The 115343-nt window shown below is 31.4% G+C and carries 110 protein-coding genes and 1 tRNA gene (2 of these 111 cut by a window edge); 69 read left to right on the top strand and 42 right to left on the bottom strand.

Annotated elements, in window-relative coordinates; translation table 11 throughout:
• The 6 genes from ACH5TW_RS13695 to ACH5TW_RS13670 all read left to right on the top strand — a co-directional run.
• Positions 1-394, top strand: the 3' portion of a protein-coding gene (locus ACH5TW_RS13695) for an acetyl-CoA C-acyltransferase (protein WP_439337067.1). Its footprint begins 797 nt before the window's first position; only the last 394 of its 1191 coding nucleotides appear in the window; the start codon falls outside the window, past its left edge; it ends in the stop codon at positions 392-394.
• A 126-nt stretch (positions 395-520) separates the two neighbouring features.
• Complete coding sequence (locus tag ACH5TW_RS13690) at positions 521-2323, top strand: acyl-CoA dehydrogenase FadE (RefSeq protein WP_439337066.1); 1803 nt, start codon at positions 521-523, stop codon at positions 2321-2323.
• 98 nt (positions 2324-2421) lie between these two features.
• Entirely contained in the window at positions 2422-2892 is a 471-nt protein-coding gene (locus ACH5TW_RS13685) for a DUF6265 family protein (protein WP_439337065.1), read from the top strand.
• A 1-nt stretch (position 2893) separates the two neighbouring features.
• The gene (locus ACH5TW_RS13680; protein ID WP_439337064.1) at positions 2894-4228 is read left to right on the top strand and encodes a M28 family peptidase; all 1335 of its coding nucleotides are present in this window, start codon (positions 2894-2896) and stop codon (positions 4226-4228) included.
• A 72-nt stretch (positions 4229-4300) separates the two neighbouring features.
• Positions 4301-5947 carry a M1 family metallopeptidase gene (locus ACH5TW_RS13675; RefSeq protein WP_439337063.1) on the top strand — a complete coding sequence of 549 codons (1647 nt, stop codon included), beginning with the start codon at positions 4301-4303 and terminating at the stop codon, positions 5945-5947.
• Positions 5948-5952: 5 nt separating this feature from the next.
• The gene (locus tag ACH5TW_RS13670; RefSeq protein ID WP_439337062.1) at positions 5953-6528 is read left to right on the top strand and encodes a YdeI/OmpD-associated family protein; all 576 of its coding nucleotides are present in this window, start codon (positions 5953-5955) and stop codon (positions 6526-6528) included.
• Positions 6529-6534: 6 nt separating this feature from the next.
• On the opposite strand, the gene ACH5TW_RS13665 is transcribed toward ACH5TW_RS13670, so the two are convergent.
• The 9 genes from ACH5TW_RS13665 to ACH5TW_RS13625 form a co-directional block, all read right to left on the bottom strand.
• On the bottom strand, positions 6535-7416 hold the full coding sequence (locus ACH5TW_RS13665; RefSeq protein WP_439337061.1) for a carbohydrate kinase family protein: 882 nt from the start codon (positions 7414-7416) through the stop codon (positions 6535-6537).
• Between the two features lie 32 nt (positions 7417-7448).
• The gene (locus ACH5TW_RS13660) at positions 7449-8729 is read right to left on the bottom strand and encodes a glycosyltransferase (RefSeq protein WP_439337060.1); all 1281 of its coding nucleotides are present in this window, start codon (positions 8727-8729) and stop codon (positions 7449-7451) included.
• Positions 8730-8748: 19 nt separating this feature from the next.
• Complete coding sequence (locus ACH5TW_RS13655; protein ID WP_439337059.1) at positions 8749-10830, bottom strand: HAD-IIB family hydrolase; 2082 nt, start codon at positions 10828-10830, stop codon at positions 8749-8751.
• A 321-nt stretch (positions 10831-11151) separates the two neighbouring features.
• Positions 11152-12618 (bottom strand): magnesium chelatase, encoded by a 1467-nt coding sequence (locus tag ACH5TW_RS13650; protein ID WP_439337058.1) that lies wholly within the window; start codon positions 12616-12618, stop codon positions 11152-11154.
• A 2-nt stretch (positions 12619-12620) separates the two neighbouring features.
• Entirely contained in the window at positions 12621-13748 is a 1128-nt protein-coding gene (locus ACH5TW_RS13645) for a vWA domain-containing protein (protein ID WP_439337057.1), read from the bottom strand.
• An 88-nt stretch (positions 13749-13836) separates the two neighbouring features.
• On the bottom strand, positions 13837-14514 hold the full coding sequence (locus ACH5TW_RS13640) for a Crp/Fnr family transcriptional regulator (protein ID WP_439337056.1): 678 nt from the start codon (positions 14512-14514) through the stop codon (positions 13837-13839).
• Between the two features lie 52 nt (positions 14515-14566).
• On the bottom strand, positions 14567-15406 hold the full coding sequence (locus tag ACH5TW_RS13635) for a universal stress protein (RefSeq protein ID WP_439337055.1): 840 nt from the start codon (positions 15404-15406) through the stop codon (positions 14567-14569).
• An 86-nt stretch (positions 15407-15492) separates the two neighbouring features.
• Positions 15493-16542, bottom strand: a complete 1050-nt coding sequence (locus ACH5TW_RS13630) for a response regulator (protein WP_439337054.1) — start codon at positions 16540-16542, stop codon at positions 15493-15495.
• A 40-nt stretch (positions 16543-16582) separates the two neighbouring features.
• A complete protein-coding gene (locus ACH5TW_RS13625; RefSeq protein WP_439337053.1) occupies positions 16583-17824 on the bottom strand; it encodes a PAS domain-containing sensor histidine kinase in 1242 nt (413 codons plus the stop codon).
• 220 nt (positions 17825-18044) lie between these two features.
• On the opposite strand from ACH5TW_RS13625, the gene ACH5TW_RS13620 reads away from it, so the two are divergent.
• From ACH5TW_RS13620 to ACH5TW_RS13565, 12 genes are all read left to right on the top strand, one after another.
• Positions 18045-20420, top strand: coding sequence for a heavy metal translocating P-type ATPase (locus tag ACH5TW_RS13620; protein ID WP_439337052.1), 2376 nt, complete (start codon positions 18045-18047; stop codon positions 20418-20420).
• A 76-nt stretch (positions 20421-20496) separates the two neighbouring features.
• The gene (ccoS, locus tag ACH5TW_RS13615) at positions 20497-20682 is read left to right on the top strand and encodes a cbb3-type cytochrome oxidase assembly protein CcoS (protein ID WP_439337051.1); all 186 of its coding nucleotides are present in this window, start codon (positions 20497-20499) and stop codon (positions 20680-20682) included.
• An 11-nt stretch (positions 20683-20693) separates the two neighbouring features.
• On the top strand, positions 20694-22877 hold the full coding sequence (gene ccoN / locus ACH5TW_RS13610) for a cytochrome-c oxidase, cbb3-type subunit I (protein WP_439337050.1): 2184 nt from the start codon (positions 20694-20696) through the stop codon (positions 22875-22877).
• Positions 22878-22899: 22 nt separating this feature from the next.
• The gene (locus tag ACH5TW_RS13605; protein ID WP_439337049.1) at positions 22900-23085 is read left to right on the top strand and encodes a CcoQ/FixQ family Cbb3-type cytochrome c oxidase assembly chaperone; all 186 of its coding nucleotides are present in this window, start codon (positions 22900-22902) and stop codon (positions 23083-23085) included.
• Positions 23082-24023, top strand: a complete 942-nt coding sequence (locus ACH5TW_RS13600; protein ID WP_439337048.1) for a cbb3-type cytochrome c oxidase N-terminal domain-containing protein — start codon at positions 23082-23084, stop codon at positions 24021-24023. The genes ACH5TW_RS13605 and ACH5TW_RS13600 overlap by 4 nt, the downstream gene beginning before the upstream one ends.
• A gap of 89 nt (positions 24024-24112) precedes the next feature.
• Positions 24113-25537 (top strand): cytochrome c oxidase accessory protein CcoG, encoded by a 1425-nt coding sequence (ccoG, locus tag ACH5TW_RS13595; protein WP_439337047.1) that lies wholly within the window; start codon positions 24113-24115, stop codon positions 25535-25537.
• Positions 25538-25616: 79 nt separating this feature from the next.
• Positions 25617-26063 carry a FixH family protein gene (locus ACH5TW_RS13590; protein ID WP_439337046.1) on the top strand — a complete coding sequence of 149 codons (447 nt, stop codon included), beginning with the start codon at positions 25617-25619 and terminating at the stop codon, positions 26061-26063.
• Position 26064: 1 nt separating this feature from the next.
• Positions 26065-26766: a sulfite exporter TauE/SafE family protein gene (locus ACH5TW_RS13585; RefSeq protein WP_439337045.1), complete on the top strand. Its 702-nt coding sequence runs from the start codon at positions 26065-26067 to the stop codon at positions 26764-26766.
• A gap of 131 nt (positions 26767-26897) precedes the next feature.
• On the top strand, positions 26898-27569 hold the full coding sequence (locus ACH5TW_RS13580) for a TetR/AcrR family transcriptional regulator (protein ID WP_439337044.1): 672 nt from the start codon (positions 26898-26900) through the stop codon (positions 27567-27569).
• A 6-nt stretch (positions 27570-27575) separates the two neighbouring features.
• On the top strand, positions 27576-29246 hold the full coding sequence (locus tag ACH5TW_RS13575; protein WP_439337043.1) for a peptidase domain-containing ABC transporter: 1671 nt from the start codon (positions 27576-27578) through the stop codon (positions 29244-29246).
• Positions 29239-30600 (top strand): HlyD family secretion protein, encoded by a 1362-nt coding sequence (locus ACH5TW_RS13570; RefSeq protein WP_439337042.1) that lies wholly within the window; start codon positions 29239-29241, stop codon positions 30598-30600. The genes ACH5TW_RS13575 and ACH5TW_RS13570 overlap by 8 nt, the downstream gene beginning before the upstream one ends.
• Entirely contained in the window at positions 30597-31991 is a 1395-nt protein-coding gene (locus ACH5TW_RS13565) for a TolC family protein (RefSeq protein ID WP_439337041.1), read from the top strand. The genes ACH5TW_RS13570 and ACH5TW_RS13565 overlap by 4 nt, the downstream gene beginning before the upstream one ends.
• 60 nt (positions 31992-32051) lie before the next feature.
• On the opposite strand, the gene ACH5TW_RS13560 is transcribed toward ACH5TW_RS13565, so the two are convergent.
• The gene (locus ACH5TW_RS13560; RefSeq protein WP_439337040.1) at positions 32052-32885 is read right to left on the bottom strand and encodes a universal stress protein; all 834 of its coding nucleotides are present in this window, start codon (positions 32883-32885) and stop codon (positions 32052-32054) included.
• 55 nt (positions 32886-32940) lie between these two features.
• Positions 32941-34305, bottom strand: a complete 1365-nt coding sequence (gene hemN / locus ACH5TW_RS13555) for an oxygen-independent coproporphyrinogen III oxidase (RefSeq protein WP_439337039.1) — start codon at positions 34303-34305, stop codon at positions 32941-32943.
• 122 nt (positions 34306-34427) lie between these two features.
• Here hemN and ACH5TW_RS13550 point away from each other — a divergent pair, with 122 nt between their 5' ends.
• The 3 genes from ACH5TW_RS13550 (at position 34428) to lpxD (ending at position 37377) form a co-directional block, all read left to right on the top strand.
• Entirely contained in the window at positions 34428-35051 is a 624-nt protein-coding gene (locus tag ACH5TW_RS13550) for a YceI family protein (RefSeq protein ID WP_439337038.1), read from the top strand.
• Positions 35052-35141: 90 nt separating this feature from the next.
• The gene (locus ACH5TW_RS13545) at positions 35142-36314 is read left to right on the top strand and encodes an LETM1-related biofilm-associated protein (protein ID WP_439337037.1); all 1173 of its coding nucleotides are present in this window, start codon (positions 35142-35144) and stop codon (positions 36312-36314) included.
• A 67-nt stretch (positions 36315-36381) separates the two neighbouring features.
• Positions 36382-37377 (top strand): UDP-3-O-(3-hydroxymyristoyl)glucosamine N-acyltransferase, encoded by a 996-nt coding sequence (gene lpxD, locus ACH5TW_RS13540; protein WP_439337036.1) that lies wholly within the window; start codon positions 36382-36384, stop codon positions 37375-37377.
• 358 nt (positions 37378-37735) lie between these two features.
• Here lpxD and ACH5TW_RS13535 read toward each other — a convergent pair whose 3' ends face one another.
• The 4 genes from ACH5TW_RS13535 to ACH5TW_RS13520 form a co-directional block, all read right to left on the bottom strand.
• Positions 37736-37963 carry a VF530 family protein gene (locus tag ACH5TW_RS13535; RefSeq protein ID WP_439337035.1) on the bottom strand — a complete coding sequence of 76 codons (228 nt, stop codon included), beginning with the start codon at positions 37961-37963 and terminating at the stop codon, positions 37736-37738.
• Positions 37944-38168 (bottom strand): DUF6500 family protein, encoded by a 225-nt coding sequence (locus tag ACH5TW_RS13530; protein ID WP_439337034.1) that lies wholly within the window; start codon positions 38166-38168, stop codon positions 37944-37946. The genes ACH5TW_RS13535 and ACH5TW_RS13530 overlap by 20 nt, the downstream gene beginning before the upstream one ends.
• 4 nt (positions 38169-38172) lie before the next feature.
• A complete protein-coding gene (locus ACH5TW_RS13525; protein WP_439337033.1) occupies positions 38173-39453 on the bottom strand; it encodes a DEAD/DEAH box helicase in 1281 nt (426 codons plus the stop codon).
• Between the two features lie 133 nt (positions 39454-39586).
• Positions 39587-40168: an NUDIX hydrolase gene (locus ACH5TW_RS13520; protein WP_439337032.1), complete on the bottom strand. Its 582-nt coding sequence runs from the start codon at positions 40166-40168 to the stop codon at positions 39587-39589.
• A 130-nt stretch (positions 40169-40298) separates the two neighbouring features.
• On the opposite strand from ACH5TW_RS13520, the gene pyrE reads away from it, so the two are divergent.
• Together pyrE and ACH5TW_RS13510 are read left to right on the top strand one after the other, a co-directional pair.
• Entirely contained in the window at positions 40299-40943 is a 645-nt protein-coding gene (gene pyrE, locus ACH5TW_RS13515) for an orotate phosphoribosyltransferase (protein ID WP_439337031.1), read from the top strand.
• 21 nt (positions 40944-40964) lie between these two features.
• Positions 40965-41360: an SRPBCC family protein gene (locus tag ACH5TW_RS13510; protein WP_439337030.1), complete on the top strand. Its 396-nt coding sequence runs from the start codon at positions 40965-40967 to the stop codon at positions 41358-41360.
• Here ACH5TW_RS13510 and ACH5TW_RS13505 read toward each other — a convergent pair.
• Complete coding sequence (locus ACH5TW_RS13505; RefSeq protein ID WP_439337029.1) at positions 41357-42085, bottom strand: biotin--[acetyl-CoA-carboxylase] ligase; 729 nt, start codon at positions 42083-42085, stop codon at positions 41357-41359. The two genes, ACH5TW_RS13510 and ACH5TW_RS13505, sit on opposite strands and share 4 nt — an antisense overlap.
• Before the next feature lie 94 nt (positions 42086-42179).
• Between ACH5TW_RS13505 and rsfS the strand changes: the two genes are divergently transcribed.
• The 8 genes from rsfS to ACH5TW_RS13465 all read left to right on the top strand — a co-directional run bounded on the left by rsfS (position 42180) and on the right by ACH5TW_RS13465 (position 48628).
• On the top strand, positions 42180-42551 hold the full coding sequence (gene rsfS, locus ACH5TW_RS13500) for a ribosome silencing factor (protein WP_439337028.1): 372 nt from the start codon (positions 42180-42182) through the stop codon (positions 42549-42551).
• 9 nt (positions 42552-42560) lie between these two features.
• On the top strand, positions 42561-44495 hold the full coding sequence (gene ftsH / locus ACH5TW_RS13495) for an ATP-dependent zinc metalloprotease FtsH (RefSeq protein WP_439337027.1): 1935 nt from the start codon (positions 42561-42563) through the stop codon (positions 44493-44495).
• A gap of 127 nt (positions 44496-44622) precedes the next feature.
• Positions 44623-45231: an LUD domain-containing protein gene (locus ACH5TW_RS13490; RefSeq protein WP_439337026.1), complete on the top strand. Its 609-nt coding sequence runs from the start codon at positions 44623-44625 to the stop codon at positions 45229-45231.
• A gap of 1 nt (position 45232) precedes the next feature.
• Entirely contained in the window at positions 45233-46054 is an 822-nt protein-coding gene (locus tag ACH5TW_RS13485; protein WP_439337025.1) for a phosphatidate cytidylyltransferase, read from the top strand.
• Entirely contained in the window at positions 46044-46700 is a 657-nt protein-coding gene (locus ACH5TW_RS13480) for a phosphatidylserine decarboxylase family protein (protein WP_439337024.1), read from the top strand. Before ACH5TW_RS13485 ends, ACH5TW_RS13480 begins: the two co-directional genes overlap by 11 nt.
• Entirely contained in the window at positions 46693-46959 is a 267-nt protein-coding gene (locus ACH5TW_RS13475) for an acyl-CoA-binding protein (RefSeq protein ID WP_439337023.1), read from the top strand. The genes ACH5TW_RS13480 and ACH5TW_RS13475 overlap by 8 nt, the downstream gene beginning before the upstream one ends.
• Before the next feature lie 93 nt (positions 46960-47052).
• Positions 47053-47988, top strand: a complete 936-nt coding sequence (locus tag ACH5TW_RS13470) for a T9SS type A sorting domain-containing protein (protein WP_439337022.1) — start codon at positions 47053-47055, stop codon at positions 47986-47988.
• A gap of 211 nt (positions 47989-48199) precedes the next feature.
• A complete protein-coding gene (locus ACH5TW_RS13465) occupies positions 48200-48628 on the top strand; it encodes a hypothetical protein (RefSeq protein WP_439337021.1) in 429 nt (142 codons plus the stop codon).
• A 167-nt stretch (positions 48629-48795) separates the two neighbouring features.
• On the opposite strand, the gene ACH5TW_RS13460 is transcribed toward ACH5TW_RS13465, so the two are convergent.
• Positions 48796-51432 (bottom strand): valine--tRNA ligase, encoded by a 2637-nt coding sequence (locus tag ACH5TW_RS13460; protein WP_439337020.1) that lies wholly within the window; start codon positions 51430-51432, stop codon positions 48796-48798.
• 270 nt (positions 51433-51702) lie between these two features.
• Between ACH5TW_RS13460 and ACH5TW_RS13455 the strand changes: the two genes are divergently transcribed.
• Positions 51703-52128 (top strand): DUF1573 domain-containing protein, encoded by a 426-nt coding sequence (locus ACH5TW_RS13455; RefSeq protein WP_439337019.1) that lies wholly within the window; start codon positions 51703-51705, stop codon positions 52126-52128.
• Between the two features lie 49 nt (positions 52129-52177).
• On the opposite strand, the gene ACH5TW_RS13450 is transcribed toward ACH5TW_RS13455, so the two are convergent.
• Positions 52178-53512 (bottom strand): retropepsin-like aspartic protease, encoded by a 1335-nt coding sequence (locus ACH5TW_RS13450; RefSeq protein WP_439337018.1) that lies wholly within the window; start codon positions 53510-53512, stop codon positions 52178-52180.
• 120 nt (positions 53513-53632) lie between these two features.
• Here ACH5TW_RS13450 and ACH5TW_RS13445 point away from each other — a divergent pair, with 120 nt between their 5' ends.
• The 4 genes from ACH5TW_RS13445 (at position 53633) to ACH5TW_RS13430 (ending at position 57236) form a co-directional block, all read left to right on the top strand.
• Positions 53633-54823: a pyridoxal phosphate-dependent aminotransferase gene (locus ACH5TW_RS13445; RefSeq protein ID WP_439337017.1), complete on the top strand. Its 1191-nt coding sequence runs from the start codon at positions 53633-53635 to the stop codon at positions 54821-54823.
• Entirely contained in the window at positions 54823-55836 is a 1014-nt protein-coding gene (murB, locus tag ACH5TW_RS13440) for a UDP-N-acetylmuramate dehydrogenase (protein WP_439337016.1), read from the top strand. Before ACH5TW_RS13445 ends, murB begins: the two co-directional genes overlap by 1 nt.
• A gap of 69 nt (positions 55837-55905) precedes the next feature.
• Complete coding sequence (locus ACH5TW_RS13435) at positions 55906-56439, top strand: RNA polymerase sigma factor (protein ID WP_439337015.1); 534 nt, start codon at positions 55906-55908, stop codon at positions 56437-56439.
• 8 nt (positions 56440-56447) lie between these two features.
• Positions 56448-57236: an anti-sigma factor domain-containing protein gene (locus ACH5TW_RS13430; protein ID WP_439337014.1), complete on the top strand. Its 789-nt coding sequence runs from the start codon at positions 56448-56450 to the stop codon at positions 57234-57236.
• A 57-nt stretch (positions 57237-57293) separates the two neighbouring features.
• Here ACH5TW_RS13430 and aqpZ read toward each other — a convergent pair whose 3' ends face one another.
• Positions 57294-57980 (bottom strand): aquaporin Z, encoded by a 687-nt coding sequence (aqpZ, locus tag ACH5TW_RS13425; protein ID WP_439337013.1) that lies wholly within the window; start codon positions 57978-57980, stop codon positions 57294-57296.
• Between the two features lie 240 nt (positions 57981-58220).
• On the opposite strand from aqpZ, the gene ACH5TW_RS13420 reads away from it, so the two are divergent.
• From ACH5TW_RS13420 to ACH5TW_RS13390, 7 genes are read left to right on the top strand one after another with little or no spacing between them, the layout of a single operon-like run.
• The gene (locus ACH5TW_RS13420) at positions 58221-58424 is read left to right on the top strand and encodes a membrane or secreted protein (RefSeq protein ID WP_439337012.1); all 204 of its coding nucleotides are present in this window, start codon (positions 58221-58223) and stop codon (positions 58422-58424) included.
• Between the two features lie 6 nt (positions 58425-58430).
• Entirely contained in the window at positions 58431-59543 is a 1113-nt protein-coding gene (locus ACH5TW_RS13415; RefSeq protein ID WP_439337011.1) for a glycosyltransferase, read from the top strand.
• A complete protein-coding gene (locus ACH5TW_RS13410) occupies positions 59534-60079 on the top strand; it encodes an RNA polymerase sigma factor (protein WP_439337010.1) in 546 nt (181 codons plus the stop codon). Before ACH5TW_RS13415 ends, ACH5TW_RS13410 begins: the two co-directional genes overlap by 10 nt.
• Before the next feature lies 1 nt (position 60080).
• Positions 60081-61295: an Nramp family divalent metal transporter gene (locus ACH5TW_RS13405; RefSeq protein ID WP_439337009.1), complete on the top strand. Its 1215-nt coding sequence runs from the start codon at positions 60081-60083 to the stop codon at positions 61293-61295.
• A gap of 48 nt (positions 61296-61343) precedes the next feature.
• A complete protein-coding gene (gene lipA, locus ACH5TW_RS13400) occupies positions 61344-62222 on the top strand; it encodes a lipoyl synthase (protein ID WP_439337008.1) in 879 nt (292 codons plus the stop codon).
• Positions 62223-62224: 2 nt separating this feature from the next.
• Positions 62225-63241: a type I glyceraldehyde-3-phosphate dehydrogenase gene (gene gap, locus ACH5TW_RS13395; protein WP_439337007.1), complete on the top strand. Its 1017-nt coding sequence runs from the start codon at positions 62225-62227 to the stop codon at positions 63239-63241.
• 27 nt (positions 63242-63268) lie between these two features.
• Positions 63269-65491, top strand: a complete 2223-nt coding sequence (locus ACH5TW_RS13390; RefSeq protein WP_439337006.1) for an ATP-binding protein — start codon at positions 63269-63271, stop codon at positions 65489-65491.
• Here the strand turns inward: ACH5TW_RS13390 and lpxK are convergent.
• On the bottom strand, positions 65488-66456 hold the full coding sequence (gene lpxK / locus ACH5TW_RS13385) for a tetraacyldisaccharide 4'-kinase (RefSeq protein ID WP_439337005.1): 969 nt from the start codon (positions 66454-66456) through the stop codon (positions 65488-65490). The genes ACH5TW_RS13390 and lpxK overlap by 4 nt on opposite strands.
• Before the next feature lie 206 nt (positions 66457-66662).
• On the opposite strand from lpxK, the gene ACH5TW_RS13380 reads away from it, so the two are divergent.
• The 5 genes from ACH5TW_RS13380 to ACH5TW_RS13360 all read left to right on the top strand — a co-directional run bounded on the left by ACH5TW_RS13380 (position 66663) and on the right by ACH5TW_RS13360 (position 71565).
• Positions 66663-67757 (top strand): Nif3-like dinuclear metal center hexameric protein, encoded by a 1095-nt coding sequence (locus ACH5TW_RS13380; RefSeq protein WP_439337004.1) that lies wholly within the window; start codon positions 66663-66665, stop codon positions 67755-67757.
• Positions 67758-67760: 3 nt separating this feature from the next.
• Entirely contained in the window at positions 67761-68540 is a 780-nt protein-coding gene (locus ACH5TW_RS13375) for a zinc ribbon domain-containing protein (protein ID WP_439337003.1), read from the top strand.
• A 499-nt stretch (positions 68541-69039) separates the two neighbouring features.
• Positions 69040-69696 carry a peptide-methionine (S)-S-oxide reductase MsrA gene (msrA, locus tag ACH5TW_RS13370; protein WP_439337002.1) on the top strand — a complete coding sequence of 219 codons (657 nt, stop codon included), beginning with the start codon at positions 69040-69042 and terminating at the stop codon, positions 69694-69696.
• A 169-nt stretch (positions 69697-69865) separates the two neighbouring features.
• The gene (locus tag ACH5TW_RS13365; protein WP_439337001.1) at positions 69866-70657 is read left to right on the top strand and encodes an ATP-binding protein; all 792 of its coding nucleotides are present in this window, start codon (positions 69866-69868) and stop codon (positions 70655-70657) included.
• A complete protein-coding gene (locus tag ACH5TW_RS13360; RefSeq protein WP_439337000.1) occupies positions 70654-71565 on the top strand; it encodes a response regulator in 912 nt (303 codons plus the stop codon). Before ACH5TW_RS13365 ends, ACH5TW_RS13360 begins: the two co-directional genes overlap by 4 nt.
• 17 nt (positions 71566-71582) lie before the next feature.
• On the opposite strand, the gene ACH5TW_RS13355 is transcribed toward ACH5TW_RS13360, so the two are convergent.
• A complete protein-coding gene (locus ACH5TW_RS13355) occupies positions 71583-72383 on the bottom strand; it encodes a class I SAM-dependent methyltransferase (protein WP_439336999.1) in 801 nt (266 codons plus the stop codon).
• A 33-nt stretch (positions 72384-72416) separates the two neighbouring features.
• On the opposite strand from ACH5TW_RS13355, the gene ACH5TW_RS13350 reads away from it, so the two are divergent.
• From ACH5TW_RS13350 to ACH5TW_RS13320, 7 genes are all read left to right on the top strand, one after another.
• A complete protein-coding gene (locus ACH5TW_RS13350; RefSeq protein ID WP_439336998.1) occupies positions 72417-73064 on the top strand; it encodes a hypothetical protein in 648 nt (215 codons plus the stop codon).
• A 243-nt stretch (positions 73065-73307) separates the two neighbouring features.
• Complete coding sequence (gene kynU, locus ACH5TW_RS13345; RefSeq protein ID WP_439336997.1) at positions 73308-74579, top strand: kynureninase; 1272 nt, start codon at positions 73308-73310, stop codon at positions 74577-74579.
• A gap of 248 nt (positions 74580-74827) precedes the next feature.
• Positions 74828-76225: an FAD-dependent oxidoreductase gene (locus tag ACH5TW_RS13340; protein ID WP_439336996.1), complete on the top strand. Its 1398-nt coding sequence runs from the start codon at positions 74828-74830 to the stop codon at positions 76223-76225.
• A 232-nt stretch (positions 76226-76457) separates the two neighbouring features.
• Complete coding sequence (locus ACH5TW_RS13335) at positions 76458-76982, top strand: 3-hydroxyanthranilate 3,4-dioxygenase (RefSeq protein ID WP_439336995.1); 525 nt, start codon at positions 76458-76460, stop codon at positions 76980-76982.
• Positions 76983-77002: 20 nt separating this feature from the next.
• A complete protein-coding gene (locus ACH5TW_RS13330) occupies positions 77003-78088 on the top strand; it encodes an amidohydrolase family protein (RefSeq protein ID WP_439336994.1) in 1086 nt (361 codons plus the stop codon).
• Positions 78089-78143: 55 nt separating this feature from the next.
• Positions 78144-78368 (top strand): hypothetical protein, encoded by a 225-nt coding sequence (locus ACH5TW_RS13325; RefSeq protein WP_439336993.1) that lies wholly within the window; start codon positions 78144-78146, stop codon positions 78366-78368.
• 68 nt (positions 78369-78436) lie between these two features.
• Complete coding sequence (locus ACH5TW_RS13320) at positions 78437-79078, top strand: O-methyltransferase (protein WP_439336992.1); 642 nt, start codon at positions 78437-78439, stop codon at positions 79076-79078.
• Here the strand turns inward: ACH5TW_RS13320 and ACH5TW_RS13315 are convergent.
• The 5 genes from ACH5TW_RS13315 to ACH5TW_RS13295 form a co-directional block, all read right to left on the bottom strand.
• Complete coding sequence (locus tag ACH5TW_RS13315) at positions 79073-79417, bottom strand: Sec-independent protein translocase subunit TatA/TatB (protein WP_439336991.1); 345 nt, start codon at positions 79415-79417, stop codon at positions 79073-79075. The two genes, ACH5TW_RS13320 and ACH5TW_RS13315, sit on opposite strands and share 6 nt — an antisense overlap.
• A gap of 239 nt (positions 79418-79656) precedes the next feature.
• Positions 79657-81936, bottom strand: coding sequence for a M1 family metallopeptidase (locus ACH5TW_RS13310; protein WP_439336990.1), 2280 nt, complete (start codon positions 81934-81936; stop codon positions 79657-79659).
• A 105-nt stretch (positions 81937-82041) separates the two neighbouring features.
• On the bottom strand, positions 82042-82545 hold the full coding sequence (locus ACH5TW_RS13305; RefSeq protein ID WP_439336989.1) for a DUF6702 family protein: 504 nt from the start codon (positions 82543-82545) through the stop codon (positions 82042-82044).
• A 110-nt stretch (positions 82546-82655) separates the two neighbouring features.
• Complete coding sequence (locus tag ACH5TW_RS13300; RefSeq protein ID WP_439336988.1) at positions 82656-82883, bottom strand: hypothetical protein; 228 nt, start codon at positions 82881-82883, stop codon at positions 82656-82658.
• 138 nt (positions 82884-83021) lie between these two features.
• Positions 83022-83822: a carboxypeptidase-like regulatory domain-containing protein gene (locus ACH5TW_RS13295; RefSeq protein WP_439336987.1), complete on the bottom strand. Its 801-nt coding sequence runs from the start codon at positions 83820-83822 to the stop codon at positions 83022-83024.
• A 106-nt stretch (positions 83823-83928) separates the two neighbouring features.
• Here ACH5TW_RS13295 and pepE point away from each other — a divergent pair, with 106 nt between their 5' ends.
• Positions 83929-84636 carry a dipeptidase PepE gene (gene pepE / locus ACH5TW_RS13290; protein ID WP_439336986.1) on the top strand — a complete coding sequence of 236 codons (708 nt, stop codon included), beginning with the start codon at positions 83929-83931 and terminating at the stop codon, positions 84634-84636.
• Positions 84637-84668: 32 nt separating this feature from the next.
• Here the strand turns inward: pepE and ACH5TW_RS13285 are convergent.
• Positions 84669-84741, bottom strand: a tRNA-Gly gene (locus ACH5TW_RS13285).
• Positions 84742-84788: 47 nt separating this feature from the next.
• Positions 84789-85217, bottom strand: a complete 429-nt coding sequence (locus tag ACH5TW_RS13280) for a GNAT family N-acetyltransferase (RefSeq protein WP_439336985.1) — start codon at positions 85215-85217, stop codon at positions 84789-84791.
• Positions 85218-85276: 59 nt separating this feature from the next.
• Here ACH5TW_RS13280 and ACH5TW_RS13275 point away from each other — a divergent pair, with 59 nt between their 5' ends.
• Positions 85277-85729: a GNAT family N-acetyltransferase gene (locus tag ACH5TW_RS13275; RefSeq protein WP_439336984.1), complete on the top strand. Its 453-nt coding sequence runs from the start codon at positions 85277-85279 to the stop codon at positions 85727-85729.
• A 70-nt stretch (positions 85730-85799) separates the two neighbouring features.
• Here ACH5TW_RS13275 and ACH5TW_RS13270 read toward each other — a convergent pair whose 3' ends face one another.
• Positions 85800-86201: an ankyrin repeat domain-containing protein gene (locus ACH5TW_RS13270; RefSeq protein ID WP_439336983.1), complete on the bottom strand. Its 402-nt coding sequence runs from the start codon at positions 86199-86201 to the stop codon at positions 85800-85802.
• Between the two features lie 253 nt (positions 86202-86454).
• Between ACH5TW_RS13270 and gpmI the strand changes: the two genes are divergently transcribed.
• The 4 genes from gpmI to ACH5TW_RS13250 all read left to right on the top strand — a co-directional run bounded on the left by gpmI (position 86455) and on the right by ACH5TW_RS13250 (position 90139).
• Entirely contained in the window at positions 86455-87969 is a 1515-nt protein-coding gene (gene gpmI / locus ACH5TW_RS13265) for a 2,3-bisphosphoglycerate-independent phosphoglycerate mutase (protein ID WP_439336982.1), read from the top strand.
• Between the two features lie 54 nt (positions 87970-88023).
• Positions 88024-88428 (top strand): BT0820 family HAD-type phosphatase, encoded by a 405-nt coding sequence (locus ACH5TW_RS13260; RefSeq protein WP_439336981.1) that lies wholly within the window; start codon positions 88024-88026, stop codon positions 88426-88428.
• Between the two features lie 68 nt (positions 88429-88496).
• Positions 88497-89315, top strand: coding sequence for a type I methionyl aminopeptidase (gene map / locus ACH5TW_RS13255; protein WP_439336980.1), 819 nt, complete (start codon positions 88497-88499; stop codon positions 89313-89315).
• 59 nt (positions 89316-89374) lie between these two features.
• Complete coding sequence (locus tag ACH5TW_RS13250; protein ID WP_439336979.1) at positions 89375-90139, top strand: class I SAM-dependent methyltransferase; 765 nt, start codon at positions 89375-89377, stop codon at positions 90137-90139.
• Here the strand turns inward: ACH5TW_RS13250 and ACH5TW_RS13245 are convergent, their stop codons facing one another.
• From ACH5TW_RS13245 to ACH5TW_RS13230, 4 genes are read right to left on the bottom strand one after another with little or no spacing between them, the layout of a single operon-like run.
• Positions 90140-90829 carry a uracil-DNA glycosylase family protein gene (locus ACH5TW_RS13245; RefSeq protein ID WP_439336978.1) on the bottom strand — a complete coding sequence of 230 codons (690 nt, stop codon included), beginning with the start codon at positions 90827-90829 and terminating at the stop codon, positions 90140-90142.
• Positions 90816-91547, bottom strand: a complete 732-nt coding sequence (locus ACH5TW_RS13240; RefSeq protein ID WP_439336977.1) for a hypothetical protein — start codon at positions 91545-91547, stop codon at positions 90816-90818. The genes ACH5TW_RS13245 and ACH5TW_RS13240 overlap by 14 nt, the downstream gene beginning before the upstream one ends.
• A gap of 51 nt (positions 91548-91598) precedes the next feature.
• Complete coding sequence (gene yaaA, locus ACH5TW_RS13235; protein WP_439336976.1) at positions 91599-92357, bottom strand: peroxide stress protein YaaA; 759 nt, start codon at positions 92355-92357, stop codon at positions 91599-91601.
• A 31-nt stretch (positions 92358-92388) separates the two neighbouring features.
• Positions 92389-93042 carry a VOC family protein gene (locus tag ACH5TW_RS13230; protein WP_439336975.1) on the bottom strand — a complete coding sequence of 218 codons (654 nt, stop codon included), beginning with the start codon at positions 93040-93042 and terminating at the stop codon, positions 92389-92391.
• Between the two features lie 178 nt (positions 93043-93220).
• Here ACH5TW_RS13230 and yiaK point away from each other — a divergent pair, with 178 nt between their 5' ends.
• Positions 93221-94237 carry a 3-dehydro-L-gulonate 2-dehydrogenase gene (yiaK, locus tag ACH5TW_RS13225; RefSeq protein WP_439336974.1) on the top strand — a complete coding sequence of 339 codons (1017 nt, stop codon included), beginning with the start codon at positions 93221-93223 and terminating at the stop codon, positions 94235-94237.
• A gap of 281 nt (positions 94238-94518) precedes the next feature.
• Here yiaK and ACH5TW_RS13220 read toward each other — a convergent pair whose 3' ends face one another.
• Both ACH5TW_RS13220 and ACH5TW_RS13215 read right to left on the bottom strand, forming a co-directional pair.
• Positions 94519-95553: an RluA family pseudouridine synthase gene (locus ACH5TW_RS13220; RefSeq protein ID WP_439336973.1), complete on the bottom strand. Its 1035-nt coding sequence runs from the start codon at positions 95551-95553 to the stop codon at positions 94519-94521.
• Between the two features lie 2 nt (positions 95554-95555).
• Positions 95556-96110 carry a PASTA domain-containing protein gene (locus ACH5TW_RS13215; RefSeq protein ID WP_439336972.1) on the bottom strand — a complete coding sequence of 185 codons (555 nt, stop codon included), beginning with the start codon at positions 96108-96110 and terminating at the stop codon, positions 95556-95558.
• A gap of 366 nt (positions 96111-96476) precedes the next feature.
• Here ACH5TW_RS13215 and ACH5TW_RS13210 point away from each other — a divergent pair, with 366 nt between their 5' ends.
• From ACH5TW_RS13210 to ACH5TW_RS13200, 3 genes are all read left to right on the top strand, one after another.
• A complete protein-coding gene (locus ACH5TW_RS13210; RefSeq protein WP_439336971.1) occupies positions 96477-97451 on the top strand; it encodes a D-alanine--D-alanine ligase in 975 nt (324 codons plus the stop codon).
• Between the two features lie 18 nt (positions 97452-97469).
• Positions 97470-97925, top strand: coding sequence for a pantetheine-phosphate adenylyltransferase (gene coaD, locus ACH5TW_RS13205; protein WP_439336970.1), 456 nt, complete (start codon positions 97470-97472; stop codon positions 97923-97925).
• A gap of 241 nt (positions 97926-98166) precedes the next feature.
• On the top strand, positions 98167-98613 hold the full coding sequence (locus ACH5TW_RS13200) for a HEAT repeat domain-containing protein (RefSeq protein WP_439336969.1): 447 nt from the start codon (positions 98167-98169) through the stop codon (positions 98611-98613).
• Between the two features lie 18 nt (positions 98614-98631).
• Here the strand turns inward: ACH5TW_RS13200 and ACH5TW_RS13195 are convergent, their stop codons facing one another.
• The 7 genes from ACH5TW_RS13195 to gyrB form a co-directional block, all read right to left on the bottom strand.
• Positions 98632-98919, bottom strand: a complete 288-nt coding sequence (locus tag ACH5TW_RS13195; protein WP_439336968.1) for a YciI family protein — start codon at positions 98917-98919, stop codon at positions 98632-98634.
• Positions 98920-98928: 9 nt separating this feature from the next.
• A complete protein-coding gene (locus ACH5TW_RS13190) occupies positions 98929-100542 on the bottom strand; it encodes a SulP family inorganic anion transporter (protein WP_439336967.1) in 1614 nt (537 codons plus the stop codon).
• 388 nt (positions 100543-100930) lie between these two features.
• Positions 100931-103918, bottom strand: a complete 2988-nt coding sequence (gene secDF, locus ACH5TW_RS13185; RefSeq protein ID WP_439336966.1) for a protein translocase subunit SecDF — start codon at positions 103916-103918, stop codon at positions 100931-100933.
• A gap of 191 nt (positions 103919-104109) precedes the next feature.
• On the bottom strand, positions 104110-104730 hold the full coding sequence (locus ACH5TW_RS13180; protein ID WP_439336965.1) for a hypothetical protein: 621 nt from the start codon (positions 104728-104730) through the stop codon (positions 104110-104112).
• A 140-nt stretch (positions 104731-104870) separates the two neighbouring features.
• A complete protein-coding gene (locus ACH5TW_RS13175; RefSeq protein WP_439336964.1) occupies positions 104871-105797 on the bottom strand; it encodes a malate dehydrogenase in 927 nt (308 codons plus the stop codon).
• A 243-nt stretch (positions 105798-106040) separates the two neighbouring features.
• The gene (locus ACH5TW_RS13170; RefSeq protein WP_439336963.1) at positions 106041-107087 is read right to left on the bottom strand and encodes a DUF6588 family protein; all 1047 of its coding nucleotides are present in this window, start codon (positions 107085-107087) and stop codon (positions 106041-106043) included.
• A gap of 150 nt (positions 107088-107237) precedes the next feature.
• Positions 107238-109187, bottom strand: coding sequence for a DNA topoisomerase (ATP-hydrolyzing) subunit B (gene gyrB / locus ACH5TW_RS13165; protein WP_439336962.1), 1950 nt, complete (start codon positions 109185-109187; stop codon positions 107238-107240).
• Between the two features lie 573 nt (positions 109188-109760).
• Here gyrB and ACH5TW_RS13160 point away from each other — a divergent pair.
• The 4 genes from ACH5TW_RS13160 to ACH5TW_RS13145 form a co-directional block, all read left to right on the top strand.
• The gene (locus tag ACH5TW_RS13160; RefSeq protein WP_439336961.1) at positions 109761-110027 is read left to right on the top strand and encodes a hypothetical protein; all 267 of its coding nucleotides are present in this window, start codon (positions 109761-109763) and stop codon (positions 110025-110027) included.
• 4 nt (positions 110028-110031) lie between these two features.
• Entirely contained in the window at positions 110032-111432 is a 1401-nt protein-coding gene (locus ACH5TW_RS13155) for an amidase family protein (RefSeq protein ID WP_439336960.1), read from the top strand.
• On the top strand, positions 111432-114767 hold the full coding sequence (gatB/aspS, locus tag ACH5TW_RS13150; protein ID WP_439336959.1) for a bifunctional amidotransferase subunit GatB/aspartate--tRNA ligase AspS: 3336 nt from the start codon (positions 111432-111434) through the stop codon (positions 114765-114767). The genes ACH5TW_RS13155 and gatB/aspS overlap by 1 nt, the downstream gene beginning before the upstream one ends.
• Positions 114768-114849: 82 nt before the next feature.
• Positions 114850-115343, top strand: the beginning of a protein-coding gene (locus ACH5TW_RS13145) for a YCF48-related protein (protein WP_439336958.1). 781 nt of this gene lie beyond the right edge of the window; 494 of the gene's 1275 nt are visible here — the first part of the coding sequence; it begins with the start codon at positions 114850-114852; its stop codon lies off the right edge, out of view.

Below are 115343 nucleotides of genomic sequence, written 5' to 3'. Positions count from 1 at the left end.
AGAATTAAACCTAGAACCTATAGCACGATTAGTTAATTATGCAGCTGCTGGCGTAGAACCTCGCATCATGGGAATTGGACCTGTAAAAGCCATTCCAAAAGCATTAAAACAAGCTGGTTTAAAACAAAGTGATTTAGATCTTATTGAATTAAATGAAGCTTTTGCTTCACAATCATTAGCAGTCATTAGAGAGTTAGATTTAAATCCAGACATTGTTAATGTAAATGGAGGCGCTATAGCATTAGGTCATCCACTTGGTTGTACAGGAGCTAAATTATCTGTTCAACTATTTGATGAAATGAGAAAACGCAATATGCAAGGAAAATACGGTGCAGTAACTATGTGTGTTGGTACAGGACAAGGTGCATGTGGGATTTTTGAATTTTTAAATTAAGACCTCAACTAGGTATCCAAAAAAAAAGAAAATTTATAAAATAATAAAGAGTTTTAAAATAAAGTATAACTAAAAACACACCCCGTAACAGTTCTCACCCTTTGGGGGAGTTAGAGGGGGCATATTATGGCAAAAGACTTATTACGAGGCGGTCAATTCTTAGTTAAAGAAACAAACTGCGAAGACATTTTTACACCAGAAGATTTTTCGGAAGAGCAAAATATGATGAAGGAAGCTGTCACAGAATTTGTAGACAGAGAACTTTGGCCAAATAAGGCACGCTTTGAAGCTAAAGATTATGCCCTAACAGAATCTTGTATGCAAAAAGCAGGAGAAATGGGTTTCTTAGGAGTTTCTGTTCCTGAAGCTTACGGCGGAATGGGTATGGGATTTGTTGACACCATGCTCGTTTGCGATTATATTTCTGGAGCTACCGGATCGTTTAGTACGGCCTTTGGAGCGCACACAGGTATTGGCACTATGCCTATTACCTTATATGGTACCGAAGAGCAGAAACAAAAATATGTTCCGAAACTGGCTAGCGGCGAATGGTTTGGATCGTATTGCTTAACAGAACCTAGTGCTGGTAGTGATGCCAACTCTGGAAAAACGAAAGCGGTTTTATCTGCCGATGGAAAAACATACAGTATTACTGGTCAGAAAATGTGGATCTCTAATGCTGGTTTTTGTAGCGTAATGATTGTTTTTGCGCGTATTGAAGACGATAAAAACATTACTGGTTTTATTATTGAATACGACCCAAATAACCCGAATGGAATTACCATGGGCGAGGAAGAACATAAGTTAGGAATTAGAGCGTCATCTACGCGTCAGGTATTTTTTAATGATACCGTAGTGCCTGTTGAAAATATGCTTTCAACAAGAGGTAACGGATTTAAAATTGCCATGAATGCTTTAAATGTTGGTAGAATAAAATTAGCCGCTGCATGTTTAGATGCACAACGCCGAACTATTAGTGAATCTGTAAAATATGCTAATGAGCGTATTCAGTTTAAAACACCTATTTCTAGTTTTGGAGCTATTCGTCAAAAAATAGCAGAAATGGCCACCAACTGTTGGGTAGGAGAATCAGCTAGTTATAGAGCTGCAAAAAACATTGAAGATCGTATAGAATTACGTCAAAACAACGGCAAAGACACACACCAAGAAGCCGAACTAAAAGGAGTTGAAGAATATGCAATTGAATGTTCTGTTTTAAAAGTTGCTGTTTCCGAATATACACAACGATGTACAGATGAAGGTATCCAAATTTTTGGAGGCATGGGCTTTTCTGAAGACACACCTATTGAATCTGCTTGGAGAGATGCTCGTATTGCCAGAATCTATGAAGGTACTAACGAAATAAACCGTATGCTAAGTATTGGTATGCTTATTAAAAAAGCTATGAAAGGCCATGTAGATTTACTAGAACCAGCAACTGCAGTTGCTAATGAACTTACTAGTATTCCATCTTTTGAAACACCAGATTTTTCAGAATTATTTTCAGAAGAAAAAAGTATCATCAAAAATCTTAAAAAATTATTTTTAATGGTATCTGGTGCTGCTTTACAAAAATATGGAGAGAAAATTGAACAACATCAACAACTAATGTTAGCTGCTTCTGATATTTTAATTCAAATATACATTGCAGAATCTGCTATTCTACGAGCAGAAAAAATGGCTAAAAAAGAAGGAGAAGACAAAGTTGCAGAACAGATAGCTATGGCAAAATTAAACTTGTTTCATGCTATTGATGTTATTGAAACAGCAGGGAAACACTCTATTATTTCATTCTCTTCAGGAGACGAGCAACGCATGATGCTTATGGGCTTAAAACGTTATATAAAATATGTAAATATGCCTAACATTATAGAATTAAGAAATATTATTGCTAACAAAGTAATTAAAGAAAACAAATACTGTTTTTAAAGTATAACTAAGTGACTAATTCAATTATGTAAAGCGCATTAAAAGTTATTTTTGATGCGCTTTTTTATTTTATCTATTTTAGTAAAAACTTTGTAACTATGAAAACATTATATTTTCTAGCCTTACTACTTCCATCGTCATTAGTATTTTCTCAAAATGATAACACTATTGAACCTAAATTAGAAAACATTTCTTGGATATCTGGTAATTGGAAAGGTGAAGCTTTTGGAGGCATTACAGAAGAGAACTGGAGTAAACCTTCAGGAGGATCTATGATGGCTACGTTTAAATTAATTATTGACAATAAAGTGTCATTTTATGAAATTGAAATTATCAGAGAAGTAGAAAACACTTTAATCCTTCAACTAAAGCATTTTAATAATGATTTAAAAGGTTGGGAAACTAAAGACGAAACGATTGATTTTCCTTTAAAAAAAATAACAAAGCATAATGTTATTTTTGAAGGCATGGTTTTTGAAAAAGTAAATGAAAATGAAATGAATATCTATGTTGATTTACATCAGGAAGATGGTACTGTTGAAACCGTTAAGTTTAATTATAAGAAATAATATGAGATATTCTACACTCTTAATTTTTATAATATTTACATCTATAATAAGTGCTCAAACAAGTGAAAAATTATATGATATTGTTGATGCTATTTCTAGAGAACGTATAGAAAAAACCACAAATATTTTAGTCAATTTTGGAACTAGGAACACCTTTAGCGACACCCTATCTAACACTCGAGGTATAGGGGCTGCTAGACGCTGGATAAAACAAGAATTTGAAACCATTTCTAATAATTGTGATAATTGCTTAGATGTTTTTTATCAAAAAAATTTTGTTGCAAAAAAAGGGAACAAACGGGTACCCCATGATGCTTGGATAGTTAATGTAGTGGCAGTACAAAAAGGTTTAAAACACCCTAATAAATACATCATAATGAGTGGTGATATTGATTCGCGGGCAAGTGACACAATGGATTTCACTACCGATGCACCTGGAGCTAACGATAATGCTTCTGGTATGGCAGGAACTATTGAAGCAGCAAGAGTGCTTTCAAAATACAAATTTGAAAATAGTATTATTTATGTAGGGTTATCTGGAGAAGAACAAGGCCTTTTTGGTGGAGCTGGATTAGCTAAATATGCACAAGAAAAAGGTTGGGATATCATTGGTGTTTTTAATAATGATATGATTGGAAACATCTCTGGTATTGATGATGTAATAGATAATAGAAGTTTTAGAATTTTCTCTGAACCAGTACCCGCTAATGAATCTGAAAAAGAAAGAACATTCCGAAGATTTTATGGAGGAGAAGTTGATGGCATTTCTAGGCAATTGGCCCGTTATGTTTACAAAAATGTAAAAACATATATGCCAGAAATGAACCCGATAATGATATACAGATTAGACAGATTTGGACGTGGAGGTCATCATCGTCCTTTTAACGACTTAGGTTTTGCTGGCATTAGAATTATGGAGGCACATGAAAACTACACGCAACAACACCAAGATATTAGAGAGGAAAATGGAATTAAATACGGAGATATTATTGAACATGTTAATTTTGAATATGCTAAAAAATTAACTATTGTGAATGCCATAAACTTAGCTAGTTTAGCTTCTGCTCCACCACCCCCTAAAAACCTTGCTATTGGTGGTATTGTTCAACCATCAACAAAATTAAAATGGGATAAAGTTGATGGAGCGAAAGGTTACAAAATATACTGGAGAGATACCACCTCTCCCACTTGGGACTATAGCAGGTATGTAGGTAATGTTTTAGAATTTACTTTAAAAAATATAGTTGTTGACAATTATTACTTTGGAATAGCATCAGTTGGAAAAAATGGTTTTGAAAGCATTGTGCTTTTTCCTAATAAAATTATTCGCGATTAAATAAATATTAACATACTTTTAATAGCCTTTTAGAATGTTTTTCTATTAATTTATATTTAAAAAAAAGAATAAATGAAATATAATTTTTTAATACTTATTAGTTTATTATTGTTTTTACATACCTCTGTAAAAGCGCAGGGTTTACTTAAAGAAAAACATGATTTCACACATCAAGATACAATAAGAGGTACCATAACTCCAGAACGTGCTTGGTGGGATGTAACCTATTATCATTTAGACATTAAAGTAGATCCTTCAAAAAAGCACATTTCAGGAAAAAACACCATTCAGTATAAAGTTTTAGAAAACAATTCGGTAATGCAAATTGATTTGCAGCCACCTTTAAAAATAACAAAAGTTATTCAAAACGGTGATTCTTTAGAAGTAAAACACGATGGCAATGCTCATTTTATCAAACTAATAAGTAAACAAGATGTAGGAAGTATTCAATCTCTTGATGTGTATTATGAAGGCAATCCAAAAGAAGCCATTAAAGCACCTTGGGATGGTGGTTTCTCCTGGAAAAAAGATAACAATGGAAAAGATTTTGTAGCAACATCTTGTCAAGGCTTAGGCGCTAGTGTTTGGTGGCCTAACAAAGATCATATGTACGACGAAGTAGACAGCATGCTTATTAGCGTGAATGTGCCAAAAGGCTTAATGGATGTTTCTAACGGAAGGCTGCGTAAAATTGAAGAATTCACAGATACGAAAACCTACCATTGGTATGTAAACAATCCTATTAATAATTATGGTGTAAATGTGAATATTGGTGATTACGCCCATTTTTCTGAAGTATTTGATGGTCAAGGAGGTAATTTAGACATGGATTATTATGTTTTAAAAGACAACTTAGAAAAAGCTAAAAAACAATTTAAAGATGCTCCAAAAATGATGAAAGCTTTTGAGCATTGGTTTGGTCAATATCCATTTTATAAAGATGGATACAAACTTGTTGAAGTCCCTTATTTAGGTATGGAACATCAAAGTTCGGTTACATATGGCAACAAATTTATGCAAGGTTATTTAGGAAGAGATTTATCGGGTACTGGTTGGGGATTAAAATTCGATTATATTATTATACACGAATCTGGACATGAATGGTTTGCGAATAACATAACCTATATTGACATTGCAGACATGTGGATTCATGAAAGCTTTACAAGCTATTCTGAAAGTTTATTTGTAGAGTATTATTATGGTAAAGAAGCAGGTGCTGAATATATAATTGGCACTCGTAAAGGCATCCATAATGAACGTCCAATTATTGGACACTACAATGTAAACAAGGAAGGTTCTAGTGATATGTATCAGAAAGGCGGAAACATGCTACACACTTTAAGGCAGCTTGTTAAAGATGATGAAAAATGGCGTCAAATTTTACGTGGATTAAATATAACATTTTATCATCAGACGGTAAGCACGCAACAAATTGAAAATTATTTAAGTAAAGAAACTGGGATCGATTTAACCTCTTTTTTTAATCAATATCTAAGAGATATAAGAATACCAACTTTAGAATATTCTCATAAAAAAAGAACTTTAAAATATAGATGGACTAATATTGTTGATGGATTTGATATGCCAATTCAAATAAAAATTGGAAATGAAGACAAATGGATCTACCCAAAATCTGAATGGCAGACAATAGAAACACCTTCTAGTAAAATGCCAATCATAATTGATAAAGATTTTTATGTTAAAGAAAAAAACATATAATACCTATGGAAAAAACCCCTGAATTATATTTTAAAACAGACTCCAAATGGCGAGCATGGTTACACAATAATTATAATTCGTATAAAGGTGTTTATTTAATCTTTTATAAAGTTGAAAACAAAGAACCATCTATGCGATGGGAAGAAGCTGTAAAAGTAGCTATTTGCTATGGATGGATTGATTCTACTGTAAAAAGCTTAGGAAACGGAAAACGCCGACAATATTTTTCACCAAGAAATGACAAAAGTGTTTGGAGTGCTTTAAACAAAAAATATATTGACTCACTTATTGCTGATAATCTAATGCATGAAAGTGGATTAAAAAAGATTGAAATAGGAAAACAAAATGGTAGTTGGACTGCCTTAGATGATGTTGAAAATGGCATTATACCAGAAGCGTTACAACTAGAATTTAACAAGAACGCTTTGGCTTTTGATAATTACCAAAACTTTGCCCCTTCATATAAAAAAAGCTATTTATATTGGTTAAAACAAGCTAAAAGAGAAGCGACAAAACAAAAGCGTATTTCTGAAATCATTAAGCTCTGTGAAGCAAATATTAAGTCAAGAGACAACTGGTAAACAAAATTAAGGGTTTATAAAAGCACCAATTTGCGCATTGCTTATTTTAGGATTTGCACCATCCTCTTGTGCGACTAGTGCACCAACAGCACAAGCAAAATTTATAGCCTCTTGCGGACTAACATTATTTAATAATTGACTAATTAGCGATCCTAAAAAGGAATCACCAGCACCAACTGTATTCTTTACTTTTATTTGATAGCCACTATTATAATAAAGTTTTCCATTATAAAGTAAAACGGCTCCATGCGCTCCTTTGGTAACACAAACATGCTTGGTATTTGTTTTCTCAGCTATATAATTTAAATTTTGTTCTAAAGAATTATATACAGAACCCATGCTCCTACTTACTTCATAAAGTTCATCATCGTTAAACTTAATAAAATCAGATGTATTCATAAGATATAAAAGCACTTCTTTTGAGTAATGAGGTGGTCGTAAATTAAGATCAAATACTTTATAATGTGCTAAATCTATCAGTTTATAAAGCGTACCTCTAGAGATATCATCTCTAGCTATTAAACTCCCAAAAACAAAAGCATCAGATGCTTTTACAGCATCTATAGAAGCTTCTGTTAAACTTATTTTATCCCAAGCTCTTGGGTATATAATATCATACGATGCAGATCCTTTATCATTTAATATGACCTTAACCTCGCCTGTTTCAAATGTATCAATAACTTGAATGCAACTTATATTTAAATCATTCTCTAAAAAATAATGCATTAATTTATTACCAGCACTATCATTTCCAACAGCACTAATCATAATAACTTCATTATTAAAAGAAGCAGACCGAAGTGCCACATTTAATGGTGCGCCTCCAATTTTTTTATAAGTTGGAAAAACATCCCATAATACTTCTCCAAAACAGACAATGTTAGCCATAAATTTTATTTTAATAGTTTAACCGTTCTTACTTAGTAAAAAAGATTAGACTCCATAGTTTGTTGATTAATGGAGCTTTTAAAAACTTCAATCATTCGCTTAGCAATTCCTGTCCAGCCAAAATTACGACGCGCAAAACGAGCGCCTTCAACAGATAGTTCATTTCGCATTTTAGGGTATAAAAGCGGCATAGCCATCATAGCACCAAACTCAACAGGTCTGTGAGGATCTGCAAATAAAGCTTGATTACCAAAATCAATTAAATCATATAAGCCACCATGCACAGTAATAATACTTGGTGTACCACAAGCCATAGCCTCAATAGCAACCATTCCAAAAGGTTCATATCTAGAAGGCATAACAAAAATATTAGCCGATCTGTAAACGTTTGCTAAATCTTCATCGGCTATATAATTTTTCCATTTTATTTTATCCATAATACCCAGTTCGGTTGCTAACTTCTTAAGCGTTGCAACGCCTTCATCATCTTGATCTGACTGATCGCTACCAATTGCCGCTACTAATCTAGCTTCTGGACAAAGTTCGAAAACCGTTGGTAATGCTCTTATTAAAAGATCATAACCTTTATTATGTGCCATTCTTCCTAAAGTTAAAATATCTGTAGGATGAATATCGTACTTAACACGAATTTTATCATTTTCTTTTGAAGGTACTGGAAAAAATCGGTTTTCGTCAATTCCAGGAGGAATCATGGTACAATTTTTTGGTAAAACATCATATTGCTTAGTTAACAAATCTACTTGAGGCAATGTTGTAGCAATAACATGATTACACATTTGATACACAAAATATTCTTTTCTAATACGTTCTTTAAAACGATAATTTTTCTCCATTACCTTTTCATCCATATCACTTCCCATAGTATGCTGTTTCCACCAACCAACAGAGTGCGGTGTATGCACATGCGAAACGCCTAATTCTTCAGCTATTTTTTGTCCTGCCCAACCTGCATCCCAATAATGAGAATAAACAACATCGTACTTTTTGCCTTCTTTTTTAATAGCTGCTAAACAATTGGTAACAAACTTTTTTAAATGATCGTGCATATCCTCTTTTCGGATAAACTTTTTTCCTCCAAAAGGAATCCGCCATACACTATAATTATCATCTACATGATCGTACTCTGGTTGATCTTCAAATTGACGTGTTACTAAATCTACTTTTTTTCCCAGTCTACTAAAACGCTCGGCAAGCTCTAAAACATAAACTACTTGTCCACCAGTATCTGGTTTTCCTAATTCTGCATTGGCTCCTACATAGCCATGTAAAGAGATCATCAATATTGATTTCATATGTTTAAATTTTAGTTAATTATTTAATTATTCGTAAGTCATTGCAAGCTGATATATATTGGGCCGCAGACCAAGCCTGATAAGCTTTCCCCATAGCTTTACCTGAAGTACCATGCGCCCACTCGGTAAATTCCCATTCTTCTGTTAATCCTTCTTTATTTATTAGAGCTAATTTGTACAACTCTGAAATAGCAACATCTCTAAGCCCTAGTTTGTTAATAAACTTCACCCAAAAACCGCCTACAAAAGGCCAAATACCACCATTATGATAGTGATTTGGAAGGTTTAATAAGTTAACGGTATAGTATGGTTTCCAATCTGGATCACCAGGTGTTACAACAGGATACACGTTAGATACAGGAAACGGATCATTAACACCAACACCTAGCATAAACTTGAAGGTCTGGTGGGCTTTTTCTGCATCGACAGCGCCATGTAAAAAGGCTAACACGTTACCAAACACATCACAACGCCAGCTAAAATCGAAAGGTGTTGTTTGCGCTATTAAATAAGGCGTATCTCCTAGTGTAAATTGACGTTCGGCAAAGGACACCGATTGAAATAATTTTTGCTGTGTTGAAGGCCAAAAATTTTGTAATATTTCTTTTTTTATAACTTGAGACCATCTTATATGTTCTCCAGCTTCTTCATAATCTCCTAACATTTCCAGCATACGCCCAAAACATACATTTGCTCGATACCAAAGGATTTCATCGTAAAGAATGTTATAACTTCCTCCAAACAAATCGGTCCAATCTCCAGCTTCAGGAATTTCTAACAAGGCATCATTGTTACTATCGTGCGCTCCTAACCAACGCATAGTTTCTTTAATATCTGAAATATATTTTCGAAGAAACTTTATATCTTTTGTTACATTAACGTATTCATAGAAAGCAATTACGACCCAAATACCACTATCAATAGAACATATACCTCCTACTCCAGAATAATCGGCTACATTGTCTTTTATACGTACATTAGATGGTATTTGTCCATTACGAGAAATGTGCTCAAACAAAGTAACTAACGTTTGACGTTGACACTGATGAATTTCTTCATCATGTATAAGCGATAACGACCCTATAACTGTAATTGCTCCATCTCGTGCCCAAACGCTATGATAATTTTCATCGGTTCCATTTGGTACATTATCTTTTATGGAACACGCCGAAAACCCTAAGGGTGTAATATTCTTTTTTAATGCTTCAACAGCTTTATCATAGCCTTCTCTTATTAATTCTAACTTTTCTTTATCGTCTTCGTCTGCTATATTATTTAACTCTTGTTGAATGATATAATCATCAATATGATCTTCTTCATTAATTATTTTTGCTTCCTCAGGTAATATGCCATAATATATAAGTCCTTCAATAACGCCATCACCATGATCGCCCTCGGCATGATACATCTCTCTGTGTTTTGTAAACCTATATAGCTCTTCATGGGCATTGGCCACAACAATGCCTCTAACGTCATCCATATCGAACATAGCAGAGTCATTTCCGCTATCTCCTGCAACCACAACATTATCGGCCTTTAAATCTAATTTTTTAAGTAACCATTGCAATGCATTCCCTTTATTAGCCCATTTTGGAAGAATATCTAAAAATTTTTCTCCAGAATACACCACGTTTATGTGCATATTTGCATTTGAAAAATCTTGTTCGATACTAGATATTAATGCTTTGGTAGCATCATGAAAATAATAACTCCTTTTATATGAATGTTGAAATTTAGCGGGTTGCTCACTTATTGGATGATTGATACTTTGTATAACTTGCTCAACCTTTGTTAAGTCCCAACCATCATCAAGAACATCATTAAATTCTTTTACAATAGATTTACTATTAAAATCGTAAATAAGAGTTCCTACACCAGCTATTATATAATCTGGTTTTGGTAAAATCCCCTTTTTTATAAGACCAAGCACATCGTCTATTAATCGCCCTGTATTATACGCAAGTAAAACATCTGTTTTTGCTTTGTATTTATTCCAAGTTTTAGGGAAGTTACTTTTTAAAGTGTGAAAATCGATTAGTGTGTTATCAATATCAAAAGACAAGATTTTGATAGGACTCTTTTGCATAAGATTTATATCCATAATTTAATAAAAAGCTATAGTGTTTTGTTGACTTATTTAGGGATTGAAATCGCCTAAAAAACTGTTTGTTTTGCTTAAGATACTGAAAAAACGACGAACAAGACCCTTTAAAAACAGGCTTCTAAGACTCGTTAATTATTTTTAGTAAAATAAAAATATCACCTACTCAAAAATGAGTATTTAAAAAAATAAACCGCTTAAAAAATGAATATGTGAATTACAAAAACAAGAATAAATTCCACTAATAAAACAAAAGCGCATAACCGAAATCATTCGATTATGCGCTTTTTAATATTAAAAAACAGAAATACTTATTATAAACTAGATACCACTTATAAAACTTCCATACGGATCTTTAAATTGAAGACCTTCGGCAAAACGATGTTTACTTAATTGCTTATACTCTACTAAAGCCCAAAGCACAAATTCTTTTGCAAAATAAGTATCCTCTTTATTTAAATTAGGTTGATATTGTGCCAACAAATCATCTAATGGCGCAATACCATCTAATAAGCTTTTATATTCTTTATCTCGTAAGTCGTCTAACAATTGAAAACCTTCTTTTTGATTAAAAAACCAAGACACAATATCATCATAAGGACTTTCATCATCTTGTTTTCTTAGTTTTTCAATCTCAGGAAAAAATTCTAAAAACAAGCTTTTAACAGCTTCACCTATTAAATTATAAGCAACAGCTGCAGCTCCTTCTTGTTCGCCTTCATAAACCAATTCTACTTTTCCTGTAATAGATGGAATGATACCAACAAAATCGCTTAACCGTAACATGGTTATTTTATCACCAGAAATTAACGCACGCCTTTCTGCTGTACTTAATAAATTTTCTAATGCTGTTATACTTAATCTGGCACTCACACCACTTTTGGCATCAACAAATTCATTATCACGAGCTTCAAAAACAATTTGTTCTAATAAATCTCTTGCCAAATCTGGCACTATAACGGTTTGCTTTTGACTTTCAACTAATCGTGCTTCCTGCTCTGTAATGAGTCTTGCAGTTTCAATATCTACGGGATAGTGCGTTAGTATTTGTGAACCAATTCTATCTTTCAGTGGCGTTACAATACTACCCCTATTGGTATAATCCTCAGGATTTGCTGTGAACAAAAACTGAATATCTAAAGGCAACCTTAACTTAAAGCCTCTAATTTGAATATCGCCTTCCTGTAAAATATTGAATAAAGCCACTTGAATTCTTGCTTGCAAATCGGGCAACTCGTTAATAACAAAAATACAACGGTTTGCTCTTGGAATCATACCATAATGAATCACGCGATCATCAGCATAACTAAGCTTTAAATTAGCTGCTTTAATAGGATCTACATCCCCTATAATATCGGCAACCGTAACATCTGGAGTTGCTAATTTTTCGGCAAAACGTTCGCTTCTATGTAACCAATTGATGGGTGTTTTATCTCCTTTTTCTTTAATTAATTCAGTTGCGTAACGCGAAATAGGATTTAAAGGATCATCATTAATTTCTGAACCTTCAACAACAGGAATATATTCATCTAATAAGTTCAACATTAATCTAGCAAGTCTTGTTTTTGCTTGACCTCTAAGTCCTAAAAGATTAATATTATGACGCGATAAAATAGCGCGTTCTAATTCAGGAATCACGGTATTTTCATAACCATGAACACCTTCAAAAGTGGTTTCTTTATTTTTTATTTTCTGAATTAAATTATCTCTTAGTTCGTCTTTGATAGATTTACTTTGATAATTCGCTTTTTTTAAAGCTCCTAAGGTTTTAATATTTTCTATATTCATCTTTATCCTCTAATTCTTTTTTTTCTGTTTGTTTCATAATCTTCAAAAATCATTTCACCTAAACCTTTAAGTCCTGTATAAAATGCTTTTCCTTGATTTGCATAAGTAAACTCTTTTACAAATTGCATTAAGTAATTATCTTGTGCAATCATAAATGTAGTAATAGGTATATGTAAACGACGTGCTTGTTGTGCCATTGCATAACACTTATTAACTATATGAGTATCTAAACCATTACTATTTTTATAATACTCGCCACTAGGCAAACGCAAACAACTTGGTTTACCATCGGTAATCATAAAAATTTGCTTGTTGGTATTTCGCTTCCGTCGTAACAAATCCATTGCTAATTGTAAACCAGCAACGGTGTTGGTATGATAAGGCCCTACTTTTAAATAAGGCAAATCTTTAATTTCTATTTGCCAAGCATCATTACCAAATACTAAAATATCTAAAGTATCTTTTGGGTAGCGTGTGATAATAAGTTCTGCTAAAGCCATCGCCACCTTTTTTGCAGGTGTAATACGATCTTCTCCATAAAGAATCATGCTATGGCTAATGTCAATCATTAATACCGTACTCATTTGAGATTTATGCATGGTATCTTCTACAACCAAATCGTCTTCAGAGAGACTAAAATCACCAATACCATTACTTATTTGAGCATTTTTCAAACTTTCTGTTATTGAGACCTTATCTAAAGCATCACCAAATTGGTAGGCTCTAAAATCGCCTGTATGCTCATCACCTATCCCTGCACTTTTACTTTTATGATTTCCTTGTCCGCTTCGTTTTATTTTTCCAAAGATATGATCTAAAGCTTGTTGTCGAATAGCGCGTTCTGTTTTTGCAGTGATAATAATATCTCCATTTCCGTCTGGGTCTATTTCTTCTTTTATAAACCCTTTCTTTTTTAGGTCTTCAATAAAATCGTCAATAGTATATTCGGCAGTAGTAAGCTTATACTCTTTATCTAACTCGCGTAACCAATTTATGGCTTCATCAAAATCGCCTGAAGTATGTGTTATTAACTCTTTGAAAATTTCAAAAAGCTTATCAAATGGAGATTGATAAGGTGCCTCATATTTTTTAAATACGAAACCTTTTCTAGAAGTATTATTGTTTTTCATAGCTGTATAAAAATACAATATTCTTATACAAGATATAAATTAATGCAATTAGATTTATCTATAGTATTAAAAGCAATTTAGATTAAAGCTACTCTACTCGTTTTAACCCACCTATGTTTTCAATTTTTATTTGCTTGCCTATTGTTGAAATAAGACCTTCTTTTTTAAATTGGGATAATACTCGAATGGCAGACTCGGTTGCAGTACCAACAATATTAGCAAAATCTTCACGTGATAATAAAATACTTAATGTTTTATCTGGATTGACACCAAAACTATCGTGAATATAAACTAAGGTTTCTGCCAAACGTTGACGCACCGTTTTTTGAGCCATGTTAACTATAATATTATCGGCTTCTTTTAAATCATGAGCCATATCCTTTAGTACATCAAATGAAAATTTAGAGTTGGTTTTTAAATCACTAATTATTTCACTTTTAGGAATAAAACAAACTTCCATATCGTTTAAAGCCATTGCTTGTAAGTTTGAAGGCTCATCGGTTATAAGCGAACGTTGTCCTAATAGTTGTCCTTTTACAACCATTTTCACAATCTGATCTTTTCCGTTTTCGCTTAATTTTGATAATTTACAAATGCCATTTCTAATACAATAAACACCATTTATAATTTCACCTTCTTCAAAAATAATTTCTCCTTTTTTAAAAACTCTTGATGTTTTACAACCAGAGATACGTATTAATTCTTCTTTATTTAAAGACTTAAGCGAATTAAATTGTTTAATTATGCATTGTTCACACTTTCCCATAATAACTTTGATGTTTATTAAAACTAACTAAAATGCCCTTTTTAATATTTCTTTAATGCAAAACTAAAAAAGGAATATCAGTGTAATAACTTATTTTTGGAGTTGTTGGGTGAAATAATATTTTTTGAAAATAATTTAAATTTTTAGCTAACATTGCTATTAGATTTATGTTACGACTTTCAACAAAATTCTGAATAGCATCTTCAATATGATTATTAGTTAAAAAATGAAAACTATGTTCATTACTATTAAAATAGTCATCTAAAAACTCTTTATTTTTTTGTTGATCTTCATTTAGCTCAACATCATTTCTTTTAATATTTAAAACCCTTACTGCTGTATGACAAGATTCAATAATATCAGCAATAGGCTGTAATGTTTCGGTAGGATAAAAAAATGAAAAATCTGTTGGAAAAGCGATCTCTTTCAAATTTATGTATTTGGCATTTTCTGGTACCACTAATGTTGTACATTTCACTTTTGTAATGACATTTCCTGTATTGCTGCCAATAGCGAGTTTATTAATACCTGATGCCCCGCGAGTTCCCATGACTATATAATCAATCTTCTTTTCTGCGACCTGTTTTCTAATAGAATTGATAATATAATTATTATCCATAATAGGAAAGCACCTATGACTTGAATTTAAATTTGGCCTTTTATTAATTCGTTTTATAGTTTGTTGTAAAAGTTTTTTTGAAGAATTTTTTAAAACACTTGAAACGGTAGTATCATCAAAAACAGAAATATTTTCATTATATGCTAAAACACCGGAAGTATTAACATGTAATATATAAAAGTTACATGTTGATTTACTAAAAAAACGGAGTGCATACTCAATGGCATTCCATGCGTTTTCAGAAAAATCAGTGGGTATTAAAATATTCTTCATGCTTATCTTCTTGTAAAAAACAAAAATAAATCCATGATGTTTAACGAAATATGACCAATATCATAAATCGCCTATATTTTAATAAATTAAGTTACTTGTTGTAATTTATTTAAATCTAAAATCTTAATATTTCTACCTTCAATTTCGATGATATTATTATCTTTAAAATTAGAAAGTGTTCTTATTAAACTTTCTGTAGCTATTCCTGCTACACTTGCTAAATCATTTCGTGAAATCCTAATAACATCTTCAGGTTTTCTGTTAAGTTTTTCTGCAAATTTTAAGATGGTATTTGCTGTTCTTTTTTTAACAGAACTATAGGCCATTTCTAATAAATGCTCTTTTACATCTGTAAGATCTTCTGTTAATAATTGAATTAACTCTAAAGTTACTTTATGATTATTTTCAAGTACTTCTTTTAGTTGGTTTTTAGAAACACCAACTAAAACAGTTTCTTTTATTGCTGTTGTAGTTTCTTGATATACTGTGTTTTGTGTAAATGATGTATACCCAAACAAATCATCTTCTTTATATAGAGCTGTTGTAAGATCTTTACCTTGCTCATCAAACTTATGAGATTTCACTAACCCTTTAGAAATTAAATAAATATAATTTGAATTTTGGCCTTCTTCATAAACTATATCACCTTGAGTATATTCAACAACTTTACCATTATCATCAAAAAAATTCTTTAAATCGTTAAGTGTTCTAATACCGCCTTCATCTGAAACGTTTTCTTCATTTTCCTCATGTGCATCTTTTAAAATAGCCGCCTTAGCTAATCTGCTTTCTATAGCACTTATAAGCTCATCTTCTTCAAAGGGTTTTGTAATATAATCGTCGGCTCCCAAATCCATACCTTTTCTAACATCTTTACGCTCTGTTTTTGCCGATAAAAATATAAAAGGAATGTATTTGGTACTTTCTGTTTTAGCCAATGCTTCTAAAACGCCATAACCATCTAGTTCTGGCATCATAATATCACAAATAACAATATTAGGTAAATATTTTATAGCTGTTTCAACACCTAATTTACCATTTGGTGCTGTTATTACCTCATAATTAGATAGTTCTAATAATTCTGCTGTATTCTCTCTTAAAACAACATCATCTTCTATCAATAATATTTTCTTCATCTGTTACTTTGTTTTGCTTCATACTAGTTAGATGCAATATCTAATCAGCTTTATTTTGTAATATAATTGTAAATATACTTCCTTTGTTTTCTTCACTAACAAAGCTTATAGTACCTCCTAAGTTTTCTAAATGACTTTTAACAATATTTAATCCAATACCCGTTCCTTGAGCTAGTAAGGCGTTTTCTGCTCTAAAATAACGGTTAAAAATACTTTTTTGGTCTTTTAAAGGAATGCCTATTCCGTTATCTTTTATTTTAAACGTTGTATGTGTTTTATCTTGTTTTACATCAATATCTACAATTGTGTTTTCTGATGAATACTTTATGGCATTATTTACCAAATTTGATAATGCTAATTCTATAATTTTCTCATCTTGATGCAAAGACATATCGTCTATATTCTCTGGATAATTAATTACCTGACCATCTTTTAAAAGCATATTAGCGTTATAAACCACCTCATTTACTACTTTACTCAATTTAAAGGTAGTTAGTTTATAATTCATTTTTCCTGTTTCTAATTTCTCAATAGATAAGAAATCATTTAATATATTATTAAGGTAGTGTACTTTATCAGAAATTGTTTTTATATGCTTATCTCTTCGTTCTTGTTGTTCACTTAATTTATATTTACTTAACAACATTGAGGATGTTAAAATGCCACTTAAAGGTGTTTTAAATTCATGAGACACCAAGGATAAAAACTTTGTTTTTAATTCATTAAGTTCCTTTTCTCTTTTAAGTGCATCACTTATTTTATCTTGAGCTTCAATACGTTTCTTAATTTCAGCATCACGCTCTCCATTTACTATTTTTAATTTTTCAACCGTATTTGTTAACTCATTAGTACGCTCTAGCACTTTCTTTTCTAACTTAGTATTTAATTCTAATAATTCTAATTCTTGTTGCTTACGTATAGAGATATCTATAACCAAAGTCATTATAAAAGTATCACCATTAATTTCTAAAGGATTTAACCCTGCTTCAACTGGAAAAACAGCTCCGTCTTTCCGAGCTCCATATAAATCTCTACCACGTCCCATTTTTCGGCTTTCCTTTTTCTCCATAAAGCCATCAAAATGAGCGCCATGATTTGAATGATAGGTTTTAGGAATTAAAACATTGAGATGCTGATTGTAGAGTTCCTCTTTAGTATAACCAAACATACTTTCTGAAGATTTATTGGTAGCTACAATTTTTTGGTGTTTATCTACTACAATTACCCCTTCTGAAACAGCTTCAAAAAGTACATTAAAAACATTATCCTCGCTTTGAAACATTAGTTACTATAGTATTGCTGTTTAATTAACAGTGTTAAAATCATAAATATTATGCCTTTAATAATAGGTCTATTTAATTTAAAATACTGATTAATAAATTGTTTCCAATATTTCATATAAATATTCTTGTTTTGTAAAATTAAGTAAAACATGATAAATATCATATTTATAAAGCACATCTTTTTTCAATTTTGACTCAGGTAAAAATGAGCAAATAATAATGAGTAAAGACACATGTTTTCACTGTGGTTTAGAGGCAACTTCTGCTAAAATCACATATGAGGATAAAGCATTCTGCTGTAATGGTTGCAAAACCGTTTATCAGATTTTTTCTGAAAACGATTTAAGTTGCTATTACGATTTACAAGCTGCGCCTGGTGCAACTCCCAAAGACATAGAAGGTAAATACAATTTTTTAGAGAACACAAAAATAATAGAGCAATTGCTCGAATTTAATAATGCTACTACTCAAATAGTAACGCTATATATTCCGCATATTCATTGTAGTTCTTGTATTTGGATTTTAGAGAATTTAAACAAATTACATCCTGATATTAGTTCTTCAATTGTCAATTTTGGTAAAAAGACCGTTCGAATAAATTTCAACATAGAATTATTATCATTAAAGGAACTCGTTATACTATTAAGTAGTATTGGTTATGAACCTTTTATTAGTTTAGATGATTATAGCGTTGGCAAAAAACACATAAACCGAACACTAATTTATAAATTAGGAGTAGCTGGTTTTGCCTTTGGCAACGTCATGTTTTTATCATTTCCTGAATATTTTCAAGTCAACGAATTTTGGTTAGAACAGTTTAAACCACTATTTAGATGGCTTATGTTTGCTTTTTCTGTTCCTGTTGTTTTTTATTCGGCTCAAGACTATTTTATTTCAGCATACAAAGGCTTACGTACAAATATTTTAAATATTGATGTACCCATAGTTATAGGTGTTACCGTATTATTTATTAGAAGTACTACCGAAATTATTTTAAATACAGGCTCTGGTTTTTTCGATAGCCTCACAGGACTTATTTTCTTTCTATTACTAGGGAAATTTTTTCAACAAAAAACCTATACTTTTTTATCTTTTGAGCGCGATTACAAATCGTATTTCCCTATAGGAATTACGAAAATAACAGATAATAACAAAGAAGAATCTATTCAAGTTTATGACATTGAAAAAGGCGATCGGCTATTAATTAGAAATGAAGAATTAATTCCTGTTGACTGTATTTTAATTAAAGGAAGCGCACGTATAGATTATAGTTTTGTTACTGGCGAATCAAAAACCGTTTCAAAAAAATCTGGAGAGAAACTATTTGCTGGCGGAAAACAACTCTACGGAAGCATTGAAGTTGATGTTTTAAAATCGGTAGAACAAAGTTACTTAACTCAACTTTGGAGTAACGATGTTTTTAAAAATGATAAAGAATTATCGTTTACAAACATTACAAACAACATTAGCAAACGTTTTACTATAGTTATTTTATCTATAGCGCTTTTAGCAACGACATTCTGGTTATTTACAGATTCTAGTAAAGCATTAAACGTATTCACATCTGTTTTAATAATTGCATGCCCATGTGCTATAGCGTTAGCAACACCATTTACTTTAGGAAATATTTTACGCATTTTAGGAAAGAAAAAGTTCTACCTTAAAAACGCTAGTGTTATTGAACAACTATCTAAAATAAACACCATCATTTTTGATAAAACTGGTACGATTACAACTAATAAGGAAACAACCATCAAATATGAAGGTTTCGAACTATCTGAAAACGAAGAATCCTTATTAAAAAGTACATTACGGGGCTCTAACCATCCTTTAAGCAGGTCGCTTTACCAACTTTTAAACCAACATGACATTGTAACATTAGACATTTATGAAGAACATCTAGGTGAAGGTATTACAGCTTCTTATAAAAATGCAAATATTAAAGTAGGGTCGGCATCTTTTATAGGCCATTCAGCACATACAGCTACTTTAGATACATCAGTACATGTAAGTACAAACAACTCTTACAAAGGTAAGTTTACCTTTTATAACACGTATAGAAAAGGATTATCTCAATTATTCAATATTCTTAAAAAAGAATTTGATTTGGTAATTCTCTCAGGTGATAATTCAGGTGAAAAAAATAATTTAACCAAATTACTACCTACAAAAACAAAACTGCTTTTTAACCAAAAACCAGAAGACAAGCTTGAATATATAAAATACCATCAAAGCGAAGGCTCTAATGTATTAATGATTGGTGATGGCTTAAATGATGCTGGTGCATTGGCTCAAAGTAATGTGGGTATTGCTATTTCAGAAAACGTAAATGTTTTCTCCCCTGCTTGTGATGCCATTTTAGATGCTTCAAAATTTAATCAGTTATACAATTATATAAAAATTTCAAAGTCGGCTATAAAAATAATTAAATGGAGTTTTTTTCTATCATTTATCTATAACAGTATCGGACTTTATTTTGCAATCACTGGTCAATTAGCTCCTGTTGTTGCAGCTATATTAATGCCTTTAAGCTCTATTAGCATTGTAGCTTTTACTACAATTGCCACTAATATTTTAGGTAGAAAATTAGAATAAAAAAAATGAAACATGACGAAAGTCATATTTTAAAAATTGATATGAAAGTAATTTTGAACCATAACTTCAAGTAGGTATGAGTGTTATTTATGTATTACTAACAATAAGTGTTATTGTTGCTGTTGGCTTTTTTATAGCATTTATTATGGCTGTAAAAAAAGGACAGTACGACGATAGCTACACACCATCTGTTCGCATGTTATTTGAAGACGAACTTATTAAAGAAACTTCCAAAAAAACAATACTAACCAAAAAAGATTAATAACTATAATTATGGAAATGCAACAGTTTCATTACGATAATAAAATCGTTAAAAATTTCATATACGCCACTATGCTTTGGGGCGTTGTGGGTATGCTAGTAGGACTACTACTAGCTTTCATGTTTTTATTCCCAAACTTAACCGATGGAATTTCATGGCTAAGTTTTGGTAGATTAAGACCATTACACACCAACGCTGTTATTTTCGCATTTGTCGGAAATGCCATTTTTGCTGGTATATACTATTCTACACAACGCTTATTAAAAGCTAGGATGTTTAACGACACCCTTAGTAAAATTAATTTCTGGGGCTGGCAACTTATTATTGTTGGAGCAGCTATAACTTTACCTCTAGGTTTTACAACATCTAAAGAATATGCCGAATTAGAATGGCCTTTCGATATTGCAATAGCACTTGTCTGGGTAGTATTTGGGTGGAACTTAATTGGCACCATTTTAAAAAGAAGACAACGTCACTTATATGTTGCCATTTGGTTTTACATTGCCACATTTGTTACCGTTGCAGTGCTTCATATATTTAATAGTTTAGAGCTACCAGTAAGTGTTTTAAAAAGTTATTCAGTGTACGCTGGTGTACAAGATGCCTTAGTACAATGGTGGTACGGACACAATGCTGTAGCATTCTTTTTAACAACACCGTTTTTAGGTTTAATGTATTACTTTGTTCCTAAAGCGGCTAACAGACCTGTGTATTCATATAGACTATCTATTGTTCACTTTTGGTCTTTAATATTTATATACATCTGGGCAGGACCGCATCACTTATTATACACCGCTCTACCAGAATGGGCTCAAAATTTAGGAGTTGCATTTTCTGTAATGCTTTTAATGCCTTCTTGGGGTGGTATGATAAACGGATTATTAACACTTCGCGGAGCATGGGATAAAGTACGTACAGATCCTGTTTTAAAATTTATGGTTGTAGCCATAACAGGTTATGGTATGGCTACTTTTGAAGGCCCTACTTTATCTCTTAAAAACGTTAATGCCATTGCGCATTTTACCGATTGGATTATTGCACACGTACACGTAGGTGCTTTAGCGTGGAATGGGTTTATGACCTTTGGAATGATTTATTTTTTAGTACCAAAACTATTTAAAACAAAACTTTACTCTATAGGCTTAGCAAATCTTCATTTCTGGATTGGCACCTTAGGCATTATTATGTATGCCTTACCAATGTATGTTGCAGGATTTACACAAGCAAGTATGTGGAAACAATTTAACCCTGATGGCACACTGACGTATGGAAACTTTTTAGAAACTGTTACCGAAATTATGCCAATGTATTGGATGCGTGCTATAGGTGGAACGTTATTTTTAGTAGGGATGCTTATATTAGTATTTAACATTATTGCAACCATAAAACAAGGTAGCAAAGTTGAAAACGAATTAGCAGAAGCTGTTGCTTTAGAACGCGTTACTAAAAAACGTACTTCTAGCGAAGGTTGGCACACTTGGATAGAACGCAGACCAGTTCAATTAACACTTTTAGCAACCGTAGCTATTTTAATTGGAGGCATTGTACAAATTATACCAACCATTATGGTGAAATCTAATATTCCAACGATAGCCAGTGTAAAACCATATACTCCTTTAGAATTAGAAGGTCGTGATATTTACATTCGTGAAGGTTGTGTAGGTTGTCATTCACAAATGATTCGTCCATTTAGAAGTGAGGTAGAGCGTTATGGCGAATACTCTAAAGCTGGCGAATATGTTTACGATCATCCATTCCTTTGGGGAAGTAAACGTACGGGGCCAGACTTACATAGAATAGGGTCTAAATATTCAGAAAACTGGCACTTTAATCACATGTATGATCCACAAAGTACCTCATCGGGTTCAATCATGCCTCGTTATCCTTGGCTAATTAAAAATGAATTAGACAAGTCGCAAATTGAAGCTAAAATGAAAGTTATGGTAACCTTAGGAGTTCCTTATACTGAAGATGAGATAACGAATGCGCAAGCAGATATGTTGGCACAAGGCACAAAAATTGAAGAAAACCTTTATACCGATCCAGACTTTGTAAAAACCTATGAAGCAGATAAAAAATTCGCTTCCGAAAGCGGGGAATCATTTGTAGAAATGAAAAACAGAGAAATAGTAGCTGTTATAGCATATTTACAACGTCTGGGCTCCGATATTAAAGTAGATATATCACAAAACTAAAACTAACCATAAAATTATAACTATGTTAAAATTTGCAAAAAACTATATGGAGAGTATTACGGATATTGAAATTTACCCAATAATTTCTCTTCTCATCTTTTTCACATTTTTTGTAGTGCTCTTTTTATGGGTATTTACTGCTAAAAAAGACTATATAAAAACTGTAAGTAACATTCCATTAGACAACCAAAACGACGATATATTATGAGAAATTTAATCCCATCTTGGATTCGTGTTCCTGTAGCATTTTTTGTTATTTTCGGAGCCGTAGAATTCTTTATAGATTCTGGAGAAAAACCTGCCTTTATTGAATACCCTGTAGTATTACTATTTTTATTTTTAGTACTACTTATATTAATTGCTATTGAAGCTATTATTGGTGCTTTAGAAAATGTGATGCTTCATAAATTAGATGAAGAAGCGAAAACCCGATTTTTAGCAGAAAAAAATAAGTCGTTTAAATTTACATGGTTATCAAATATCTACAAAAAGCTTGCAGGTGTTGACAAACCAATAGAAGAAGAACACGAAATTATTTTAGACCATAACTATGACGGCATTAAAGAGTTAGACAACAACTTACCGCCATGGTGGATCTATTCTTTCTATATTTCAATTATTTTTGCAGCTGTATACTTATTACGATTCCATGTATTTGAAGGCGAAAATCAATTTGATGAATTAGAGACGGAATTAGCCGATGCAAGAATAGCTATTGAGAATTATAAAAAGACAGCTAAAAATTTAGTAGATGTTAATACGGTTACACTATTAACAGAAGCTTCAGACTTAAGTGCTGGTAAAACAATATTCGAAACAAACTGTGTTGCATGTCATATGGCAGATGGTGGTGGTGGTATTGGTCCGAATTTAACGGATAAACACTGGATTTTAGGTGGCGATATAAAAAGTGTATTCAAAACGGTTTCTGAAGGAGGACGTTCAGGAAAAGGTATGATTGCTTGGAAACAACAACTAAAACCACTGGAAATGGCACAAGTAGCAAGTTATCTTTTAACATTTCAAGGTACTACACCAGCAAACCCAAAAGATCCACAAGGAGACCTTTGGGCCGATGAAAATGCAGAAACAACCCCTATAGAAATGAACACCACAGAATTAGATTCGTTAACTGTTACCAACTAACAACACTAGTTCATAGAATCAAGGATTAGCAAGATTAATAGCTTAAAACTTCCGTTAATTCTTGGTTCTTATTTTTAAACCCAAATAAAATGGAAACGCCAGAAAACGAAACATTTAGAGACTCTATTGGCACCATTACCAAAGATGGTAAACGTGCTTGGGTTTTTCCTAAAAAACCAAGTGGCAAATTCTACAAATACAGAAAATGGGTTAGCTATTGTTTATTGGCATTTTTATTACTGTCGCCATTTATAAAAATAAATGGCAATCAGTTTTTAATGTTCAATGTTTTAGAGCGTCGTTTTAATATTTTTGGTTTTCCGTTTTGGCCACAAGATTTTCATCTGTTTGTTATTTCAATGATTATTGGGGTTATTTTCATAACATTCTTTACTGTTGCTTTTGGTAGAATATTTTGCGGTTGGATTTGTCCGCAAACCATTTTTATGGAAATGGTTTTTAGACGTATTGAATATTGGATTGAAGGAGATAGAGGCAAACAAATTAGACTTTCTAAACAACCGTGGAATGCAGAAAAGATTAGAAAGAAAGGATTAAAACTAATTATATTTCTCATTATTTCATTCATTATTGCTAATGTATTTTTAGCATATTTAATAGGAAGTGATAGACTTATTCAATACATAACAGATGGTCCTTTTAGTCATGTAAGCAATCTTATTTCTCTGCTTATTTTTACAGCTATTTTTTATTTTGTATTTGCCTGGTTTAGAGAACAAGTTTGCGTTATTGCTTGTCCGTATGGCAGATTACAAGGTGTTTTATTAGACAATAAATCGATTATTGTAGCCTACGACCATAAACGTGGTGAAGGCGAAAATGGAAGAAAGAAATTCAGAAAAAGTGACGATAGAGCAGCTTTAGGACATGGCGATTGTATTGATTGTTCGCAATGCGTACATGTTTGCCCTACAGGTATTGATATTAGAAATGGCACACAATTAGAATGTATAAACTGTACCGCTTGTATTGACGAGTGTGATAGTATTATGGATAGCATTAATTTACCAAAGGGCTTAATTAGATATGCTAGCGAAGACAATATTGAGAAGAAATCTACTTTTAAATTAACAGCTAGACTAAAAGGCTACATTGCCGTACTTGTTATTTTAATAGGCTTATTAACAGGTATGCTGTTTTTAAGAAATAATGTTGAAGCTAATGTTTTAAGATTACCAGGACAGTTATACGAACACAAAGACAATAACATTATTAGTAATGTGTTTACCTATAAACTAGTTAATAAAACAACTAAAGAGATAGATCATGTTAGTTTAAAACTACTATCTCATAAAGGAACATTGAAATTGGTTTCTACTAGCGATGAGTTTGTAGTACCAAGTCAAGGTATTGCCAAAGGCACTTTATTTATTGAAATTAATAATTCGGTATTATCTGGAGATAGAAATAAAATTAAAATTGGTATTTACCAGAACGAGAAACTTATTGAAACCACAACGGCTAATTTTTTAGGACCGAGAAGTTATAGATAATTTGATATTTAATAAAGTGTTTGATAAGAAGTCAAACTCAAAAATAAAGGAAAAGTATAAAAGTTAAAATATAAAAACTATGAAAATTAATTGGGGAACAGGAATTATACTTGCATTTATAGGCTTTATAAGCTTTATCATGTATTTTATCATCACCATGAATGTAAACAATAAATACAGTCATGATTTAGTAACTGAAGATTATTACGCTGAAGAATTAAATTATCAAAACGATATTAATAAGCTAACAAATGCTAATAATTTAAATCAAAAAATTACATATAAGAAATCAGCTAAGGGACTAATTATTAATTTTCCTAATGATATTGATTTTTCAAAAATTAAAGGAAAAGTGTTCCTATATAGACCATCTAACAAACAGTTAGATTTTGATACTGCTATTTCATTATCTAAACCTTATTTGCTCATACCTGACAATCGTTTGGTAGATGGTCGATGGAACATTAAAATAGACTGGCAATTAAACAACCAATCTTATTTATACAAAGAAACAATAAATTATTAATATGCTTATTTCAGCATTTTTTTTAGGGCTATTAGGAAGCTTTCACTGTATTGGCATGTGTGGACCTATTGCTTTTATGCTTCCTTTAGACAGAACAAATGAATTCAAAAAAATATATCAAATCACTATTTACCATTTTGGTAGACTTTTAGCTTATAGCATTATTGGTTTGGTTTTTGGCCTTATAGGAAAGAGTCTTTATATTTTCGGATTTCAACAGCAACTATCTATCACTATTGGTGTTTTAATGATATTAGTTGTTTTAATTCCACAAAAAACCTTTAATAAATTCAACTTTTCTAAGCCTATTTACAAACTTATAAGTAAAGTTAAATCGGCATTAGGACAGGCATTAAAGAGAAAAACAGCAGACACGTTTTTAACCATTGGATTTCTTAATGGCTTTTTACCTTGCGGATTAGTATACATGGCTCTTTTTGCTGCTATTGCTGGAGGCAATGCTTTAAACGGAAGTTTATACATGGCTGTTTTTGGTTTAGGCACTATACCTTTAATGACCTCAGCTATTTATTTAAGTAACTTTTTGAAAGGCAGTGTTAGACAAAAAATACAAAAGGCCATTCCTGTTTTTGTAATACTAATTGGAGCATTATTTATTCTTCGTGGTTTAGGACTTGGTATTCCTTATATCTCCCCTGCTCTAACAAATGAAACTGTTACTAGTAGCATTAATTGTCACTAGAAAGAAACACCTTTTTTTAAACATAATTACATCGTTATTTTTTTAAGAAATATTAATTATTTCATAAAAACATATTTTTATTTTCAATATTAATAGTATTACTATTATATTTGCACAAACAAACATTAAACATGAAAACATTACTATCTAACTTAAAAATAACTGTTCCTGAAAAAATCTACATAAAGGACCCAGAGTCTTCGGCTTTAGGCAAGCGCATAATAAAAGAAAGCATAATATTAATTGATGATATTGGTTTTGACTCTTTTACTTTTAAAAAACTAGGAGTTTTAATAGGTTCAAATGAAAGTTCTATATATCGTTATTTTGAAAGCAAACATAAATTACTTGTGTATTTAACGTCTTGGTATTGGAGCTGGATTGAATATCAACTTGTTTTTGAAACACATAACACTTCTGATGCTTTAGAAAAACTAAAACGTGCCATAGAAATTGTATCTAGAACCATTAAAGAAGACAGTAATTACTCACATATAAATGAAATAATTTTAAATCGTATTATAATAAATGAAAACTCTAAGTCATTCTTAACCAAAGAAGTAGACAAAGAGAATAAAGAAGGGTATTTTTTTGCATACAAAAGAATAGTGTACCGTTTACGTGACATGATTTCACTAGCAAACCCTAAATACGTATTTGCATCAAGTTTAGCAAGTACTATTATAGAAGGTAGTTTACATCAGCACTTTTTAAAAAATCATTTCAAATCAATTACGGATTGTAGAGAGAATATAACACCAACAGATTTTTATATTCATTTAGTATTAAACGCCCTAAAATAACAAAATATGGAGAAACAAATCATGTCACCTTGGCAACGCTTAATTGGATTATTGCAACTTGAAAAAAAAGATATTCTACAAGTTTTTTATTACGCTATATTTTCTGGAATAGTTGCATTATCGCTACCGTTAGGTATACAAGCCATTATAAATTTAATTCAAGGTGCACAAATATCCACTTCATGGATTGTATTAGTTACTTTAGTAACCTTAGGAGTTGCTTTTTCAGGCGCATTACAACTTATGCAGTTACGCATCATTGAAACCATACAGCAGCGCATTTTTATGCGTTCATCATTTGAATTAAGTTACCGTTTTCCAAAAATTAAGATGTCTGAATTGCGTAATTACTATCCACCAGAATTAGCAAACCGTTTTTTTGACACCTTAACCATTCAAAAAGGATTATCAAAAATATTAATTGATGTCCCAACTGCAATTTTACAAATATTATTTGCTCTTATTTTGCTATCCTTTTACCATCCATTTTTTATTCTCTTTGGGGTTTTACTACTTGTTTTAATATTTATAGTTTTTAAGTTCACTGCTATAAAAGGACTTGAGACTAGTTTAAAAGAATCTAAAAACAAGTATAAAGTAGCTCATTGGATACAAGAAATTGCAAGAACAGTAATTAGTTTTAAACTTTCTGGCAGTACCAATTTAGGTGTAAACAAAAACGACATTTTAGTAAACGATTACTTAAAAGCCAGAGAAAATCATTTTAAAATATTAATCATTCAGTTTATTCAAATGATTAGCTTTAAAGTTATTGTTACAGCTAGTCTACTTTTAATAGGAGGAGCACTAGTACTTAATCAAGAAATGAATATTGGCCAATTTGTTGCTGCCGAAATCATTATTTTATTAGTAATTGCTTCTGTAGAAAAATTAATTCTAGGTTTAGAATCTTTTTATGACGTTTTAACATCTATTGAAAAAATAGGACAAGTAGTAGACAAAGAATTAGAAACACAAGACGGTGAAAATCCAACATTTGAAGACCATGTAAATATTGAATTAAACAAAGTTTCTTATGCCGTACCAGGCAGAGATATAAAAATAGTTAATAATATTTCATTTAATATTACTTCAAAAAGTAGAATTTTAATTCTTGGAGAAAGTGGTTCTGGAAAATCATCATTACTTAGGCTCATAGCTGGAGTTAACGAACCTACAAATGGTAATATATACATCAATAATTTACCAATTGGCAGCTTAACTCTAAACCATTATAGATCACAAATGGGGTTATCTTTAACAGAAGAGACGCCTTTTGAAGGCTCAATAAAAGAAAATTTAACCTTTGGTAACCAAGCCATAACAGATGAAGAAATTTTTGATATAATGAACAAAGTTGGGTTAATGGAATTTATAAAAGAACAACCTAAAGGGTTACATACAATTTTATACCCAGATGGCAAACAAATGTCTCATACGGTATCTAAAAAGATCATATTAGCAAGAGCCATTCTTAAAAAACCTAAGGTTTTAATTTTAGAAGATGCACTAGACCGATTTAATATTAAAGAAACTAATGCTATTACTAATTACTTATCTCATAAGGATAGGCCTTGGGCACTAATTGTTGTTAGCGGTAGTAGCCGATGGAAAACGAAATGTAACCAAATTATTGAATTAGAAAAAGGCACCATTAAAAACATAAACCATGCTTAACATATCTCATAATAAATTAAATAATACAGTAGATTTATTAAAGTATAAGTCTAGCAAAAACATTTTTAATAAAGAATATTACAAACGTTTCAATCAGTTTTTATTACTAGTTGCAATTATTGTAGTCGTTGTGCTATTTCTTCCCTGGACACAAAATATTACAGGACAAGGTTTAGTAACCACTTTAAAACCAAATCAACGACCACAGACATTACAATCTCAAATACCTGGTCGTATTGAAACATGGTATGTGCAAGAAGGTGATTATGTAAATAAAGGCGATACCATTTTAAGAATTTCAGAAATAAAAAGTGATTATTTTGATGATAAATTAGTTGAAAGAACAAACACTCAAATAGAAGCAAAATCATCATCAGTTGGAGCTTATGAAGGCAAAGTACAAGCTTTAAACAGGCAAGTTTCTGCTTTACAAAGCGAGCAAAAACTAAAGATGCAACAAACGCAAAACAAACTATTACAATCGCGTTTAAAAGTAAAAAGTGATAGCATCGATTTAGAAGCTGCTAAAACCAATATTAGCATTGCCGAGCGTCAATTTAATCGTATTCAAACCCTACAAGAAGAAGGCTTAAAAGCAGTAAAAGATGTAGAAGAAAAACGCTTAAAACTTCAAGCAACACAAGCCAAACTTATTTCGCAAGAAAACAAATATTTAGCTAGTAAAAATGAAATTCTTAATGCACAAATAGAACTATCTAGAATTACTGCACAATATGCCGATAAAATATCGAAAGCACAAAGCGATATGTATACAGCACAATCTAGTGGGTTTGATGCGCAAGCACAAGTTACTAAACTTGAAAACGCTTATACAAATTACAAAATGCGAAACAATTTACTATATGTTACGGCTCCACAAAATGGCTATATAAATAAAGTATTAACAGGTGGTATTGGGGTTACCTTTAAAGAAGGAGAAGCTCTTGTTGGCATTATGCCTGCACAATACGATTTAGCAGTTGAAACCTATGTAAAACCAATAGATTTACCTCTTTTACATAAAGGCGAGCATGTGAGAGTTCAATTTGACGGATGGCCAGCAATAGTTTTTAGCGGATGGCCAAATGTATCTTATGGCACCTACGGCGCTAAAGTAGTCGCAATTGAACGATTTATTAGTGACAACGGAAAATATAGAGTATTACTAGCACCAGATGAAACAGACCATGAATGGCCTGAAGCTATACGGATTGGTTCTGGTGCAAAAACCATTGCACTACTAGAAGATGTCCCTATTTGGTTTGAATTATGGAGGCAAATTAACAGCTTTCCTCCTAACTATTACCAACCAAAAAACAATAGTAAAACAGCTTCAAAAAAAGATAAAAAATGAAAATCTATATAGCAAGCCTATTTTTATTTATAAGTAGTTTCCTTTCTGCACAGGACAGTTTATCTGTTATTAGCCTGACAGAATACTTAGGGTATGTAAAATCATTTCATCCCATTGTAAAACAGGCTAATTTAATCATTAGCGAAAGTGAAGCAAAACGAATGAAAGCTCGTGGTGCCTTTGATCCTAAACTAAAAGTTGATTATGACAGAAAAAAGTTTAAAAACACCGAGTATTATGATAAATTAAATACTTCATTTAAAATACCTACTTGGTATGGTGTAGAATTAAAAGGAAACTTTGAAGAGAACTCTGGGGTTTATTTAAATCCAGAAGCTACAATTCCTGAAGGTGGTCTTTACAGTGTTGGTGTTTCTGTAGCTGTTGCTCAAGGCCTACTTATAAATAAGCGCATGGCCATGCTTAAACAAGCAAAAATGTTTGTAAATCAAGCTAAAGCAGACAGGCAACTTTTAGTTAACAACATTTTGTACAATGCCACTATTACCTATTTTAATTGGTTAAAAACATATAACGAAAAACGCGTATATGAAGATTTTTTAACCAATGCCGAAATGCGATTCAATGGCATAAAAAGAAGTTATGAAACAGGAGACAAACCTGCTATTGATACTTTAGAAGCACGAATTGCTCTTAACAATAGAAAATTAAATTTAGAGAAATCGAAAATTAAATTTATAAAATCATCATTAGAATTATCTAACTACTTGTGGTTAAATGAAAATACACCCATTGAAATAAAAGAAGGTATAACTCCAGATTTAAATACTTTTGAAACTATTGATATGGTTTTAAATACATCAATTTTAGATATTGAAAATACAGATTTGGAAAATCATCCTAAGTTAAAATCGTTAGACTATAAATTTCAAAGTTTGAATATTGAAAAGCGTTTAAAACTAAACAACTTATTGCCTAAAATAGATTTACAATATAATTTTTTATCACAAACACCAGAAGTTTCAAGATCATTTAGTACTTCGGCGTACAAAAGTGGTTTAAATATTAGCTTTCCTCTATTTTTAAGAAAAGAACGAGCCGATTTAAAATTAGCTAAACTAAAGTTACTAGATACTAAATTTGAAATTCAATCTACAAAAGTAACTTTGAAAAATAAAATCAGCGCTATAAATCAAGAGCTAGCATCTTTTGTTTTGCAAAACAATTATACTAATGTTATTGTTGATGATTACAAAAAAATGTTAATAGCAGAAGAGCGTAAGTTTTTCTTAGGAGAAAGCTCTTTATTCCTAGTAAACTCTAGAGAATCAAAACTTATTGATGCTAAACTTAAAGCTATTTCTCTTGAAAATGATTTCTTTAAAACAAAGGCTAACTTATTTAATGTACTAGCTGTATCTATACTATAAAAAAAGGAGCTTATTAAAAAACAAACTCCTTTTTTAAAATTAGTATGTCGACTACAAATTTTAAATCTTAAAGGTTATAACCGGCAGTGTTGCATGATTAGCGACATCTTCACCCACACTGCCTTCAAAAAAATGTGCCAATCCTTTTTTTCCATGTGTAGGTATTGCAATAATATCTGCTCCTATTTTATTAGAAAAACTTAAAATACCATCTTCAATACTATAATCGGATACATAATGCACATCCTTCATACGTTCTAAATTACCTTCTGCTTTTGTAAAGAAATTAACAACACGTCTTTCAATTTCTAAAGAACTTTTAAATCTATCATTAGGAAGGTTAACATATACAAAATACATTTTAGAACCTATTTTATTAAACATATTTACTGCATTAATGTATGGCTTAATACATTCTTCAGAAAAATCACAAGCAAAAGTAACCACTTCAAAATTAATTTGATTTACTTTATTTTTAACAACTAAAACAGGTATATCTGCATTTCTAACAACACGTTCGGTATTAGAACCTACAAAAATATCTTTTACACCACTTGTGCCATGAGATCCCATTATAATAAGATCTGCTCCATGTTTTTTAGCAACATCATTAACCTCACTAAAAACTTTAAAATGTTTAATAATAGGTGTTACTTTAATATCTTTTAAATAATCCTTTTCAATAAATTTTTCAAATTTTTGCTCAGACAATTTAATAAAGAAAGCTACTTTTTCGTTTTGAAGCCCTTCAGAAGCTGTATATACTAAATCAGACATTTCTAACATGTGAAGCGCTAAAATCTCAGCATCATACTTTTTAGCTAATTTAGCTGCTGTTTCTAAAGCATATTCTGAATATTCAGAAAAATCGATGGGTACAATAATTTTTTGCATAATATTTGATTTTAGATTCCCACATTAGCGAGAATGAAATTATTAAATTAATATATTAAACCGTCATTGAAAACAACTGTGTATCGGGTTTCTTGCGTTGTAATAACAAATCGAAAGCCATACATATATTCCTAACAAATGGCTGGCCTTTTTTTGTAACCTCAATAGTTTTAGAGTTTACAATAAGTAATCCATCACTTTCCATTTCTTTCAACCTTATAAGTACTTCTGGAAGTTCTTTAAAGCAAAGAGAATCATTAGACCAACTCGTTTTAAACTGACACATTAAATTAAGAATATGCTTTCTTATAATTAAATCTTCTTCATTTAAAACATGTCCTCTGTAAACAGGCAATGTATTTTCACTTAACAACTGATAATAATCTTCTATACTTTTTTCATTTTGAGCAAAACCATACCAACTATCACTTATTGCAGATACACCTAAACCAATCATAGCTTGTGTTTTTGAAGCAGTATAGCCCATAAAATTTCTATGTAAATTTCCCTTTTCCATAGATTGATATAAACTATCTGTTTTTAATGCAAAATGATCCATTCCTACTTCGGTATACCCAACTTCAGCCAATAATTTTTTCCCTATTTCATATTGCTTTCTTTTAAGCTCCGGTGTTGGTAAATCATCATCACTAAAACCACGTTGCCCACTCCCCTTAATCCATGGTACATGCGCATAACTGTAAAATGCTAATCTATCTGGAAGCAAAGCTTTTGTTTTTAAAATGGTTTCTTCAACATGTTCTAATGTTTGAAATGGAAGTCCGAAAATAATATCATGACCAACCGATGTATAACCAATCTCTCTTGCTAATTCTGTAGCGCGTTTTACATTTTCAAAAGGTTGTATTCTATGAATGGCTTTTTGCACCGTTTTATTATAATCTTGCACACCATAACTAACACGTCTAAACCCAACATTATAAAGTGCTTCTAAATGTTCGCGCGTTGTATTATTAGGATGCCCTTCAAAACTAAACTCATATGTATCTGCTAATTCAGAATCTTTTAATAACCCTTTAATTAATTTTTCTAAATTTTCTGGACTAAAAAAAGTAGGCGTACCACCACCTAAATGCAACTCTTTAATAACTGGTTTTTCGTCAAATAATTCTAAATATAATTGCCACTCTTTTAAAACAGCATTTATATACGGGCTTTCTACATTATGTTGTTTTGTTATACGCTTATTACAACCACAAAACGTACATAAACTTTCACAATATGGTAAATGAATGTATAAACTAATACCTTCTTTTGTATTACTCTCCCTAACCGACTTTATTAATGACTGCCTCCAATTACTCAAAGAAAAAGTCTCTTGATTCCAATACGGAACCGTTGGATAACTCGTATAACGAGGCCCTGCTATATTATACTTACTAACTAATGAACTTGACATACCTAACATTTAGAATCAAAATTATAGGATTGCTAATGTTAAAAATATGATATATATCATATAGAGTATTTGCTATCCGTTCATTATTACATAACTTTACAGTAAATAAAAATTTTCTAAAAATGAAAAAATTAAGTTTTCTAGTTATTGTTTTAGCTATTAGTTTGGTAGCATGTAAAAACGAAAAAAAGAATGAGCAAAAACCTGAAGAAACAGCTCCAAAAGTAACTTTTGTTGTTAAACCCGAAGCGACCTCTGTAAAATGGACCGCTTATAAAACTACAGATAAAAAGCCAGTTGGTGGAGAATTTAAAATTTTAAAGTTTGAAAACAAATCGGGTACAACACCTCAGGAAGCTTTAAACAATTTAAGTTTTTCTATTCCTATTAGTGGTGTGTTTACAAATGATGCTACGAATACTAGAGACGCGAAAATTAAAACGTCTTTCTTTGGAGCTATGTTAGACACCGATATTTTAAAAGGTACTATTAAAGTAACTAACAACAGTTATTCTGCAAGCATTACTATGAATGGTGTTACTCACGATTTACCTTTAGATGTAACAATTACAGAAGAAAGACGCGTTAAAATGACAGGAACTATGAACCTAAAAGATTGGGACGCTTTAGGTGCTCTAGAATCTTTAAACAAAGTTTGTTTTGATTTACATAAAGGAGCAGATGGCGTTAGTAAAACATGGGAAGATGTCGCTATAGAAGTGAATACTTTTTTACGAAAAAATTAATTATTGCAAATAATAATAAAAATTTAAACCAAAATTAAGCTGCTTTAACGAGCAGCTTTTTTATTTTTATAAAACTAATAAACCAAATGTATGAATCCATCAGCGTCGGGTTGGATAAAAAAATTACTTAAAGAAGTCAGTAAAAATGATTCATTATTAAATTACAATGAAGTATCTTTTTATGATGATTTAAGAACATGCGGTTTTATTTATGGTAGCAACTTAGGTGTTATTGGCAACATAATAGCTAAAAATGATCTTACTGAAGAAGAACTTTGTAAAACGAATTTATCACTTGCTTTTCTACATACACATCATAAATCTGGTAACAAAACTAAGTTTACAGATAGCATCATAGTATTTTACACTGCTATTAACGAACTTAAATTGTCATTTTTTCACGGATTAATAGGAGGCAAAAAATCGGAAGAACAACTTGAAAAAATATTACATAAACGTGTTCAAATTGACGATAATTTTTTAACTAAAAACTTCAACTACTTTGTAATAAACGCTTTGTTATATGTTGACATATTGGCTTATAATGAATATTTAAAAAAGGGTAATATTACTAGTGATTATATAAAAACCCTAGAAGCGGCTATTTCATCTATTTCATTAGAAGTCTTAAATTCAAAGAAAATTAAGAACCAATATGACGACAGTCTAATTAAACTATTTGAAGCATCACTAAGATATCAAAACAATAATAACATCAATTATGAGAAAGCCATATCATTGGTTAAAAACATGCAAGAGGCTCACTATATTTTAGACATTGCATGTATGGCTTCTTGGAGCGATAGAATTATTGATAAAAACGAAAAACGTTTTTTATTAAAACTAGGCTCAGACTTAAATTTAAACACCAGTCAAATAAACAAATCAATAAAAACAGTTAATGATTTTTATACAGTTAACAAAGACAATATTGCGCTATTAAGTTCCAAAAACATTGTACAAAGTTTTTATAATAATTCTAGTAGAATGGTAACTAAATTAATTACCAGAAATAGCAAACGTCTATACCAAGAATTAAAAGATAGCAAAGAACTTATGGTACTAATATCGCAATCTACCATAAGAGATTTAAATACTGAAGAACAAAAAAAAGTACAAGAACAACTTTTAGATATATTTAAATCTATTCCTAGTCTCGCCATCTTCTTATTACCTGGCGGCGCATTATTACTACCGTTAGTTGTTAAATTTATACCCAAATTACTACCATCTGCTTTTGATGAAAACAGAATTGAAGACTAAAAAATATGTTTTCTGTTTTTTTTCTGTTAGATTTACAAAAACGCTAACCAACAACTAAAAATAACACATGGCACCATATACAATTAGTGAAATTAACGATATTTTAAAAGGAGAATTAGTAGGCAATACTAATCAGCAAATTGAAGGTCCGGAACAATTACTAAACGCTAACAGCAACCAGATTACTTTTATAGGAAGTGCTAAATATGTAAAACATTGGGCAGACTCAAAAGCTTGTGCAGCTATAGTAAACGACAATTTAAAAATTGAGGCAGATAACAATCGTGCTATCATTAAAGTAAAAAATGCCGATTTAGCAATGGCTAAAATATTAGAGTTGTTCAATCCTCCTGCTCCGGTTTTTAACACCGATATTCATCCAACAGCTGTAATTGATGAAACAGCAACTATTGGCAACGGCTGTAAAATTGGTGCTAATTGTTATGTTGGTAAAAATGTAGAATTAGGAAACGGTGTTGTTTTATACCCTAATGTGTGCGTTTTTGACGAAACTAGTATTGGAGATCATACCGTTGTTTGGTCTGGCACCATAATTAGAGAACGCTGCATTATTGGTAGTCATTGTATTTTTCATACCAATGTAAGTATTGGTGCCGATGGTTTTGGATACAGACCCAGTGATGATGGTAGAGGTTTGGTTAAAATACCTCAAATAGGAAATGTTATTATTGGACATTATGTAGAAATTGGAGCAAACTCTTGTGTAGATAGAGCTAAATTCAGTTCTACTATAATTGGTGATGGCTGTAAAATTGACAATCTGGTTCAAATAGCTCATAACAGTATTATGGGACGTTCTTGTATTATGGCAGGACATAGTGGACTTGCAGGATCAGTTACCCTTGGCGATGGTGTTATTATTGGAGGAAGCGCCTCTATTAAAGATCATACTACTATCCATTCTGGTGCTACTGTAGGTGCTGGCTCTGGTGTTGTAGGCGATGTTGCAGCTGGCAAAACCGTTTTAGGGTATCCTGCGCAAGACGCTAGAGACATGTTGAAACAATGGGTGGCTGTGAGACGTTTTATGAAAAGTCAATAAAATCAGATAGTTAACACAGTAAGTATTTTAGCTTATTGAAGAGATAAACTATATAAGTAATCAAACGGAATATATTTCAGTATTGAAATGATTTATTCTCTTTATACTTGACTACAATTAAAAATATGTAAACAAAAAATTCCACAAATGGAAAAAACTTGAATAATAGCAATATTGCTTTTTTCAGTAATCACTTTTCTTTTCTGGAGGACATTTCAAAAAAGAATATGATAAAAAGTTATGAAACAAATGGAGAACGAGACTTTTTTATTGGCAAGGAACAATATACGCAAGTACCGGAATTACAATTCTAATAATAGAAATAAATATTGCCGAGTAGTTTGGTTCTTAACATAGCCTACTTCTTGTTATTCTTCAACATATTTAAATACATATTCTCAACCTTAGTACGTGCCCAAGGCATTCTACGTAGAAATTTTAAACTAGATTTCACAGAAGGATTATCTGTAAAACATTTAATCTTAATGTTATATCCCATATACTCCCAACCGTAATGAGCTACCAAATCGTTAATAATTTTTTCTAGTTTTATACCGTGTAACGGATTATTTGGTTGCAATTCCATTTACAAGATTTTTAATTTTTACTGCTTTTTCAAAATGGTCTAGCTTATGGGTTTTTATCCACCATGTGGCAGCTTCTATAAGTAACTCTGGGTTATCATTTTTATTTGCAAAAAAAGCATAAAAGGACAAACCTACGTTTGTTCCTTTTTGTGCTATTTTTTTATCGCAAACTTCTATAATTTTATCTTTTAAAACCTTTTGCATAATCTTAATTACGTCTATCTGTATTACGTTTTGGACGTCTAGAAGTATTCTGCTTGTTAGAATTATTATTAGAACTACGAGAACGGTTAGAGTTTCTTGAGTTTCTATTTTGACGACCTTGACCCTGTTTTATTGGTGCTGTTGAAGCATTAGGATCTGGCTCAAAACCTTCAACTATTTCAACAGGCAGCTTCATTTCAATTAACTTTTCAATATCTCTTAAAAAAGTAGTTTCATCTGCACTTACTAAAGATAAAGCCTCGCCACTGGCTCCAGCTCTTCCTGTTCTTCCTATTCTATGTACATAATCTTCAGAAATATTTGGTAATTCAAAATTCACAACATGTGGTAATAGAGGAATATCTAGTCCACGAGCAGCAATATCGGTTGCTACTAACACACGAACACGTCCACTTTTAAAACCTGCTAATGCTTTGGTTCTAGCGCCTTGACTTTTATTTCCGTGTATGGCAGCAGCGGTAATACCGGACTTATCCATTTTTTCACAAAGCTTATTGGCGCCATGTTTGGTACGTGTAAATACTAAAACCTGTTTCCAGTTACCTTCAGAAATTAATTTAATAATTAATCCTGTTTTTAAACCTTTTGCTACTCTATATACTTTTTGAGTTATCGCTTCGACCGTTGTATTCTCTGGCGTTGCTTCAACTTGCACAGGATGATTTAAAATACCATGTGCTAATTTCTTAATATCTTTAGAAAAAGTTGCCGAAAACATTAAATTTTGACGTTTCTCTGGCATTGATTTTATAACGCGCTCTATATCTCGTAAAAAACCCATATCTAACATTCTATCGGCTTCATCTAACACAAAAATCTCTACACGTTTAAGCGACAACAATCCTTGACTTTGTAAATCTAATAAACGCCCAGGCGTTGCTACCAAAACATCAATACCTTGACGAATAGTTGCTGCTTGTGGTTTCTGGTTAACTCCACCAAAAATAACGGCACTTCGTAAATTTAAAAACTCACTATACTCTCTAACATTAGCATATACTTGCGCTGCTAACTCACGAGTTGGTGTTAAAATTAAAGCTCGAATAGGTCTGTATTTTGCTTTCGGATTTTCAGAAAGTAAATGTAAAAGTGGCAATGTAAAACCTGCCGTTTTCCCTGTTCCTGTTTGCGCTGATGCTAAAACATCTTTTCCTTCTAAAACTGGAGGAATCGCTTTTTCTTGAATTGGACTTGGAGTTGTGTATCCTTTTTTGCTAATAGCTTTTAGCAAGGCTTCGGATAAGCCTAAAGATTTGAATGACATATAAACTGTTTGGTAAAGCCTTTTTAGGCCAATGAGATGACAATTTATTAAGTAAACAATCCACCTCTATTTTTATTAAGCTGCAAAGGTACGCTTAATTTTCTCGATGCGTTTTTATTTTATTTATAGAATATTAAACTAACAGCTTAATATTAGCATACGAATTATTAAGAGCTTCTTTAGCTTGTTTATCATTAAGCCATTCAACTTTAGTAATCCCCTCTTCTTCTTGAGCATACAAATTGCCTTTAAAGCTGGTTTTCATTTCAAACCAATAGGTCACTTTAATTTTATGCCTTCCATTACGCTTAAAAATATGATAGGTCGTGTTTAATGGTTTTACTATTTCTAATCCCGAAACACCAGTTTCTTCGGTAACTTCACGAATGGCTGTTTGTTCAATAGTTTCATTACCCTCTGCTTTTCCTTTTGGTAAATCCCACTTATCATTTCTATAAATAAACAAAATCTCTTTATCATCATTAAAAGCTTTACCACCTCCTGCTATCACATTAGGTAGTTTTTTTAAAAACTTTTTCAATAACTTATCTTCATTTTTATGAATAAGTCTAACTTCTTCTAACGACGTATTATTTAGTTCTTTTATAACTTTTCCAATATTAACGGTATCAAGCAAATAATTTTTAAAATTAGTTTCTTGTTCAACTACAGTTGTAAGCACTATAGGTTTATTTCCAACAAAAACTTTATACATAGTTTGTATTTAACAATTTCGTTTTGGTAAAAATATCATTTTTACTGACAAACGAGTAAATGTTGAAAAAAATATTTTTATTAATTACCAACTGTTATATAAAACTAATTTATTGTGTAATTTTGTAACTATGATTTTTAACAAAGAAACTGCCAAAAAAACTGCTGAAGTTTTATTACAAGTAAATGCAATAAAACTCAGCCCAAAAGCTCCTTTCACATGGGCTTCTGGATGGAAATCTCCAATTTATTGCGATAATCGTATTATATTATCCTATCCTCCAATTCGTAATTATGTCCGTGAAACCATGGCTAAACATATTGAAGCACAATATGGCAAACCAGATGTTATTGCAGGTGTAGCTACTGGAGCTATAGGTATTGGTATGCTAGTTGCAGAATATTTAGGATTACCATTTATTTACGTAAGACCAGACGCTAAAGGACATGGACGCAAAAACCAAATTGAAGGTTTTATTGAAAGCGGACAAAATGTTGTGGTTGTAGAAGATTTAATTAGCACTGGAAAAAGTAGTTTAAATGCTGTAAGAGCTTTAAAAGAAGCTAATATAAAAGTAAAAGGCATGGTTGCTATTTTTACTTATGGCTTTGATGTAGCTAGTGAAAACTTTAAAAACGAAGGCGTTACATTAAACACCTTAAGTAACTATGAAAATTTGTTAGAGCAAGCTTTAGATACTAATTATATTTCTGAAAAAGAATTAGAAACTTTATCTGAATGGAATTCTAACCCAAGTGAATGGAATGCTATTTGATATAGTAATATTAAAAAAATTATGAATTTAGAATCTCCAAAAATAAACGTTGGTAAATCACCTCAAGAAGTCTTTGATTTTTTAGCTGATATTAAAAATTTCGAATCTTTAATGCCTGAAAATATTAGTAAATTTGAAGTCTTAGATGACGATAAATTTTTATTTGCATTAAAAGGCATGCCAGAAATTATTCTTAAAAAGAAAGAGATTACACCTCCTAATAAAATTGTATTAGGTGCAGCTGGCGGAAAAATAGATTTTTCTTTAGTTGGAAACATTATTGAAATTAATGATACATCAAGCGAAGTTCAATTAGAATTTAGTGGCGACTTTAACCCTATGATGGCAATGATGATAAAGGGCCCTATTACTAAATTTATTGAAACCCTTGCTACAAGTATCCCTAAGGCTATTTAATAAAGCAGGGTAATTTCTTTAAGATCGAATTTTTTAACAATTTCATCTTCTAAAATTACTTGCAGCTTACCATATTTGGTAACACCTTTTATAAAACCAGAAAACAAAACACCTTCAGCATTTTTAAATGTTGAAGGTTTGTTTTTTCTAAACAAATTGGTTTCATATTCATTTTTTACAAAATCATATTTTCCTTGTTCTAAAAGAGAAGAATATTCTTTTGTATACTTAAGTACAAGTTGTAAAATTTCATCTAAATTATAATGTACTCCCGTAATCTTTTTTAAAGAAGAAGCCTTTGGAAGATTTTTAAATTCCGTCTGGTTTGCATTAATTCCAATACCAATAATTGTAGAGTTTAATTTATTTTTTATGACATTTTCAATCAAAATACCACAAATCTTTTTGTCTGCTGACAAAATGTCGTTAGGCCATTTTATATGTAAATCTGGAATATTTAACGTTTTAAAAGTTTTTAAAATAGCTAAAGAAATAGCCATGCTAATATAGAAAGGAAATTCAACATCATACATGTTTAAATCCTTAAACACACTAAACATAAGGTTCTTCCCTGTATCAGAGTCCCATACCGTACCCATTTGCCCTCTACCTTGCGTTTGCTTTTCAGTCATAACAACTGTATAATCGGCAACATCAGTCTCATTAATAAGCTTGCGCAAATAGTTATTTGTAGAGTCGATGGCATTAAGTTTGATTATAGGCATGTACAAGGTTATTTTGATACTATAAAATCTTATGATTATTTTAAAGTATAAAGAACTAAAAAAATAATAACTTTGCACAAATTAAATAAAATTAATGGCGAAACAAGAAATAAACGCAGATCAACTCATATCAGTTATAATTAGTGGTATAGAAGATGTTAAAGGAAAAGAAATAAATATTTTAGATTTAAGGGACATTGAAAATACTGTTTGTGATTATTTCATTGTTTGCGAGGGAACTTCAAACACACAAGTAAACGCCATAGTAAATTCTATACAGAAAAAAGTTAGTAAAGAACTTAAAGATAATCCTTGGCATACAGAAGGATTAGATAATTCTGAATGGGTATTAATAGACTATGTTAATGTTGTAGTACACGTTTTTCAAAAACATATTAGAGAATATTACGATATTGAAAGCCTTTGGGGTGATGCAAAAACAACAGTTATAGAAACGAGCTATTAAAAAAGACACATGGCAAAAGACAAAAAAAACACAAAGGATAATAAACCAAAATTTAGCCCATACTGGATTTATGGTATTTTAATAGCACTTTTCTTAGGGTATTCAGTATTTAATAGTGGAAGTTATCAAGAAGAAAATGATATTACACCTTCTGAATTTTTCAAATATGTAGATGACAATGATGTTGAAAAAGTTGAAATAATAAATAGAAGATATGCTCAAGTATATTTAACTAAAGAGGCAGAAGAAAAAGAAATTCATAAAAAATCCAAGCATAAAACTTCTTTTTTACCTGCTACCAGATTACCTAATTATAAATTTGAAGTACCTACTCTTGAAAATTTTGAAAATGATTTAAAAGCTAAAGGTAAATATGATATTTATAGTCTAAAAACAGAAACAGATACTTGGGGTAACCTATTAATGGGAATCTTACCTTTTATATTACTTATTGGTGTATGGATTTTTATTATGCGTCGTATGTCTGGGGGTGCTGGCGGAGGTGCTGGTGGTCAGATTTTTAATATTGGAAAATCTAAAGCAAAACTTTTTGACCAAAACACTGAAGTTAAAACAACTTTTAAAGATGTTGCTGGTTTAGAAGGCGCTAAAGAAGAAGTACAAGAAGTTGTAGATTTCTTAAAATTTCCTGAAAAATATACAACCCTTGGTGGAAAAATACCAAAAGGAGCGCTACTTGTAGGACCTCCAGGAACTGGTAAAACCTTATTAGCTAAAGCCGTTGCAGGTGAGGCTAAAGTGCCATTCTTTTCATTATCAGGATCTGATTTTGTTGAAATGTTTGTAGGTGTCGGGGCATCACGTGTTAGAGATTTATTTAAACAAGCTAAAGAAAAATCACCTTCTATTATTTTTATAGATGAAATTGATGCTATTGGTCGTGCTAGAGGAAAAAACGCCATGTCTGGAAGTAATGATGAACGCGAAAACACGCTTAACCAATTATTAACTGAAATGGATGGGTTTGGCACAAATACAAACGTTATTGTAATTGCCGCTACCAATAGAGCTGATATTTTAGATAAAGCATTAATGCGTGCAGGTCGTTTTGATAGACAAATTTTTGTTGACTTGCCTAACTTAACAGAACGTAAAGCTATTTTTGAAGTACACCTTAGACCGCTTAAAAAAGCAAAAGGACTAGATGTAGATTTCTTATCTAAACAAACACCAGGCTTTTCGGGTGCAGACATAGCTAATTTATGTAACGAAGCTGCTTTAATAGCTGCAAGAACAAATAAAAAATCTGTTGAAAAACAAGACTTTTTAGATGCTGTAGATAGAATAGTTGGAGGTTTAGAAAAACGAAGTAATTTATTTTCTGTTGAAGAGAAAAAAACAATTGCATATCACGAAGCAGGTCACGCTGTTGTAAGTTGGTTCTTAAAACATGCCGATCCCTTAGTAAAAGTAACGATTGTTCCTCGTGGAAGATCATTAGGAGCTGCTTGGTACTTACCTCAAGAAGCATATATTACAAGAAAAGACAAGTTTCTAGATGAGATATGTGTAACAATGGGAGGTAGAGCTTCAGAGCAAATTATTTTTAACGAAATATCTACCGGAGCATTAGGCGATTTAGAAAGCGTTACTAAAAAGGCGAAAGCTATGGTAATGATTTACGGATTAAGCGAAAAAGTTGGCAATATTACCTATTATGATCCTGCAGGAGAAAATGGTTTTGTAAAACCGTATAGTGAAAAAACAGCAGAGCTTATTGACACAGAAATTAAAAGCATCATTGAAACACAATATCAAAGAGCTGTAGAATTATTATCTTCTAAAAAAGATTTATTAGATAAACTAGCTAATAGATTAATAGAAAGAGAAGTTATATTTAAAGACGACTTAGAAGAACTTTTAGGAGTTTCTCCATTTAAAAAAAGTTCATCTAAAATCACAAATACAGACGAAGAAGAGTAAAAGACACAAAACAAAACAATAATTTTGTTAAGCTTTTAGTAAAAATCTTAAATTAACGGCATCGTTAATTTAAGATTTTTTATATTTGATAAATTCATAGAGAATTCAGTTAATAGCAGGTAACTAAATGAGTCTTTTTAGAAAAATATTTGGTTCTAAATCTGATCGATTTGATGAAGAACTAAAATCAGAAGATAGAGGCAAATATATGCCCGAAGTAAAACTACCAATAGACGAAAGGTTTACCATAAACTTTAAATCTAATGGAGGTAAGTTCCTCTATTGCGATAATTTAAATGAAATATTTCAAAATTTAGAAAGCATCATTGAAGAAAATAATTGGGAAGAAAAAAAAGTATTATTATTAGATGAAAATCTTCAAAGTAGATTTAAAAAATCAGGTTTAAAAACTACAAGAAAAATAAGTGAGGCTACTTTTTTCTTAACTACATGTGAAAACTTAATTGCTAATGATGGCTCTTTACTTATCTCATCAAAACAAATATTCGAAAAAAAGCTCCCGGAACTTCCTATAAATTTTATTGTTTTTGCAACTACTAGCCAAATTACTGAAACTATAGGTGAAGGCCTGCGAGGTATAAAATCTAATAATAAAGAAAAAATACCAACAAACATCACTACTATTAAACACTTTAAATCTGGTGACGATAAAGATTTTCTAAGTTATGGTAGCAGTGCTAAAAACTTATACCTATTACTTCTAGAAGACCTATAGGATGAAAGAAACTCTTATAAGATCACTTTCTGGTTTACTTTATGTTGTATTATTAATTCTCTGTTTGCAAAATAAATATGCATTAATTGCACTCTTTTTTGTTTTTGGTTTAATAAGTATTAATGAGTTTCTAAAATTAATTCAACTAAAAAGCTATATTCCTTATATCATTTATATAATTTTATTTGCTGTTTTTGGGTATTGGCAATTGATTCTAAAAACAGATAAAGGCTTAGATGAAGTTACTCAAATACTTATGGTGCTTAGCATATTTGTAGAGCTCTTTTTAATTAAAGATTTATTTTCAGAAAAAAGCACACCACTTTTTAGCTCTAAGCGTTTTGTTCTTACAACCTTCTATTTATCTACAGCATTTGTCTTTTTAATTTTAATAGCAAATTATTATGACGCATATAATCCTAATATCTTATTAGGAGCTTTTATTCTAGTTTGGGTTAATGATTCTTTTGCCTATTTAGTAGGTAAAAATTTTGGCAAGCAAAAGCTTTTTGAAAAAATATCTCCTAAAAAAACGGTGGAAGGTTTTCTTGGAGGCTTACTTTTTTCATGTATTGCAAGTTATTTTATTGCTACCTTTACAGAGACTTTAAATTTCACAAATTGGCTTATACTAAGTATTATTATTAGTGTATTTGGAACATTAGGAGATTTAATAGAATCAAAATTTAAAAGACAAGCTAAGGTTAAAGATAGTGGCAATATTATGCCAGGTCATGGCGGTTTGTTAGACCGCTTAGATAGTATTATTTTTGCCGCACCATTTATATATTTATTTTTAAGAATTTTACACTATGTTTCATAAAGAAGGACATAAAATTATAATTATAACATTTATTTTAGTAGCTGCTTCATTTTTATTAGCAGATTCTTATATCTCAATTAAATGGTTACAAATATTTGTTATGATTGCTTTGTTTGCTTTCTTAATAATTATACTTCAGTTTTTTAGAAACCCAAAACGTCATACTATTTTAAACGACAAACATGTAGTTTCACCTGTTGATGGTAAAGTTGTGGTTATTGAAGAAGTATTTGAAAAAGAATATTTTAAAGAAAAACGCATACAAGTTAGTGTGTTTATGTCTCCAATAAATGTTCATGTGACTCGTTATCCAATTAGCGGACATGTGATTTTTAGTAAATACCATCCCGGTAAATTTTTAGTAGCATGGCACCCTAAAGCTAGTGAAGAAAATGAACGCACTACTGTAGTTGTAGAAAATGAAACTTACGGAAAAGTGCTTTATAGGCAAATAGCAGGAGCTTTAGCAAAGCGTATTGTAAATTATGCAAAGCAAAACGATAAAGCCACCCAAGGAGGTGATTCTGGCTTTATAAAATTTGGATCTAGAGTTGATTTATTTTTACCTCTAGACACCAACATTAAAGTAACACTTAACCAAAAAGTTAGAGGTGGAGAAAGTATTATTGCAGAAGTTAATGAGTAGAGAGGCACTAGACATCGAATTTAAAGAAGCGGTAAAGCGAGTTAATGCACATACCGAGCCTTTTCCTGCGGACACCCTTTTAAAGCTCTACGCTTATTATAAAAAGGCCACTAACGACTACGGAAGACCTAAAAGCAAAGAACCTATAATTAATGCTTTTAAAACAAATGCCTTATTTCAAGCTAAAAACGTTAACGAAGACGAAGCTAAACAAAACTACATTGATTTAGTAAATAATTACTTTTTGTATAGAGAGTAATAAAAACACTATTTCGTCAATTCTATTTAACTCTTAATAACCACTCATATTATTAAGTTGCTAGCAAGAATTATTTCAACTAAAAAGCATAAAATGCAGAAATTTATTTCAATAATTTTAGTACTCAATTCATTATCAATATGCATTGCTCAAGAACCTATATTTTGGCAAGTTGACAATCTTTCAATAATTGGAGGAAATAATGTTGAAATTATTGGAAATCCTAAAGTAATAGAAACCGATATAGGTTCTGCTGTTGAATTTAACGGTATTGATGACGGCCTTATTGTAGCTAACAATCCTATGGCTGGAGTTACTGCATTTACTGTTGAAATTATTTTCAAACCTTATACTAGTGGTGGCACAGAACAACGGTTTCTTCATTTTCAACAAGATGATAGTAACAGAATACTCATAGAATTACGAAACAATAATGATGATAATTGGACGCTTGATACGTTTATAAAATCTGGAAGTTCAAGTAAAGCCTTATTAGATTATTCTTTTACCCACAACTTAGATACTTGGAACCACGCAGCATTGACATATAAAGATGGTGTGATGGCGCATTATGTTAATGGCCAAAAAGAATTAGAAGGCAATGTTGACTACCAGATAATTAATTCTGGTCAAACTTCTTTAGGAGTAAGATTGAACAAAGTTTCGTGGTTTAAAGGCGCTATACATTCAGTAAAAGTGACACCGTCTGTACTTAGTCCAACAGAGTTTATGGAAATTAGTAGTTTAGGCGTTAAAGAAAATGATAAAAACCAATTAATTACCAAAGTTTCGCCTAATCCTATATCTTCATCCAGTCTAGTTACTTATCAGTTAGATGAACCTGGAAAAGTTTCAATAAAAATAATTAATATTCTTGGGAAAGAAGTCGCAACCATTTTTAATGACTTTAAAAATATAGGATCTCACAAACTAGATATAAATAGTAATAACTTAAATTCTGGAATGTATTTCTTAGTTATTAATTCTGGGAATAAAACCTCTGTTCAAAAAATTATTATTTCTAAATAGATGTAATTAGCAGCTATCATTCCCCCTTCTTCTTTTAGTACGCTTTTTGGTTATTTACGCACTTGAGTTTGTCAGAAATTTTAGCTAACTTCGTTTAACATATGAAATAAAATATTTATATTGAATTTATTGCAGTATTAAAACGATTTCATATCAACGTAGTTGTAAACAAGTTAAAAATCAACAAAAACTAAAATCAAATAACCAAGTTATGATTTTAAAAAAACGAAAAGTGTTATTAATTTTTACCGGAATTATATTACTCCATTTTTTTAGCCCTTTTTATTATTTTAAAACTAATACAAATATTGAAACTCAAAACAAACTCAATGATAAAAATGTTGATGGTTCAACAACAAAAATTGAGAGTCATATTAAAGGAATATCTTGGAATGAAAAGGAAATTGATTTTAAAAATGACAATAGATTTACCGTAAACAAATCCTCACTTTTAAATTTAGGAATTTATTCAAAATTAACTCTAGAACTATCTCTTGAAAGACTAGTTGGTAATAAAAAAATTAAGACGAATGTAAAAGCCGAAAGTATCATTTGGGGCTTAGGAAAACTGCGTAATAAGAAGAATAATTTCAATAATTCAATTATTAAAAGAATTGATGAAATATATTCAGGAAATTGATTTTTTGAATTAAAAAGTCAGTGACAACATTTTATGAAAACAATTCTAAATTAATGCTTAACCAAAGGTTAGTGCGCATTTGGTCGCTCTGATTTTCCTGCGGAAAATCCTCGGACACAAAACCGCACTATTGTTATACATAACCGTTAAACGAACCTCCTAAAAACCTACCCCAAACTAGCCAAACTCGTTTTTAAAGTTTCAATCTTAGCTAGAGCATCGGCTTCTTTTTTACGTTCGTTTGCTATAACTTGCTCTGGTGCTCCTGCAACAAAACGCTCGTTAGATAGTTTCTTTTGTACCGATTTTAAAAAGCCTTCGGTATAGTTTAACTCTTCGGTAAGCTTCTTAATTTCAGCTTCCACATCAATAGCTCCAACCATAGGAATAAAATACTCGTTAGATTTTACTCTGAATGTTAAAGCGCCTTCAATAGCTTCCGTAGTATCTTCTATACTTTCAAGGTTTCCTAATTTGGCTATAACGCCATTAAAAGTAGTATTCGCCTTTTCATTGTTTATAACTGAAAAACCAATAGCATCTTTAAAAGCAATATTCTTTTGTTTACGAATGTTTCTAATTCCAGAAATAACTTCCGAAGCAAATTCAAATTCAGTAATTAACGTTTCATTTATAGCTTTAGATTCTGGCCATTTAGCAACAATTAATGCTTCTTCTGGAGTTCTTTCAACAATATACTGCCAGATATCTTCAGATAAAAATGGCATAAACGGATGCAATACTTTAAGATTATTTTCGAAAGCTTCAATAACCGATTTATATGTTTTAGCATCAATAGGTTTTTGATACGCTGGCTTGATAATTTCTAATAACCATGACGAAAAATCGTCCATGATTAACTTGTAAATGGCCATTAAGGCATCACTTAATCTGTATTTACTGAAATGATCTTCTATTTCTACTAAAGCTTTTTGAAACTTAGCTTCATACCACTCCAACCCTACTTTTGAGGTTTCTGGCTGTGGAATAGTTTCATCAATTTCCCAACCTTGAATCAATCTAAAAGCATTCCAAATTTTATTTCCAAATGCTTTTCCTTGTTGGCAAAGTGCTTCATCAAACATTAAATCGTTTCCAGCAGCAGAACTTAATAGTAATCCAACACGAACACCATCGGCACTATATTGCTCAATAAGTTTTAAAGCATCAGGAGAATTCCCTAAACTTTTACTCATTTTTCGACGTTGCTTATCGCGAACCAAACCTGTTAAATACACATTATTAAACGGCTTATCGTCTTTATACTCGTAACCTGCAATAATCATTCGGGCTACCCAAAAGAAAAGAATATCGGGTCCTGTAACTAAATCGTTTGTTGGGTAGTAATATTTTATTTCTTCGTTTTCTGGGTTACGAATACCATCAAACACACTCATTGGCCATAACCAAGATGAGAACCAAGTATCTAGCGCATCTGTATCCTGACGTAAACTATCGGCTGTTAACTCTTGATTGTTAACTGCTACTCTTGCTTTTATTAAAGCTTCTTCAATATTTTCTGCAACTACAAAATCCTCTTTTCCATCACCATAGAAATATGCAGGAATTTGTTGTCCCCAAAGGAGTTGACGCGAAATATTCCAATCGCGAATATTTGTCATCCAATGACGGTAGGTATTTTCAAATTTCTTTGGAAACAATTTTATATCGGCATCTTCACCTAAAACAGCTTCAATTGCAGGTTTTACCAATTCTTCCATTTTTAAAAACCACTGATCGCTTAAACGAGGCTCTATAACTGCTTTCGTTCTTTCTGAAGTTCCTACTTTATTTATATGAGTTTCCGTTTTAACTAAAACACCAGATGCTTCTAATTCTTTAGCAACTGATTTTCTAGCCACAAAACGATCTTGACCTTCAAAATGAAGTCCGAAACTATTTAAACTAGCATCTTCATTAAAAATATCAATAACTTCTAATTTGTGCTTATCACCTAAATTTTTATCGTTTTCGTCATGCGCAGGTGTTACTTTTAAACAACCTGTTCCAAATTCCACATCAACATATTCATCTTCAATAATAGGAATAACTCTATTACAAATTGGCACGATGGCTTTTTTTCCACGTAAGTGTACAAAACGCTCATCATTAGGATTTATACAAATTGCTGTATCTCCAAAAATAGTTTCAGGACGTGTGGTTGCTATAGTTAGCGTATCATCACTTCCTTCTATTTTATAATTTAAGTAATATAGGTTTCCTTGACGTTCTTCATGAATTACTTCTTCATCAGAAAGTGTTGTTTTTGCCTCTGGATCCCAGTTTACCATTCGATAACCGCGATAAATCAAGCCTTTTTCATGTAAATCTACAAACACTTTTATTACAGCTTCAGACATGTCAGCATCCATGGTAAACTTCGTTCTATCCCAATCACAAGAACACCCTAATTTCTTCAACTGTTCTAAAATAACACCTCCGTACTCATGTGTCCAATCCCAAGCGTGGGCTAAAAATTCATCACGAGTTAAGTCATTTTTATCAATACCCTGCTCTTTTAACTTAGCAACAACCTTCGCTTCGGTAGCAATTGATGCATGATCGGTACCTGGTACCCAACACGCATTTTTTCCTTGTAAACGCGCACGACGAATTAATACATCTTGAATCGTGTTATTAAGCATGTGTCCCATGTGCAATACGCCCGTAACATTTGGCGGTGGAATGACTATAGTATAAGGCTCTCTTTCGTCTGGTGTTGAATGAAAATAATTATGTTTCATCCAGTAATCGTACCACTTACTTTCTACCTGATTTGCATCATACTTTGATGGAATTTGCATACTTTGGAATAGTTTTTGAATATTGATGAGCAAAAGTACTTATATTTCTTTTGTTGTGAAAGTTGATAACAGATCGAAATAATAAAAAAGGCTTTATTTTTAAATGAATAACTATAGAAAACATGTTAAGTTTTATGCATTTCGTCCAATATTTTTGCAGATGACAGCAAAAGAACCTATGTTTGACATAGAATACAACAGATAAAAAGAATAAATAAGCCTTATAAAAAGAAGTAAGGTTATTGATAAAATAATATAAACACAAAAAATATGAAACAATTAATTACAATTTTATTTATAGGATTAATAAGTTTTAGCTTGAATGCTCAAGACAAAGTAGCAAAAATTGAATTTAAATCGGATACTATAGATTACGGAACGATTGAAAAAGGTTCGGATGGTAAACGTGTATTTGAATTTACCAATACTGGCGAAGCTCCTTTAATTATTTCTAAGGTTACATCTAGTTGCGGTTGTACGATTCCTAAATGGTCTAAAGAACCAATATTACCAGGAAAAACTGGTGAAATTCAAGTTAAATATGACACTAATAGAGTAAATCCAATTAGAAAAACAATTACTGTTATTTCTAACGCAGATACTCCAACAATTGCTTTAAAAATAAAAGGCTTAGTAGTTGATTCTGCTGGGGAAAGTGTTTTAAAAAAGAAAGACAAAAGTATTGTACAACAATAATCGTGTAGTATATCATAAAAAAGGTTTAAACTTAATGTTTAGACCTTTTTTATTTAAAAACATCTTCTAATTGAAATTTAAAAGTCAATATTTCACCCTTTCTATCAACTTTCAACTTCATGTTTTTCCCTGATTCTGCATAAAATAAATGCATTAATTGTTGTAACGAAAAATTGAATGCTTGCTTTTCGTTCACGCTTAATATTACATCTCCTAATTGCAAACCTGCTTTTTGTGCTGGAGAATTATTTCTTAACTCTACAATAGCATAGGCAGGCTTTAAAGACATTTTATATTGTGTATCGATAACAATTTTTGTATTAGTAGAAGATTCAGCACTTTTTATCATATTAGAATTTATTTTATTATCTAATTCTTTAATAAACCTTAAACCGTCTTGAGCTAATTCAATACCACTTTTATTATAACTAAACTTATCTTTAAAATGACTATTTTTTTTTAGTGTTATTATAGATTTGTTATAATCAATTATAACATTAAATCGTTTTAATATATTACCAGACAAACTACCATTACGATTTTTTACTTTTCTTGCATGTAGAGTATAACTTGAGTCTGGATAAGCAACATTCGTGTTTTTTAATTCGAAACTTTTTAAATAAAAAGATTCTAGTTTCGAGCGTTTTCCATATACACTTCCACTTAAACCATGTCCTAAAAAATCATAGAAATATTTATCCTTAGAATCTATGCCTAATGAATCATCTTCAAATAACCAGATTGAGTCACTCCCACCAGAATCTATTAATAATTTAATAGGAATTTTATCATCATTAACTTTAATTTCTGCATTTATATAAGGTTTATTTCTATAAAATTCTAAATTAAGTCTCTCACACTTATCACATTTTTTATATCTATATTTTTCAGGATTAGTAAGTCGAATAAATCTATTAGAATAATTTATTTCAACCACTAAATCTTTAAATAAATCATAACCAATAATACCGTGAATTGGAATTCCTAATCTGGGAGCAAAATTTAAATTTGAATCATATATAGCATACAAATCTTGGTCTAAATTTATTACATCTCCTATTTTTAAAATATTCTTAATAGATTTAAGTGCTTCAATAGACTTCCCTTCTCCTAAACCTCTTAAAAATATTTTTTCTGTATTGTATAACCTTAAAGTATCTGATACATTCAAAAAATTAAAAATCATTGATTTAGTAACTCCTGTATCTATCAAAAAAGACAAAATAACACCATTAATTTCGACTGGTACAACAATTAAATTATTAATTAGTTTGAAACTAATTTTATCTGATTGTTTTTTATTCTGAATAGTGAATTTTTGTTGAGAAAAACTCAAATTATTCACACAAAAAAACAATATTATGAGCATAAAAAGCTTTTTCATTATTCAATATTCAGTTTAAACATAATAAATTTACGAATCTTAAGAGTAGTCTTCTAATTTAGAAGCGTTTTTAAAAAAACTTTAAGATAATTTCTTCATATTTGCACCTAAATAAAACACATGCCAACTATATCAAAAAAAGGGCACTTAATGCCAGAATCTCCTATACGTAAGTTAGTTCCTTTTGCTGAACAAGCTTTAAAAGAGGGTAAACATATATACCATTTAAACATTGGTCAACCAGATATTAAAACCCCTGAAATTGCTCTAGAAGCCGTAAAGAATAATGATGTAGAAATACTTTCTTATTCTAGATCGGAAGGCTCTGAAACATATAGAAAAAAACTTGCTGCTTATTACAAAAAACATAACATATTAATATCTCCAAAAGATATTATTGTAACCACAGGAGCTAGTGAAGCCCTTTATTTTTTATTTAGCAGCATTATAGATCCAGGTGATGAAGTTATTATTTCAGAACCCTTTTATGCTAATTATATAGCGTTCTCAACAGCTACTGGAGTAAAAGTAGTTCCTGCAATATGTAATATTGATGACAATTTTGCTTTACCATCTGTTGAAACATTTGAAAAACTAATTACACCTAAAACCAGAGCTATATTAATTTGTAACCCTGGAAACCCTACAGGCTATTTATATTCTGAAGAAGAAATTAAACAACTAGGTGAAATTGCCAAAAAGCATGACTTATTTTTAATTGCAGACGAAGTGTATCGTGAATTTGTTTACGATGGTAACAAACATTTTTCTGTAATGCAACTAGATGGCTTAGATGAATACACCATTATAATTGACTCTGTTTCTAAACGTTACAGTATGTGTGGCGCAAGAGTTGGTTGTTTAGTAACAAAAAACAAAAGCGTAAGACAAACCGTTTTAAAATATGCTCAAGCGCGTTTAAGCCCTCCAACTTATGCTCAAATTGCTAGTGAGGCCGCTTTAGATACACCTCAAAGCTATTTTGATGCTGTTACAAAAGAATATGTTGAAAGACGAGATACTTTAATTACAGAATTGCAAAAAATTGAAGGTATAAAAATAGCTAAACCTAAAGGTGCTTTTTATTGTATGGTAGAATTACCTATAAAAAATTCTGATAAATTTGCACAATGGCTTTTAGAAGACTTTGACATTGATGGTGAGACTGTTATGGTAGCTCCAGCAGCTGGCTTTTACTCCTCCCCTGGTATTGGCATAAACCAAATCAGGATTGCTTACGTACTTAATAAAGAGAAGCTAATAAAAGCTGTTAATATTTTAAAAGAAGCTTTAAAAGCATATAAAGACTAGTGCATATAGAACAAAACATATCTTTAAAACCATATAATACTTTTGGTATTGATGTTACAGCAGATTATTTTGTTTCAGTCAATAGCATAGATAGCTTAAAAAAAGCCCTATCTCTTAAAAACCAACCTAATAAACTTATTTTAGGTGGTGGCAGTAATATGTTACTAACTAAAAATCAAGACGCTTTAGTTATTCAACTTAATTTAAAAGGGATTTCTATTGTTTCTGAAGATGAAGATTTTGCCATAATTAAAGTTAATGCTGGCGAAAATTGGCATGAACTTATTTTATGGTGTTTAAAAAATGATTTTGGAGGTCTTGAAAACATGTCTTTAATTCCTGGAAATGTAGGAACAGCTCCTATACAAAACATTGGAGCTTACGGCGTAGAATTAAAAGATCATTTTGTTTCATGTGAAGCTCTTTCAATAGAAACCGGTAACATAGAATCTTTTAATAAAGCTGATTGTAATTTTGGCTATAGAAATTCCATCTTTAAAAATGTAGTTAAAGGCAAATACATTATAACAAGTGTTACCTTCAAGCTTACAAAACGCAACCATAAATTGAATATTAATTATGGAGCTATTGCATCTCAACTTGAAGATTCAGGAATAAAAACGCCAACTATTCAAGATGTTTCAAAAGCAGTTATAGCTATTAGAGAAAGCAAACTACCAGACCCTAAACATATTGGTAACAGTGGTAGCTTCTTTAAAAACCCAGTAATATCAAAATCACAATTCAATATATTAGCAAAAAATTTTGAAGACATTCCTAGTTATATTGTTTCGGATGATGAAGTAAAAGTTCCTGCAGGTTGGCTTATTGAAAAAGCAGGATTTAAAGGAAAACGTTTTGGAAATTATGGTGTACATAAAAAACAAGCTTTAGTACTAGTAAATTATGGAAATGCAAAAGGTGAAGACATTTTAAATCTATCAAAATTAATACAAAAAACGGTGAAGCGTCTTTTTAATATTTCTATTGAAGCCGAAGTAAACATCTTATAATCTAAAAGAAATTTCTAACTTTGATGTAATTAAGTATCATAGTTAAACATATACTAAACCAACATTATCTTGATTTCAGCTATAGAAAAAGAAATAGTTTATTTATTAGAACGTGGTGATAAAAAAGCCATAACACTGCTGTATGAAAACTACGCAGACTCGTTATTTGGTGTTATAAAAAAAATAATAAAAGACGATGATACTGCGCAAGATGTACTGCAAGAAAGTTTTGTAAAAATATGGCGTTATGCAAAAAAATACGATGCTAGCAAAGCGAAACTATTTACATGGCTTTATAGAATTGCATACAATACAGCCATAGACAAAACAAGGTCTTTAAAAAACAAAAGCGGTAAAGAAGTCCAAATAGAAACTTCAAACGTATATAAAATAACATCGAACGGTTTAAACGAAGATGTTTTAGATATTAAAAAGCATCTAAGTAGTTTAGATGAAAAATATCAAATAGTAATAAATGCACTCTTTTTTGAGGGTATGACACAACAGGAAGCCAGCGACGAATTAAATATTCCATTGGGAACCATAAAATCGAGATTAAAAATTGGATTACGCGAATTGAAAAAAATCTATAATCCTAAATAAATAACGTCATGAATGAGAAAATAAATACTTTTTTAAATTCTGGCCTATTAGAAAAATATCTACTAGGTGAAACTACTTCTGCTGAAACAGAAAAGGTTGAATCTTATATTTCAAAATACCCAGAAGTACAGAATTCGTACAACACATTACAATACAACTTAGAAATAGTTGCTAAAAGTAATGCTGTTGAAGCTCCTAAAAGCATCTTAAATAACATTTTAGATGAACTTGATGAAACGCCTGTAGTTAAAATGCAGACATCTTACAAACAAAAAACCTGGTATAAATTTAGTGTCGCAGCAAGTATTGCAGCATTAATTTTTGCTGGTACTGCGTATTCATTTTACTCACAAAACCAAAAATTATCTAGTGAAAACCAAGTGGTTGTTGATGAAATTTTTGATTTAAGAAGTGATATAGAAATGAACAACAAAAAGTTAGACGAAATTATGCAACAATTTAAAGAGCTTAATGACCCTAACACATACAAATATATTATGCAAGGTAATAACCGAGCAAAAAACTTAAAAACGGTAGCCTATATAAACCCTAAAGAAAAGACATCTATGATTGATGTGGTTTCTTTACCACAGCTCCCAGAAGAACAATGTTACCAAATTTGGGCAGAACTACAAGGTAAAATGGTTAGTTTAGGAATTTTAAGTGAAACAGACAGACAGTTAAAAGCTATTCCTTATACAGAAAACGCATTAGCTTTAAATATTACCATAGAACCTAAAGGAGGAAACTCTACAGCTTCTTTAGATCATATGGTAGCTGAAATAGACTTACAATAAAAAAGCCGCATTTTATTAAAAAATGAGGCTTTTTTTTATACTATAATCATTCTTGTTTTATTCTTTATCAAATAAAGCTTTGTGAATAAGTCCTGCTAAAATAGCACCCGCTATAGGAGCAACCCAAAACAACCAAAGTTGAGCAGTAAATTCTGTACCTGCAAATAATGCTTGACTAGTAGAACGGGCAGGATTAACAGATGTATTAGTAATAGGAATACTAATTAAATGTATTAATGTTAAACCTAAACCAATAGCTATTGGCGCAAAACCTTTAGGCGCTCTATCATTAGTACTTCCTAAAATAATTAATAGGAAAAACATGGTTAATAAAAATTCTGCAATTAGTGCAGCAGTCATAGAATAACCATCTGGAGATAATTCACCATAACCATTTGCAGCAAAACCTCCAATAGTTGTGAAGTCTGCTTTATTAGTTACAATTAAATACAAAGCACCAGCTGCAGCAATAGCACCTATTAACTGTGCAACTATATAGCCTAATAAATCTTTAGCTTCAAACTTACCCCCAGCCCACAGACCAAGAGAAACTGCTGGATTAAAATGTCCTCCAGAAATATGACCAACAGCATAAGCCATTGTTAAAACTGTAAGACCAAACGCCAAAGCTACTCCTACAAATCCAATACCTAACTCTGGAAAACCTGCTGCGAAAACAGCACTACCACAGCCTCCAAAAACAAGCCAAAATGTTCCAAAAAATTCTGCGAATAATTTTTTCATAAAATAAATAATTTAATTGGTTAGAATGTTAATTTACAAATAATTAACCATAAGACACATAAAAAATCAATTAGTCACGCAAATTTCTAGCATGTATCTTATTTTGCTTTTTACTAAAAGCATTATCTTTGTTTAAAATTTAAAAAACACATGAAACATTCATAACTAAATTTTCGACATCTAAGAAAATGTTTAAATGAATGCTACATGTGACCGACAAAAATCAATAATTATAAACACATGAAACTTCTTTTAATTACAATCGTTTTATTAGCTGTAGGAATTGGTGGTATTGCTATTAAAATTTGGGCAAAAAAAGATGGTAAATTTGCTGGAACTTGTGCTAGTCAAAACCCTGTGCTAAACCAAGAAGGAGAAGCTTGCGGTTTTTGTGGTAAAACACCAGATCAATTTAGTGATTGTAACGAACCTCAACACTCATAGCATTTTATGAGCATACTTGATTTTATTTTCTACAGCTTCTCTGTTGTAGTTTTTATTCAAGCCGTATTTTATTTTATTTTTTTCGGAAGATTTGCTTTTCTTAAACTTAGAAAAGAAAAACCAACTAACGCTCCTGTTTCAGTTATTATTTGTGCTAAAAACGAAGCTGAAAATTTAAAAAACTTTTTACCTTCTATAATTTCTCAAGATTATCCTGATTTTGAAATTGTTTTAATCAATGACTCTTCTAGCGATAATACTCTCGATGTTATGGAATATTTTTCCGAACAGCACTCAAATATTAGAATTGTTGATGTAAAAAATATTGAAGCCTTTTGGGGAAATAAAAAATATGCGTTAACCCTTGGTATAAAAGCTTCAAAAAATAAATTTCTTTTATTCACTGATGCCGATTGCAAACCTATTTCGAAACATTGGATTAAAGAAATGAGTTCTCATTTTAATAATGAAGAAACAATTATTTTAGGTTACGGAGCTTATTCAAAAATTAAAAACTCGCTCTTAAACAAACTCATTCGGTTCGAAACATTAATTACTGCTATTCAATATTTTTCTTTTGCAAAAATTGGCTTAACTTATATGGGTGTTGGAAGAAATCTAGCTTATACTAAGAAAGAGTTTTTTAATGCTAACGGTTTTATAAAACACATAAAAATTCTCTCTGGCGATGATGATTTATTTATAAACCAAGTAGCTACTAGAAAGAATACTGCTATAGCATTCTCTAAAGAAAGCTTTACAGAATCTAATCCTAAAACATCTTTTAAAAACTGGTTTAAACAAAAAAGGCGTCATGTTTCAACAGCTAAACATTACAAATCAAAACACAAAATACTATTAACCTTATTATATAGCTCTAATTTCTTGTTTTGGTTTTTATCTATATTTCTTTTCATTTCAAATTATAATTGGCAATTAATACTAGGCTTATTTTTATTCAGAATATTATTTCAATATATAATTATAGGGTTTTCATCAAAAAAATTGAATGAAATAGATCTATTAATTTGGCTTCCTTTTTTAGAAATTTTTCTAATTATAACACAATTAACTATCTTTATAAACAATCTTATATCAAAACCTAATTTTTGGAAATAGAAGAAGCTATTAAACGTGCAAAAGCGAACGACCAAAAAGCATTTAATTTCCTATTAGATACTTATTGGGATACCGTTTATGGATTTCAGTTAAAGCGTATTCAAAATGAAAATGACGCCGAAGACATAACCATTCAAACTTTTTCTAAAGCTTTTGATAAAATTGAAACTTTTGATGATAGCTTCAAATTTAAAACGTGGTTAATCACTATTTCAAAAAACATTCATATAGATTTATTGAGAAAGGAAAAAAACTCTATCTCGCAAATTATTTCCAATGATGACAAATCAGTTCATCAAATTTTAGATGAGTCGCCTTCAGCTGAAGATGAACTTATTACCGAACAACATTTAGCAAAATTATTGCGTGATATTAAAAAACTAAAACCTCATTATCAAGAAGTCATAAATCTTCGTTATTTTCAAGAATTAAGTTATAAAGAAATTTCTTTTCAACTTAAAGAACCTATTAATAATGTAAAAGTAAAACTGCTTCGTGCTAAAAAACTGTTAGCAGAAATTATTCAGAAAAATTAAAATGCTTTCTAAACTCAAAAACCTTGGTCCAGGTTTATTATTTGCAGGTGCAGCCATTGGAGTATCACACTTAGTGCAATCTACAAGAGCTGGTGCCGATTTTGGCATGGGTTTACTTTGGGCGTTACTTTTAGTAAATGTGTTTAAATATCCTTTTTTTCAATTTGGTCCAAGATATGCTGCAGCTACAGGAGAAAGTTTATTAGATGGGTATAATAAATTAGGTAAAGGTGTTTTAGCAATCTATTACATACTCAATTTTGCAACTATGTTTACAATTCAAACCGCTGTAACTATTGTAACAGCAGGTATAGCGTTTACACTTTTTGGGAATAATTTTAGTGTCGAAATATGGACTATTATTATTTTAGCAATATGTATTTCAATTTTAATACTTGGAAAATACAAATTACTAGATAGGTTAATGAAAGTTATTATTATTACACTTACAATAAGCACTATTCTAGCCGTATTCATAGCATTAAGTAAAAACGCATATCCAATTTCTTTTCAACAAATACTCCCTAATAACAGTTTAGAAATTGCTTTTTTAATTGCTTTTATGGGTTGGATGCCTGCTCCTTTAGATGTTTCTATTTGGCAATCATTATGGACCGTAGAAAAAAATAAAAACTCAAAACATTACAATCCGAAATCTATATTATTTGACTTCAACATAGGGTATTTAAGTACAATCATTCTAGGTATTGGTTTTTTAACGCTAGGAGCTTTAGTTATGTTTAACAGTGGAAAAACATTTAGTAGTTCGGCTGGAGTTTTTTCTAGTCAACTAATAAACATGTACACAGCAAGCTTGGGTAATTGGGCGTATATTATTATTGGTATTGCAGCATTTACAACTATGTTTAGCACCACATTAACAACCTTAGATGCATCACCAAGAGTTATGGCAAAAGCCACACAATTATTATTTAAAAAACCCTCAAAATTTAATTATATTTTTTGGGTTACTTTACTAGCTACAGGAACCATTTGCATCTTTTTATTTTTAGCATCAGAAATGGGACTTTTAATTAAAGTTGCCACTATTTTGTCTTTCATAACAGCTCCTTTTTTTGCTATAATTAACTACGTACTAATTTCGAGTAAACACACACCTAAAGAATGGCATCCTTCAAAAACACTTCATGTTTTAAGCTGGTTAGGAATTACTTTTTTAATCGCTTTTAGTATTTGGTATCTTACCACTTTATAAAAAAATTTAAAAGAATACTTTGTATCTTTGCTCCCTTATTATAACAGCATGAATAAAGACACCGCATCTAATATATTACCCGAGCGTCAAGCTAAACCAAAATGGCTTCGAGTTAAGCTTCCTACTGGAAAAAAATACACAGAACTAAGAGGCTTGGTAGATAAGTACAAATTAAATACTATCTGTACTTCTGGTAGCTGTCCTAATATGGGCGAATGTTGGGGAGAAGGCACAGCAACCTTCATGATTTTAGGTAACGTTTGCACACGATCTTGTGGGTTTTGTGGTGTAAAAACAGGGCGCCCTGAAACTGTTGATTGGGATGAACCTGAAAAAGTTGGACGTTCAATTAAATTAATGAAAATTAAACACGCTGTATTAACAAGTGTTGATAGAGATGATTTAAAGGATATGGGAAGCATTATGTGGGCTGAAACTGTGAAAGCTGTTCGTAGAATGAACCCAGAAACTACGCTTGAAACTTTAATCCCTGATTTTCAAGGTATAGAACAACATATAGACAGAATTATTGACGTAGCACCAGAAGTTGTATCGCATAACATTGAAACTGTTCGCCGTTTAACACGTGAGGTTCGAATTCAAGCACAATACGATAGAAGTATGGGCGTTTTAAAATATTTAAAACAACAAGGGCAACGACGTACAAAATCGGGCATTATGCTAGGGTTAGGTGAAACAAGAGAAGAAGTTATAGAAACGCTTCACGATTTAAAAGCAAACCATGTAGATGTAGTCACTATTGGTCAATATCTACAACCAAGTAAAAAGCATTTACCAGTAAAACAATTTATAAATCCAGACCAATTTAAAGAATACGAAAATATTGGTTTAGAATTAGGTTTTCGTCATGTAGAAAGCAGTGCACTGGTTCGCTCATCTTACCATGCTCAAAAACATATTAACTAATCATGATTCGCATAGCAATTAATGGCTTTGGCAGAATAGGCAGACGTGTATTTAGACTAGCTGAAAGCCATAAAAATATTCAAGTTGTAGCAATAAATGATTTAGCCGATGCTAAAACGCTGAGTCATTTATTAAAATACGACAGTGTACATGGTATATTTAAGGGGACTATTACAAACAACAATAATGATATTATTGTTAATGATATAAAAATTCCATTATCAAATAAAAAACACCCTAAAGATATTGATTGGCAACCTTATAATATTGATTTTGTAATTGAATCTACCGGAAAATTCAAAACGGCTTCTGATTTGCAAAATCATATTAAAAATGGCTCCAAACAAGTTATTTTAAGTGTTCCTTCTGAAGATGACGGTATTAAAACTATTGTTTTAGGAGTAAATGAACAAAGTATTGATGGTACAGAAACTATAATTTCTAATGCATCTTGCACTACCAACAATGCGGCACCAATGATTGATATCATTAATAAACTTTGCGGCATCAATCAAGCATATATAACCACGGTACACTCCTATACTACCGACCAAAGTTTACACGATCAACCACATCGCGATTTACGACGCTCTAGAGCTGCTAGTCAATCTATTGTACCTACCACAACAGGAGCAGCAAAAGCACTTACGAAAATATTCCCAGAACTATCTGAAGTTATTGGTGGCTGTGGCATAAGAGTTCCTGTTATTAATGGATCTTTAACAGATATTACATTTAATGTAAAAAAAAATGTTTCTATTGAAGATATAAATAAAGCATTTAAAGATGCTTCCAAAAAACAATATAAAGGCATTTTAGAATATACTGAAGATCCTATTGTATCCATAGACATTGTTGGAAACTCACATTCATGTATTTTTGATTCTGGTATGACATCAGTTATAGGAAATATGGTGAAAATTATTGGGTGGTACGATAATGAAACAGGTTATTCTTCAAGAATAATTGATTTAATATGTAATTTATCGGAAAAAAAGTGTGTTTTGTCGATAAAATAATTATATTTGTCGGTAAGATTTAATGAAATGACCCAAATCAGAAACTACATATACATAGCAGTACTGTTATTTAGCATCAGTATTTCTGCACAAAAATCGATAGATAACGACCCTGAAATACTTCAGGGAAAAATTAACTTTCGTATAGAAGAAGCTCGTTCGGCATTAAACAATTATAATTATTTAGAGGTACAAAATAATATAAATGAAGCCTTCAAATTAGCCGAAAAGTTAAACAATAAAAAAAATCTAGGAATTATCCACACTATAAAAGCTAGATTACAGCTTGTAAATGATGAAAGTGATAATGCCATAACATCACTTAACACTTCAATTGAAATCCAAAGAACTATAAAAGACGATGCTAATTTAGCAGATTCTTATAAAACTTTAGGAGAAGTATATGTAAGCAAAAAAGACTACTCACAAGCAGCCGATTATTTTAAATCTGCAAGAAATTTATTTTTACAAGAAGGCTTAGAGAAAAAATTAGCAGAAACACTTCTTGAAGAAGGAAAAGCCTATATGCTTTTAAAAAACTACAGAAAAGCAAGATCTATAATTGATCAATCTTTAGCACTAGCTAAAAAAACAGAAGATTTAAAAACTCAAAGTAAAGCTCTTATAAAACAAGGTATTATTTACAGTAATTTAAATGATGACGAAAGAGCATTAAGCTATGCTAGCGAAGGATTACAAATTGCTAAAAACAACAACTATGCTAGTGTACTAAACGAAGGTTATTCAGTACTAAGTAATATTAATGAAAACATTAATAACTTCAAACTATCTAATGATTACTTAAAACGGCATATAAAACTATCTGATTCACTAAGAAATCTAAAAATTGCTTATTCATCAACAAACAGTGATATACAAAACAAGCTGAACGAGCAAATTGAACAAAACAAAAAAAATAAAGAAGAAGCAGAAGAAGATAAAAACCTAAACACGTTAACATCTATTTTAAGTGTTGCCTTAATTACTATATTATCACTTTTAACTTTATCGCTTTACAAGAATAATAACATCAGATTGAAAACCAATAATATGCTTCATAAAAAGAATGGAGAACTTATTATTGCGAAAGAAAAAGCAGAATTAGCATCAAAAACGAAAGCTAATTTCTTATCTACTGTTACTCATGAGTTACGTACACCACTATATGCTGTAACAGGATTAAGCAATATGTTGTTAGAAGAAAACCCAAAACCTGAACAAATTCAGCATTTAAAATCATTAAAATTTTCAGGCGATTACCTTTTAACCTTTATTAATGACATCCTTCAAATTAACAAAATTGAAGCGAATAAAGTTGAAATAGATCCAGAATCGTTCAACTTAAAAAAGAAAATAAACAATATTATTCTTGCCTTAAATAATTCAGCAAACGATAATAATGTTAAACTTCATTTTGAATACGATAAAGATTTACCAGAAAACTTTATTGCCGATCAATTGAAAATTTCACAAATCCTTATTAACCTAATTGGTAACTCTATTAAGTTTACTAAAGACGGAGATATCTGGATAAGAATATATAAAATTGAGCAAGAAGACAGCAAGTATACACTTCGATTTGAAATTGAAGATAATGGTATTGGTATTAGCCAAGAGAAGCAAGACAATATGTTTGAAAGCTTTTCTCAAGGTTCTATTCAAATTAACAGAAAATACGGAGGTACAGGTTTAGGTCTTTCTATTGTAAAAGGTTTAATAGACATTTTAAAAGGTAAGATTTACGTTAGAAGTGAATTAGAAAAAGGAACAACTTTCTATTTTGAAATACCTTTAGAGTACACATCTGTTGAAGAAGCCAAAGAAAGAAAAGTAACCTATTTTAGCGGAAATACTGAAGAATTAGACTTAACAAAAGTTAAGATTTTAGTAGTTGAAGACAATAAAATAAACCAAATGATTACCAAAAAGATTCTTACTAAAATGAATCTTAAGTGTGATATAATTGATAATGGTGAAGATGCAGTTGATATGATAAAAGCCAACGACTACAACATTATTTTAATGGATATTCACATGCCAGGAATTAGTGGTATGGAAGCAACCAAACGCGTTAGAGCTTTTGATAAAGAATTAACCATTTTTGCTTTAACTGCCGTAACCATTGAAGACAAAATGCATGAATTTGATGAAGCTGGCTTTACAGATATTATTCCTAAACCGTTTAAGCAAGAAGAGTTTGAAAAAAAACTTTACAATGCCTTAGCTGGTGATGCTAACAAGTCTGCCTAAGAATTTGCAAACGTTTTAATTAATGTATTAAATGCTGTACTATCATCAATAACCGTAGTTATTGGTAAATAAAATAACTTAGCTTTTAAAGAGTCGTATTGTTTTAATCTCATAAAATCTTTTTCGGTAGTTACAATACGTGATTTTTTATTTAACACTGCAATATCTTCCTTAGAAAACTCATGATGATCTTTAAAATTTAAATGTTCAAACTTTAAATTTTTATCATTTAAAAAATCAACCAAAGGGTTTGCATTTGCAATACCTGTTACCAAAGTAAAATCATTTAAATCTTCAACTTTAATACTAGAATCTAAAGAAAAAACCTCATTAGCATAAGCAATAGAACTAAAAAAAACATGCTGATGCGATTTTGGTTTTATCTGCTCAATAATTTTATTTTTTTCGTTCTCTGTTAATCCTATTGGGCATTTAGTTACAACAATAATGTTTGCTCGCTTTGCACCTCTTCTTGGTTCTCTCAAATTCCCTGTTGGTAAAACAACATCATTAAAATACGGATTTCCGTAAGTAGTTAGCAAAATATTAAATCCTGCCTTTACTTTTCTATGCTGAAAAGCATCATCAAGTAAAATAACCTCTGGGGCATTATTACTTTGCAAAGTTTCAATACCATTTCGTCTATCAGAATCAACAGCAACTAAAATTTCTTTGTTGAATTTACTATAAAACTGAAATGGTTCATCTCCTATAGATTCAGCAGACGAAGACTCATTAGCCAATTGAAACCCTTCTGTTTTTCTTTTATAACCTCTACTTAAAGTTGCTACTTTATAATCGTCTTTAAGCAAAGAAATTAAATACTCAATCATAGGTGTTTTTCCTGTACCACCAACACTTAAATTCCCCACACAAATAACAGGAAAATTGTAGGTAGTAGATTGTTTTAAACCTAAATCGTATAATTTATTTCGTAAACTTGTTACGCCGTAATAAATAGGCATAATAGGAAAACATATTTTTCTAATTAACTTCACAATAACGAAATCGAAAATGATTATAAATACTAAGGCTCGAATATAATCAATATTTAAATCATTTAATATTACACAAGATAGCTAATACCATTTCAGTATTGAAAATACCTTATAAAATAAAATTTTACTTGTGATAGTATAATATTTTATCTTTGATACAAACAAAATAACACATGATTGTTCAAGATATAATTAACCACCTAGAAGAACTCTCGCCATTATCGTACGCCGAAAGCTTTGATAATGTTGGGCTTTTAGTAGGCAATAAAAACACAAACGTTACAGGCGTACTAGTTACATTAGACACCCTTGAAGCCGTTGTAGACGAAGCCATAGAAAAAAACTGCAACCTAATAGTTAGCTTCCACCCTATTATTTTTAAAGGTTTAAAAAAACTAACAGGCAAAAATTATGTTGAGCGCGTCGTTATAAAAGCCATTAAACACGATATTGCTATTTACAGCATGCATACTGCTTTAGATAATGCTTTACAAGGCGTAAACGATATGATTTGCAATCAGCTAGAGCTAGTAAATAAACACATATTAATTCCGCAAAGCGAAACCATAAAAAAACTAACCACCTATGTTCCTAAGGATGAAGCCGAACAATTACGAGCTACTTTATTCAATACAGGAGCAGGCAGTATTGGTAACTATAAAAATTGCAGTTTCAATGTAGAAGGCTACGGCACTTATAATGGCAACGAAAATTCTAATCCTACAAAAGGCGAGAAAGGAACAACACATGTTGAAGCCGAAACAAAAATATCCATCACATTTCCCAAGCATATAGAAAGTCAAGTTATTCAAACCCTATTTAAGTCGCATTCTTACGAAGAAGTAGCTTATGAAATTACCACTATAGAAAACAAAAACCAGAATATAGGCATGGGAATGATTGGCGAATTACCAACATCTATGGACGAATTAGCGTTTCTAAACCATTTAAAAACGAAAATGAATACACCGTTCATTAGGCATTCTTCATTTCTTAACAAACCCATAAAGAAAATTGCCGTTTTAGGAGGCTCAGGAAGTTTTGCTATTCAAGCAGCTAAAGCATCTGGTGCTGATGTTTTTATAACTGCCGATTTAAAATATCACGACTTTTTTATGGCAGAAAACAGTATACTTTTGGCAGATATTGGACATTATGAAAGCGAACAGTTCACAAAAAACCTTTTAGTAGCGTATCTTACAAAAAAAATTACTAATTTTGCCATCATTTTATCAGAGACAAATACAAATCCTGTTAAGTATTTTTAAAGTATGGCTAAAAAGAAAGAAGCAACTGTAGAACAGCGTTTAAGAGCGCTTTACGATTTACAACTCATCGATTCTCGTATAGATGAAATTAGAAATGTACGTGGAGAACTTCCTTTAGAAGTTCGCGATTTAGAAGATGAAGTTGCCGGATTAAATATAAGATTAGATAAACTTGTTGCAAGTTTAGAGGTTACAGACAACGATATTATTGCTAAGAAAAACCAAATTGAAGAATCTAAGTCTTTAATTAAAAAGTATAGCGAGCAACAAAAAAATGTTAGAAATAACAGAGAATTTAATTCTTTAACAAAAGAGGTTGAATTTCAAGAACTTGAAATTGAATTAGCCGAAAAGCACATTAGAGAATTTAAAGCACAAATAGAACAGAAAAAAGAAGTTATTTCTGGAACTAAAGATCGTTTAAAAGAGCGTGAAACACATTTAAAGCACAAAAAGAGTGAATTAAATGATATTCTTGCTGAAACTGAAAAAGAAGAGCAAGCTTTAATAGAAAAGTCTGAAGATTATAAAACTCAAATTGAAGAACGTTTAGTTGCAGCTTACAACCGCATTCGTAATAACGTAAAAAACGGTTTAGCAGTTGTACCAATCGAAAGAGGAGCTTCTGGAGGGTCTTTCTTCACTATTCCACCGCAAGTACAAGTAGAAATTGCTTCTCGCAAGAAAGTAATTACCGATGAGCACAGTGGACGTATTTTAGTTGATGCTGTTTTAGCTGAAGAACAAAAAGCAAAAATGGAAAAAATGTTTTCTAAACTATAATCCATTTTAAAACATAAAACTAAGAGCCTTCATTATATGGAGGCTTTTTTTATGCCTAATAATTTGGGCGTTTCCCTGTCGGGTCGGGCTTTCACTACTCGCTTCCTCCTATCGTCGGCGAGCTCAAACAATTAGCCTGCGGTGAGCGCAGTCGAACCGTTCAATCCCTAACGCGATTCAGTCCGCAGTAGTCAGTTCTCAGTCTACAGTCTAGTACCATCATAAAATTAGGCATCAATAAAAAACAAAAAAACCTCAGTAAAATATCAAGACCCAATTTTCCGACCATGTCGGAATCATCAATCTAAAGAAATAGTAAAGGAAAGAACGAAGACGCAAAGCGTAGCTTTAAGCGCGTAATTCCGAAGCGAATGGTGCTTTAGCAATTTCCTCAGATTGATTTGATTTTTTGGTTCGTTTAGCATCAAGAAAAAATGAACAAACATTTTTATTTAAGGTTTCATACATTTATACGTCTAAGAAAATAAAAACAAAATACATGAAACGTATCATCCCATTTTTAGCATTAGCACTATTCTTCAGTTGCCAAAACTCAGCACAAACAAATAAAAAACAAGACGCCGTAATAAATGCAGAACCCGTTCAAGTACCTATTAAAAACGGAAAAGCCAAAGCCTATTTCGCTAGCGGATGCTTTTGGTGTGTAGAAGCTATTTTCGAAAGCGTAAAAGGCGTAGAAGAATCTATTTCAGGGTATTCTGGCGGACATACAAAAAACCCAACTTACGAGGCTAGCAATACAGGACGCACAGGACACGCAGAAGCAGTAGAAATTATTTACGATCCAAAAGTAGTAAGTTTTAAAACCTTAGTCGATGTTTATTTTGCATCGCAAAATGTAACTCAGGTTAACGGACAAGGCAATGATAGAGGTTCGCAATACCGTTCTATTATTTTCTACCAAAACGAGGCACAAAAACAAATCATTTTAAAAAAGAAAGCTGCCTTAGCTAAAAAACTGAATGCTAAAATAGCAGCAGAAGTCTATCCGTTTCAAAAATTTTGGAAAGCTGAATCTTATCACCAAAACTATGAAAGGCTACACCCAAATAATAGTTATATAAAAAATGTTTCTATCCCAAGATTAAACAGGTTTAAAGCAAAAATGCCAGAAGTTTTAAAAGAAAATCATTAAATAATATATAGGCTTTACAAGCATTTATTCTGCTTCTTAAAATTTGACTTTGTCAGAAATTTTAGCTAAATTCGTTTAACGTATGATATAAAACGTTTATGCTAAATTTATTTCAGCATTAAAACGATTTCACATCAATATAGTTAGCAAAATAAAATACTGGCATAAATTGAGTAAAAGAAACAAAAAATACATACCAAAAAAAAGAACTAACCCTGTAATTCTAAACCGTAGAATTGAAGATTTAGAAGAAACATTAAGTCTACATGGCAAAAATGTAGACGCTATATCTAAGTCACACGATATACACATTACCATGTTAAGCAATTTCGCTCGACACGACATAAAAAATTCTATTCAGAGTATAGATAGCGTAATTAGCACGAATACCTCTGAAGAAATAACCGAAGAACATTTAAATTCAATAAAATTGAATTTAAAAATCATGAGAGAGACAATAGAAAATTTTTCTAAATTAGTCCCTCATAGCGACAAAAATAAATTTTCTTATAGTAGTTTAATAACCGCTGTTGAACTTTTAAACAGAGACAACTTTTATGAAAACAAAATCACTTTTTTAAAAGAAAACAATTTAGAGCAAGAGGTATATTTTAGCCTACCTTTTCAATCAGTTGTTCAAATGACCAATAATATTATTATTAATGCAACAAAAGCACTATCCAAAGTTGAATCAAAAAGGAAAATTAAATTTTCAATAGATAAAGATGAAGATTTCTTAAAAATTAGCATTTTTGATAACGGAGAAGAAGTTGAAAAGAAAATAGAAAATAAAATTTTCGACTATGGAATTTCAAATACAGGAGGTTCAGGAATAGGTCTTCATCACGCTAAATATTTATGTGAATTATATAATGGTTCAATTGAATACTACTCATTAAAAAATGATGAATACCAAAAATATTTTTTAATATCTTTACCAATAATAAATACAGAAGAATGAAAAGAAGTATTTTAATAATTGACGATGTAAAAGAACAAGCTCAAGGGCTTGAAAAAGGTCTTGGGAAAAAACTTTCTTCTGAATATAATTTAAAAAGTGTTTTTGAAGAACAAGAAATAATAGAATCTATTGAAAATAGATATTTCTCATTAGCCATCGTAGACTTAAGAATGGATGGTTTTAAATTTGATGGTATTGAATTAATTAATAAAATAATAGAAACTAATCCTTTTGCTAAGATCATAATTGTTTCTGCTTTTAAAGGGGAATACTTGATTCAATTGAAAGATCTTTTTTTATCAGGAAAAATAGTTAATGTTCTAGATAAAGAAGATTATGATATATGGATACCTAAACTTTCCAACATCATAGAAAAATATTATCAAGAATCTTTCAATTCACCTGACGAAATAAACAATGCTCTTTTAGAATACTATTCAAATGCAAAAAATGAGACTGACACATATTCTAAAGGAGAAAAATTTGAACATTTTGTTAGTCTTTTATTTCAATCAATTGGTTACAATAGTATTAATAAAAGAGTAATTGATAAATCTTTAAATGAAGTAGATTTAATTATCAGGAATGAAATAGAAGACCCTTTCTTAAATAAGTTTGGCAAATATATTTTAATTGAGTGTAAAAACAAACCAAAAGACAAAGTAGATAAAAACACTTTTATTGTCTTTAGTAGTAAATTAAAACACACAAATGGTTTGGCTGAACTAGGGATAATTGCAACTACAGGTTATTTAACAAGAAATACTTATCTTGAAGCTATTAGAGAATCAAATGATGTTCGAAAAATAATATTCATTTCAAATAAAGAATTTCAAAGACTTATCATGTCTACTAATAAATTAGAAACTTTTAAAGAAATTATTGACGAACAAGTAAAAGACAACTAAATACTTTTACTAACAACTTAAACCTTAACCACCTTCAACTCAAAAATCAAAGGATACAATTTATCTTTTGTAACAAACATACCGTTTTCAGTTTCAACCAAATCTGGTAACACATTATATGGGCTTTCATCATATTCTTTTAAATACTCAATATGCAAACCAGCTTCAGTTAAAGCAGATACTACTTCACCCAAACCATGATTCCAACCATATTCCTTACTCATCATTTTTGAGTCTTGATTCGCATAGGTGCCTTCATATTCCTCATAAATAACTTCGTCTTGCATATAACCATATGTCATAACAGGCTTACCTTCTAAATAATCAAACATCCAAACAATCGGGTGAAATTCTGCCATGTAAAACGTGCCACCTTTTTTCAATCGTTCAGCAATCATGTTTCCCCAAGGTTTTAAATCGGGTAACCAACCAATAACACCATAGCTTGTAAAAACAATATCGAACGTATCTTTTATATACTGCGAAGTATCAAGCACATTACAACAAACAAATTCAGCATCAAGCTTTAGTTTTTTATTTAAATTTTGTGCCAATTTTATGCCTTCATCACTCAAATCTACTCCAACACACTTGGCTCCCATTCTACTCCAACTTAACGTATCTTGTCCAAAATGACATTGTAAATGCAATAACTCTTTTCCTTTCACATCACCTAAAGCTTTCAATTCATAAGGCATTAAAGAGGTTTTTCCTTTCTTAAAAGCGTCTAAATTATACATGTCACTTTTTGCATGTACTTTCACCTTATGATTCCAAGTGGCTTTATTGATTTCAAAATATTTTTTGCTCGTATCCATCTTCAAGTTATATCTTTACTAAAATTCTAAATTATGAAAAATTTACTAGTCATTATCTTTTTAACAATTATCTGTCTTTCTTGCAAACAAAAAAAAGAACAAACAATTGTTGAACCAGAAATTTCTGTGGCTCAAAAAATAGCAAATGCGCATGGTTTTGAAAACTGGAAACAAGTATCTGAAATTCAGTTTACCTTTTTCGGAAAAAGAAACTGGACATGGAAACCAAAAACAAACGACGTTACATTAATTACAGAAACGGACACCATAAATTACAACAGAAAAACACTTGATAGTCTCTCTCAAAAAGCCGACAAAAATTTTATAAACGATAAATTCTGGCTGTTAATTCCATTTCAATTGGTTTGGGACAGCAACACAACCATTTCCGCCCCCATTAAAACCGAAGCACCTATAAGCAAAACCCATATGAATAAAATCACAGTAGTATATCCTAACGAAGGTGGCTACACACCAGGTGATGCTTACGATATTTTTTATGGCGATGATTTTATTATAAAAGAATGGGCGTTTAGAAGAAGCAACCAACCCGAAGCGGGACTTGTAAACACCTTTGAAAACTATCAAGATTTTAATGGTTTAAAAATAGCTTTAGAGCATAAAAAAGCAACTAGTGATTGGAACCTCAAATTCTCTAATGTAAAAGTGACTTTAGAATAAACTTTGGCATGATGATTGAATTATAATTAATAGAAAAATTAGTTGTTTTTTTATGTAAGTAAAACATCTAACGTACGACTAAAATCGTATATAAAGTATATTAGAATTTTCCGCAATTTGCGTCTATATATATTCAAAGCGCTTCAATCAATGGTTGAAGCGCTTTTTCTTTTTTTGGTTTTTTTACAGTTCATTTCTAAGTTAATAATTCCTATTTTTGTTAGAAACCTAAATTAATTCACTTTGCACAATTACAAACAAGGTCTTGATTACGCTAAAGAACAAGATCAAAATGACGCATTGTCTTCTTATAGAAATCAATTTCATATTCCAAAAGATAAACATGGAAATGATTTAATTTATATGACAGGTAATTCATTGGGATTACAACCAAAAGCAACCAAAGCATATATCAATCAAGAACTTGAAGACTGGGCTAATTTAGGCGTTGAAGGGCATCTAGAAGCTAAAAATCCGTGGCTACCGTATCATGAATTTTTAACGGAAAGCATGGCAAAAGTAGTTGGCGCAAAACCCATTGAAGTTATAGTAATGAACACGCTTACTGCTAACTTACATTTTATGATGGTGTCGTTTTACAAACCAACTAAAACACGCTATAAAATCCTTATTGAAAGTGATGCATTTCCATCTGATAAATATGCGGTTGAATCACAATTACGTCATCATGGATTTGATGATAAAGAAGGTGTTATTTTATGGGAACCTCGCAAAGGTGAAGAATTATTAAACTACGACGATTTAGAAACTATTTTAGAATCGCAAGGCGATGAAATAGCACTTATTATGATTGGCGGCGTTAATTATTACACAGGACAGTATTTCGATTTAAAACGCATAACCAAACTCGGACATAAACATGGTTGTACTGTTGGCTTTGATTGCGCACATGGCGCTGGAAATGTCGCGTTGAATTTACACGATTCTGAAGCCGATTTTGCCGTTTGGTGCACTTATAAATATCTTAATTCGGGTCCAGGAAGTTTAGCAGGTTGCTTTATACACGAACGACACGCTTACAACAAAAACCTTAACCGATTTACGGGGTGGTGGAGCCACAACAAGCAAACCCGTTTTAATATGCGTGATGAGTTTGACCAATTACCAGGTGCAGAAGGTTGGCAATTAAGTAATCCGCCTATATTATCGATGGCTGCTATAAAAGCATCTTTAGATATGTTTAATGACGTTGGTTTTGAAAAATTAATAGAAAAATCTAGAAAACTAACAGGTTATTTTGAATTTCTGTTAAACCAATTGGGAGACGATGTTATTAGCATAATTACACCCAATAATCATGAAGAACGCGGTTGTCAACTGTCTATTCAAGTAAAAAATGCCGATAAAACATTACATGATAAACTAACCGAATCTGGCGTTATTAGCGATTGGCGAGAGCCCGATGTAATTCGTTGTGCTCCTGCTCCTCTTTATAATTCGTTTGAAGATGTGTATAGGTTGGTTGAGAAACTAAAAACCATTTTAAATGAATAGAATTTTTTTTAAGAAACACAAAACATTAATTGAACTTGAATTTCCAACGATAGTCGGAATCATCAAAATCAAAAAATAATGAACGAAGGAATGAAGATGCAAAGCGTAGCTTTAAGCACGTAATTCCGAAAGAGAATGATGCTTTAGCAATTTTCTAATTTTGATTTGATTTTTTGATTCGTTTTGTATCAAGACAAAATGAATAGGAACATAATAAGATTCCCGCCTTCGCTGGAATGAAAATAAAAATGCAAGAACAACAAAACATACTCATTATAGGCGCAGGACTTTGCGGAAGCCTACTCGCTTTACGCTTAGGACAGCGCGGATACAACGTATCTGTTTACGAAATGCGTCCCGATTTACGTAAAGTCGATATTTCTGCTGGTCGTTCTATAAACTTAGCCTTTTCAAATCGTGGTAACAACGCTATGAAACTGGTTGGTATTGAAGAGAAAGTAAAAGCACTTTGCATTCCCATGAACGGCCGTATGATTCATGATAGGAAAGGCAATACTTCTTTGTCTAATTATAGTGGACGCGAAGATGAATATATAAATTCTATTTCTCGTGGAGACCTCAACGCATTACTTTTAGATGAAGCTGAAAAGCATGAAAACGTAACTATCCATTTTAATAAAAAATGTAAATCGGTTGATTTTGAAAAAACCACAGCTTTATTTAAAGATTATAACACAAAATCTGAGTTTGTAGAAGATGCCGATGTTATTATTGCTACAGACGGCGCTGGTTCTGCGATGCGCAAAAGCTATTATTTAGGCAAAAAATTCTTATTCAGTTTTTCGCAAAACTATTTAACACACGGTTATAAAGAACTTAGTATTTTACCAAATGAAAATGGCGATTATAAAACGTATAAAAACGCCCTTCATATTTGGCCTCGTGGCTCTTTTATGCTCATCGCTTTACCAAATTTAGACGGTAGCTTTACGGTAACACTCTTTTTAAGTTATAATGAAGGTGCATACAATTTTAATAACCTGACTAACGAAGCTATTGTGCTAGAATTTTTCCAAAAAGAATTCCCAGATGCTTTAGCTATTATACCAAACCTTGTTGATGATTTCTTTAAAAACCCCACAGCTTCTTTAGGCACTATAAAATGTTCGCCTTGGCATTATAAAGGTAATACGCTTTTAATGGGAGACGCCGCTCATGCTATTGTGCCGTTTTACGGACAAGGTATGAATGCATCCTTTGAAGATGTTGTTGAGTTTGATAAGGCATTAGATGAAAATCTGGATAGCTGGGAAGCTACATTTACCGCTTACGAAAAGGGCAGAAAAAAAGACACCGATGCTATTGCCGATTTAGCGATTGATAATTTTCATGAAATGAAAGACCATGTGGCGCATCCTATTTTTAAAGAAAAACGCAAGTTAGAAATGGCTTTAGAAAAAGCGTTTCCTAATGACTATGCTTCAAAATACTCCTTAGTAACCTTTAATGAAACTATTGGCTACCGAGAAGCGATGCTTAAAGGAAGAGCACAAGACAAGGCTATTTTAAATTTGTTAACAGATAAATTAATAACTCTAGATGCTGATTTAAAAACAACATTAGAAAAAATAAAACAAGAAACAAATGCTATTTTAGAAGACGATAGAATTGCTGGATTGAAATAATCTTGATGATTTTTCAACAACAAAATATCCGTTTTTTATTGTAATTTTATTGAATTGAAGAACCCGCGTTAAGGATTGTAGTGGCATCCTTTTTGCGAAGCCATATAATTGAAATACACTTTAAAAACTAAAAGCTGTAGATAATAAGATCACGAAACAAGTTCGAGATTGCTTCGCAAAAAGATATAACGGAAAGCCTGACCCGATAGGGGAACGCCCAAAACCTATAACTATGAGTAAATTAGTATCGCCTTTAAATTTTAAAGCTTGGATTGAAGAAAACAGACACCTTTTAAAGCCGCCAGTTGGCAATAAATGTGTTTGGAAAGATGGCAATTTTATTGTCATGGTTGTTGGTGGACCAAACAACAGAAAGGATTACCACTATAATGAAACGCCTGAGTTTTTTCATCAGATTGAAGGTGATATGGTTTTAAAAATCATGAATAATGGCGTACCTGAAGATGTACCTATAAAAGAAGGTGAAATTTATTTATTACCGCCTAAAGTGCCGCATTCTCCGCAACGTGGCGCCAATACTGTTGGGCTAGTTATTGAATATCCGCGTTCTAAAAAAATGAAGGATGCTTTAGAATGGTACTGCGAAAATTGCAATAATTTATTATACAGAAAAAAGTTTAAACTTGGCAATATTGAAACTGATATGCCTAAAATTTTCGACAAGTTTTATAGCAGTGATAAAAAATGTACCTGCGACAAATGTAGTACTAAAATGGAAGCTCCAAACAAAATATAATTATTGTATTTTAAATATCTATGAAACGTAAACTCCGTATAAATGGTCATTCGCATTTGCTTCCTTATCCCGAGCAAATCCCTCAGTTCATGAAGGAAAAAGAAATATTTTGGGTTGATGATGAGCGTAAACACATGCTACAAAAAGGCTGGAAAAGACCTGTGACGCATTCTAGTTTTTTTTTAGAAGAAAAGCTTGAGTGGATGGACATAAACAAACTTGACCATGCTGTTGTTTTAAATTTATCGCAATTGTACGGAAATGGTTTGCGTTTAGAGGAAATGAAAAAAGCATTACGTTTTCAGAATGATTTTAATGCAAAAGTACAGCACGATCATCCTTCTAAATTTACCTGTGGTTTTGTAGTACATCCTGGTTTTATTCATGGTGCTTTATATGAAATTGAACGCTGTGTTGAAGCGTTAGACATGAAGGTTTTATGTCTTCCTACACATTTCATGGATTCTATTGGACAGTGGCGTTCTGTTTTTGATAAGGAAAATGATGCTATTTTTGAATTAGCAAATAAGTATAAATTAGCAATTGAAATCCATCCGTATGATGGTGATAAAATGATAAATTTAGAAAATACCGCATGGCGCTTTCACCTTATTTGGATGTTAGCACAATGTGGTGACGCCTATCATTTTTACACTTTAAATGGCATGCAAGAACGTTTTCCTAATATTAGAACCTGTTTTGCGCATGGCGGCCAACTGGCACAAATGAATTTAGGACGACGTATTCAAGGTTTTGATGGCAGACCCGATTTATTTGAAGGCAAACATCACCCTAGAAAAGCTGTTGGCCATCCAAACATCTATTTTGACACTTTGGTTCATGATACCGATTCTCTAAAACTAATGATAGACCGCCAAAGTAGCAACCAAGTTATTATGGGACTAGATGATCCTTATCCGTTAGGCGAAATGGAAAGCGATGCGCAATCATCATACCCAGGCAAATTATTAGATTTAGCGATTGAAAGGGATATTATTAACCAAAAACAATATGATGACATTTGGGAAGATAATGTACTGCGTTGGCTATTTGGTGATGATAAAGTTGCTAAAACAAATCTTACGAATAAAATTCTGAACAAATAATTTATATATTTCCTACAATATTTATTATATTTAGAATTCATTTAAACTTACAATTATGAGAAAAATTGGTTCTTACATGGTGTTTTTCGGTGCTTTTGCAATCATCTTGAATTTTTTAGATAGAGTTCCATCCTTACTTATTTGGATATATACTTGGGGAGATACAACCGCTTGGATTATTAAAATTGCACTTATAGTAATAGGAGCTATACTATTCTTTATGGGTGGGAAAAGCGAAGAACCTGAGACTGAATCTCCAACTGTAGAAGCTGAAGAGTAATTTAAAACTATTTTCATTAATTTAATTTAACTTTGTTTTTTATTTATTTTGAAACAAGGCAAATTAATATGCACTTTTTACCCGAAGCACTAGATGATTATGTAGTAACTCATTCTGAAGAAGAACCAGAGTTGCTAGAACAATTGACACGTGAAACTTACCAAAAAATATTACAACCTATTATGCTTAGCGGCCCTTATCAAGGTCGTATTTTGAGTATGATTTCTAAATTAAAAACGCCTAAAACTATTTTAGAGTTGGGCACTTTTACGGGATATGCGACACTTTGTTTAGCGGAAGGTCTACAGAATGACGGAGAAATACATACGATTGATGTTAATGAAGAATTGGTCGATTTTCAGCGTAAATATTTTGATAAATCTGAATATGGTCATCAAATTTTTCAACATTTGGGTAATGCTTTAGATGTTATTCCTAAGCTTGACCAAACGTATGATTTAGTTTTTATTGATGCCGATAAGCCTAATTATGTAAATTATTTTCATGCCATCATTGATAAGTTAAACACAGGTGGTATTATTATATCAGACAATGTTTTGTGGCACGGAAAGGTTATTGAAACTTTAGACCCTAAAGATAAATCGACTAAAGCTGTGTTAGACTATAATACGCTTTTAAAAGAAGATTCTAGAATTGAAACGGTATTACTCCCTATAAGAGACGGGTTGACGATTAGTAGAAAGTTATAATTTTCGTTTTACAGAGCCTGTAAATTCTTCTACTTCGTCTTTTACTTTATCTAGCTCTTTTTTAACATCGGAAACAATACCGGTATCAATACTATTGTTATCGGCAGTCTTCGTAATTTCGTGCTTAATATCATTAGTTGCATCTTTAAGCGTACGCATACCTTTGCCTAAACCTCGAGCAATTTCAGGCAACTTATCGGCACCAAAAACCATAATAACAATAAATAGAATAAATGCTATTTCGGCACCACTAATAAATAAAAATGTAGTATGTAATTTCACGGTACAAATATAGTGAGATGATTTAATAGAATGAAGAAATATTATTCTCTTTAACATTAATATCAATTCCGCATTAAAACTACCGTAATAAAACGCACTTTTTTCCTTTCTACTTCAACATAAAAAGAAACCGTAACTAAGGCTATGCTTTATTTTTATGTCTTGTATAAAGAAAAAAATTATCATTTTATTTTACAGTAATTTCAATACAGAATTGGTATAATTTTCAATAAGGAAATACTATAAAAGCAAAAAGCCAACTTTTTAAGTTGGCTTTTTGCTTAAAAAGTTAATATTTATCCTTTTATTTTTTCTTTAAATTTATCAAAGCTACTTTCCTCTACCTTTCGTGGCCATGAATTATTAGAAGTATCAATATCTGCAGTTTCTAAATCTGGATCTATCTCGAAATTAGTAATTGCTTTTTGTGTTTTAAAAACCTTGGTTACTTCATTTTCATTATAACGCCATATTTGAGCAGGATACGTTTTTCTTTCTTTAGTGCCGTCTTCATAAGTTAACTCTAAAATAATTGGCATAACCAAACCTCCTGGTTTTTCAAAAGTAACTTCGTAAAAATATTTTGGAGCTTCTTTTAACTGTGATCTTTGAGCTTCTGTTAAAGTAGCTTTATAAGCATCTAAAACTTTAAAGTCTGAAGCGTTTTTAGCGTTTTTAGGCGAAACACCTTCTTTTTCTTCAGCATAATAAATAAGTCTCCCTTTATAATCTTTAAGGTTAATATTATATTTTTTTGCTGCTTCTTCTGCTTTTTCGGTAGGCCTGTCTGTTAAATAATATTTCTTAACACCTTTTACTCCTATATCGCAAACATCTGTTGTATAAAACCAACCTCTCCAAAACCAATCTAAATCCATTGCCGAAGCATCTTCCATGGTTCTAAAGAAATCTGCAGGTGTTGGGTGTTTAAACATCCAACGTTTAGAATAGGTTTTAAAAGCATGATCAAACAACTCTGGTCCCATAATAGTTTGTCGCAACATGTATAATGCTGCTGCTGGTTTTTTATATGCATTTGGAGTAAATTGATGTTCATAAATATAATCTCCTTGAGACATAATTGGTGTTATATAGCTTTGATCTCCGCTCATGTATGTCACAATATCTTTTGGTAAATTTCCTGTAATAAAATTAGGATCATAATCTAACTCAGCTAATGTTTCAACAAATGAATTTATACCTTCATCCATCCAAGTCCATTGACGTTCATCGCTATTTACAATCATAGGAAAAAAATTATGACCAACCTCATGTGTAATTACTCCTATCATTCCTCTTTTTAATCTTTCGGAATAAGTACCGTCAGGTTTTGGACGACCAAAATTATAACATATCATTGGGTATTCCATTCCTTGCCATTCAGAATGAACAGATACAGCTTTGCTATACGGATAATCAAAGGTAAGTTTTGAATATTCTTCTAAAGTATTAGCAACAACTCTTGTTGAATGCTCTTCCCATAGTGGATTTCCTTCTTTAGGATATAAAGAAATTGCCATTACAGAACGACCATTAATATTAACTGCCATAGCATCCCAAATATACTTTCTTGATGATGCAAAAGAAAAATCTCGCACCTTTTCTGCTTTAAAATGCCAAGTCTTAGTTTTAATACTTCGCATTTTTTCAGCAATTTCAGCTTCCTTCTGAGTGACTATAAAAACTGGCTCATCAAATGATTTTCTAGCTTCCTCTAAACGTTTTTGTTGCAGTTTTGTTAAAACATCTTTTGGGTTTTGCAAGACACCTGTTGCTTCTAAAATATGATCATCTGGAACTGTTAACTTAACATCAAATTCTCCAAATTCTAAAGCAAACTCACTTTGCCCCCAAAATTGCATATTTTGCCATCCTTCTACATTATCATAAACACAAAGTCTTGGATAAAATTGAGCTATGGTATAGTTATAATTTCCATCAGGAAAAGACTCTAATCCTGATCTTCCTCCATCTGGTCTTATATCGTTATTTATATCATTGATATTATAATTCCACTTAACACTAAATTTAAATGTTTCTCCTGGAACAACTGGTTCTGATAAATTTATTCGCATCATGGTTTGATTTATTGTATATGATAAATCTGAACCATCTGTATTTTTTACTGCTTCTATATTAAAACCACCATCAAACTTCTTTTTTAAATTCTTATTGGTGAAATATCTTGCACCTGCAAATGGATCATTAAAATTCTCTGATTCAATATCAAGTGTTTTAGAATTTTTTGCACGCATATTTTGATCTAACTGAAGCCACAAATATTCTAAATGGTCTTTAGAATTATTATGATACGTTATTTTCTCACTCCCAAAAATTCGATTATTATCTTCATCTAAGCGAATATCCATAACGTAATCCACTTTTTGCTGCGTATAAGCATAACCAGGAGCTCCTGAAGCCGTTCTAGTCTCATTAGGAGTTGCTAGAATATCCTTCATTTGTCTAAACTTGTTTTGATTAGTGTGTCCTTGAAATTTTGACTTATCTTGGTTTTGAGCAAAAACGCTTGTTGAAATAAAAACTACTATAAGAAAGTAATACTTTAAATTTTTCATTATATTTTTTATTTACTTAACAATTTTTAGCTATTTGAACGAAATTAATTACTAACAAATAGCAAAAAGAACGAAAATAAAAAAATTTAAATATTATATTATATTTTAATCAAAATTTAACACTGCATTGCTATCTTTAATAGTCAGAATGAAACTTTTTTGTTTAGAGTATATTTTAGTTTTGATAATATTTTGCTGTTCTTGAATTAAATCGAATAAAACTTCATTGGTAATTTCAAAAGAATGTATGCTTTTAACCTCTTCAATTTCTAAATAGCATTTCATTATATCATCATCATACTCTTCACCTATAAAGGTGAAATTTACTTTTTCGCCATTAATTTTAACACTTATTTTTTCACGTAGATAACTTTCAATATAGGTATCTACATTTTTAGGTTTCATCTCTTCTCCAAATGTGATATTTTTATCATATCGCTGACGCAATAAACTTTCAATATCAGACAGAAATATTCTTGAGGTTATTTGTACAGATTTTGTTTTTTCAATATAATCTACTTGAGTAATGCTTATATAATAATCGTGAATTACTCCGAAAGCAAAAAAAGACAACGAACAAAATAATATTATAGCTTTAAAAACTTTCATCTTTTATTATTTATTACGAAAGTAATCTTTTCAAAAAGTATTCCAAAAACATTAATCTTCATTCTCTCTTTTATTATCTATATACTGCCGGTATTTCATTCTCAAGAAAATTAACACTTTAAAATACTTTTTGAAATTATAACTTCTTTAGGGTTATAAAGAATGGAAGAAAACACTAAAGTATCATTCAACTTTGCCGTAATATTAAAATCACCATCCTTACTTGTTATTGTAAAAACCTGTGCTGTTTTATTAATGACATGAATATTTTCAACATCGGTATCACTTTTAACACATCTTTGAATTTCAACAGATTGACCGTTGATAGAATAATACAAAAAAATAAGTATTAATAATTGTAATGTTTGCGTCAAATTATCGCTCTTTTGAGTATATAAAAAACGTATTTCAAATCTTAAAGAAAATGTAATGCACCTCTAAGGTTTTGTTAAATCAGAAACAAACCAATAAAATGCTTAGTTTTTTGGTTTTAAAAACTCTAAACTTTTTTTATGAAGAAGCTCTAAAAACTCCATTTCTTTACCGTAATTAAGCAATGAAAAATCAAAATCACTTCCTTCAACATAAGCTATAAATTCTTCAACACGATGCTCTGGAATATTAAAGTTATCGACTAAAAAATCTGAACCAAAATAATATTTAACCGCTTCTACTGGCACTTCAGGAATACCTTTTTCTTTTTTATTATGCGCTTTAGACCTAAATAAGGGAAGCAATAATTGATCTACTACATTTTTTATATTAAGTCCGTTAACCATAGCAACATGCTGTGTTGCTATAGCTGTATTTTCTACTTTTGTTTTATAGTCGCTTTCAAATTCAAATTCTTCTTTATGCTTTATACCATAATACAAAGCATCTAATTTTGGCTTAAACAGTTTTGTTTCTTGCATATCTGTCTGTAAATTACCAGATAAATTGTTTGGCAACAAAATAATTTCATCCAATCTATTTATTTGTTCTATTAAAAATATTTTTATTGTTTTTGAAGCAATAATATCCTTATTCACATTGAATTTAATATTTTGAAATTGTAAAGCACTCACTTCAATAACATCATTTAATCTAACGGTTAATGTAAACTCCCCGTTTTCATCACTAATTGTCCCTTTGTTTAGTGACGTATTAAAAATAGTTATACCAGCAACATCGTTACTTTCAACTATTACTTTACCTTTTGCTTCAACACTATTTAAAGTTTGAGATACGCTATGTAACGAGGTTAAAATCAATAAAACTAGAATAATTTTTTTCATCTTATTTTTTATTCTAATTTAACACATATAACTTACTTAAATAGTAATATGTATATAAAATTTTGTTATAGCTTATATTTGTAATTCTTATACTTAAGAATTAAATATGCGACAAATTATTATTGCAAGTACCTCAACCACTCATGGAAGTGGATATTTAGAATACATTTTAAACGATTTAGAATTATTTTTTAAAAACACTAAAACCATCCTTTTTATACCTTATGCAAGACCCGGTGGTTTATCACATGATAATTATACGCAAATAGCAAAAAAGGCTTTTTTAAAAATTAATAAAACGATTACAGGTATACATGAATATGAAAACCCAATTGAAGCTATAGAAAACGCTGAAGCTATTTTTGTTGGAGGAGGAAACACCTTTGAACTCACCTACCAATTATATAAAAAAAAACTCATTACCCCTTTACAATCTACTATTAATAATGGTACGCCATACTTAGGCACAAGTGCTGGAAGTAATATTTGTGGACTAACTATAAAAACCACCAACGATATGCCTATTGTATATCCGCCTAGCTTTAATGCATTAGCAATTGTTCCTTTTAACATTAATCCTCATTATTTAGATCCAGACACTAGTAGTAAGCATATGGGAGAAACTAGAGAAACTAGAATTAAAGAATTTCATAATTTTAATACGCAACCTGTTGTTGGTTTAAGAGAAGGTAGTTGGCTAAATGTACAAAATGATTCCATTATTTTAAAAGGAACATTAACAGCACGCATTTTTGAATATAATAAAACGCCTTATGAAGTTGAAACGGGCGCAGAATTAAATACTTTAAAATAAAAAAAGCTCCATATTTCTATGAAGCTTTTAAGAGCGAGAGACCAGGTTCGAACTGGCGACATTCAGCTTGGAAGGCTGACGCTCTACCAACTGAGCTACTCTCGCATTAGCGGGTACAAATATATAATCTATTTCTTAAAATGCAAGAAAAATTATAAGGTTTTTAAAAAATGAAAACCTAAAATTTTAAAGCCTTCATTAAAATAAAACTTATGTGACGGAGCATTAGCAACATAGGTGTTTAGTTCTACTGCTTCGCAACCTTTATTTTCTTTTACATAATTATAAATCCACTTAAAAAATGTCTTCCCTAGCCCTTTTCCTCTATAAGATTCATCTATATAAACGTGATCTGGCTCGACACTTTTTCCTGAATAGTGCCTAGTACAAAACCATAAGCCACAAACACCTATTAATTTATCATCATCATAAATAACAGCACATTCGTAATTTTGATCTTTCATTTCAGAAAAACGCTGTTCTAAAACTTCATAAGACACTCTGTTATTATTTAATTTTTCAACCAAAGGAACCACCATATTTATAAGTTCCTTATCTATAATTTCAAACCTAAATGACATTGATTGTTTTTTACGTGAAGATAATAATTTTGTTTAAGTTTGATTTTATTACATTGATTATGATAAAAGAAAAAGATTATTTAATAAAAATAATTAATGCTAAAGCCACTTACCAAGTAAGACAACCTGTTTTAAGAGCTGGAAAACCTTTAGAATCTTGTGTTTTTGATGGTGATAATTTTGACACAACCATTCACATAGGGATTTTTGTGAAAAATGAATTAATTGGAGTTTGTTCATTTTTTAAAAATAATCAAGATTTAATTTATGAAACTTCACAATACCAACTTCGAGGTATGGCTATTTTAAAAACATTTCAAAGCTTTGGGTTTGGAAAAACTATTTTAAATTATGGAGAATTATATCTTAAAAACAAAGGCATAAATACTATTTGGTGTAACGCTAGAGAAATAGCCGTTAATTTTTACAAAAAAAATGACTATCAAATTATAGGATCTCCTTTTAAGATAAAAGATATTGGTGTGCATTATCTTATGCAAAAAACATTATAACATAAAAAAGCCTTGACAAACAAGGCTTTAACGAGTGACTAACTCAAAATAACTATATATTTCTTTATAATTATTTTTTCTTTTTAGCAGCTAAGGCCTCTTTAATAATAGCTTTAGCTTCATGAGCTCCGTGTAACTGTGCATATTTTAAGGCTGTCATCCCTTTATTAGATTTTGCTTTTAAATTAGCTCCTTTTGAAATTAAAAGTTTTAAAATCTCTGTTCTATTATACTTTGCAGCATACATAATTGGTGTCATGCCATTAGATTTTTCGTTTACACTTTCTCCTCTTGCTAATAATTTTTTTACAGTTTCCACATCGCCTTTTGCAATTGAAACACAAAATGAGTTGACTTTTACTGAATAATATTCTTCAATATTTGTATTTACAGTTTTGTTAATAGGTGTTGCATTTACAGATACTATTGAAAAGCATAATGCGATTGCGGAAATAATGATTGATTTTTTCATGATGAATGATTTTAATTTGTTTTTGATTAATGATTTATTTTGATATACTATAAAAGACGACAACCATTTTAATCTGTTACAGAAAAAACAGTTTATAATATATTTTTAACGTTTCATTCACATTTTTTTAACGTAACCATTCTTTTTTTAAACACTCTCTAAAAGCCTAAAAATATTAGCTTTTTGCAAGGTTTTATACACCGTAACAGAACAAACTTCTTTATCTTTGTTTTACAATAAAATTTCAACAAAAATGAATAAAAAAGTTATCTTAATGATACTTGATGGCTGGGGAAATTCACCAGACCCAAAAGTTTCAGCTATCGATCATGCCAATACACCTTTCATAGATTCTTTATATAAAAAATACCCTTTCGCAACCTTAAGGACCGATGGTTTACATGTAGGTTTACCAGAAGGGCAAATGGGAAATAGTGAAGTAGGGCATATGAATCTTGGCGCTGGACGTATTGTATATCAAGATTTGGCAAAAATTAACCTTGCCATTGAAAAAGATACTTTAAAAGACGAAAAAGTATTAGTTGATGCCCTTAAATATGCTTCAGATAATAATAAAAATGTACACTTTTTAGGATTATTAAGTGATGGTGGTGTGCATGCACACACAAGTCATTTAAAAGGATTTATTGATGCTGCAAATAAAGCTGGTGTTAATTCTTATGTACACGCTTTTACAGATGGTCGTGATGTAGACCCTAAATCTGGAAAAGGTTATGTTTCCGATTTAGAAAACTATATTGAAGGCACAAACACAAAAATAGCAACTATAACAGGTCGCTATTATGCCATGGACAGAGATAACCGTTGGGAACGCGTAAAATTAGCTTATGATGCTATAGCAAATGGTGTAGGTACAAAAACATCGAATGCAACAGCTTCAATACAATCTTTTTATGATGAAGATATTACTGATGAGTTCATCAAACCTTTAATTCTAACAGATAACAATAATGAACCTGTTGCCAAAGTAGAAAAAGATGATGTTGTTATCTTTTACAACTTCAGAACAGATAGAGGTCGTGAATTAACAGACATGCTAAATCAGAAAGATTTTCCAGAATATGATACTGAAAAAATCGACTTATATTATGTTACAATTACTAATTACAGTGATGCTTTTAAAGACATTAAAGTCATTTTTAATAAAGATAATATTACCGAAACACTTGGTGAAGTACTATCTATAAACGGTAAAAAACAAATTAGAATTGCCGAAACAGAAAAATATCCACACGTAACGTTTTTCTTTTCTGGCGGTCAAGAAACCCCTTTTGAAGGTGAATCGCGTATTTTAAAAAATTCGCCAAAAGTTGCTACTTACGATTTACAACCAGAAATGAGCGCTTATGAATTGCGTGATGCTCTTGTTGAAGATCTTAAAAAAGGTGAAGCTGATTTTGTATGCTTAAATTTTGCAAACGGAGATATGGTTGGCCATACGGGTATTATGGAAGCTGCCATTAAAGCTTGTGAAGCTGTTGATGCTTGTGCTAAAGACGTTATTACAACGGGGCTAGAAAACGGCTACACTACCATATTAATTGCTGATCACGGAAATTGTGAAACTATGATTAACCCAGATGGCAGCCCAAACACAGCACACACAACAAATCCTGTACCTGTTATATTAATTGATAACGACTTAAAAGAAATTAAAGATGGCGTATTAGGTGATGTTGCTCCAACTATCCTAAAATTAATAGGCGTTGAACAACCTGAAGCCATGACACGTTTCCCATTAATATAAAATGCTAAAAAGAAATTATTGTACTTTTGTGTAAACGCAAGTCATTTAATTTAAATGAATTTTAACAAACAACTTATCATTGCCATAGATTTTGATGGCACCATAGTTGAAGATGCTTATCCTAAAATAGGAAAACCCAAGATTTTTGCTTTCGAAACTTTAAAAAAGTTGCAAGAAGAAGGGCATCGCCTTATTTTATGGACATATAGATGTGAAGACAAATTAGAAGACGCTGTTAAATTCTGTGAAGATAATGGCGTCTTTTTCTATTCTGTAAATAACAGTTTTCCAGAAGAAGAATATACGAATGATATTAGTAGAAAAATTCATGCCGATTTATTTATAGACGATAGAAATATTGGCGGATTTTTAGGTTGGGGAGAAATATATCAAATGCTAACAAATACAACACCTCCTATAAAAGAAAAAAAGAAAGGCTTTTTTAGTTTTTTAAAATAATTCTTAAAAAAAACCAACTTGAGGCAATCGTTCTATTTTAAGTATCTTTGCCATTATTTTTTTGAAACATGATAGTTATAAAAACCCGAGAAGAAATAGAATTAATGCGCGAAAGTGCTTTAATTGTATCTAAAACATTAGGTGAAGTTGCAAAAGCAATTAAACCAGGTGTAACCACCTTACAACTTGATAAAATTGCAGAAGAACATATAAGAGACCACGGTGCTATACCTGGTTTTTTAGGTCTTTACGATTTTCCTAATACGCTTTGCATGAGTCCGAACACTCAAGTAGTTCATGGAATTCCTAATAGTGAACCACTTGTTGAAGGTGATATTATTTCTATAGATTGTGGTGCTTTAAAAAATGACTTTTATGGCGATCACGCATACACATTTGCTGTTGGAGAGATTGCACATGAAACAGAAAAATTACTTCAAGTAACAAAAGAATCTTTATACGTAGGTATTAAAGAATTCAAAATTAATAATCGTGTTGGCGATGTTGGTTATGCTATTCAAAAATATTGTGAAGATCATGGATATGGTGTTGTTAGAGAATTAGTAGGTCATGGTTTAGGCAGAAAAATGCATGAAGACCCAGAAATGCCTAACTACGGAAAGCGTGGACGAGGCAAAAAATTTGCAGAAGGTATGGTAGTTGCTATCGAACCTATGATTAACTTAGGAACTCACCGCATAAAACAACACAGAGATGGTTGGACTATTACGACTTTAGACAATAAACCAAGCGCACACTTTGAGCACGATGTTGCTATTGTTGATGGTAAACCAGAATTACTTTCTACATTTGCTTATATATATGATGCTTTAGGCATTACCTCTAATGAAGAAGATGAATTTAGAAAAGAAGCTTTAGTGTTGTGATTATAACACTGAAATTCATTGAGACTCTGTGACTCTCTGAGATCCTCAGTGAAACAACTATGAAAAAGTTATTCAAACTCATATTAAATATTATCCCTAGACCTTTATTAATTAGGTTGAGCTATCTTATCCGCCCTATTTTAGCATTATTTTTAAAAGGGAACACATTTACAGATCCTATTGATGGTAAAAGTTTCAAAACATTTTTGCCTTACGGATACGGAACCCAACGTAACAATGTATTATCACCTTCAACTTTAAGTTTGGAGCGCCACAGATTACTTTGGCTATATTTAAATAATGAAACCGATTTGTTTTCTGCTGAAAAAAAAGTCCTTCATTTTGCACCAGAACAATGCTTTTTAAAACGTTTTAGAAACCTAAAAAACCTTGATTATACAACAACAGACTTGCTCTCTCCTATTGCTGATGTAAAAGCAGATATTTGTAATCTTCCTTTTAAGGATAATAGTTATGATGTGATTTTTTGTAATCATGTTTTAGAACACATTCCTGACGATACGAAAGCGATGCAAGAACTGTATCGTGTTTTAAAACCAGGTGGTATGGGCATATTTCAAATTCCTCAAGATTTATCTCGTGAAACCACTTTTGAAGATGATAGCATCACAGACAAAAAGGAGCGTGCTAAAATATTTGGACAATATGACCATGTTCGTGTTTATGGTCGCGATTACTTCAATAAATTAAGACATATTGGTTTTAAAGTTGAAGAAGTTGATTATACCGCAACACTTTCCGCGGAAGCGATAGAAAAATATTGTTTAGCCAAAGGCGAAATTATTCCTGTTTGCTATAAATAATCACAAAAACTCCTGATACTGAAGTACTCTAAAATCAAACGTATTAAATTTAGGGTTTTTAGCTTTTAATTGTTTGTACAAAGGTATTCTACTTATTGAAATATTAGCAGCTCCAGAACCAGATGTTAAAGACACTGTTTTTATGGTTCGTTTTAATTCATGAGATTGATTTATTTTATCACTTACAACAGGTAATTTAAACTCATGTATTCGTGGTACTTCATTTGAAACAACTTGTAACTTTATTCCAAATTCTTTAATATGCCTTCTAAAAAAATATTCTGGTCCATTTTTACTATTTCCACCAGTAAATAATAAGGTATCAATACTAGGGTTTTCTTGTAAATACGAAATAATATTTCGAAGCCTAACATTTTTCATCCCCAAATCGGACGCATCAATTTTATCGCGCTCACAACTTTCTACAATATCGCAAACGCCTATTTTATGCTGTATTAAAAACTGCTTTCGTTCTTCTATAGCTTCAACTGAATTATCGTAACGCAAATTCAAATTATGAATTTTATCAACAAACAACCAAAGTGAATTGTAATAACTTCCGTAACAAAAATCGACATCCTTTTCTAAAAGTTGCCCTGTAGAAAATCGTGGCGGCGGTAATGTTCCCACTATGAGCTTCTTTGTATTTTCCTTTATAAAAGGTTTGTATGGATGTTTATGAAGAAACATTGTAGTTCTTTAAAAGCATTTCAGCTTCTTGTACGGCAACTCTATAAAGCCTTTTGTTTGGTTTTGTCATGTGTAATGACTCAGTTTTAATTTCCTCTAAAACCTCTTTAGCTGCCTCTATTTCGCCTTTAGCATATAAAAACTTAGCATAAATTATGCGTTCATTATAAAAAGAGTAACGTATATCTATGGCTTTTAAGTTGTCTTCAGCTTCTTCTACTCTACCTATTTTTTCTAAAGCTAGTCCGTAAATAAACTGTGTTCTAGATTTCTTGAATTCTAGGTGATCTTTAATTTTTTCGGCATACAAAACAACTTTTTCATAATCTTCAATATTAAAATAACACTCTATAAGTTGTTTAAAAACATAAAAATCGTTTTGTAAATTGCCTTCTATAGATTCTAAATAATGAGTAATTGCATTATTAAAATCTTTTATACCTAAATAAGCATCTGCTAAATTGACTCTGTTTTGATACGATTCTGAAAACTGAAGTTGCTTTTCTAAATCCTTTATCTTTTTAGTTGGGTTGATGATATTAGTAATTTCAGACGTAATTTTTTCTGCATCACGTTTATTATAAACATGAATTATTAGATAAATTATAGAACCAAACGGAATAATAAATATTAGAAAATACCAATAATAAGGACTGTTATTTTTGTATGCATGATATATGCAATAAACTTTCAAAGCAATTAATAAGTAGTAAAGCATGTAAATTTATTTCCATTAAAATTAAAATTTTCTATGAAAGCATCAACAAAATTATCTAATAAAAACTAAATCTGTATCAGTAGACATGTCTTCACTAAAACCATAGCCTTCGTAATTAAAGCCTTTTAAATCTTCAATAGTTTGTGCATTGTTATCTATAATATAACGTGTCATTAAACCTCTCGCCGCTTTAGCATAAAACGAAATAATTTTATACTTGCCATTTTTAAAATCTTTAAAGTTTGCAGTAATTACAGGTACTTTCAACTTTTTTGTATCTATGGCTTTAAAATATTCATTACTCGCTAAGTTTAAAAACAGCTCGCCATCTTCTAATTCTTCATTTAAAGCATTGGTAATTGGTTCTTTCCAAAACTCGTATAAGTTTTTGTTTCTACCAACAGGGAATTTAGTTCCCATTTCTAATCGATACGGCTGAATTAAATCGGTTGGTTTTAACAAGCCATACAAACCAGAAAGAATACGAATGGTATTTTGTGCCGCATCTAATTTTTCTTGAGGAATTGTATACGCATCAAGCCCTTTGTAAACATCGCCACTAAAAGCATACATAGCAGGTCGTGCATTTTCTGGTGTAAAAGGCAATTTCCAATCTTGATTACGCTGAAAATTTAATCGTCCTAAAGCATCAGAAATACTCATAAGTTTTGATAAACTATTTGCCGATTTACTTTTAAGTAACTTATTAATACGCTCTGATTGTGATAAAAAACTAGATTCGGTATATTGAGTTGTTGTCAATGGCGTTTCAAAATCGAGTGATTTTGCAGGCGATAATACTAATTTCATGTATCTATATTATATTTTTAAAATATCTAAATTACGACAATTCTTTTATTTCTCCATTTATAAAACTAAAGTTATAATCGCCTTTTATTATGAAGTTTGATATAAACGCATCTTCTTGTGTTGGATGCCATTTTTTAACCGATTTATTTATTAAAATGAATAATCCTTCGTCATTTCCTAATGCACAGAACCTAGAAAAATCACCATCAAAAACAGAGATTGGTTTTATATTATTTATAGTATTATAAACAGTTTCAATATTGGTAGTAGCAATAGCTATTTCGCTAATTGAAAGAATAGACTTTGATGAAAAAAAAGATGTACTATTTAATTCTAAATTATGTCTTGCAATAAACTCAACAATATTTTTATCGGCATCGTAAAAATAAATGGCTTTTGAATTCCAACTTTTAAAATCGGATATAAGATTATCTCCATCGGGTAAAATTGTTACTCTCTTTTTTAACCAAGAAAGCGCTTCTTCAATTTTATTTGAATAAATATTAAATGCGATATGAGATGGTTTTATTTCCTTTTTGTATTCAAAAGTTAAAATACTTTCTTGTGTATTAAAAGAAATTTTTTCTTCAGAATTATAAACCAATTCTAGGTCTAAAACATTTTGATAAAACTGTTTTTGCCTTTCAATGTTATTAGTAAAAAGTATGATTTCTTTTATTCTCATACTTCAAATATAGTTTAGCTATATATAATTTATGCGTTATTTAAAATGATAATTTTTATTCTTGAATAAGGACTTTTTATAGTTCTATCATTATTAAAAATCACTTTCCGTTATATAATTTAAAAAAAACTAACTTCGCTTTGCTGTATCATATTGTATTAATAAGCAAATTAAACGAATGACAAAATCAACCACAAACATCTCATTTAAAGAAATGAAGAATGTACTTTATAAGCTATTTTTAAAGTATAAATTCTCAGAATCAAAAGCCAAAGTAATAGCCAAAGTATTTGCAGAAAACACTTTAGATGGTGTGAATTCACATGGTATTAATAGGATACCACTTTTTATTAAATATTTAGAAGAAGGTATTATAAATATTGATACCGAAGCTGAGAAAGCAGAAGCTTTTGGTAGTATAGAACGATGGGATGGTAACCATGGCGCTGGTATTATTAACGCAAAAAAATGTACCGCCCGAGCTATAGAATTAGCTAAAACACATGGCATGGGCTTAGTAGCCTTACGCAACACCAACCACTGGATGCGAGGTGGCGCTTATGGTTGGCAAGCAGCAAATGCAGGTTGTATTTCTATACTTTTTACGAATACAAAACCCAATATGCCACCTTGGGGCGGAAAAGATAGTCGCATTGGTAACAATCCTTTTATAATATCCATACCTCGAGAATCTGGTCATGTTGTGCTAGATATGGCAATTTCTCAATTCTCTTTCGGAAAAATTAATGAGTATAAACTTAAAGGAGAAAAACTTCCTTACCCTGGCGGTTGGGATGCTGACGACAATCTGTCTAACGATCCTGAAAAGATTTTACAAAAAGAACGTGGCTTACCTATTGGTTATTGGAAAGGTTCTGCGCTTTCAATGATTTTAGATATGCTAGCCACATTACTGTCGGCAGGAAACTCAACATATAAAGTCGGCCAAAAAGAATTTGAAACGGGCGTATCTCAAATATTTCTTTGTATAGCTCCTGAAGCTTTTAATGATAAAAACATACAAGAAACTCTGCTTAACGAAATTATTAATTACACACACGATGTAGAGCCTATGCACACTGGAGACAAAACGTATTACCCAGGAGAACGCACCTTACAAACACGTGCTAAAAATTTAAAAAATGGTATACCTGTAAGTAATGAAATATGGAAAAAGGTACTTAACTTGATATAAATCTACATAAAATATTAATATTTGATTTAGATAAACTTAAACAAATATGATTTCTCCTATCTATCTTCGAAATGACTAAAATTTCTTGTTTAATATAATTTATAAATTAGTAATTGAATGACATGTTTAAGATCTGCCAATTTCTTCATTGGTAAGGGAGTTGTAAAATATTTATATTCATGAGTTCAATATTTAAAAATACTAACCAACGAATAAACCCTAATTCCTTGCGGGTTAACTCCCAAAAATATTAACACTTATTCTGTATTTAAATGATGTTACTATGCGCCTTGATGTTTAGAATAGGTTCTCCACTTTTCTATACATTGTTGCATATCGTCTGGAATAGGTGTCTCAAATTTTAAAAACTCTCCTGTTTTAGGATGTACAAAACCCAATGTTTTGGCGTGTAAAGCTTGTCTTGGCAACACTTTAAAACAATTATCTACAAACTGTTTGTATTTAGTAAAGGTAGTTCCTTTTAACACTTTTTCACCGCCGTAACGTTCGTCGTTAAACAAGGTATGCCCAATGTATTTCATGTGCACACGTATTTGGTGCGTACGTCCTGTTTCCAGCTTACAAGACACTAAAGTAACATAGCCTAAGCGCTCTAAAACTTTGTAATGTGTAACGGCTGGTTTGCCTTTATCGGCTTCATCATCTAGATATACCGTGTTTTGTAATCTGTTTTTTGGGTGACGTCCAATATTACCTTCTATAGTACCTTCATCGTCGGTCATATTACCCCAAACAATAGCTACATATTCGCGTTCGCTGGTTTTATTTGCAAACTGTGCCGACAAATGCGCCATAGCGGTTTCGGTTTTAGCAACCACTAAAAGTCCGCTTGTATCTTTATCAATTCTATGTACTAAACCAGGACGTTCACTCGAGTTATTAGGTAAATTATCGAACCTATAAATTAAAGCATTTATAAGTGTTCCTGAGTAATTTCCATGACCTGGATGCACAACAATGCCTGCTGGTTTATTAACTACCAAAAGCTCATCGTCTTCATAAACCACATCAAGTGGAATATCTTCACCTACCAATAAATTCTCGAATGGTGGATGTGCAAACAATACTTTAATTTCATCAAAGGGTTTTACTTTGTAGTTAGATTTTACAGGAATATTGTTTACATAAATACTTCCGTCTTTTGCTGCTGCTTGAATTTTACTTCGAGTTGCGTTTTCAACAAAATTCATTAAGTATTTATCTATACGTAATGGCGTTTGTCCTTTATCTACTATAAAAGCATGATGCTCGTAGAGATTGTCTTCGTTTGGTAATTGAGGTGTATAATCTTCCATTTTTATGGTCTATTTCCATTACCAAGTACCAAATCTATTACAGATGTTTTAGCTAGTTTATCTCCGGGTTGTATGGTTTTTTCTTTATAAGTCATTTTTAGCACTAAATCTTTCCCAATATTATCTATATAAGTAAGCTTTCCAACTCTAAAACCAAGAGCTTCTAAGGTAGGTTTAGCTTGTCTAAAAGTACGTTCTCTTAAATCTGGAACTCCTAATTTTCTATAACCTGACGGATTTAGTGTTAAATATATTTTTCTATCTTCTTTTACTTTTGTTCCTGCTGGCGGTTCTTGCTCTATAACCGAAAACTTAGGGTAATCTGGGTTAAAATTTGCAGAATCTTGAATTTGCATAACCAAATTATTCTCGTTCAATTCTATTTTAGCAACGCTAATAGACTTTCCTGTTAAATCTGGTACTGTCTCAAAATCGCCATGGTTTGTTGATACGTTTAACCACTTTAACGCCATAAAGCATATAACTACCAATGCCACAACAGCTAATAGAATTTGCTTTAAAAATGTTTTACTAGTAAGGAATTTAATAATACTCATCTATAGAATTTTCAATTAGGCAAATATATAAAAACAGAACTGTTTTTTCTTTTGCAATATATATGATATTTTAGCTTAACTAATAATAGATACGGTTTATTGTTGGTTTTTGGTTGTAAATAAAGTCAATTAGTATTTACGGTTTAAAGTTTTAATGTTTTGGGCGTTACCACAAGGGTCGGGCTTTACGTTGCAAGTCCTCGCTTCCCTATCGGTCGCTGTGGGCTTTCCACTGCAATCCCTAACGCGCAGCAGAACTTATTTTAAACAGTATTAAACTAACATTCATATTTTTACTATCAATAATAAAAAAAGTGATTAAAAAGATTCCCTCCTTTGAGGAAATGAAAAAATACAAGTATCTGAATGAAAAAAAATATAGCCATTATTATGGGAGGATATTCTAGTGAATATCAAATCTCTTTAAAAAGCGGAAACGTTGTTTTTGAAAATTTAGACAAAGCTAAGTATGATGCTTATAGAATTCATATTTTTAAAGACAAATGGGTTTATGTAGATACTAATGATGCCGAATTCCCTATTGATAAAAATGATTTTTCGGCAACTATAAACAACTCTAAAATTACATTCGATTGTGTTTTTAATGCCATTCATGGTTCGCCTGGTGAAGACGGATTTATGCAAGGCTATTTTGAACTTTTAAATATTCCGCACACAAGCTGCGACATGTATCAAGCTAGCGTTACCTTTAATAAGCGCGATTGCTTAAGTATATTAAAACCCTACGGTATAAAAACTGCCGAATCGTTTTTCCTAAACCTAGGCGATGCTATAAATGAAGATGCTATTATTGCAAAAGTAGACTTGCCTTGTTTTGTAAAAGCCAATAAAGCAGGTAGTAGTTTTGGTGTTACTAAAGTGCATAAAAAAGAAGATTTAAAAAATGCCATTGAAGTTGCTTTTAAAGAAGATGATGAAATTATTATTGAATCGTTTTTAGATGGTACCGAAGTTTCTGTTGGCGTTATAACCTATAAAGGCAACACAAAAGTGCTACCTATTACTGAAATTGTTAGTGAAAATGATTTTTTTGATTATGAAGCTAAGTATTTAGGAAAATCACAAGAAATAACACCTGCACGCTTAACAACAGAACAAGAAACTAAAGTAAATACCGTTGCAAAAAAGGTTTATGAAGTTTTAAAAATGAAAGGCTTTTCTAGAAGCGAGTTTATTTTTAAAGATAATGAACCTCATTTATTAGAAATGAATACTGTACCAGGCTTAACTCAAGAAAGCATACTACCTCAACAAGCTGCTGCTGCAGGAATTAGCATGAGTGATTTATTTGACAATGCTATTGAAGAGGCTTTGAAATAAAAATTGTAATTTTAAAAAATGAACAGAGCTATTTTCCCAGGATCTTTTGATCCGCTAACAAAAGGACACTACGATATTATAAAACGTGGCATTCCACTCTTTGATGAAATTATTGTAGCCATTGGTGTAAACGGCTCTAAAAAATATATGTTCTCTTTAGAACAACGTAAAGCTTTTATTGAAAAATCTTTTGCCAATGAACCTAAGGTAAAAGCAGTTACATACACTGGCTTAACTGTTGAGTTTTGCAAAGAAATTGGTGTTGAATTTATTTTACGTGGTTTACGTAATCCTGCCGATTTTGAGTTTGAAAAGGCTATTGCATATACCAATAGAGACCTTGCTCCTATTGAAACTGTTTTTCTATTAACTTCGGCTAACACTTCGCATATCTCCTCTTCCATTGTACGAGATGTTATTAAAAATAATGGTGATTATACCAAGTTGGTTCCTGATAGTGTGCGCGTGAAATAAACTTGAACTTTGTAACATTTCTTACTTATTCTATACTAATAAATAAAGAATTTCTTTAAACCAACTATAAACGAACTGTTTCTAAAGAAATATTTCTACGGTTCTATTTATCATTTTAGTTCAAAAATCGAAATTCTGTTATTTTAGATTCCCGTTTTCACGGGAATGACAATTTCAACGGAAACCGCGAAGCAAAGCTTCGAGGAGTTTTTTTCGAGTAAATGGTTATATTTTAAAGTTCATGTTATATCAAATTACATATATACTTTTTAAACTGAAATTAATTCAGCCATCTGAGAGTACAATTAACTTTTGGATGCAGAATAATGATGTTGAAAAACTGGAATATGCTTTAAAATTTGGAAACTACAAAACAAGACAATTAGCTGCTGAAGCTTTAGAACAAATTGGGAAACCGTCTTCTATTCCAGCGCTTCTTATTGCTATACGCGATAAAGTTCAAAACGTATCAATTGCTGCTTTAAATGCATTAGAAAGTATTGGTTATGAAGATGACATTATTAAAACCGTGATTAAAAAACGTTTTAATTGGGTAACACAAATGCGTGAAACTGCAAAAAAGCGTGAAGTCAATAAAGAAAAAAAGCATACCATTTACAAATGGGAACGTGCTAGTAAAAAATCTTTTGAGCGTGTTAAAGAACAACTAAAAAGACCGATGCGATAAGTATTTTAAATTCAAGTTTTACTTAATCAAAAACTTAAGTGCTTCAGACGTTTTGCTTGGTATAAATTCTGTTATTTTATAGTTAGCCAAATCATGAATACTAAAAGGATCTTTTTCTAGAATTTTCAATAATTCCTTTTTATTAGATAGATTACTTAAAATAACACCTCCCGTTCTTGGAATTTTTCTTCCTGAGGCTATGAAATTCCCAACGGCATATTGTTCATCTAGATATTCTACATGATCTTTTAAATGCTTATCTATAATATCTAAAGACACCTTATAAGTAATATTTACGATAAACATATTTACTAATTAAAATTTATATTCAGAAAGCCCTTTAGTAAAAGCCTCAGGGTTTTCAGCTAAATGATAACGAGGATCGTCAATAGCCTCAACTATAACTTCTCTAAATTTAGGACTAGATTTATATAACAATATTTTACAATCTTCACTTAAGTGCTTTAATTTAATTTGTTTGCCTGCCTCTTCATACTTATTTACCAAATTAAAAACCGCTTCAATTGCAGAGTGATCGCTTATTCTAGATTCAACAAAATCTACCTCAACTTTTTCGGGGTCATTTTTTACATCAAATTTATCATTAAATGCTAATATCGATCCAAAAAATAAAGGTCCCCATATTTCGTAAACTTTTGTACCATCTTCACGCATACGTTTACGAGCTCTAATACGTTTTGCGTTTTCCCAAGAAAATACCAAAGCACTAATAATTACACCAGCAATAACAGCAATTGCTAGATCGAAAATAACCGTTAATGAAGAAACAGCCACTAAAACAATCACATCACTTAATGGTATTTTATTTAAAATCCTAAAACTACTCCAAGCAAAAGTCCCTATTACTACCATAAACATAACGCCTACTAACGCTGCTATTGGTACTTGTTCTATAAGTCCGGATGCAAAAAGAATAAACACCAATAACAAAACAGCAGCTACAATACCCGAAAGCCTTCCTCTACCGCCTCCTTTTATATTAATTAAAGATTGTCCTATCATGGCACAACCTCCCATACCTCCAAAAAAACCTGTAATAATATTTGCACCACCTTGTGCTAAACATTCTCTATTTGTATTACCCCTTGTTTCTGTTAATTCATCTACAAGATTTAAAGTCATTAAAGACTCAATTAAACCAATTGCTGCTAATATTAAAGCATAAGGCCCAATGAATTTTATAGTTTGCCAATTAAAAGGCACTTTGTTAAATATGTCTGTTTGAAATTGAGGTAAACCACCTTTTAAACCTTCTCCGCCTCCATCACGTATAAAACTACCGACAGTAGCAACATCTAAATTTCCAAAAATAACAATAGCAGAAACTACCAATATTGCAACTAATGCCTCTGGTAATTTTTTAGTTAGCTTAGGCAACCCAAACATAATCATCATAGTTAATAGCACAAGTGCTACCATTACCCATAATTGAGCACCTTCAAACCATAAACCACTAGCATCTTTAAACATCCCTAATTGCGATAAGAATATAACAATGGCTAAACCGTTTACAAATCCCATCATTACTGGATGTGGTATCAAACGCACAAACTTACCAAGTTTAAAAACACCTGCTAACATTTGTATAATCCCCATTAATATAACAGTTGCAAATAAATAATAAAGCCCCAAACTTTCACCTTCTGCCCCCATAGCATTTCCTTCAGCTACTAGACTTACCATTACAACTGCTAAAGCACCTGTTGCTCCACTAATCATTCCTGGCCTTCCACCAAAAACAGACGTAATTAAACCAATCATAAAAGCAGCATATAAACCTACTAGAGGATCTACTCCTGCCACAAAAGCAAAAGCTACTGCTTCGGGCACTAAAGCTAAAGCAACAGTAATTCCACTTAAAATATCGTTTTTTGCATTAGCTGCACGCTTTCTAATAAATTCTGTCATGGTATGTTTTTTGAAGGTGCAAATTTACGTTTAATTAAGAGATGAACAAGAATTTGACTCTATATTTACTTTATAAAGAAACTAAAACGTTTGAAAAAAAATACTAGTTACCGCTCATCTAACCAAGCTAAAGCCTGATCTCTTTTTTGAAACAACTTAACATCCCTTTCTTTCTCTTTGTTAAAATCTATAAATGTTTCGGTAGACATTTAAACCTACACTTACCCGTATAAAAAGAGCCAAAGCTTTAACTTCTTTTGAAATTAGCTATATTCATTAAAGCCTCAAAAGTGTAATTATTCGAGTTCTTTTTATTCACTAAAAATCACTAACAAAAAAAGCCTTACACCCAGAAGATATAAGACTTTTAATTATCTAAAAAGATTTTTTAACTTTTCTTCTTATCTTCTAACTTCTTTACAGTATCATACATAATTGGTGTTGCTATAAATAGAGACGAATAAGTTCCTACCACTACACCTACTATCAATGCAAACATAAATCCTCTAATAGAATCACCACCAAAAACAAAGATAGCTAACAACACTACTAAAGTTGTTAATGAAGTATTTAATGTTCTACTTAAAGTACTGCTTAATGACACATTTACTACTTTATCGAATTTCCAAGAAGTATGTTCATTAAAAAACTCACGAATTCTATCAAATACTACCACGGTATCATTTAATGAATAACCAATCACTGTTAAAATAGCTGCAATAAATGCTTGATCTATTTCCATACTAAATGGCATAAACTTATAAGTTAATGAGAACACCCCTAATACAATTACAACATCATGGAATACAGCTGCAACTGCACCAAGAGAATATTGCCATTTCTTAAAACGGAATAATATATAAAGAAAGACTACAATTAAAGAACCTAAAATAGCCCAAAATGATGCTTGTTTAATATCATCGGCAATAGTAGGACTAACTTTAAAAGACTCCATTAAACCAACTTGTTTATTCTCATCATTTAAATCTATAAAATCTTCGTAGCTAACACCAGATAAATGTGATTGCAATGTATTATACAATTTCAATCTTATTTCTTCATCTACCTCAGCACTTGCTTCGTTTACTTTATATTTAGTTGTAATTTTTAATTGATTGGCATCTCCCACTGTTTTAGCATCAGCACTACCAAAAGCGTCTGCTAAAGTTTTAGATATTTCTGAAGCACTAACGTCTTGTGCAAAACGCACTTGATATGTTCTACCTCCAACAAAATCTACACCTTGATCTAACCCGTTTGTAAATAAAGAACCTAAACTCACTACAATAAGTGCTCCTGAAATGATATAAGCAATTTTACGTTTTGATAAGAATTCAATATTTATATTTCTAAAAAGATTTTTAGTAATAGCTGTAGAGAAATCTAATTTACCTCCTCTATTTGCGTACCAATCAACCAATAACCTTGTAATAAAGATTGCAGTAAACAAAGAAGTCATAATACCTATTAATAAGGTAGTTGCAAACCCTTTAATTGGTCCTGTACCGAAAACAAATAAGATTAGAGCTGTTAAACCTGTTGTAATATTAGCATCTAATATTGAAGATAATGCATTACTAAATCCATCTTTAATAGCTTCTTTTTGTCCTTTACCTTTAGAAAGTTCTTCTCGAATTCTTTCAAAAATAAGTACATTCGCATCAACCGACATACCTATTGTTAATACAATACCTGCAATACCAGGCAATGTTAATACTGCTCCTAACCCAGATAAAATACCGAAGATTAAAAGAATGTTTAATAACATAGCAACATCTGCAAATCCACCTGCTTTACCGTAATAGAAAACCATCCAGATTAATACTAGCGCTAAAGCAATCATGAAAGACATTTTACCGCTATCAATAGCTTCCTGACCTAAAGATGGTCCAACTACTGTACTTGATATAATATCTGCTGATGCTGGTAATTTACCTGCACGTAATACGTTAGCTAAATCAATCGCTTCATTTAAAGTAAAATCTCCAGATATTGAAGAACTACCTCCAGATATTGGTCCTGTAGTGACTCCTGGAGCAGAATAAACAACATCATCTAAAACAATAGCAATTTGACTTCCTTGAGCATAAGCTTTTTCGGTCATTTCTTCCCAAATCTTAGCTCCTTTTGAATTCATTTGCATTGATACGTTAGGAGAAACACCTGATTGTTCGTAACCCTGTCTTGCATCAGTAATTACAGCACCACTTAATTCTGGAGCATTACTTCTATTACCAATTAGAGCATATAAATCTATTATCTCACTACCCTTTTTAGGTTTACCAAAAACAAATTTTGCATAACGCATTTCTGCAGGAAGTAAAGCTCTTACTTGAGGCATGTTTAAATAATTAAGAACTGTTACTTTATCTTTTATTGCGAATCTTGCAATAACTGGTCCTCCTTGATAGCCTTGACCTTTAATTAGATCGAAAATCGGGTTTACAGTAGCAACTTCTGTAGAATCTGTTGTTGCATCTCCTAAAAGATCATCAATAGCAGAATCAGTTGCATCTTCTTCATCACTTGGTTCTTGTTCTGAAACCTCTTCTTTAGGTGTTACTATATCTTTTAAAACTTCATTAGCTTGTCCTAAAAAATTAAAAAACTGTTCGCCTTTATAAGCATCCCAAAACTCTAATTGAGCCATATTAGTAAAAAGTTTTTCAGCTCTTTTTACATCTTTCACACCTGGCAACTCTATAAGTATACGACCTGACGTCCCTAAACGCTGAATATTCGGGGATGTTACACCTAAACCATCAATACGTTTACGCATCACTTCAAAAGCAGAAACAATAGATTCGTCTATTTTAGTTTCGATAATCCCTTTAACTTCTTCATCAGCCATGTTACCATTAATCTCACCATCTAAGGCTTTCGTATAAAAAATATCTGGAGACGCTAATTTTGTATCACCTTTAATTTTATCAAAAGCAATAAAGAAATCTTCTAAATACGTGTTTTGACTATCCTTTTGTAGCTCTGAAGCATCATCTAAGGCTTTATTAAACACTGGGTCTTTAGTGTTATTTGCTAATCCGCTTAATATGTCTTTAACCGAAACTTGCAAGATAACATTAATACCACCTTTTAAATCTAAACCAAGATTCATGGCTTTTTGTTTCACCTCATTATAAGTGAAATCAGCAATTAAAATATCATAAACTGTATCGGTTGCTATAGCCTCTAAATAGCTCGTTTCTTCAGCACTTCGCTTTGAACGATAATCAACTTCTGAATCTGAAATTTTACTAATAGCAATTTCTTCTGCTTGGTTTTCAATTTGCTTTGCTTTGAATGTAAATGATAATTGGTATAGACTTACCAATCCAAACAAAATTGCAAATAATTTTACTAATCCTTTGTTTTGCATTTTATATTTTTTTTGTGGTCAAATTTTTAAAACGGGCAAATATATGCTTTACCACTAAATTTGACAATTTTTTATTTTTAAATAAGGTTGTCAGCTTCATTAGATTAAAATGAATACCGAACTTTAATTATAAGAATACTTGTAATTCTTTTTGTGAAGTGTTTTATAATCTAGAAGAAAACAAACCTTCGTTAGCAAACTGGACCAGCTCTAACTTCGGGTATTTTATGTAACGCATTATCTATTGTAATCGTAATATTCCTACGAACTTTATAGGCTACTTTTACAATACTATCTTTTTCTGTAATGTTTACAACATTAGCAGATAAATATACATTAGGATTAAAAAATCGATCAATTTCAGATTTTGGTTCTAAAACAAACTTTCCATTTAAACCTGATTCTAAATGATTGTCATTATTTATTTCGTAAACATCAAGATCGTAACTAAATAAATCCTCGTTTGAAGGTAATTTAAAAGGGGTTTCTTTTTGATTAAAATGAGCGTAATCAATAACTACATTTTTCTCTTTAGAAAAGATTTCTCTTATACTAGCAACATCTGTATTACTGTAATATCTTATTCTTAAGCTACCTTCTTCAATTTCGTTTACTTGTATATTTTCAACACCTATATCTTGCAATTGTTTTTTTACAATTGCAATGGTTTTTTGAGCTTGATTAGTAGTTGTATCAACATTTGCAAACTGCAATACAATTTCCTGATTGTGTACAGAAACTTGTTGATGACAAATAGCACCTAAAACGGTAAGAATAATAACTAGAGTACTTATGTACCACCTTTTCTTCATGTGTCAAATATAAAAAAATAAAGACTGTATTTCTACAGTCTTTATATAAATATCAATTTTAAGGTATTAGATTCCTGTTTTCACAGGAATGACAGCTTCAAATGACACATCGAAAATAAATTTCGATGTATTATTTACAACTATAATTCTAATAAACCATTAGTTTTTCTAACACCTTCTGCACTAGCTTGCATGTGTGCTTTTTCAGCAGTACTTAAATCAATATCAACAATACTTTCTATACCGTTTTTACCTAAAATTACAGGTACACCAATGCAAATATCATTTAAACCGTATTCTCCTTCTAATAAAGTCGAACATGGGAATAATTTCTTTTGATCACAAGCAATAGCTTGCACTAAACCACTCACTGCAGCTCCTGGCGCATACCAAGCAGATGTTCCTAATAATTTAGTAAGTGTTGCTCCTCCAACTTTCGTATCGGCAGCTACTTGCTCTAAACGTTCTTCAGTTAAAAACTCAGAAACTTTAATACTATTTCTTGTTGCTTGAGATGTTAATGGCACCATACCAACATCACTATGTCCGCCAATAACCATACCATCTATATCACTAATTGGAGCTTCTAAAGCTTCTGCTAATCTATATTTAAAACGTGCAGAATCTAAAGCACCACCCATACCTATAATTCTATTTTTAGGTAAACCTGTAGATTTATGAACTAAATAAGTCATGGTATCCATTGGGTTACTTACTACAATAATAATTGTGTTTGGAGAATGCTCTATTAAACTTGAAGAAACACTTTTTACAATACCTGCATTAATACCTATTAATTCTTCACGAGTCATTCCTGGTTTACGAGGAATACCTGAAGTTATTACACAAATATCACTTCCTGCTGTTTTACTATAATCATTAGTAATACCAGTAATTTTTGTATCGAATCCATTTAAAGATGCACATTGCATTAAATCCATAGCTTTTCCTTCAGCATACCCTTCTTTAATGTCTAACAATGCTACTTCGGATGCGAAATTTTTAATAGCAATATATTCTGCACAACTTGCGCCAACTGCTCCTGCTCCTACAACTGTTACTTTCATAATTTAAATTTTAAATTGTTTTTATTCTTTTATGTAATTGAATCAATTATATCTATTTTAATTATATATATATTATAACATAAATTTCATAATATATATAATTGAATTTTATGACTTTAGTATTGCAAAATTACGAATTTAAATACTCTAAATAAAAAAGTACAAGATAAAATCTTGCACTTTTTTCATAACTAACTAAAACTAAAAACTAACTAAAACTAAACAATTATTTTTTTTAAATTTTTATCTAAAACTAAAAGCAATTCCTGCTGATACTGTATTATATTTTTGAAGCGTATAATCTCCAAAAATCTTAAAAAAGCCTAAATTTAATCGAGCTCCTATTGTTGACCTCACACCATTGGCATCAAAATCTGAATTTACAGGATCTGTAATTGATTCATTAACTGTTCCTACAGGGTTCCCATTACTATCTTCTATATCATAAGTTAAATCATAATCTCCTTTTATTTTAATTGAAGAAGAACCTTTGTTATAACCTAAGCCTGCATATAATGTAACTAATTTAAAATCTAAAGAACCTAAAGCCTGAACAGTAACCGCATTCATTTTAAACTCAGTTTCTCCATTCACAACACTTATCTCGTCCGTAAGGTCTTCATCTGAAAACCCATAAGACACATCCATTTTAGTAAAAGCCACTAAAACAGAAACGCTTAACGGCAAGTTATCTAACGGGCCTAAATACTGCATTAAATCATGTTGTAAACCTATACCAATAAGATTAGCTTCACCATTATCATCAAAATTTAATTTTGGCACATATCTTAATTTAATATCAGTGTGAAATGGCAAACCAAAACCTAACTGAACCATTGGAGTTGGAACTGCATTTCCTGGCAAATCACCTCCAATACCTCCTGGCATATTAAAACTTGCTACTTTATATGTATTTCCTTGAAAAGGCACTCTAATATCTACTCTAGCCTCAGACTCATCACCACTTATAATAGTTGGTAAAGAAGTTTCACCATTTGGTAGCGTTGAATATGTATACTCACTTGGTATAAATTGAAATATCTCATCTGCTTTAGGAACAAATGAAGCACTTGCATCAATTGTTATATCAAAGCCAAACTTTTTGTGTGTCTTTGCTGTAGAATACCATCCACCATTCATACTATACATTAATCCATTCATTACTGGACGAATATAATTCTCAGTCAACTTACTAGCATCATCTGCTGCAAGTATAATATCTCCTAGCTCTTGAGCTTTGGATATTTGTGTTGCTACAAAAAGCAACATAAGTAGGGTAATCTTTTTCATTTTTTTAAATTTGGTTGGTACAAATATATTAAAAAAACTACATAAATCAACACTTAATCGTTAAAAAATGTATTTTAACGGTGTTTTATGCAAAAAAATAACCCTGACGCAATAAACATCAGGGTTATAAAATAATTTAAAGTGTATTATTTACGCATCAATATTTGCATAAATAGCATTTTTCTCAATAAATTCTCTACGAGGCGGCACTTCATCACCCATTAACATAGAGAAAATCCTATCGGCTTCAGTCCCATTGTCAATTTGAACTAAACGCATGGTTCTATATTCAGGATTCATTGTTGTATCCCAAAGTTGTTCTGCATTCATTTCTCCAAGACCTTTATAACGTTGAATTTTAGATCCATCTCCAAATTCTGAAACAATCTGATCACGCTCAGCATCGGACCAAGCATATTGTTTTTTAGCACCACGTTTCACTAAATATAATGGCGGTGTTGCAATATAAATATGTCCGTTTTCAATAAGCTCCTTCATATATCTAAAGAAGAATGTTAAAATAAGAGTTGCAATGTGACTACCATCAATATCGGCATCACACATAATAACCACTTTATGGTATCGTAATTTTGAAAGATTAAGCGCTTTACTATCTTCCTCGGTACCAATAGTAACACCTAAAGCTGTAAAAATATTTTTAATCTCTTCGTTTTCAAAAACCTTATGAGTCATTGCTTTTTCAACATTCAATATTTTTCCACGAAGTGGAAGAATAGCTTGAAAAGCTCTATCTCTACCTTGTTTTGCAGTTCCACCCGCCGAATCTCCCTCTACAAGGAATACTTCACATTTTGCAGGATCTTGTTCTGAACAATCAGATAGTTTACCAGGTAAACCACCAATACTCATAACCGTTTTACGCTGCACCATATCACGCGCCTTTTGTGCTGCATGACGCGCTTGCGCTGCTAGAATTACTTTTTGCACAATGGTTTTAGCATCATCTGGGTGCTCTTCTAAATAATCAGTTAACATTTCTGAAACGGCTTGACTTACCGATGCAGAAACTTCTCTGTTACCTAACTTTGTTTTAGTCTGTCCTTCAAATTGTGGTTCTTGAACTTTTACCGACACAATAGCAGTTAAACCTTCACGGAAATCATCACCTGCAATATCAAATTTTAATTTATCTAATAATCCAGATTCATCAGCATACTTTTTAAGCGTATGTGTTAAACCACGACGAAAACCAGAAAGATGTGTACCACCTTCATGTGTATTAATATTGTTTACATACGAATGTAAATTCTCTGCATAAGATGTATTATAAATCATAGCAACCTCAACAGGCACACCATTTTTTTCACCTTCAAAAGCAATTACATCTCTCATTAAAGGCTCACGAGTTGCATCTAAATACTTGATAAATTCTTTAAGACCTTCATCTGAATGAAATGTTTCACCTTCAAATTCACCATCTTCTTTTTTAGTTCTTTTATCAATTAAATGAACCGTAATTCCTTTATTTAAAAAAGCTAATTCACGTAAACGACTTGCAAGTGTATCATAACTATACTCTAAAGTTTGAGTAAAAATTGTAGGGTCTGGCTTAAAAGTTACCGTAGTACCTCTTTTATCAGTTTCCCCTATTCTTTTTACAGGGTAGATTGCTTTTCCGCGTTCGTATTCTTGCTCCCAAACTTCTCCTTTTCTGTAAACAGTCGCTTTTAAACTTTCTGATAAAGCATTTACACAACTCACACCAACACCGTGAAGTCCACCAGAAACCTTATAAGAATCTTTATCAAACTTACCACCTGCCCCTATTTTAGTCATTACAACCTCAAGCGCAGAAACACCTTCTTTTTTGTGCAAATCTACAGGAATACCACGACCGTCATCTTCTGTAGTAATCGAGTTATCCTCATTAATGGTAACAGTAATATTATTACAATGTCCCGCTAAAGCTTCATCAATCGAGTTATCTACAACCTCATAAACTAAATGGTGTAAACCACGCACACCAACATCTCCAATATACATTGATGGACGCATACGAACATGCTCCATACCTTCTAAAGCCTGAATACTATCTGCTGAATAATTATGCTCGTTAAAAGCTTCTTTTTCTTCGCTCATATTATATATCTATAATTTAAAGTTTAGTTTCATTACATAAAAAAAATGACACATTTGCATCATTTTTCGTTAATAACAAATATACAGCTTTTTAAATCGTTTTAAAAGTATTTTACCGATTCCATCTAATAATTATCAACATTTGTTAATTACTCAAAACCTTCTTAAATCGTCTAAAAAGCACCTTATTTTAGATTTCACCATTTTATTTAACATTACAGAATTAGTAAAAACTAAAAAACAGCTAAAACAGGATGTTTTGAGCTTTACTTTTCTTTACAAAGTCTCCAAATAACGACTTACAGAACATAAAATTATCCTTTTTTTTCAAAAAAATTATCGTCACTTTTAAAACCCGACAAACAAACCTCACAAACGCCCTTTCATATTTTCAACTTATACCATTTTTCTATATAAATTTATAACAAAATTCCGCTAATTCTAAATATTTTAAAACAGCTTATAACAAGAACTACCTAATATTAAGTTTAAAAGCTTTAATACTTAAACTCAGTGAAAACTTTTGTAATTTTACCTCCTAAAATTTCCACTATAAAAATTAAGATTTAAAGTATGAGTAAAATTATGACAGTCGACATTTTGTCGAGTATTAAAGGAGCAGAACCCTCTGAGGCTGTGAACAAATTATTTGAAGTAATTAAAAACGCTAATTCAACAAATAACACCTTTAATAATGTTAATAATAATTACGTGTCTTTAAATGATTTAAGAGATGATGTTGTAATTGAAAGTTCTGAAACAGAAAAACAAATCATCAAGGAAAACTTCCCAAAAGAGAAAGATGGTTATTTAGTAGTAGCTAAAGTTATTGAAGAGTAAAATTATGGAATCTCAAATAAAACAAATACACCAGCAATTGGTGTCTAAACAGGTGCGTTGTACAGATTTGGTACAACAAAAATTAGATTTACTAAAAAGCAATACTCACAATACTGTTAATGTTCTATTAGATACTTTAGCATTGAATTTAGCCGCCAAGGTAGATGCTAAAATTGCTAAGGGAGAAACCATAGGTTTACTAGAAGGCATTCCGTTTGGAATTAAAGATGTGTATATGCTTCAAGGCACGTATACAACGGCGAGTTCTAATTTATTAAAAAACTACAAATCGGCATACACTGCTACAGCTATACAAAAGCTATTAGATGCTGGAGCAATCCCTATTGTAAAAGAAAACTGCGATAGTTTTGGTCATGGTTCTTCTAGCGAAAACACCATTTTTGGAGCTGTTAAAAATGCTATAAATACAGATTTAGTTTCAGGTGGATCAAGTGGAGGGTCGGCAGTTAACGTGGCTAAAGATTTTACGGTATTTTCTATTGGTGGAGATACAGGAGGTTCGGTGCGCCAACCAGCTGGTTACAACAATATATTTGGTTTAAAACCAACTTACGGACGTATTTCGCGTTACGGCTTAATGGCTTATGCATCGTCTACAGACTGTGTAGGACCTTTAGCAAAATCTGTTGAAGATATTCGAATTGTGTTGAATGTAATGAGTGGAAAAGATATTAAAGATCAAACTACTTACGCTTCCGCGGAAATAAACGAAGATTCAATTTTAAATTCCGATAGCATTAAAACGGTTGGTTACTTCAAAAATTTTATTGAAAGTGATGCGATTGATGCACAAGTAAAAGCAGATTTCTTAGCAACTATTGAAAAAATAAAAGCAAAAGGTATTGTGGTAAAAGCTTTAGATTTCTTTGAATCTGAAACTTTAGTTTCTACTTATTACACTTTAGCAATGGCAGAAACAGCCTCTAACCTATCTCGTTTAGATGGCACCAACTACGGCAACAGAATTGAATCTGAAAATTTAAAAGAAACCTATGCGGTAACACGTTCTGAGAATTTTTCAGAAGAAACAAAACGCAGAATTGTTGGTGGCAACCAGGTATTATCTCAAGGGTTTTCAGATGAAATCTATTTAAAAGGCTTAGCGATTCGCGATCAAATTTCAGAAAATTTTAATAACGATTTTAAAGAAGTTGATATCATCCTATCGCCAGTAACACCTAGCACACCTCCAAAAATAGGTGATAGCTTAAAAGACCCACACGCTATGTATTTATCTGATGCGTATACAGTAGGTTTTAGCTTAGGTCAATTACCAACGCTAACCATACCACAAGGTACTGCAACAGGATTACAAATTACGGCAGCAAAAAATAATGACGAACTTGTTTTGAAGTTTGCTAACTTCTTAAAAGATACGATATAATGGAATTAGAGCAAATAAACGAGGCTTTAAAAGCCCACGATTTAGAATTGGTAATTGGACTAGAAACACACGTTCGATTAAACACCAAAACCAAGTTATTTTGTTCTTGTCCTAATCAAGAAATAGATACACCAAACCAAAATATTTGTTCGGTATGTACAGGACAAATGGGGGTTTTACCAGCCATAAATAAAGAAGCTATTACAAAGGCTATTTATTTTGGAAAAGCCGTAAAATCGACGTTTGAAAACGAAGTTATTTCTTGGGACAGAAAACATTACGAATATCCAGACAACCCTAAAAACATACAAATTACGCAGTTTCATAATCCTGTGATTCCAGACGGACAAGTGTCTTGCTACCGTAATGATGGCTCTCAGTTTACCGTGAATTTAACACAAGTTCATATTGAAGAAGATGCTGCTAAATTGATGCACGAAAAGAAAACATCGTTAGTCGATTTTAATAAAGCAGGAGTTCCGCTTATTGAAATTGTTACCGAACCTTGTATTCGTCATATTGAAGATGCTTCAACATATGCACAATACATACAACGTATTGTGCAAAATTTAAAAATAAGTGAAGCGAATCTAGAAAAAGGTGAGTTTAAATCGGACGTTTCAGTATCGCTTCGTAAAAAAAGAAGTTACGATTTAAATCCGCGTACCGAAATAAAAAACCTAAACTCCTTTAAGTTTATGGTTGACGCTTTAAAAGAAGAAGTTGAAAAACAACTCAACTACTTTTTAGAGCATAAAGAATTTAGACCAGATCAAACAACGGTTTTATGGGATGCCGAATTGAAGCAAACCAAAACCATGCGTAAAAAAGAGTTTGAAGCAGATTATCGCTTTATATCTGAACCCGATTTACCGTTTGTTTCTATTAAAGACGTAATTGAATCTATTCATGTTGATTTAAGCACACTTCCTTATGCCGTAGAATCCATTTTAATAAAAGGTGGTGTTTTACCACAAGATGCTAAGTTTTTTACAGCCGATTCTTTACGTTCTGAAACTTTTGTAGCTATTAACAATGTTATAAAAGATCCGTCTTTTGTTGCTAAAACTTTAGTAAATAATATTGGCGCCGATGAATATGCAGATATACACAGAATAGAACATCTTATTGAAATCTTCCAACTTTTTAAAGACGAAAAAATAACGTCTGTTCTCGTTCAAAACGCTATTACAAGATATTTAAAAGACAGAGATTTTAACTACAACAAGTACTTTGAAGACAATACCATTTCTGAATCTGATATAGAAAATGCTATTCAAAAAGTAATATTAGAAAATGAAGCCGTTGCCAACGACATAAAAGGAGGTAACCAAGGTAAAGCAGGAATCTTAGTTGGAAAAGTGATTGCTATTATTGGAAAAGGAGCTTCAGGAAAAGTAATTCGTCAAGGTATTTTGAATGTACTTTCTACTAATGTTGATAGCCAGAAGACGGAAGAAAGAAGTAAAGAAACAGTAACAAACAATAACCAACAAGAAACAGCTCAAACCGAAGAGGTACTTCCTGAGATTCCTTTAATTATTAAAGACGAATATAGAACACATAAAATATCCGATTTATCAGAAAGTTCCATTTCAGAAACTGTTACACTTGCCGGTTGGGTGTCTAGTGTTCGAGATCATGGTGAGCTTATGTTTATTGATTTACGCGATTCTAGCAACGAAATTTTCCAAGTCCGTTTAAGTAGAGAATCGTTTGCTAATCTAGACGATCTTGTAAAGCTAAAACCAGAATCGGTAATTACAGTTACAGGAACGGTTGTTCAGCGTAAAGAAGATGATTATAACGCATCACTTCGTGCAGGAACTATAGAATTAGAAACATCGCATTTAGATATTTTAAACTTATCTAAGACTTTGCCTTTCGAAATAAAGAGAGCCACAAAAACAAATGAATCTGTTCGTTTTCAATATAAATATTTAGATCACAGAAATGACGATGTTCGCAGAGCAATGATTAATCGCCACAAAGTCATTAAATTGATGCGTGATATTTTAGACGAACAAGAATTTATTGAAGTAGAAACACCAATATTAACTGCTGGCACCGATGAAGGTGCTAGAGAATTTATTGTACCTACTAGAAAAAAAGCAGGTTCTTTTTATACGCTACCACAAGCGCCACAACAATTCAAACAAATTTTGATGGTGTCTGGTTATGAGAAATATTTCCAAATAGCACGTTGTTTTAGAGATGAGGACTCTCGTGGCGATCGTCAACCAGAATTCACACAATTAGATATTGAAATGGCATACGCAAGTATGCAACAAATTATAGATTTGAATACAACTATGTTTAACAACATCGTATCAAAAATATATGGTAAAAAATGGATTTTACGTCCGTTTGAAGTTATCACTTATAAAGATGCTATGGATAAATATGGTTGCGACAGACCAGATTTACGTTTCGGATTACAGATGGAAGACATTACTGACATTGTAAAAGAAACAACCTTCCAAGTATTTAGTAAACCTATTGATGATGGCGGTATTGTAAAATGCATCAAAGTATCTAAAGAAGAACAAGGCAAAAAACGTTTATCTAAAGGACAAATAGAAAAACTAACGGCAACCGCACAACAAAACGGCTTAGGCGGTTTAGCCTATATTATTGTTAACGAAAATGATTTACAATCGCCAATAATTAAATTCTTAGGTGAAGATATTGCTGCTGGCATTATTAAAGCTACCAATGCTCAAGTTGGTGATATTGTATTCTTTTCTGCTGCCGATTACGAAACTGCTAATAAAGCTCTAGACGCTGTGCGTCAAGAATTAGGAGCGATGCTAAAATTAATTAACCCTAAAGAATTAAGACCTGCATGGGTAGTTGATTTTCCTATGTTTGAAAAAACAGATGAAGGCCGTTGGACATTTACGCACAACCCATTCTCTATGCCAGCAACCTATGATATTGATAAGCATATGAATGGTAAGGAAGATGAAATTGGAACCATCATTGCACAACAATACGATTTAATACTAAATGGCTACGAAATTGGCGGAGGTTCTGTCCGTGCTCATAAGCCAGAAATATTAGAAGCAACCTATAAAAACATGGGTTACAACAAAGAAGAAATGCTTAAAAGTGTTGGCACGATGTACGAAGCATTCCATTACGGCGCACCACCACACGGCGGTATTGCTTGGGGTGTTGATAGATTGATGATGATTTTAGAAAAGAAAGCATCTATTAGAGAGGTTATGGCATTCCCGAAAACAGGAACCAGTGAAGACTTATTATTTGGTTCGCCTTCTCCGTTATCTGATAAAAAAGTAGAAGAAATGAATGTTAGAGTGATGCGAAAATAAATCTTTAAAAAACTTAATTTAAGAAAAGCTTTAGATAATTCTAAAGCTTTTTTTATTACATTGCTTTCTCTTAAAAAACTACATGAAAACAATAAAATATTTATTCCTCCTATTTTTTTTTAACGCTTTATCTCAATCTACTTGGCAAACTTTATCCAACATTTCTCCAAACATAAACAACCAAAGGTTTGATGATGTTTTCTTCATTGATGAAAACACAGGATGGGCTGCAAATGGATATTACGCTTCCATTCACAAAACTATAGATGGCGGAAAGACTTGGTCAGAACAATTAAACCAAAATATGCTTGGAGGTAATTATTATTTTAGAAACATAGAGTTTCTAAATAAAGACATTGGTTTTTTAGGTACTCTAAACGGAAAGTTTTTCAAAACTATTGACGGTGGAACTAATTGGACTGAAGCTACAAACATATCTCCAAATCCGCCTGCTATTTGTGGTCTAGATACGGTTGGAACATCTACTATTTATGGTTGTGGTGCATATTTTTCACCCGCACATATTATTAAATCTACAGATAGTGGTCTAACTTGGCAATTCATTGATATGTCTTC

Source organism: Thalassobellus sediminis, assembly GCF_044386045.1.
GTDB classification, from domain to species: domain Bacteria; phylum Bacteroidota; class Bacteroidia; order Flavobacteriales; family Flavobacteriaceae; genus Thalassobellus; species Thalassobellus sediminis.
This window is presented reverse-complemented; position numbering and strand designations above follow the sequence as displayed.

What these genes read in the sequence shown, in the direction of transcription:
- ACH5TW_RS13690 (WP_439337066.1), top strand. Translation starts at nt 521, where the DNA reads ATGGCAAAAGACTTATTACGAGGCGGTCAATTCTTAGTTAAAGAAACA.
- ACH5TW_RS13685 (WP_439337065.1), top strand. Translation starts at nt 2,422, where the DNA reads ATGAAAACATTATATTTTCTAGCCTTACTACTTCCATCGTCATTAGTA.
- ACH5TW_RS13680 (WP_439337064.1), top strand. Translation starts at nt 2,894, where the DNA reads ATGAGATATTCTACACTCTTAATTTTTATAATATTTACATCTATAATA.
- ACH5TW_RS13675 (WP_439337063.1), top strand. Translation starts at nt 4,301, where the DNA reads ATGAAATATAATTTTTTAATACTTATTAGTTTATTATTGTTTTTACAT.
- ACH5TW_RS13670 (WP_439337062.1), top strand. Translation starts at nt 5,953, where the DNA reads ATGGAAAAAACCCCTGAATTATATTTTAAAACAGACTCCAAATGGCGA.
- ACH5TW_RS13665 (WP_439337061.1), bottom strand. Translation starts at nt 7,416, where the DNA reads ATGGCTAACATTGTCTGTTTTGGAGAAGTATTATGGGATGTTTTTCCA.
- ACH5TW_RS13660 (WP_439337060.1), bottom strand. Translation starts at nt 8,729, where the DNA reads ATGAAATCAATATTGATGATCTCTTTACATGGCTATGTAGGAGCCAAT.
- ACH5TW_RS13655 (WP_439337059.1), bottom strand. Translation starts at nt 10,830, where the DNA reads ATGGATATAAATCTTATGCAAAAGAGTCCTATCAAAATCTTGTCTTTT.
- ACH5TW_RS13650 (WP_439337058.1), bottom strand. Translation starts at nt 12,618, where the DNA reads ATGAATATAGAAAATATTAAAACCTTAGGAGCTTTAAAAAAAGCGAAT.
- ACH5TW_RS13645 (WP_439337057.1), bottom strand. Translation starts at nt 13,748, where the DNA reads ATGAAAAACAATAATACTTCTAGAAAAGGTTTCGTATTTAAAAAATAT.
- ACH5TW_RS13640 (WP_439337056.1), bottom strand. Translation starts at nt 14,514, where the DNA reads ATGGGAAAGTGTGAACAATGCATAATTAAACAATTTAATTCGCTTAAG.
- ACH5TW_RS13635 (WP_439337055.1), bottom strand. Translation starts at nt 15,406, where the DNA reads ATGAAGAATATTTTAATACCCACTGATTTTTCTGAAAACGCATGGAAT.
- ACH5TW_RS13630 (WP_439337054.1), bottom strand. Translation starts at nt 16,542, where the DNA reads ATGAAGAAAATATTATTGATAGAAGATGATGTTGTTTTAAGAGAGAAT.
- ACH5TW_RS13625 (WP_439337053.1), bottom strand. Translation starts at nt 17,824, where the DNA reads ATGTTTCAAAGCGAGGATAATGTTTTTAATGTACTTTTTGAAGCTGTT.
- ACH5TW_RS13620 (WP_439337052.1), top strand. Translation starts at nt 18,045, where the DNA reads ATGAGTAAAGACACATGTTTTCACTGTGGTTTAGAGGCAACTTCTGCT.
- ccoS (WP_439337051.1), top strand. Translation starts at nt 20,497, where the DNA reads ATGAGTGTTATTTATGTATTACTAACAATAAGTGTTATTGTTGCTGTT.
- ccoN (WP_439337050.1), top strand. Translation starts at nt 20,694, where the DNA reads ATGGAAATGCAACAGTTTCATTACGATAATAAAATCGTTAAAAATTTC.
- ACH5TW_RS13605 (WP_439337049.1), top strand. Translation starts at nt 22,900, where the DNA reads ATGTTAAAATTTGCAAAAAACTATATGGAGAGTATTACGGATATTGAA.
- ACH5TW_RS13600 (WP_439337048.1), top strand. Translation starts at nt 23,082, where the DNA reads ATGAGAAATTTAATCCCATCTTGGATTCGTGTTCCTGTAGCATTTTTT.
- ccoG (WP_439337047.1), top strand. Translation starts at nt 24,113, where the DNA reads ATGGAAACGCCAGAAAACGAAACATTTAGAGACTCTATTGGCACCATT.
- ACH5TW_RS13590 (WP_439337046.1), top strand. Translation starts at nt 25,617, where the DNA reads ATGAAAATTAATTGGGGAACAGGAATTATACTTGCATTTATAGGCTTT.
- ACH5TW_RS13585 (WP_439337045.1), top strand. Translation starts at nt 26,065, where the DNA reads ATGCTTATTTCAGCATTTTTTTTAGGGCTATTAGGAAGCTTTCACTGT.
- ACH5TW_RS13580 (WP_439337044.1), top strand. Translation starts at nt 26,898, where the DNA reads ATGAAAACATTACTATCTAACTTAAAAATAACTGTTCCTGAAAAAATC.
- ACH5TW_RS13575 (WP_439337043.1), top strand. Translation starts at nt 27,576, where the DNA reads ATGGAGAAACAAATCATGTCACCTTGGCAACGCTTAATTGGATTATTG.
- ACH5TW_RS13570 (WP_439337042.1), top strand. Translation starts at nt 29,239, where the DNA reads ATGCTTAACATATCTCATAATAAATTAAATAATACAGTAGATTTATTA.
- ACH5TW_RS13565 (WP_439337041.1), top strand. Translation starts at nt 30,597, where the DNA reads ATGAAAATCTATATAGCAAGCCTATTTTTATTTATAAGTAGTTTCCTT.
- ACH5TW_RS13560 (WP_439337040.1), bottom strand. Translation starts at nt 32,885, where the DNA reads ATGCAAAAAATTATTGTACCCATCGATTTTTCTGAATATTCAGAATAT.
- hemN (WP_439337039.1), bottom strand. Translation starts at nt 34,305, where the DNA reads ATGTCAAGTTCATTAGTTAGTAAGTATAATATAGCAGGGCCTCGTTAT.
- ACH5TW_RS13550 (WP_439337038.1), top strand. Translation starts at nt 34,428, where the DNA reads ATGAAAAAATTAAGTTTTCTAGTTATTGTTTTAGCTATTAGTTTGGTA.
- ACH5TW_RS13545 (WP_439337037.1), top strand. Translation starts at nt 35,142, where the DNA reads ATGAATCCATCAGCGTCGGGTTGGATAAAAAAATTACTTAAAGAAGTC.
- lpxD (WP_439337036.1), top strand. Translation starts at nt 36,382, where the DNA reads ATGGCACCATATACAATTAGTGAAATTAACGATATTTTAAAAGGAGAA.
- ACH5TW_RS13535 (WP_439337035.1), bottom strand. Translation starts at nt 37,963, where the DNA reads ATGGAATTGCAACCAAATAATCCGTTACACGGTATAAAACTAGAAAAA.
- ACH5TW_RS13530 (WP_439337034.1), bottom strand. Translation starts at nt 38,168, where the DNA reads ATGCAAAAGGTTTTAAAAGATAAAATTATAGAAGTTTGCGATAAAAAA.
- ACH5TW_RS13525 (WP_439337033.1), bottom strand. Translation starts at nt 39,453, where the DNA reads ATGTCATTCAAATCTTTAGGCTTATCCGAAGCCTTGCTAAAAGCTATT.
- ACH5TW_RS13520 (WP_439337032.1), bottom strand. Translation starts at nt 40,168, where the DNA reads ATGTATAAAGTTTTTGTTGGAAATAAACCTATAGTGCTTACAACTGTA.
- pyrE (WP_439337031.1), top strand. Translation starts at nt 40,299, where the DNA reads ATGATTTTTAACAAAGAAACTGCCAAAAAAACTGCTGAAGTTTTATTA.
- ACH5TW_RS13510 (WP_439337030.1), top strand. Translation starts at nt 40,965, where the DNA reads ATGAATTTAGAATCTCCAAAAATAAACGTTGGTAAATCACCTCAAGAA.
- ACH5TW_RS13505 (WP_439337029.1), bottom strand. Translation starts at nt 42,085, where the DNA reads ATGCCTATAATCAAACTTAATGCCATCGACTCTACAAATAACTATTTG.
- rsfS (WP_439337028.1), top strand. Translation starts at nt 42,180, where the DNA reads ATGGCGAAACAAGAAATAAACGCAGATCAACTCATATCAGTTATAATT.
- ftsH (WP_439337027.1), top strand. Translation starts at nt 42,561, where the DNA reads ATGGCAAAAGACAAAAAAAACACAAAGGATAATAAACCAAAATTTAGC.
- ACH5TW_RS13490 (WP_439337026.1), top strand. Translation starts at nt 44,623, where the DNA reads ATGAGTCTTTTTAGAAAAATATTTGGTTCTAAATCTGATCGATTTGAT.
- ACH5TW_RS13485 (WP_439337025.1), top strand. Translation starts at nt 45,233, where the DNA reads ATGAAAGAAACTCTTATAAGATCACTTTCTGGTTTACTTTATGTTGTA.
- ACH5TW_RS13480 (WP_439337024.1), top strand. Translation starts at nt 46,044, where the DNA reads ATGTTTCATAAAGAAGGACATAAAATTATAATTATAACATTTATTTTA.
- ACH5TW_RS13475 (WP_439337023.1), top strand. Translation starts at nt 46,693, where the DNA reads ATGAGTAGAGAGGCACTAGACATCGAATTTAAAGAAGCGGTAAAGCGA.
- ACH5TW_RS13470 (WP_439337022.1), top strand. Translation starts at nt 47,053, where the DNA reads ATGCAGAAATTTATTTCAATAATTTTAGTACTCAATTCATTATCAATA.
- ACH5TW_RS13465 (WP_439337021.1), top strand. Translation starts at nt 48,200, where the DNA reads ATGATTTTAAAAAAACGAAAAGTGTTATTAATTTTTACCGGAATTATA.
- ACH5TW_RS13460 (WP_439337020.1), bottom strand. Translation starts at nt 51,432, where the DNA reads ATGCAAATTCCATCAAAGTATGATGCAAATCAGGTAGAAAGTAAGTGG.
- ACH5TW_RS13455 (WP_439337019.1), top strand. Translation starts at nt 51,703, where the DNA reads ATGAAACAATTAATTACAATTTTATTTATAGGATTAATAAGTTTTAGC.
- ACH5TW_RS13450 (WP_439337018.1), bottom strand. Translation starts at nt 53,512, where the DNA reads ATGAAAAAGCTTTTTATGCTCATAATATTGTTTTTTTGTGTGAATAAT.
- ACH5TW_RS13445 (WP_439337017.1), top strand. Translation starts at nt 53,633, where the DNA reads ATGCCAACTATATCAAAAAAAGGGCACTTAATGCCAGAATCTCCTATA.
- ACH5TW_RS13430 (WP_439337014.1), top strand. Translation starts at nt 56,448, where the DNA reads ATGAATGAGAAAATAAATACTTTTTTAAATTCTGGCCTATTAGAAAAA.
- aqpZ (WP_439337013.1), bottom strand. Translation starts at nt 57,980, where the DNA reads ATGAAAAAATTATTCGCAGAATTTTTTGGAACATTTTGGCTTGTTTTT.
- ACH5TW_RS13420 (WP_439337012.1), top strand. Translation starts at nt 58,221, where the DNA reads ATGAAACTTCTTTTAATTACAATCGTTTTATTAGCTGTAGGAATTGGT.
- ACH5TW_RS13415 (WP_439337011.1), top strand. Translation starts at nt 58,431, where the DNA reads ATGAGCATACTTGATTTTATTTTCTACAGCTTCTCTGTTGTAGTTTTT.
- ACH5TW_RS13405 (WP_439337009.1), top strand. Translation starts at nt 60,081, where the DNA reads ATGCTTTCTAAACTCAAAAACCTTGGTCCAGGTTTATTATTTGCAGGT.
- lipA (WP_439337008.1), top strand. Translation starts at nt 61,344, where the DNA reads ATGAATAAAGACACCGCATCTAATATATTACCCGAGCGTCAAGCTAAA.
- gap (WP_439337007.1), top strand. Translation starts at nt 62,225, where the DNA reads ATGATTCGCATAGCAATTAATGGCTTTGGCAGAATAGGCAGACGTGTA.
- ACH5TW_RS13390 (WP_439337006.1), top strand. Translation starts at nt 63,269, where the DNA reads ATGACCCAAATCAGAAACTACATATACATAGCAGTACTGTTATTTAGC.
- lpxK (WP_439337005.1), bottom strand. Translation starts at nt 66,456, where the DNA reads ATGCCTATTTATTACGGCGTAACAAGTTTACGAAATAAATTATACGAT.
- ACH5TW_RS13380 (WP_439337004.1), top strand. Translation starts at nt 66,663, where the DNA reads ATGATTGTTCAAGATATAATTAACCACCTAGAAGAACTCTCGCCATTA.
- ACH5TW_RS13375 (WP_439337003.1), top strand. Translation starts at nt 67,761, where the DNA reads ATGGCTAAAAAGAAAGAAGCAACTGTAGAACAGCGTTTAAGAGCGCTT.
- msrA (WP_439337002.1), top strand. Translation starts at nt 69,040, where the DNA reads ATGAAACGTATCATCCCATTTTTAGCATTAGCACTATTCTTCAGTTGC.
- ACH5TW_RS13360 (WP_439337000.1), top strand. Translation starts at nt 70,654, where the DNA reads ATGAAAAGAAGTATTTTAATAATTGACGATGTAAAAGAACAAGCTCAA.
- ACH5TW_RS13355 (WP_439336999.1), bottom strand. Translation starts at nt 72,383, where the DNA reads ATGGATACGAGCAAAAAATATTTTGAAATCAATAAAGCCACTTGGAAT.
- ACH5TW_RS13350 (WP_439336998.1), top strand. Translation starts at nt 72,417, where the DNA reads ATGAAAAATTTACTAGTCATTATCTTTTTAACAATTATCTGTCTTTCT.
- ACH5TW_RS13340 (WP_439336996.1), top strand. Translation starts at nt 74,828, where the DNA reads ATGCAAGAACAACAAAACATACTCATTATAGGCGCAGGACTTTGCGGA.
- ACH5TW_RS13335 (WP_439336995.1), top strand. Translation starts at nt 76,458, where the DNA reads ATGAGTAAATTAGTATCGCCTTTAAATTTTAAAGCTTGGATTGAAGAA.
- ACH5TW_RS13330 (WP_439336994.1), top strand. Translation starts at nt 77,003, where the DNA reads ATGAAACGTAAACTCCGTATAAATGGTCATTCGCATTTGCTTCCTTAT.
- ACH5TW_RS13325 (WP_439336993.1), top strand. Translation starts at nt 78,144, where the DNA reads ATGAGAAAAATTGGTTCTTACATGGTGTTTTTCGGTGCTTTTGCAATC.
- ACH5TW_RS13320 (WP_439336992.1), top strand. Translation starts at nt 78,437, where the DNA reads ATGCACTTTTTACCCGAAGCACTAGATGATTATGTAGTAACTCATTCT.
- ACH5TW_RS13315 (WP_439336991.1), bottom strand. Translation starts at nt 79,417, where the DNA reads ATGTTAAAGAGAATAATATTTCTTCATTCTATTAAATCATCTCACTAT.
- ACH5TW_RS13310 (WP_439336990.1), bottom strand. Translation starts at nt 81,936, where the DNA reads ATGAAAAATTTAAAGTATTACTTTCTTATAGTAGTTTTTATTTCAACA.
- ACH5TW_RS13305 (WP_439336989.1), bottom strand. Translation starts at nt 82,545, where the DNA reads ATGAAAGTTTTTAAAGCTATAATATTATTTTGTTCGTTGTCTTTTTTT.
- ACH5TW_RS13295 (WP_439336987.1), bottom strand. Translation starts at nt 83,822, where the DNA reads ATGAAAAAAATTATTCTAGTTTTATTGATTTTAACCTCGTTACATAGC.
- pepE (WP_439336986.1), top strand. Translation starts at nt 83,929, where the DNA reads ATGCGACAAATTATTATTGCAAGTACCTCAACCACTCATGGAAGTGGA.
- ACH5TW_RS13280 (WP_439336985.1), bottom strand. Translation starts at nt 85,217, where the DNA reads ATGTCATTTAGGTTTGAAATTATAGATAAGGAACTTATAAATATGGTG.
- ACH5TW_RS13275 (WP_439336984.1), top strand. Translation starts at nt 85,277, where the DNA reads ATGATAAAAGAAAAAGATTATTTAATAAAAATAATTAATGCTAAAGCC.
- ACH5TW_RS13270 (WP_439336983.1), bottom strand. Translation starts at nt 86,201, where the DNA reads ATGAAAAAATCAATCATTATTTCCGCAATCGCATTATGCTTTTCAATA.
- gpmI (WP_439336982.1), top strand. Translation starts at nt 86,455, where the DNA reads ATGAATAAAAAAGTTATCTTAATGATACTTGATGGCTGGGGAAATTCA.
- ACH5TW_RS13260 (WP_439336981.1), top strand. Translation starts at nt 88,024, where the DNA reads ATGAATTTTAACAAACAACTTATCATTGCCATAGATTTTGATGGCACC.
- map (WP_439336980.1), top strand. Translation starts at nt 88,497, where the DNA reads ATGATAGTTATAAAAACCCGAGAAGAAATAGAATTAATGCGCGAAAGT.
- ACH5TW_RS13250 (WP_439336979.1), top strand. Translation starts at nt 89,375, where the DNA reads ATGAAAAAGTTATTCAAACTCATATTAAATATTATCCCTAGACCTTTA.
- ACH5TW_RS13245 (WP_439336978.1), bottom strand. Translation starts at nt 90,829, where the DNA reads ATGTTTCTTCATAAACATCCATACAAACCTTTTATAAAGGAAAATACA.
- ACH5TW_RS13240 (WP_439336977.1), bottom strand. Translation starts at nt 91,547, where the DNA reads ATGCTTTACTACTTATTAATTGCTTTGAAAGTTTATTGCATATATCAT.
- yaaA (WP_439336976.1), bottom strand. Translation starts at nt 92,357, where the DNA reads ATGAAATTAGTATTATCGCCTGCAAAATCACTCGATTTTGAAACGCCA.
- ACH5TW_RS13230 (WP_439336975.1), bottom strand. Translation starts at nt 93,042, where the DNA reads ATGAGAATAAAAGAAATCATACTTTTTACTAATAACATTGAAAGGCAA.
- yiaK (WP_439336974.1), top strand. Translation starts at nt 93,221, where the DNA reads ATGACAAAATCAACCACAAACATCTCATTTAAAGAAATGAAGAATGTA.
- ACH5TW_RS13220 (WP_439336973.1), bottom strand. Translation starts at nt 95,553, where the DNA reads ATGGAAGATTATACACCTCAATTACCAAACGAAGACAATCTCTACGAG.
- ACH5TW_RS13215 (WP_439336972.1), bottom strand. Translation starts at nt 96,110, where the DNA reads ATGAGTATTATTAAATTCCTTACTAGTAAAACATTTTTAAAGCAAATT.
- ACH5TW_RS13210 (WP_439336971.1), top strand. Translation starts at nt 96,477, where the DNA reads ATGAAAAAAAATATAGCCATTATTATGGGAGGATATTCTAGTGAATAT.
- coaD (WP_439336970.1), top strand. Translation starts at nt 97,470, where the DNA reads ATGAACAGAGCTATTTTCCCAGGATCTTTTGATCCGCTAACAAAAGGA.
- ACH5TW_RS13200 (WP_439336969.1), top strand. Translation starts at nt 98,167, where the DNA reads ATGTTATATCAAATTACATATATACTTTTTAAACTGAAATTAATTCAG.
- ACH5TW_RS13195 (WP_439336968.1), bottom strand. Translation starts at nt 98,919, where the DNA reads ATGTTTATCGTAAATATTACTTATAAGGTGTCTTTAGATATTATAGAT.
- ACH5TW_RS13190 (WP_439336967.1), bottom strand. Translation starts at nt 100,542, where the DNA reads ATGACAGAATTTATTAGAAAGCGTGCAGCTAATGCAAAAAACGATATT.
- secDF (WP_439336966.1), bottom strand. Translation starts at nt 103,918, where the DNA reads ATGCAAAACAAAGGATTAGTAAAATTATTTGCAATTTTGTTTGGATTG.
- ACH5TW_RS13180 (WP_439336965.1), bottom strand. Translation starts at nt 104,730, where the DNA reads ATGAAGAAAAGGTGGTACATAAGTACTCTAGTTATTATTCTTACCGTT.
- ACH5TW_RS13175 (WP_439336964.1), bottom strand. Translation starts at nt 105,797, where the DNA reads ATGAAAGTAACAGTTGTAGGAGCAGGAGCAGTTGGCGCAAGTTGTGCA.
- ACH5TW_RS13170 (WP_439336963.1), bottom strand. Translation starts at nt 107,087, where the DNA reads ATGAAAAAGATTACCCTACTTATGTTGCTTTTTGTAGCAACACAAATA.
- gyrB (WP_439336962.1), bottom strand. Translation starts at nt 109,187, where the DNA reads ATGAGCGAAGAAAAAGAAGCTTTTAACGAGCATAATTATTCAGCAGAT.
- ACH5TW_RS13160 (WP_439336961.1), top strand. Translation starts at nt 109,761, where the DNA reads ATGAGTAAAATTATGACAGTCGACATTTTGTCGAGTATTAAAGGAGCA.
- ACH5TW_RS13155 (WP_439336960.1), top strand. Translation starts at nt 110,032, where the DNA reads ATGGAATCTCAAATAAAACAAATACACCAGCAATTGGTGTCTAAACAG.
- gatB/aspS (WP_439336959.1), top strand. Translation starts at nt 111,432, where the DNA reads ATGGAATTAGAGCAAATAAACGAGGCTTTAAAAGCCCACGATTTAGAA.